We start from the raw sequence: 115,343 nt of genomic DNA, 5'->3' as shown, positions 1-115,343 counted from the left end.
CAGTGCACGGGTTGCCTTGATCGGCATGCGTTTGCCGATGCCGTAAGCGCCGCCGGTCCAGCCGGTGTTGACGAGCCAGCATTCCACGCCGTGGCGGCCGATGAGTTCCTTTAGCAGATTGCCGTATTCGGCCGGATGACGCGGCATGAACGGTGCGCCGAAGCAGGTCGAGAAGGTCGCCTCCGGTTCCACCACGCCCTTTTCCGTGCCGGCCACCTTGGCGGTATAGCCGGAGAGGAAGTGGTACATAGCCTGATCCGGCGTCAGCTTGGCGATCGGCGGCATGACGCCGAAGGCATCAGCCGCCAGCATGATGATGGTTTTCGGATGACCCGCAAGACCGGTTTCCGATGCATTCGGAATGAAATCCATCGGATAGGCGCAGCGCGTGTTTTCGGTCAGCGACGCATCATCGAAATCCGGCTCGCGGCTTTCGTTGAGAACGACGTTTTCAAGCACTGTGCCGAAGCGCTGGGTGGTGGCATAGATTTCCGGCTCGGCCTCTGCCGAGAGGCGAATGGTTTTGGCGTAGCAGCCACCTTCGAAATTGAAGATGCCGCTTTCGCCCCAGCCGTGCTCGTCATCGCCGATCAATGTGCGGGCCGGATCGGCCGAAAGCGTCGTCTTGCCGGTGCCCGAAAGGCCGAAGAAGACAGCGGCATCACCGGCGGGGCCGACATTGGCCGAGCAGTGCATCGGCATGACGCCCTTGGCGGGCAGCAGGTAGTTCAGCACGGTGAAGACCGATTTCTTCATCTCGCCGGCATAGGAGGTGCCCGCGATCAGCACGATGCCATTCGTCAGATCGCAGGCGATCACCGTTTCGGTACGGCAGCCATAACGCTCCGGATCGGCCTTGAAGCTCGGCAGGTCGATGATCGTCAGCTTCGGTGCGAAGCCTGCGAGCGCATCGGTCTTCGGGCGGATCAGCAGGTTGCGGATGAAGAGCGAGTGCCAGGCGAATTCGGTTACAACGCGGGTCGGCAGCGCCTGCTCGGCATCGGCACCGCCGATAAGATCCTGCACGAAGAGGTCCTTGCCGGCGGCGTGAGCGAGCATGTCCTTGTGCAGCAGGGCGAAATGCTCCGGCGACATCGGCTTGTTATTGTCCCACCAGATCTGGCCATCGGTGTTTTCATCGCGGACGACGAACTTGTCGCGCGGCGAGCGGCCCGTGTGCTGGCCGGTGGTCGCGCGAAGGGCGCCTTGGGCTGTCAGTTCGGCCTCTCCCCGGCGAATCGATTCCTCATAGAGAAGAGCGGCGGAGAGGTTGTAACGTACGCTCCGTACGTCGCTGAAACCGATCGTCGCCAGCTCGATTGCCTGGTTATGAACTCCGAACATCTCCATAGCTTTTCCCTTCGCTGAGGCGCCTTGGCCGTTAAAATCAGTGCGAAAATAAGAGGAGAAATTTTAAATGGCAATAGCCTTAATCCTAGAAAAGACAATGATATCAAATATTTAATCGATTTAAATTCTAGAAATCCATTTTAAATCGTTTGAAGACCGCCTGTTGAAACAACTTGTCGCACCACTTCCGATTGCCGCTTATACGGGTAGGCAATCTACCCCTTTATCTTTGCCACAATTTGTTCCACCTTTATCCTCCATAAGCGCAACCGGTCACGAAGACCGCCTGGGGACGACCAATCCGGGAGATTGCGCACTGATGACGGAGACCAACACCATGCCGACAATCGCGCTCGTTGACGACGACCGCAACATCCTCACTTCCGTGTCGATTGCACTGGAAGCAGAAGGATATAAGGTCGAGACCTACACGGACGGCGCTTCCGCGCTGGATGGACTGCTCGCGCGTCCGCCACAGCTGGCGATCTTCGATATCAAGATGCCGCGCATGGATGGCATGGAGCTGCTTCGCCGGCTTCGCCAGAAGTCGGACATTCCGGTCATCTTCCTAACTTCCAAGGATGAGGAGATCGACGAGCTCTTCGGCTTGAAGATGGGCGCCGACGATTTCATCACCAAGCCTTTCTCCCAGCGTCTGCTGGTTGAGCGCGTGCGCGCTGTGCTGCGCCGCGCCTCGAGCCGCGAGGCAGCTGCCGCCGGCGGCGTTGCCACAGCCGGCGCGCCCAAGGCGGGTGCAGTTCAGCAGGCCCGTTCACTCGAGCGCGGCCAGCTGGTCATGGACCAGGAACGTCACACCTGCACCTGGAAGGGTGAGGCAGTCACCCTCACGGTCACCGAATTCCTGATCCTGCATTCGCTGGCACAGCGCCCAGGTGTGGTGAAAAGTCGCGACGCCCTGATGGATGCCGCCTATGACGAACAGGTGTATGTTGATGACCGCACCATCGACAGCCACATCAAGCGGCTGCGCAAGAAGTTCAAAATGGTCGATACAGACTTTGATATGATTGAAACGCTTTACGGTGTGGGTTACCGCTTCCGCGAAGCAGCCTGACGCCTCGAGGCGCGGCAAGAGACGATTGAGGGCGGCGGGCCGGTCAAGCTGGCCCCGCCCTCCGAAAGGGCCTGTCATTGGCACAGTTGGTGCAGGAAAGGGATCTGGATGATGCGGAGGGCGTGAGCACTCGACGCGTCAGAGGCCGGCGTTGGTCGCATCCCTTCACCCTGATCCGCCGCATCTTCGGCAATGCCGTCTTTTCGAGCCTGACGCGCCGTATCGTCTTCTTCAACCTTGCGGCCCTGCTCGTCCTCGTCGGTGGCATTCTCTACCTCAACCAGTTCCGCGAAGGCCTGATCGACGCGCGCGTCGAGAGCCTACTGACACAGGGTGAAATCATCGCCGGCGCGGTTTCGGCCTCGGCCTCCGTCGACACGAACTCGATCACCATCGATCCGCAGAAGCTGCTCGAACTGCAGGCCGGCCAGAGCATTACGCCTGTTCCGAATGACGAGGATCTCGAATTCCCGATCGATCCGGAAAAGGTGGCACCGGTTCTTCGGCGGCTGATCTCGCCTACCCGCACCCGCGCCCGCATCTTCGATGCCGATGCCAATCTGCTGCTCGATTCCCGGCATCTCTATTCGCGTGGCCAGGTTCTGCGTTTCGACCTGCCGCCGGTGGAAGAAGAAAAACAGACCTGGAGCGAATGGCTCACAGCGCTCTTCAACAAAGCACTGCAGCCGGGCAACCTTCCGGTCTACAAGGAAGCGCCTGGTGGCGACGGCTCGATCTATCCCGAGGTGATGAACGCGCTGACGGGTGTACGCGGCGCAGTCGTGCGTACGACGGAAAAGGGCGAGCTCATCGTTTCGGTTGCCGTTCCGATCCAGCGCTTCCGGGCCGTGCTTGGCGTGCTGCTGCTATCGACGCAGGCCGGCGATATCGACAATATCGTGCATGCCGAGCGTCTCGCCATCATGCGCGTCTTCGGCGTTGCGACGCTCGTCAACGTGCTGATGGCGCTCGTGCTTTCCTCGACCATCGCCAATCCGCTGCGCCGGCTTTCGGCGGCGGCCATCCGGGTGCGCCGCGGCGCCAAGGAACGAGAGGAAATTCCAGACTTTTCGGCGCGCCAGGACGAAATCGGCAACCTTTCCATAGCACTGCGCGAAATGACGACGGCTCTCTACGATCGGATCGATGCGATCGAGAGCTTTGCGGCCGATGTCAGCCATGAGCTGAAGAACCCGCTGACCTCGCTGCGCAGCGCCGTCGAAACACTGCCGCTCGCCAAATCCGACGATTCCAAGAAGCGGCTGATGGATGTCATCCAGCACGATGTCCGCCGTCTCGACCGTCTGATCAGCGATATCTCCGATGCATCCCGCCTCGATGCCGAGCTTGCGCGCGTCGATGCCGGATCTGTCGATCTGGAAGTATTTCTGCGCGACCTCATCGACGTATCGCGCCAGATCCGCAGCACCAAGAAGAAGGTCGAGATCGACTATACCGTCGATCGCAAGCCGAACGTCAAGACGCGCTTTGTCGTCAAGGGACATGACCTGCGTATCGGCCAGATCATCACCAACCTGATTGAAAATGCCCGCTCCTTCGTGCCGGAGGAGAACGGCAAGATCACTGTGCGTCTGGTCCGTACCCGTTCCCGTTGCGTCGTCTATATCGAAGACAACGGTCCGGGCATCCAGGCAGAGAATATCGACCGCATTTTCGAACGCTTTTATACCGACCGGCCGGAATCCGAAGGCTTCGGCCAGAATTCCGGCCTCGGGCTTTCGATCAGCCGGCAGATCGCCGAGGCGCATGGCGGTTCATTGCGGGCCGAAAACATTGTCGACGACGAGAGTGGCAAGCTGCTCGGCGCTCGCTTTATCCTTGCCCTTCCGGCCGATGCCGCGGCATGATCAACATCCACGCCACCGCAATCGTCATCGGAAAGACCGGCCTGCTGTTCACCGGCCCCTCAGGCTGGGGCAAGTCGATGACCGCTTTTACCTGCATGGTAGAGGCGCGGCGGCAGGGTGTTTTTTCTGTTCTCGTGGCTGATGATCAGGTACTTCTTTCGAAACAGGATGGAGCAATCACCGCCGCCTGTCCGCCCGCCATTGCTGGGCTCATCGAATTGCGCGGCACCGGGATCGTAAAGCACGATCATATCGCCCAGGCAGCGATGCATTTTGCAGTCCTGCCGGCCAGCGCCACGGGAGAAAACCGGCTCCCCGCGGAAGGAGAAACCATCGTTCTTGCCGGGCGTTTCGAGCTGCCTGTACTGCGATTGCTGCCCAATCTTCCGCTGCCTCTTGCCGTGTTGATGGCAAAAGCGCCCGAAATAGGAAGTTGAGGCCTTCCGAACGGCCCGATACGGCCTATACATTTATATTTTTATCTTGCACTTCGGCTTTTGATCGCCAAGATGTGCCCCCACCGGTGGACGTAATTGCTGCGTTGCGATATTGGGGCCACGGTTTGCGTATGCCATGGGAGCAGTAATATCATGATCGGACTTGTGCTTGTCACTCATGGCAAGCTGGCTGAAGAGTTTCGTCATGCCGTAGAGCACGTCGTCGGTCCTCAGAAATTCATCGAAACGGTCTGTATCGGACCGGAAGACGATATGGACCAAAGACGACAGGACATTCTCGAAGCCGTTTCCGGCGCAGACGACGGCCATGGCGTCGTCATTCTCACCGACATGTTCGGCGGTACCCCTTCCAATCTCGCAATCTCGGTGATGAGCAGCGGCCACACCGAAGTCATCGCCGGCGTCAACCTGCCGATGCTGATCAAGCTCGCCGGCGTACGCGGCGAGAACAACATGGAAAAGGCGCTTGCCGAGGCTTCGGAGGCAGGCCGCAAGTACATCAACGTTGCGAGCCGGGTCCTGAGCGGAAAGTAAGAAGCCTCCATGACACCGCTCTCCCGGGAACTCCTTATTATCAACAAGCGCGGCCTGCATGCGCGCGCTTCGGCAAAATTCGTCCAGACGGTCGATGCCTTCGATGCAACGATCACCGTTTCCAAAGACGGCATGACGGTTGGGGGAACCTCCATCATGGGCCTTATGATGCTTGCAGCAAGCCCCGGCTCCAGCGTCATCGTCTCGGCGACCGGCAACCAGGCTGCCGAAGCACTGAATGCCCTCGATCAGCTCATCCAGAACAAGTTCGGCGAAGAAATCTGATCTTCAGCGCCATATAAAGATATAAAGACTTCTTTATATCCCCGTTGCCTTCCCGGCTGAAGCCTGCTAAACGGCGAGCATGACGTGCATTCCGCACGTGTTCGATCCGTTGCGGTCATCGTCGCGTCCTTGCGATGTTTTTGAGACGTTTTCAGCCTGGAGAGCCCTATGAGCACTGAAAAAGATTATGTTGTCGCCGATATCGGTCTTGCAGATTTCGGCCGCAAGGAAATCACCATCGCCGAAACCGAAATGCCCGGCCTCATGTCCTGCCGCGCCGAATTCGGTGAATCCAAGCCGCTGAAGGGCGCGCGCATTACCGGCTCGCTGCACATGACGATCCAGACGGCTGTCCTCATCGAGACGCTGGTCGCGCTCGGCGCCGAAGTCCGCTGGGCTTCGTGCAACATCTTCTCAACGCAGGACCATGCCGCTGCAGCGATCGCCGCTTCCGGCGTTCCGGTCTTCGCAATCAAGGGCGAGTCTCTTGAGGATTATTGGGTTTACACCGACAAGATTTTCCAGTGGGCCGATGGCGGCTTCTCCAACATGATCCTCGATGATGGCGGCGATGCCACCATGTACATCCTTCTCGGCGCTCGCGCCGAAGCCGGTGAGGACGTTCTCTCCAACCCGCATTCCGAAGAAGAGGAAATCCTCTTCGCGCAGATCAAGAAGCGCCTTACCGCTTCGCCCGGCTGGTTCACCAAGCAGCGTGAAGCAATCAAGGGTGTCACTGAAGAAACCACGACAGGCGTCAACCGTCTTTACCAGCTCAGCCAGAAGGGCCTCCTGCCTTTCCCCGCGATCAACGTCAACGATTCCGTCACCAAGTCGAAGTTCGACAACAAGTACGGCTGCAAGGAATCGCTGGTTGACGGCATCCGCCGCGGCACCGACGTGATGATGGCCGGCAAGGTTGCCGTCGTCTGCGGTTACGGCGATGTTGGCAAGGGTTCTGCGGCTTCGCTTTCCGGCGCTGGCGCCCGCGTCAAGGTCACGGAAGCCGATCCGATCTGCGCCCTGCAGGCCGCCATGGACGGTTATGAAGTCGTTCTGCTCGAGGACGTCGTTTCCTCCGCCGATATCTTCATCACCACGACCGGCAACAAGGACGTCATCCGCATCGACCATATGCGTCAGATGAAGGACATGGCGATCGTCGGCAATATCGGCCACTTCGACAACGAAATCGAAGTTGCCGCGCTGCGTAACCTCAAGTGGACAAACGTCAAGCCGCAGGTCGACCTGATCGAGTTCCCGAAGGGCAACCGCATTATCCTTCTCTCCGAAGGCCGCCTCTTGAACCTCGGCAACGCAACGGGCCATCCGTCCTTCGTCATGTCGGCCTCGTTCACCAACCAGACGCTGGCGCAGATCGAGCTCTTCACCAAGCCCGGCCAGTACGAGAACAAGGTCTACATCCTGCCGAAGCACCTCGACGAGAAGGTCGCGCGCCTGCATCTCGACAAGCTCGGCGTAAAGCTTACCCAGCTCAGCGAAGAGCAGGCTGCCTATATCGGCGTGAAGCCGCAGGGTCCGTTCAAGTCCGACCACTACAGATACTGATTTCGTCTTCGATATCCACAAGATGTGGTAGCCCCAGCATTGACAAATGCTGGGGCTTATTTTTTGGGCGCTCTCTTTCCGACGATTCCCTTCCGAAGTATTGTTTTGAGACTTGATTCGTGGCTTCGGAGCTCTCCGTTTTCCACGAAAATGGGATGTCTTGTCGTGATGCGGCACATTAAAGGACGGAGACATACCGAGGATGTCGGAAATGAAACACAGCCTGCCCAGCCAGGTGGAGGGTCGCGCATATGCCGCTGACCGTCCGCTTCAGGCAGGCCAAAAATATAGGTTTGCCGCAGTCCCTGTGACTGCAAGGCAAAAGCATTGGTCTTTGGCACGTATTGCAAAACTGTGCGCTGCGAGCACTGCAGTCGTCGCACCGGCTTGGCCGGCTCTGGCGCAGGCGCAGCCAGGTATTGGTGCGTCAGCACATCTTTTCACCTCCTCGCAAGTCGTCGGCCTTTCCGTCGTCATTGGCGTCATTTCAGCCGCCCTGCTTTCGACGCTCTGGCTGGTGCGCCAGCGCGGCAATCTCGAAAATGAAAGCCGCGAAATCCGCTCGGCGCTTTCGGACGCGCAGCAGCGCATCTCCCAATATGAGGCGCTCATTGCCGACAAGAACCGGCGCATCGTCATCTGGGATGGCGTCGCCCGGCCGGAACTCCTCGGTCAGCTTCCGCCGGAAACCGGCGCTCCACAGGACAATGAATTCCTTGCCTTCGGTCTCTGGCTGAAGGCGCGATCGGCTTCCGAGCTGGAGCGGGCGGTCGGCCGTCTCCGTGAACAGGCCGAAAGTTTCGACATGGTGATCGAGACTATCAGAGACGAGGTAATCGAAGCACAAGGCCGGGTTTCCGGCGGTCGCGCCTTCGTGCGCTTCGTGGCGCTCAACAATCTGCGCGCCGAGCTGGCTGAACTGAAGATCGAGCGCGATCGGCTGATGACGTCGATCTCCGCCTTTCAAACCATGCTCGACGCCATCGATATGCCGGCCTGGCAGCGTGATACCGTCGGGCGTCTGACCTGGGTGAACCATGCCTATGGCGATGCCGTGGAAGCGCAATCGCCGCAGCAGGCCGTCAATGAAGGCCGTGAAATCCTGACGACGATCGCGCGCGAGCGCATCCACGCCACGGCAACGCCGGAATCGCCTTTCCACGACACGATTTCGACAGTCGTGCGCGGCAATCGCACGTTCTTTGATGTGGTCGACGTAAAGGTCCCCAGCGGCTCGGCCGGCCTTGCCGTCGATGTTTCCGATATCGAAGCGGTTCGCGCTGAACTGGAGCGGACGCTTAAGAGCCATGCTGAAACACTCGATCATCTGGCGACACCCGTCGCCATTTTCGGCGGCGACCGCCGGCTGCAATTCTACAATCAGGCCTTCGTGTCGCTCTGGGAGCTCGATATCGCGTTCCTCGAAAGCAAGCCTGACAATAGCGAACTTCTGGAACGCCTTCGTGCAGCCAAGAAACTGCCGGACCAGCTGAACTGGAAATCGTGGAAGGAAACGGCGCTTTCCGTCTATCGTTCGCTCGATACGCAATCCGACCTCTGGCACCTGCCGAACGGACAGACGCTGCGCGTCTTTGCGACCGCGCATCCGCAGGGTGGCGCGACATGGGTCTTCGAGAACCTGACCGAGCAGGTCGATCTCGAAACGCGCTATAATACGCTGGTGAAGGTACAGGGCGAGACGATTGATCACCTTTCGGAAGGCGTTGCCGTCTTCGGGCCTGACGGCCGTATCCGCCTCTCCAACCCGGCCTTCCGGGCGCTCTGGGGCATCACGGAGGCTGAAGCCAAGCCCGGGACACATATCCGCGGCATCGGCGAGGCTTGCGCCCCGTCCTATGACCAGCCCGACGGCTGGAAGACCTTTGCGGAACTGATCACCAGCTTCGACGACGAGCGTCGTTCCAGCCAGGGAACGCTCGAACTGCTGTCCGGCCTCGTGCTCGACTTTGCTGTCATCCCGCTGCCCAACGCTCAGACCATGCTGACCTTCGTCAACATGACCGACAGCGTACGAGCCGAACGGGCGCTGACGGAAAAGAACGAGGCGCTGCGCAAGGCGGACGAGCTGAAGAATGACTTCGTGCAGCACGTCTCCTATGAGCTGCGCTCGCCGCTGACGAACATCATCGGCTTCACCGATCTGCTGCGCACGCCGGGCGTAGGCCCGCTGAACGAGCGGCAAGCCGAATATATCGACCATATCGCCACCTCGTCCTCGGTGCTCTTGACGCTCGTCAACGACATCCTTGATCTTGCGACCGTCGATGCCGGCATCATGCGGCTGAACTATGCGGAAATCGATCTCGCCGATCTTCTCGACGACGTTTCCATGCAGATCGCCGACAGGCTGCAGGAGAGCGGCGTTTCGCTGGAGATCACCGCGCCCGCCTATCTGGGCTCGATCGTTGCCGATCCGCAGCGGTTGAAGCAGATCCTGCTGAAGCTTCTGGCCAATGCCGCCAATTTCTCGCCCGAGGGCGCATCGATTGCGCTGGAATGCCGTCGGGAAGGTACGGACTTCGTCTTCTCGGTGCGGGATCGCGGCCCCGGTATTTCGCCCGATATGATCGCAACCGTTTTCGACCGCTTCGCAACCGGCGCCAAGAGTGGAAAGCGTGGCGGCGCCGGGCTTGGCCTCTCGATCGTCGACAGCTTCGTCAGCCTGCATAATGGCGAAGTCAGCATCGACAGCGAGCCCGGCAGGGGAACAACGGTGACCTGCCGCATCCCCTCCATAAACCTGCCGCATTCCGTCGCTGCCGAATGACGCAAGTCGATGTCATCTCGCTTTTCCTGGAAGACGAGGCAGCAACCCTCCGCCTCGGCAATGATCTGGCGCTGGCGCTGAAGGCCGGTGATTGCTTGGCGCTGTCGGGCGATCTCGGCGCCGGAAAATCCTCGCTGGCGCGGGCTTTCCTGCGCACTATGGCTGATGATGAAGGGCTGGAAGTTCCAAGCCCGACTTTCACGCTGGTGCAATCCTACGATCTGCGCATTCCCGTCTCGCATTTCGATCTCTACCGGCTCGGCGACCCTTCGGAACTGACGGAGCTCGGCTTCGACGAAGCGCTTGAAAACGGCATCTGCATCGTCGAATGGCCCGAGATGGCGGAAGGTGAGTTGCCCGTATCGCGCATCTCCCTGCGCCTCGAACATGAAGGTACCGGCCGCCGTGCCGCGATCACGGCGCCGGAGAAAACTGCAGACCGTATCCATCGCGTGCTCGCGATCCGCGGCTTCCTTGCAGATGCCGGTTACGGAGAAGCCAAACGCCGATTCCTGACCGGGGATGCCTCGCTTCGGGCCTACGAATACGTCTATCCGAGCGACGCTTCGCGAAAGATACTCATGGACTGGCGGCCGCATCCCGAAGGACCGCCGGTCTATGAAGGCAAGCCCTACCCCAAGGTCGCGCATCTGGCACAGGATGCCTATCCTTTCGTCGCGATCGCCGATGCATTGCGCGAGCGGGGCTTTGCGACGCCGGAGATCTACAAGGTCGATTACGAACAGGGCATATTGCTGATTGAGGATCTCGGTACCGAAGGCGTGCTGGATGAAGACGGACGGCCGATCGCCGAGCGTTATCGGCAGAGCGTTGCCTGCCTTGCCCATCTTCATTCGATGCAGATCCCGCAGGACATCCCGGTTTCTACCGCGCATACGCATCACATTCCAGACTTCGATCGCGTGGCGATGAAGATGGAAGTGCGGCTGATACTCGACTGGCATATTGCCTGGAAACGTGGCACGGCGCCGACGGATGCCGAGCGCGAAGAGTATCTCGCGATCTGGGACCATTTGATCGACGAGCTGCAATCGGCCGAAAAGAACCTGCTGCTACGCGACTTCCATTCGCCCAACATCATCTGGCGGGAACATGAAAGCGGCATCCGCAAGATCGGCATCATCGACTTCCAGGATGCGATGATCGGACCGACCGCATATGATCTTGCTTCCATCGTTCAAGACGCCCGCGTCACGATCGAACCGGATCTCTTCCGTCAGTTAGTGGACGACTATCTTTCGCTCCGACAGGCTCAGGGCGGTTTTGACGAAGCTGGGTTTATGAAGGCATGGGCTATCATGTCGGCGCAACGCAACTGCAAACTTGCCGGCCTATGGGTGCGGCTCTTGCAGCGGGACGGCAAACCCGGCTACCTGCAACATATGCCGCGTACGCTGTCTTATCTGAAGGTGGCGCTGGAACACGAGGCGCTTGCCCCCTTGCGCGAATGGTGCGCAAGGGCTGGAATAGTCCCAGTCGAATCATAAGACCGGATCAGTATGACCATCAGACAAGCCATGGTACTGGCCGCGGGGCTCGGAACCCGAATGCGCCCGATTACCAACACGATTCCGAAGCCTCTGGTGAAGATCGGCGAAAAGCCGATGATCGACTATGCGCTGGATTCGCTTGTCGAAGCCGGTGTGGAGCGCGCGGCCGTCAATGTCCATCATTTCGCCGACCAGATGGAAGCTCACCTTAAGAGCTATCCCGGGCTTGATATCCTCGTTTCCGACGAGCGCGAGGCGCTGATGGATTCCGGCGGCGGACTGGCAAAGGGGCTGAAGCTGCTCGGCCGCGAACCGGTCTTCGTCATGAATGCCGATCTTTTCTGGATCGGCGAGCCGCCGGGTCAACCAAGCAATCTGCGACGATTAGCCGGATTCTTCGATGCCGAACGCATGGACATGGCCCTGCTATGCGTGCGCATCAAGGACACGACGGGGCATAACGGCAAGAATGATTTCAGCCTGGGGTCCGACGGTCGATTGACGCGCTATCGTGACGATCCCTCCAATCCAGTTGTCTATGCCGGTGCGATCGTCATGCGCCCCGCACTGCTGGACGATGCACCCGAGGAAGCCTTCAACCTCAATATCTATTTCGACAAGGCGATCGCCCGCGGCCGGCTTTTCGGCATGATGATGGAAGGCCATTGGCTGACGGTCGGCACGCCTGACGCAATTGACGATGCGGAGGAGACGATCCGGCGGTTCCGGACGTTTGCGTGACGCATGGTAGAGCGGCACCGGCCACGCATTCTGACGATCCCATCCGGCCTTCCCTTCCTGAAGACGCTGGCAAGTTCGCTTTGTGACGGACGCCTGACACCGCTTTTCCGGCATGATCCCGCTGATCCGCTTTCGCTTGCCAAGGTGACGATCTATCTGCCGACCCGGCGCGCCGTACGTGTCCTGCGTTCGGAATTCGTCGATCTGCTCGGCGGCCGCTCGGCGATCCTGCCGGTCATCCGGCCACTGGGAGAGACGGACGACGACAGCGGCTATTTTGACGAGGCGCTGCCCGCGACGATCGATCTTGCCCAGCCGCTTTCCAATACCGCGCGCCTTCTGGAACTGGCCCGGCTGATCCTTGCCTGGCGCAACAAGCTGCCGGAGATCGTCCGGCATATCCATTCGGAATCGCCTCTCGTCGCGCCGGCAAGCCCGGCGGATGCCATCTGGCTTGCCCGCAATCTGGCGGAATTGATCGATTCGATCGAAACCGAGGATCTTGCATGGTCTGAACTCGGCAAGCTTGATACGGGTGATTATGCGGCCTGGTGGCAATTGACGGCGGAGTTCCTGCAGATCGCCAGTGCCTTCTGGCCGGAACGCCTGATCGAACTTGGCCGATCGTCGCCGGCCCGCCATCGCAATGCCATCCTGCGCGCCGAGGCCGGCCGTCTCTCGATGATGAAGCCTGCCGGTCCGATCATCATCGCCGGCTCGACGGGTTCGCTTCCTGCCACGGCCGATCTCATCGGCGCCGTGGCGAACCTTCCGGAAGGCGTGATCGTGTTGCCCGGCCTCGACCTTTCCATGCCGGAGGAGCACTGGTCTCTGGTCGCTCCTGATCTCCTGCCGGGTCAACGGGCCAACCCGGCAAGCCGCACGCATCCGCAGTATGGTCTTTCCGTTCTGCTGAAACGGCTGAAACTCAGCCGCGAGGACGTTCAGCCGATCGAGGAAGCGGAAGCCGATCTGCGCTCTCGGGCGGAAGTCCTCTCGCGGGCGCTTACTCCATCAGAGGCGACGAGCGGCTGGGGCGATTGGAAAAAAGACCTGCCGGAAGGGACCGTTGCCGCGGCATTCGCGGACGTATCGATGATCGAAGCCGCCAACGAGCGCGAGGAGGCGACGGCGATTGCCGTTGCTCTGCGGCTTGCACTGGAACAGCCGGGCAGCGATGGCGAAAGCAGAGCTGCGCTTATTACGCCAGACCGCAATCTGGCGCGCCGTGTTATGGCGGAGCTTTCCCGCTTCGGCATTCTCGCCGACGATTCAGCCGGTACGCCACTTTCGGCAACGCCGCAGGGCACGCTGCTGCAATTGCTCCTGGAATCGACTCTGCGTCCCGGCGATCCGGTCGCCATCGTTTCGCTGCTCAAACATCCGCTAGCCCGCTTCGGGCTGGAGCGCGGCTTTCTGACCGGGGCTGTCGAGGCATTGGAGTTGCTGGCGCTGCGCGGCGGCGTGACGGAGGTTGATATCGGATCGCTCGAACAGCTGCTCGACCATCAGCTTTCGGAGCAAGCGCTCGACAGGCACGTGCCGGTGTGGCGCAAATCGCTGCCATCTGAAGCAGCGGAGATGGCCCGCAGGTTAGCCCAGAAAGTTGAACGTGCCGTGGAACCACTGGTATCGGCGCTCGTGCGGCATCGTGGGGATGATGATGGCCTGACGACCGGCATCTCGCTCTCGCAATGGGCCGAACGGACGGGCCGCGCCCTGGAAGGTATCGCTGCCGACGAACATGGCAATCTGGCAGGCCTCTGGTCCGGTGAAGCGGGCGATGCCCTGGCGAGCCTGCTTGGCGAAGTCATCGATACCGATGGCCAGATGGAAGCGGATGGGCCGCAATGGATCGATATCATGGTGGCGCTCTCCGCCGGCCATGCCGTCAAGCCCGGTGCCCTCAGCCACCCTCGCCTCTTTATTTTCGGGACGCTGGAAGCGCGCCTGCAGAATGTCGATACGCTGATACTCGGCAGCCTCAATGAAGGATCATGGCCAGGACAGACCGCCAACAATCCCTTCGTCTCCCGTATGATGAAGACAGAAATCGGGCTGGAGCCGCCGGAACGGCGCATCGGCCAGCTGGCGCATGATTTCGAGATGGCGAACGGGACGCGCCATCTGATCTATTCACGCGCCTTGCGCCAGGGTTCGACGCCAACGGTCGCCTCCCGGTGGCTGCAACGGCTGCTGGCGCTCGGCGGCGAGGATTTCGAAGAGCAATTGCGCAAGCGGGGCGCGCGCTTCGTTCACTGGGCAAACCAGATAGACCTCGGCGACAATCAGGCGCCAGCGCAGAGGCCCTCTCCCAAGCCGCCACGGGAACTGCAGCCCAAATCCTATTCCTTCAGCGAAGTCGGTCGGCTGCGCCGCGACCCCTATGCGATTTATGCGCGGCGCGTGCTGCGGCTCGATCCCGTCGACCCATTCAATCGCGATCCGGGCGCAGCGGAACGCGGTACTCTCTACCACAAGATTATCGATCGCTTTGTTCGCGAAGACCATACAGCAGGAACGCCGGAGGCGGCAGCGGCGATGGAAATCATCCTGACCGAACTCTTCGACATGGAGCAGTTGCCGCCGCATATCGACGCCGTCTGGCGGCCGCGCTTCCGCGAAGTCGCGCGCGCTTTCCTGAAATGGGAGGCCGGGCGGCAGCCCGATGTGCAAAAGAGGCTGACGGAAGTGAGGGGCGGTGTCGAACTCGATGGGATCGATATCCGGCTCACCGGCGTTGCCGACCGTATCGATATCAAGGGGCCAAACAGCGCCGACATCATAGACTACAAGACTGGCCACAACCCCTCTCCGACACAGGCCCGCGCCTTGCTCGACCCGCAGCTCGCGCTTGAGGCCGCTGCCCTTCAGGCCGGCGCCTTCCGTGATGCCGGCAGCCTTGTACCGAACGACCTCCTCTATGTCCGCTTGCGGCCGGGCAGCCGCTTCCTGGTGGACAAGGTCAATAACGAGGAGGCCAACAGCGACAAGGCAAAATCGGCAATGCAGCTTGCCGAAGAATCGATCGACCAGCTGGTAAAATTCGTCACCCTGCTGCAGTCCGGCGAGAAGGGTTTTACCTCGCGGCTGATCCCTGCCCAACAATTCGATTTCGGCGGCGATTACGATCATCTTGCCCGCGTTGCGGAATGGGCAACTGCTGACCCGGAAGGAGGAGGCGATGAATGATCCGACCGCGCTTCCGGAGGGTGACGATCCCGGTACCTGGATCGGCTGGACGACGATCCAGCAGGCGATCGCTTCTGATCCGGCCCGTTCTGCCTGGGTGTCGGCCAATGCCGGCTCCGGCAAAACGCATGTTCTGACCCAGCGGGTGATCCGGCTGCTGCTTGCCGGGGCACGGCCTTCCGCCATTCTCTGCCTCACCTATACGAAGGCTGCCGCCTCCGAAATGTCGAACCGCGTTTTCGAGCGGCTGGCAGAATGGGCGATTTTTCCGGATGAGGAACTTGCCAAGCGCATCACCCAGATCGAAGGTCGTGAGCCGGATTCCCTGAAGCTTGCGGAAGCAAGACGACTGTTTGCCAAGGCACTGGAGACACCGGGTGGTCTGAAGATCCAGACGATCCACGCCTTCTGCGAAGCACTGCTGCACCAGTTTCCGCTGGAAGCAAACGTCGCCGGGCACTTCTCGGTTCTCGACGACCGGGCGGCAGAGACGCTGCTTGCCGATGCGCGGCGTTCACTTTTGACGGCAACGGCACCGGAGAACGACCGGAACCTCGCTGGTGCCTTCACCTATGTGCTTAATCTCGGTGATGAATCCGGGCTTGAAAATCTGCTCGGCGAGATCGTTGCCAACCGCAACGCCATACGCCGCTTCATAACCACTGCCGAACAGCATGGCGGCGCCGACAAGTTGCTGCGAAAGAAACTCGGGCTTTCACCTGATGATACGGAAGAGGGGCTGGCCGAGCGATACTGGCCCTTGCCGGGTCTCTCGGATGCGGTGCTGGAACTTTATCTTTCGCTCGCCGCTACAAAGGGTGGCGCGAAGGCTCAAGACGTCGCCGAGGGCTTGCGTCGCGCCGCCCGCGAACGGGATGTTACCGCGCGCGCGCAGATTCTGGAGAAAGTTTTCCTGACATCGAAAGGTGAGCCGAAGACGGACGGGCAATTCTTTGTCAAGGTGATGCTTGCCGAAGCGCCGCAGCTTGGCGATGCTATCGCCTCTGCGCGTGCGCATGTCGTCAATTGCCGCGACCGGCTGAAATTGATGCGGATGCACACAGCAACCCATGCCGCTCTCGTGCTCGCGGACCGTCTGAACCGGGATTATGAGGAGCTGAAAAAACAGCGCAGCCATCTCGACTTCGAGGACCTGATCACCCGCACTGCGGACCTGCTCACCAAGAGTGGCGTCGGTCCGTGGATCCATTACAAGCTCGATCAGGGTATCGACCATATCCTCGTCGACGAGGCGCAGGATACCAGCCCTGTTCAATGGAGCGTCATCCAGTCGCTGGCGGAGGATTTCTTCTCAGGAGAAAGTTCGCGGCCTCTCGTCCGGACACTGTTTGCCGTCGGTGACGAGAAACAGTCGATCTATTCCTTCCAGGGCGCGCGGCCGGAACGGTTTTCCGAGGAGAAGGAACGAACGCAGCGTCGCGTGCAGAACAGCGGCCTCGCCTTCTCGACCGTTCGCCTGCCGCTGTCCTTCCGCTCTACCTCCGACGTTCTGCTCGTTGTCGATCACATCTTCACCCCACCGGAGAATGCACGCGGCCTCGGCACCGAGCCGGTCGTTCATCGCTCCAGCCGTATCGGCCATCCTGGGGCCGTCGATCTCTGGGAAATGGTCGTGCCCGATGTCGTGATAAAGGATGAGGACTGGACCGCTCCCTTCGATGCGACGCCCGAGAGCGCGCCGGCCGCCATTCTTGCACGGCGCATCGCTCATACGATCGGTACTCTTGTGGGACGCGAAACGATCGTCGAAAAGGGCAAGGAACGCTTCATAGAAGCCGGCGATATCCTCGTTCTCGTCCGCAAACGCGACGCCTTCGTCAATGCGCTGACGCGTGAACTGAAGCGGCGTGGCGACATTCCCGTCGCCGGCGCGGACCGGCTGGTGCTGACCAGTCATATCGCCGTACAGGATCTGCTGGCGCTCGGCCGTTTTCTGCTCCTGCCGGAAGACGATCTTTCGCTGGCCGCCCTCCTGAAGAGCCCTCTCTTCAATCTTTCGGAGGAGGATATTTTTGCGGTTGCAGCGCTGCGCGACGACCATGAAAGCGTCTGGCACCATCTTCGCAAATATGCCGCCGACGGCAATGAGCGCCTCGGCACGGCCGTCGCAAGGCTGGAGCTCTTTCTTGCCCAGTCCCGAAGCCTTTCGGTCCATGATTTCTATGCCCGTGTCCTCGGCAGTCATGGCGGCCGGCGGCAGTTTCTGGCGCGGCTCGGTACCGAAGTCAGCGATATCCTCGACGAATTCCTGACCTTTGCACTCGACCACGAGACATCGGGTCTCCCCGGCCTGCAATCCTTCATCTCGACGCTTGAGCTTGAAGCGCCGGAAGTGAAGCGCGAACAGGACAAGGGCCGCAACGAGGTGCGCATCATGACGGTGCATGCCTCCAAAGGTCTCGAAGCGCCAATCGTCTTTCTGGTCGATGGCGGCTCGAAGGCTTTTACCCACACCCACCTGCCAAAGCTCCGGTTGCTTGATGCCGGGCCGGACGAGCCGCCGATACCGGTGTGGATTCCCGTCAGTGATCTCGGCAATTCGCTGACGTTGACCGATGCAGCGCGCATCCAGCTTCTTGCCGAAGAGGAATACCGGCGCCTGCTCTACGTGGCGATGACACGCGCCGCCGACCGGCTGATCGTCTGCGGCTATCGCGGCGTGCGGCTGAACACCGACACCTGGCATATGATGATTTCCACCGCGCTCGACGCGGAGCATCCGCATGTCGAAAAGGCGACTTTCGCGAGCCCGGATGGCGAGTGGGACGGCATGCGCTGGCGTGTGCCGCAGGTCGAGCGCAGCTTCGAGCGAATGGACCGTGCGCCTGAACAGGCAACTGTCGAAATGGTCCCCCCGGACCTTTTCCGCCCTTTGCCGCCGCAAAAACAACTGCCGCGGCCGCTTAGCCCTTCCGGTGCCGGAACGATCATCGATGAGGAGGCCGATGATCTCTTGGTGACCTCGCCGCTCTTCGGCGATCAAGAGGGCAGCGATCGTTCCCTGGAAAAGGGCCGTCTTATCCATCGGATGCTCCAGGCTCTTCCCGATATTCCAGCGGAGGAGCGGTCCGATGCAGCAAAGCGTTATGCGGAACGGGCAGCGCGATTCTGGCCGGCCATCGAGCGTCAGGCTCTAGTCGATTCGGTTGTGAAACTTTTGCAAGATGAAAGACTTCAAGCCATCTTCAACGTTCATGCCCAGGCGGAAATTTCGATCATGGGAACCTTGACGCTGGAAGGCCGGGAGTATGTCGTCTCCGGCCGGATTGACCGGCTTGCTGTCCTGCCAGACAGCGTCGTCATTCTGGACTACAAGACAAATCGCGTTCCACCGACAAACGAAGACAAAATCCCTTTTGCGCACAAGGCGCAGCTTGCGATCTATCGGGAAATATTGAAGCCGCTCTATCCTGCCAAACGGATCGATTGCATGCTGGTCTATACGGAAAATGCGACCATCCATACTCTTGGCGAACAGGCTTTGGCTTCGGCACTTGCGGGACTCAACACAAAGTGAAATATCGGACATTGAAATTCCGGCACCGCACCCTCACATGTTACGCAACAGCAAATTCCGGTAAAGGAGCAGCCTATGGCTACCGTTAAGGTCGATATCAACAACTTCCAGTCGGAAGTTCTGGAGTCCGCAGAACCAGTCGTCGTCGATTTCTGGGCTGAATGGTGCGGTCCGTGCAAAATGATTGCTCCGAGCCTCGAAGAAATCGCCACGGAAATGGCCGGCAAGGTCAAGGTTGCCAAGCTCAACATCGATGAAAACCCGGAACTGGCTGCCCAGTTCGGTGTTCGCTCGATCCCGACGCTTGCAATCTTCAAGGGCGGCGAAGTTGCCGATATCTCCATCGGTGCAAAGCCGAAGACGGCGCTTTCCAATTGGATTTCCAGCGCAGCCTGATGATATCGATAGTTCGATGCAAAAAGCCCGGCAAATGCCGGGCTTTTTCATTTAGGGGGTGTGCCGTTTTCCGCCAGCACATCGCCGACGAGATAAAGAGAGCCGCCGATGAGGATACGTGGCGGCGCCGCCTCCGGGTCGACGCTCGAAGCGATGGCGTCCAGGGCGTCGGTGACTGATGACATCGGTTCGGCCACAAGCCCGGCATCATAGGCGGCGTGGGCCAGAATCACCGGATCGATCATCGCCTCGCTGCCGCGGATCGGCACGCAATAGATCTTCTCCGCCAGATCTGCAAAGGCCTTGAAATAGCCGACCGGGTCCTTGGTGTTGATCATACCCGATATCAGGAACAGCGGACGGGACTGGCGCTCTTCGAAATTTGCCATGGCTTCGGCAATAACTTCACCAGCACCCGGATTATGGCCGCCATCAACCCAGATTTCCGACCGTGCCGGCGCGTGGCTCAGAAGCCTGCCTTCCGTCAATTTCTGCAGGCGGCCGGGCCACTCCACCGTTTCCATTGCCTTTTCCATCATCGGTTCGGTGACGGTAAAGCCTGCAGCCTTGACAGCCCTGATGGCGGCGGCTGCATTGGCATATTGATGGCGACCGGGAAGGCGCGGCAAAGGCAGATCCGCGAGGCCGAAATCATCCTGATAGATCAGCCGGCCATATTCCTCATGCGCGATGAAATCCTGGCCGAAAACGGCGCTCGGGCAGTGCAACCGCTCGGCCGTCGACATTAGCACGTCAAGGGCTGCGTCATACTCCTGATGGCCAATGACGACGGAATGGCCGCGCTTCATGATGCCTGCCTTTTCCGCAGCGATCAGCTCCACCCGGTCTCCGAGATAGGGCTGATGATCGAGTGAGATCGGCATGATGACCGAAACAGCAGGATCCTCGATGACGTTCGTCGCGTCGAAACGACCGCCGAGACCGACCTCGATGATTGCGGCATCGGCCGGATGTTCAGAGAAAAGAATGAAAGTGACGGCCGTGAGTACTTCAAAGACGGTGATCTTCTCCCCGCCATTGGCCTTCGCCACGCGTCGCAAAGCTTCTGCGAAAACGGCATCATCAACCAGTTGACCACGCCCGCCTGGAACACCCAGACGGTAACGTTCATGCCAGTTAACGAGATGCGGAGAGGTATGGACATGGGCGCTGTAGCCGCCCGCTTCCAGAAGCGCGCGGCAGAAAGCCGATGTCGAGCCCTTGCCGTTGGTGCCGGCGATATGGATGACGGGGGGAAGGTTCCGCTCCGGATTGCCAAGCGCCTCCAGAAGGCGCTTGATGCGGGCTAATGACAAATCGTAGCCCTTGGGATGCAATCCCATGAGCTTTTCGATTTCCTGCGCCGCCTCACTCACCGCGATCTGGCCTCTGTCTGTCATCGGCCCGCCCTATTCTGTGAGATCTGCTGCTCAGGCGCTCGCCGCCAGAGCAATCACTCCATTGGCATCATTTGCCGCCGCAGCCGGCTTCTTGGTCAGGATTTTCAACAGACGCGCCAGCGTCTCTGGAATATCATGACGCTTGACGACCATGTCGACCACGCCGTGTTCCAGCAGATATTCCGAGGTCTGGAAGCCCTCGGGGAGCTTTTCACGCAGCGTCTGTTCGATGACGCGCTTGCCGGCAAAGCCTATTTCGGCACCCGGTTCCGCCAGATGAATATCGCCAAGCATGGCGTAAGAGGCCGTTACGCCGCCGGTGGTCGGGTTTGTCAGAACCACGATGTAGGGCTGGCCTGCTTCCTTGAGCATGTCGACGGCCACCGTCGTGCGCGGCAGCTGCATCAAGGATAGAATGCCTTCCTGCATACGCGCGCCGCCCGAAGCCGGGAACATGACGAGCGGGCACTTCTCCGCAATCGCGCGTTCGAAGGCTTTGACGATCGCTTCGCCGGCAGCCATGCCAAGCGAACCACCGATGAAATTGAATTCATGAACGACCGCGACGAGCTTCAGGCCCTTCACGCTGCCGAGACCGGCGAGGATCGTATCTTCCTGCTCGGTCTTGAGGCGGCTGTCGCGCAGACGGTCGCTATACTTCTTGGAATCGCGGAACTTTAGCGGATCCTGGGCGACCTTCGGCTGCGGCAAAGCTTCGTATTCGCCGTTGTCGAACAGGTCGGCAAGGCGCGCCTTTGCGGGCATCTTCATGTGGTAGCCGGAAGCGGGAATGACCCACTTGTTGCTTTCCAGGTCCTTGTGAAAAACCATCTCGCCCGTTTCCGGGCACTTGATCCAGAGGTTCTCCGGCACTTCGCGACGGCCCAGCATGGAATTGATCCGCGGGCGAACGTAGTTAGTGATCCAGTTCAACTCGAATACTCCTGATTGACTAGTGCCAATGTGGGGAAACTATTCGGCAGCAACAAGGCGCGCCGAACGCGTTCCTGTGGAAAGACCGCGAACGAGTGTCGCAACGGCCTGAACCGTGTCGGCCGTCGCCTTTCCATCCGCCGTCAGGGTGTTGGCTACCTGATTGACGATCGCGGTACCGACAACCACACCATCGGCCGAAGCACCGATGACCTTTGCGTGCTCTGCCGTCTTGACGCCGAAGCCGACGCAAACGGGCAGATCGGTATGGTCCTTGATGCGCTTGACCGCACCCGAAATCAGCGACGGATCCGGCAGAGCCGAACCGGTGATGCCGTTCATAGAAACGTAATAGACGAAGCCAGACGTGTTCTTCAGCACGGTCGGCAGGCGCTTCTCATCCGTCGTCGGTGTTGCCAGACGAATGAAATTGATGCCCTTCTTCAGCGCGGGGATGCAGAGCTCGTCATCCATTTCCGGCGGCAGGTCGACGATGATCAGACCGTCGATGCCGGATGCCAGCGCATCGTCGAGAAACTTCTCGACGCCGTAGATATAGATCGGATTGTAGTAGCCCATCATGACGATCGGCGTTGCATCGTTGGTGTTGCGGAAGTCGGCAGCGAGCTGCAGCGTCTTCTTCAGCGTTTGACCACCCTTCAGGGCGCGCTGGCCGGCCAACTGGATCGCCGGGCCATCGGCCATCGGATCGGAAAAGGGCATGCCGAGTTCGATGACATCGGAGCCGGCTTCCGGCAGCGCCTTCATGATGCCGAGCGAGGTCTCGTAATCGGGATCGCCACCCATGAAATAGGTTACGAGCGCCGGGCGGCCTTCCGCCTTCAGATCGGCGAAGCGTTTATCCATACGTGCGGTCATGTCTCTTTACTCACCCATTCCCAGGATCTTGCCGACGGTGAAGATGTCCTTGTCGCCACGGCCGGACAGGTTCATCAGAATGATCTCGTCCTTGCCCATCTTGGGCGCGCGCTTGATGACTTCGGCAAGCGCATGCGAAGGCTCGAGCGCGGGAATGATGCCCTCGAGACGAGTCAGTATCTGGAAGGCTTCGAGCGCCTCATGATCCATGATCGGCACGTATTCGGCGCGGCCGATATCGTTGAGCCACGAATGTTCCGGGCCGATGCCAGGATAGTCGAGGCCGGCCGAGATCGAATGGCCTTCCTTGATCTGACCGTCATTGTCCTGCAGCAGATAGGTGCGGTTGCCGTGCAGCACGCCCGGTGAGCCGGCTGTGATCGAGGCGCAGTGCTCATCGCCCTGCAAGCCCTTGCCGCCCGCTTCGACGCCGACGATCTTGACGTCCTTGTCATCGAGGAAAGGATGGAAGATGCCGATCGCATTCGAACCGCCGCCGACCGCAGCGATGACGAGATCTGGGAGGCGGCCCTCGGCCTCAAGGATCTGCTGCTTGGCTTCCGTGCCGATGACCGCCTGGAAATCCCGCACCATTTCCGGATAGGGATGCGGGCCGGCGGCCGTGCCGATCAGATAATAGGTGTCATCGACGTTGGTGACCCAGTCACGCAGCGCCTCATTCATCGCATCCTTCAGCGTGCCGCTACCGGCGGTGACAGGCTTTACTTCGGCACCCAGCAGCTTCATGCGGAAAACGTTCGGCGCCTGACGCTCGACGTCGGTGGCACCCATGTAGACGACACAGGGAAAGCCGAAGCGGGCAGCGACGGTGGCGGAAGCCACGCCGTGCTGGCCAGCGCCAGTCTCGGCGATAATGCGCGTCTTGCCCATGCGCTTGGCGAGCAGAATCTGGCCGATGCAGTTGTTGATCTTGTGCGAGCCGGTATGGTTCAGCTCTTCACGCTTGAAATAGATCTTGGCGCCGCCGAGATGCTGGGTCAGGCGCTCGGCGTAATAGAGCGGGCTCGGGCGGCCGATATAGTGGGTACCGAGCTGCTTCAATTCCGCCTGAAATTCCGGATCGTCCTTCGCCTTGTTCCACTCCTCCTGCAAATCGAGGATCAAAGGCATCAGGGTTTCGGCCACGAAGCGGCCCCCATAAATGCCGAAGCGTCCGTCTTCGTCCGGACCGGCGCGGAAGGAATTCGGTTTAGGCGTCTCGTTCACTTTCAACTCCCTGAGGTCGTTTCAGGCAGGCATGCCTGTTCAACCGCATCGAAAAATTCATCGATCATGTCCAGGCTCTTCACGCCCGGCGCACTCTCGACACCAGAGGCAGTATCGACACCTGGCGCCTTCGTCATTGCAAGCGCCTGTCCGACATTGGCCTTGTTGAGCCCACCGGAAAGCATGTAGTCGACATTGCCGTCAAGCCAGGTGAGCAGACCCCAATCAAAGGAAACGCCATTGCCGCCCGGTAGTTCAGATCCTTTTGGCGGCTTGGCATCGAAGAGGAAGCAGTCGGCGATGCCAATATAGGCCTCGACCCTCTTCAGGTCGTCGGTGCTGCGGACCGACAAGGCCTTGATCACAGGGATGCCATACATCGCCTTGATGGTCAGCACGCGCTCAGGGCTCTCGCTACCATGGAGCTGCAGCATATCCGGGCGCAAAAGTGCAACGATTTCATCAAGATCATCATTGCTCGGATCGACCACGACAGCGACGATCTTCGCCTTGCCTCGCGCAGGTTCCGCGAGCTTGCCGGCAATGTCCGGCTCGACGTAACGCGGGCTTTTCTGGAAAAAATTGAAGCCGATATACGTCGCTCCGCGCTTCAATGCGCGCTCGACAGTCTCAGGCGTCTTCAAACCGCAGATCTTGATATCCGGTCTCATGGCAGCGAAGTGACACGAAACGGGCGAAGAGTCGAGCCAATTTGCAATGGCGGCCGCATTTAACGGCGGGGCTTAATCGAACTCTATGGCGTGCAGCTGACTGCCGTGACGCTTCAGCCAGGACTTCGCCTCTTCCATGTGCGGGCAGAGCTTCTTGCAGAGCGCCCAGAAGTGTGGACCGTGGTTCATTTCCTTCAGATGCGCGACCTCATGGGCGGCGAGATAATCAATCACCAAAGGCGGCGCCATGACGATGCGCCAGGAGAAGCTCAGATTTCCTTCCGAAGAGCAGGAACCCCAGCGGCTGCGAGTATCTTTCATCGAAATTGAGCGGATCGGCGCCTTGATGGAACCGGCATGCAGCCGCGACAATCTCTCAAGATCGCTGCGCGCCTCCTTCTTGAGGAAGGTCGCGATGCGCCGGCCGATATGTTCCGGCATGCCGCTGACGCGAAGTACCGGTTTGCCGTCCATCACGACAGCCTCAGTCAGTCCACGGAGGCTGCCTGTGTGCTCGATGCGATGTCTGACACCGCGAAAGAGAATTTCGCCGCCGTCGCGCAGGCCCGCATCCGTCGAGAATTTCGCAAGCTTGGTCAGCAGCCAGCCCTGATGCCGATCAAGGAAGGCGTTGACTTCGCGGGCGGCAAGCCCCTTCGGCACCGTCATCTTCAATGCACGGCCGCCCGGCTCGATACGGAGCGTGATCCGGGTTGCCCGATCATGCTGCTTGATCGTCAAGGGCATCAGACGGCCGGCGACATCCAGCGTCCGCTTTTCGGGCGGCGACGGCTTTTTCGTCGTACGGCGGATCTTCGGAAGCGGAAACATAGGGGTTTTCTATACGATTCGGGAGAAATCCGGGCAAAGAAAAACCGGCATCGTATCCGATGCCGGCCGTAGATTCTTTGTGATCACGCCTTACGGCGTCTGGTATTCGGCGACCGGGCCATTATCGTCGCGTCGGTTGTTCTTGCGCTCGCGCATGAAGCGATCGAATTCTTCCTGATCCTTGGCGCGACGAAGCTCGCGCAGGTAGGAATCGAATTCCTCACGCATTTCATCAAGCTTGCGGCGCTCTTCTTCCATGCGATCGAGCTCGGCCTTGCGCCAATCGTCGAAGGCGACGTTGCCCGTCGAGAAATGCGGGCGGTGACGGCCGTGCGAACGGCGGCAGCCTGCAAAGAAGCCATCCGTTGCCTGGTTGACGTCACGCTTGAAGCCACGCAGCCGCTCGCCGAAGATGATATAGGCAAGCATGGCCAGCCCCAGAGGCCAGAAAACCATGAAGCCGAGGATCATCAAGGCAACGGTAGCCGGAGTCCAATCCGGGCGAAGCAATGCTGACTGGTTCATCGTGCGGTATCCTCGCGTTCAGCACCCGACAGGATGCCGAGTGCTGAAAAAACAGATGGTTACCGCGGAACCGGCCTTCAAGACGATTTCAGGTTAAATCGAACAAGACCTTGAATCGATGGCATTAAATCAGCGTTTTCTAACTCACGCCGATTTGCCGCCCTTAATGACGCGCTGGACCGGTGGCTTCTTGGCGCGGGAATGCTGGCGCGTGAAGCTGACGATGCGGGGCGCGATCTCGCGGCGGAAGCGGGAACCGTTGAAGACGCCATAGTGGCCGACATCCGGCTGCAGGTAATGCATGCGCATGTGCTCAGGGACGTTTACGCAGATGGTCTGGGCTGCATGCGTCTGGCCGACACCGGAGATATCGTCGTTCTCGCCTTCTACGGTCAGCAAGGCCACGTTGCGGATGGCCGAGGGATCAACAAGCTTGCCGCGATGCATCAACTCGCCTTTCGGCAGCGCATGCTTCATGAAGACCTGCTCCACGGTCTGCAGATAAAATTCCGCGGTGAGGTCCATGACGGCGAGATATTCGTCATAGAAATCGCGGTGCTTTTCCGGTTCGCCGTCGTTCTTCACCAGATGCATGAAGAATTCTTTGTGGGCGATCAAATGCCGGTCGAGGTTCATCGACATGAAGCCGGAAAGCTGCAGGAAACCCGGATAGACAGATCGCATGAAGCCCGGCTGCGGCCAGGGCACGTTCATGACGACATTATCGGCAAACCATTCGAGCGGCCGTTCCTTGGCAAGATTGTTGACGGCTGTCGGATTAATGCGGGTATCGATCGGACCGCCCATCAGCGTCATGGACGACGGGGCGAGCGGATCCTTGGCCTCTTCCATGATTGCGGCAGCGGCCAGCACCGGCACGGAGGGCTGACAGACGGCGACAACATGGGTGTCATGGCCGAGGAAATGCAGCATCTCGATGACGTAGTCGATATAATCGGAAAGGTCGAAGGTGCCTTCGGTCATCGGCACCATGCGCGCATCGATCCAGTCCGTGATGTAGATATCGGCGCTGGGCAGAAGGGCCTCGACGGTGCCACGCAGCAGCGTCGCATAATGGCCGGACATCGGCGCGACGATGAGGATGCGCGGGTCGCCGCTGTGGCCGGCCGGAACATCGCGGGAGAAATGGAGGAGATTACAGAAGGAGCGCGCCCAGACGACTTCCTCGCGCACGGAAACCTTCTTGCCGTCGATGACAGTCTCATTGAGCCCGAATTCCGGCTTGCCGTAACGGCGCGTCGTGCGCTCGAACATTTCGAGACTGGCCGAAATGGTGCGCCCTAGCGGGGTCTGTGAGAAGGGGTTCAGCGGATTGGAATAGGCAAAACGCATGATATCTGCTGCAGCGCGGAAAGGAGCCAACGCTGCATGGTTCAATTCATAAAGCTGGTAGAACATGGAGGGCGCCACCTTTCTCTATCCGGCAAAGACGACGCCAATTGAAGGGCACCGGACTCTTTCCGTTAACGCTGGCACATCAACGTAGGCTAACAGGTTTTTGTTGCACAGCAACATAACATTACAGTTTGAAAGAAAAATGCCGGAAAATTGATCTCCGGCATTATCTTGGCGCACAAAGTTTAAGCTTTTCAGCAAGAAAAGTCGTTAACGGTCTGCTACGAAGAGCTGCTTCTGGGTGCCGAGACCTTCGATACCGAGTTCGACGACGTCGCCGTCCTTCAGGTAACGCGGCGGCTTCATGCCCATGCCGACACCTGGAGGCGTACCCGTCGAGATAACGTCGCCCGGATGCAGGGACATGAACTGGCTGAGATAGGACACGACGAAAGCCACGCCATAGACCATGGTTTTCGTGGAACCGTTCTGCATCGTCTGGCCGTTGACCTTGAGCCACATGCCGAGGTTCTGCGGATCGGCAACTTCGTCTTTGGTGACGAGCCATGGGCCGATCGGTCCGAAGGTGTCGCAGGATTTACCCTTGGTCCACTGGCCCGAACGCTCGGTCTGGAAGGCGCGCTCGGAGACGTCGTCGGAAACGCAGTAACCGGCAACGTAATCCAGCGCTTCGGCCTCGCTCACGTATTTCGCGGTTTTGCCGATAACCACGCCAAGTTCGACTTCCCAGTCGGTCTTTTCAGAACCGCGCGGGATCAGCACATTGTCGTTGGGACCAACGATCGCTGAAGTCGCCTTCATGAAGATAACGGGTTCGGGCGGCACGGTCGCGCCGGTCTCGGCCGCATGGTCGGAGTAGTTCAGGCCGATGCAGATGAATTTGCCGGTGCCGGCAACACAGGCGCCGATGCGGCCGGGCGCCAGTTCCGGCAGGCTCTTAGGGTCAAGGGCCGCGATTTTCGCAAGACCTGCCGGCGTGATCGCCTCGCCGCCGATATCGGCCACGTGCGCGGAAAGGTCACGGATCTTGCCATCGGCATCGAGCAGGGCCGGCTTTTCGCGGCCCGCTTCTCCAACGCGCATCAGCTTCATGAATATCCTCCTCAATGGAAAGTAGATGCGCCACCTATGAACGAATTATTCATCGGTGTCATTATGACTTGCCACGGAAGCGGTACGCCCGCTTAGAAAATTTCCGCCAGCGATGGGCCAACCGGGACAATGCGTGTCGGGTTGAGGCTCTCGATCGAATAATAGCCGCGCTTGATATGATCGAAATTCACGGTCTCAGCAATACCGGGCCAATCCAGCATCCGCCGGCAAAAGGACCTAAGGTTGGTATAGTCGGAGAGACGCCGCAGATTGCATTTGAAGAGACCGTGATAGGCGACATCGAAACGCACCAGCGTGACGAACAGGCGGATATCGGCTTCCGTCGGATGGTCGGCAAACAAGAAGCTGCGTCCTTCGAGCTGCGGTTCGATCCAGTCGAGGCAAGCGAAAACCTCGGCAAAGGCCTCTTCATAGGCAATCTGGGTCGTTGCGAATCCGGTGCGATAAACGCCATTGTTCAAGGACGAATAGATACGCTCGTTGAAGGCATCGATTTCACCGCGTCGAGCGACCGGATAAAGATCGAGACCGCCGCGGGCAAGATCGCCAAAGCCGCTGTTCAGCATGCGCAGAATGTCGGAGGATTCATTGTTGACGATCGTTGCACGCTTTTTGTCCCATAGAACGGGGACCGTTGCTCGCCCGGTAAAATGGGGATCCGCTTTTGTGTAGATCTCGTGCATGTAGATGACGCCGTTCAGCTCATCCGAAGTCGCGCCGGGATAATCGCCAAAACGCCAGCCCTGCTTGCTGAGCGTCGGCTCGACGATCGAAACCGAGATGACGTCTTCGAGCCGCTTGAGCTTGCGGCCGATCAGCGTGCGAGAAGCCCAGGGGCAGATATAGGCGACGTAAAGATGATAGCGTCCGGCTTCCTCGGCAAAACCGCCCTCACCCGTCGGACCTGCGCTGCCGTCAGGTGTCACCCAGTTGCGGAATCTCGATATCTGACGGACGAAACCACCCTTCTCATCCTTCGCCTGGACCGGCTGCCAGTCTTCGGTCCATTTCCCATTCACCAGCATGCCGTATCTCCAGATCGATCGGATTTGACGCTGCTTTACCGGGAGTTCCTCGCGCGCGTAAGGCCAGTTTCTGGAAACAGATTGTGCACTGGCTGTGACCAAACTTTGCTTGCCAAGCAAGCGAGCGCCGAAATATCACTTAAGTGATCTCCGCAATGGAATCCCCCATCCATCGCCAACTTCCGGAAGCCAGCATGACGAAAGCCAATAGCCGCGAATCCGAATATCCAATCGATCCGATGTTTCTCGACCGTTGGTCGCCCCGCGCCTTTACCGGCGAGATCATCGAGGAAGCCCAGCTTCTGACGCTTCTCGACGCCGCACACTGGGCGCCGTCTTCGGCAAATATGCAGCCCTGGCGGTTCCTCTACGCCTTAAAAGGCTCCGAGCACTGGGAAGAATTCGTGAGCCTGCTCGCCGAAGCCAATCAGGAATGGGCGAAGAACGCTTCAGCGCTGATCTTCGTAGTCTCACGCAGCTTCAACGGCGCGCGCAGCGAGGGACGGTCAAGCTATACGCACTCTTTCGATGCCGGCACAGCCTGGGGCTATCTTGCCATGCAGGCCCGCATTTCCGGCTTCCATGCCCATGGCATGGGCGGCATCAAGCATGACGAGATCAAGGAAAAGCTTGAAGTCCCCGATGGTTACCGCGTTGAAGCCGGCATTGCCGTCGGTCGCATCGCCGACAAGGGCATCCTTTCCGAGCGCAACCGGGAGCGCGAATTCCCGAGCCAGCGCAAGCCGCTCTCGGAGGTCGCCTTCAACGGCCATTTCATCGGCAACGATTGATCGCAAAATAAAAAGCCCCGCAAGCCTGATGGCTGCGGGGCTTTTTCGCGACTGATTTTTGGTCATATATCGAGGTTTGCGACGCTCAGCGCATTGTCCTGGATGAATTCGCGCCGCGGCTCGACTTCATCGCCCATCAGGCGCGCAAAAAGGCCGTCGGCATCGGTCGCATCGTTGACCTTGACCTGCAGCAGCGAGCGAACGTTCGGATCGAGCGTCGTTTCCCAGAGCTGTTCGGCGTTCATTTCGCCGAGACCCTTATAGCGCTGCATCGTCAGGCCCTTCCGGCCGCTTGCGAAAACTGCATCGAGAAGGGCGCGTGGACCGGAAATTTCGACATCGCCATCCCGTCGGCTCAGCGCCGGCGGCGTCTGATAGATTTCCTTCATCCGCGGCGTGAGTTGGTCGATAAAACGGGCATCCTGGGAGCCGATCAGCGCCATATCGAGCACGATGACCTCCTTGACGCCGCGAACCATGCGCTCGAGGCGGATACCGCCCTCGCTGGTGAGGCTGCCTTCCCAACCACGCTCGGTTTCCTCGGCGATGATGTCGAGACGCTTTGCCACCTCGATTGCCAGTTCCTGGGCACGTTCGGCATTGCTGACGGTTTCGGCATTGAGCGCGCCGGCGATTGCCGCCTGTTCGACGACCGCACGATTGTAGCGCGAATGCAGGTTGTCGAGTAGCGCGCGCAGGCGCAGGGCATCGTGAATGACCTCATTCAGATCCTGGCCGACACGGACTTCGCCGCTGGCGAGCTTCAGCGCCGCATCTTCCAGACCCTGGCCGATCAGATAATCTTCCAGCGCTTTTTCGTTCTTGACGTACTGGACCGACTTGCCACGCGACACCTTATAGAGCGGCGGCTGGGCGATGTAGAGGTGGCCGCGCTCGATCAGTTCCGGCATCTGGCGGAAGAAGAAGGTGAGCAGCAGCGTGCGAATGTGGGCGCCGTCGACGTCGGCATCCGTCATGATGATGATCTTATGGTAGCGCAGCTTTTCGACATTGAACTCGTCCTTGCCGATTCCGGTGCCGAGCGCAGTGATAAGCGTGCCGATTTCCTGGCTCGACAGCATCTTGTCAAAGCGTGCACGCTCGACATTCAGGATCTTACCGCGCAGCGGCAGGATCGCCTGATTTTCGCGCGAGCGCCCCTGCTTTGCAGAACCGCCTGCCGAGTCACCCTCGACGAGGAAGACTTCAGACTTGGCCGGATCGCGCTCCGAGCAGTCGGCGAGCTTGCCGGGCAGCGAGGCGATATCGAGCGCACCCTTGCGGCGCGTCAGTTCGCGCGCCTTGCGGGCGGCTTCACGGGCGGCGGCGGCTTCAACGACCTTGCCGACGAGAATCTTGGCTTCGCTCGGATGTTCCTCGAACCAGGTATTCAAGGCCTCATTGACGAGGCTTTCGACGACAGGGCGAACTTCCGACGAAACTAGTTTGTCTTTCGTCTGCGATGAGAATTTTGGATCCGGTACCTTTACCGATAGAACTGCGGTCAGACCTTCGCGACAATCTTCGCCCTGCAGCGTCACCTTTTCCTTTTTCGTAATGCCGGAATTATCGGCATAGGAAACGACCTGACGCGTCAGTGCGGCGCGGAAGCCGGCCATATGCGTGCCGCCATCGCGCTGGGGGATGTTGTTGGTGAAGCAAAGCACGTTCTCGTGATAGCTGTCGTTCCACCACATGGCCACCTCGACGGTAATGCCATCCTTCTCGCCGCGGATCGCAACGGGCTTTTCGACGAGCGGCTTCTTGGCGCGGTCGAGATAGGAAACGAAGGCCTCGAGGCCGCCGTCATACATCATCTCTTCCTGCTTGATGTCGGAATGGCGCTTGTCCGTCAGCAGAATGCGGACGCCGGAGTTGAGGAAGGCCAGTTCGCGCAGGCGGTGCTCAAGTGTGCCGTAGTCGAACTCCGTCATGGTGAAGGTTCCGGTGCTCGGCATGAAGCTGACTTCCGTGCCGGTCTCGTTGCCCGCTTCGCCCGTCACCTTCAACGGAGCATCCGCAACGCCGTGGGTGAAGCTCATCTCATGTACCTTGCCCTGGCGACGGATCTTCAGCTTCAGCCAGACGGACAGTGCATTGACGACCGAAACGCCGACGCCGTGCAGACCACCCGAAACCTTATAGGAATTCTGGTCGAACTTACCGCCGGCATGGAGCTGGGTCATGATGACCTCAGCTGCCGACACGCCTTCGCCGCTGTGAATATCGGTCGGGATGCCGCGGCCGTTATCCGTCACGGTCACAGAGCCATCGGGATTGAGCGTAACGGTGACGATGTCGGCATGGCCGGCCAAGGCTTCATCGATCGCGTTATCGACGACTTCATAGACCATGTGGTGGAGGCCCGAGCCGTCGTCGGTATCGCCGATATACATACCGGGGCGCTTGCGCACGGCATCGAGGCCCTTCAGGACCTTGATGGAGTCTGCGCCATATTCGGTGTTTACGCCGTTTTCCGTCGCGGGTGCATCGGTCATTCTGTCGAGGTTTTCCCTGTTGTCACAAGCAACGGCGCGCCTTGCGAATCACCGGCTTTTTCAATGTCGAATATAGGTTTTTTGCAGCGAGTTCCCAATGGCAAGGCCCTAAAACAAGGCATAAATCAGGGGATTATGACGCTTTTCCGTCCCCTTTGCCGTCATTTTCAAGAAGCGCCGATAACCGGGCGATATCGGCGCTGTCAAGGCTGCGAATTCGCTTGGCCAGACGATTGGCAAATTCGGTATATTCGGGCGGCAGGCCCGATGTATCGACGACCACGCGCGGATCGGAAGAGCCGGCAACGAGGAAGAGCTCTTCGGCCTCGTCCCAGATGATGTTGAAGTAGCCGGCGATGCGCTGCAGCAGATCGAAGCTCGGCACGCCGCGCTTTCCATGCTCGAGCGCCGAGAGATAGGCAGGCGAAACATTGAGCGCCGCCGCCATCTGTTTCTGCGTCACGCCCTTGCGGGCGCGCAGCTTGCGAACTGCTTCTGCAAACGGCGTCACGATGTTTCCCCGGCCCGCCGCGAGAGGCGGATATAGAGGGCGCCCGCGCCGCCATGATGTTGGGCCGCTGGTTCATAGGACGAAATCAGAAAACGGAATTCCGGCTTGGAGAACCAGAGCGGCACCGCGCGCTTCAAGGCGCCTTCGCTGCCCATGGATCTGCCCTTGCCTGTGATGACGAGGACGTGCCGCATGCCGCGTTCATGCGCGCGGATCAGGAAATCGAGCAGGAAGGAATGCGCTTCGCTCTGGACCATACCGTGAAGATCGATCCGTGCTTCCAGCGCCAGCTTGCCTTTGGCGATCCTGCGCTTGACCGGCCGCTCCAGTGGATGGTGGACGCCCGAGGGCTGTTTTACGGGCGTCTGAGCTACCGATTGCTGCGGAACCGGGGCGGCCGTCTTCTGCTTTTGCGCCTTTTCCTGTTCGGCCTCCGCCAGGAAGGCGTCGAGCGCAGTCAGTTCATCCGTCTTGCCTGGCATGGGCCGGGTACTGCGGGCGACCCTTCCCCAGAGGATTCTCTCGTCTGAGCTGAGCTTGCGGTCCTTCGCCATCAGAGGAACCTCGCTGCAGCGGCATTGGGGATGAGAATTGCGAAATCGGCATCGTTGCGTACCGTTCCCGCCAACTCGCCTGCAGCATGGCCCGAACCGGTGAAAATGTCGCCGCGCGCGGGACCGACAATTGCCGAACCAGTGTCCAGCGCCAGCATCAGCCGCTGAAACGGCTTACTGGCATCGAGATGCGTCAGGCTTTCGGAGCGGATGAAGAATGGAAAACCGAAAGTATGGATCAGGCGGTCGACGGCGAGCGAACGCCCCGCAAGCAGCGGCACCTTCGCGGCTGCGATCGGTCCGGCATTCGGGTTGTCCACCGGTGCTCCCCGGAAGAAAATATAGGATCGGTTATGCCAGAGGACTTCGTCGAATTGGTCCAGATGGGTGGCAAGCCATGCGCGGACCGACTGCATGGAAATTCTCGCCCGCTCGATCTCGCCACGGTCGATCAATAGCTTGCCGATCGCCGAAAATGGGTGGCCGGCTTTGGCGGCGTAGGTGATGCGGCCGATCCTGCCATCCGGATAGCGCATACGGGCAGCACCCTGCACATGGACGAAGAAAAGATCGACCTTCGATTTCGCCCAGGCGATCTCAAGACCACGGCCCTCAAGATAGCCCTGATCGATGTCGTGGCGATCCGGATAGGCATCGATCAGCCCATCACGCAAGCGTCCAAATGCGTAGGAGCCATCAAACTGCGCGGGGCGATTTTGATCATCGAGATCGATGAGATCATCCGGGCGCCGGTAGATCGGAAAACGGAAGGTCGCATCCTGTCTGTCGGAAACTTCAATTTCGGGTTCGTAGAAGGCGGTGACGAAACCACTGACGCCGTCAGCCCGGACAATCCGGAATGGCTGGCAGTGCTTTTCAAAAAAGCCACGCGCTTCCTCCGGCGAAGACGGGCGAAATGTCTCTGCTTCCTCCAGCAATGGAAGGAGATCAGCTGAACTCAGCCCCAGCGAACCGGTACGATAAGGTTTCGTTTCGGAAATATGCCGGCGACAGGTAGCCATGACTTCAAAAAGGCTGGAGGGATCGTCATCCCTCCAGCCTTCCATTGCGTCGAAACTGACTGCCTGAAGGGCAAAGCCGGCTGCGTCAGTCATGTTCCGATTCAGTCGCGACGAGTTTCCAGTTGGGGTCGCGCGATCGCGTATCGCGAGCGAACGTCCAGAGATCGTTGACCTCCGCGACATTCTCAGCATCGCCGTCGATCAGCGTGTCGTTCTTGTCGTAGGAGGCAGAGATCAGCTGACTGATGATGCGAACGGTGATCTGCGCCTCGCTGCCTTTGGTCTCGGCATGGGTGATCTCAGCCTTGTCGATGCCCACGAAAGTGGACTTCATCTTCTCGCCCTTGTTTTCGCGATCGCTGATCGCCGCGTCGAAGCCGTCATAGACTTCTCGGGAGAGAAGGTTCTTCAGCGATTTGCGGTCACCATCAGCAAAGGCCATCACGATCATCTCGTAGGCCATACGGGCGCCATTCAAGAATTCCTTCGGGTCGAAGGAGGGATCGGCTCTGTTGAGCGCGCGCAGCGATTCGTTCAGCGGCGTGCCGGCCGGTGCGAAAGCGTCGATGGCGGAAAAGCGGTCTTCCTCTTCCCCGTTCACATCGCGCCGCGGCAGGGTTACGACCTTGCCGGCATCGGCACTGTCGTTCTGCACGGCATCCCGTGGCGTATAGAGATCACGCGGCGGCTTCTCATTTCCCGTGCGGCGTCCGAGAACGGATCGAAGCTGAAAGAAAATCAGCACCGCCGCCACCAAGAAAAATAATGTGATGAAGTCGTTTGAACTCATATCCCGCCGTTCACTGTTAACATCCCTGATTTCTACCCCCATATAGTCCGGCTATACGAATGATTCAAATCATGGCTGGTATCTTCGCCAGTGCCAAGAGGAGCCCGAGCCACTCGGGGTAAAGAGATGCGTTTTTCCATGCTGCCGGTTTTCGCGCTGCTTCTGCCGCTTGCCGAGATCGCTGGCTTCGTAATTGTCGGCCGCGCAATCGGACTTGCCGCGACGCTGGCGCTTGTCGTACTGGGCTTTGTCGTCGGCTCCTTCCTCTTGCGCCGGCAGGGTATTGGCATCCTGCGCCGCATGTCCGCCGAAGGGCGTAGCGGTACCATGCCCGGGCGGGAACTGCTCAATCCGGCGATGACTGTCATCGCCTCGCTGCTCTTCATCATCCCGGGCTTTCTGTCCGATATACTGGCGATCCTGCTTCTTATCCCACAGGTTCGCAATCTGCTCTGGCGGTCGATCGCAAAGCGTTTCGTTGTCGTTGGCGCGAGCGGCGACGGTTTTTCGGCTTCTTCGCGTTCGGAATTTCGAGGCCGGCCGGGCAAGCCGGGCGATTCAAAGGTGGTCGATCTCGATGAAGAGGACTATCATCGTGAACCGAACGGCAAGTCGCCCTGGTCCGGCAAACGGCTCGGAGACTGATATGGCGGCGCATTAACTGCGCCGGACGCCCAGGGTTGTAAGCCTATTCCCGAAATGTTAGATGGCGGCACCATTCAATGCCCCTCGAGGAAAATCCCATGGCAGACGATAACAGCAGCAACGGCGCAGCGAGCCCGACCCTTTCGATCCTTGCCCAGTACGTCAAGGATCTTTCCTTCGAAAACCCGGGCGCACCGCGCTCGCTTCAGGCCCGCGACAAGGCACCGGCGATCAACATCAATGTAAACGTCAATGCCAATCCGCTGTCCGAAACGGATTTTGATGTCGTGCTTTCGCTGATCGCTGAAGCCAAGGAAGGCGATAAGACCGTCTTCCACACCGAGCTCGTCTATGGCGGCGTCTTCCGCGTTGCCGGCTTCCCGCAGGAGCACATGCTGCCGGTTCTCTTCATCGAGTGCCCGCGCATGCTCTTCCCGTTTGCCCGCCAGATCATTGCCGACGTCACGCGCAATGGCGGCTTCCCGCCGCTGATGATCGACCCGATCGATTTCGCACAGATGTTCGCACAGCGCGTTGCCGAAGAACAGGCCCGCTCCAAGGTTCATGCCGTTCCGAACTAAGCCGGTTTTACAGGTTCTCAAACTCAAATGCCCGGGCAAAACCCGGGCATTTTTATTTTCAGTTGAGCTGGTCGTATTTCGACCAGACGGCCTTTTGACCAAGCTTGGCGATGAGAGCGTCATGTGCCTCAACTTCCGCTTCGCTCAATCGCGGCGCCAACGGCCGCGGCCTCTCCATGATGGCAGCGACAACGACTTCTTCCACCTCGGCATCGCTCTTGTTCTGGCTCGCAGATCCTGTAACGCCGAGCCCCAGTGCAGCCTGTCTGCCGCCGATCATCTCGATATAGACTTCGGCGAGAAGTTCGGAGTCGAGGAGAGCGCCGTGTTTGGTACGGTGCGAGTTGTCGATGCCGTAACGGCGGCAGAGAGCATCGAGCGAGTTCGGTCCCATTGGATGCTTTCGGCGAGCAAGCGAGAGCGTGTCGACGACGCGATCCGGCAGGATCGGCGGAACGCCGAGCCTGGCAAGCTCGGCATTCACAAAGCCCATGTCGAAAGTGGCGTTGTGGGCGATCCACTTGCCGTCGCCGAAGAATTCCAGAATCTGCTCGAAGACATCGGCAAAAGGCGGCTTGTCCTTCAGGAATTCGTCGGTGATGCCGTGGACGGCGAGCGCATCGGGATGAACCTTCTGATCACCCGGATTGACGAAGAGGTGGAGCGTCCTTCCTGTCGGAAAATGATTGAAGAGTTCAATACCGCCGATTTCGATGATGCGGTCCATGCGGTTGTCGAGGCCGGTGGTTTCCGTATCGAAAATGATCTCACGCATGTGGGACTTCTTCCTTCGCTATCCGCTTCTTCAAGTCGGCGACGATATCTGCCACCTGTTTTCTTGTCGTCTCGATGCTGTGGCTGCTATCTACGATGTAGTCGGCCCGACGGCGTTTTTCTGTATCTGATATCTGGCGGGAGAGAATCATATTGAATTTTTCTTCCGTCATGTTCGGCCGCGCAAGCACCCTCTCCCGCTGAATCTGTGGATCGGCGCTGACGACGACAATAACATCCACCCTCTGATCGGCGTCGGTTTCGAAAAGGAGGGGAATGTCGAGCAGGACCATATCTGCTCCCGCGGCCTCCTGCCGTGCCAGGAATTCATTCTCCCGCTTGCGCACCAAGGGATGAACAATCTGTTCGAGCCGCTTGAAGCCAGCTGGATCTCGAGCGAGTTGCCGGCCAAGTTCCTGACGGTCGACGGTACCGTTCTTCATTGTGCCCGGGAAAGCTGCATCGACCAGAGGCGCCGCCTCGCCCGCATAAAGATCGTGCACAACAGCGTCAGAATCGTTGACCGCGACACCGGCTTCGGCAAAGAGCTTCGCCGCCGTCGACTTACCCATTCCGATGGAGCCGGTGAGGCCGATCTTCAGCATCAGTGTTTTTCCATATCCGCTATTATCAACGCGCGCAGCGTTTCATCAACGACAGGCCGCATGCCGAACCATTTTTCAAATCCCGGAACCGCCTGATGCAGGAGCATGCCAAGGCCATCGACGATGGCAAAACCTTGTTCCTCTGCCTGTGCGAGGATCGGTGTTTTCAGCGGCACATAGACGATATCCGTGACGACTGCGTCCGAAAGCATTGGCGAGAAATCGATGGCGGGTGCCGCCTCTCCGTCCATGCCGAGAGAGGTGGTGTTGATGAATAGCCCCGCCCCGGTCATTACTTCGGCGAGTGCTGCGGTCGGATGCGCATGGACCTTCGGGCCGAAGCGGTCGGCCAGCTCCTGCGCCCGCTCGACTGTGCGGTTGACGACGTGGATTTCTTTCAAGCCGCGGTTGCGGACCGCCTGAATGACAGCGCGACTTGCACCGCCGGCGCCGAAGATGACGACTCGGTCATGTCGGTCCCAGCCGGGATGGCGTTCATCGAGATTGGCGGTAAAGCCGCGGCCGTCCGTGTTCGTCGCAAGAAGTTTTCCATCCTCCAGCCACAGCGTATTCGATGCGCCGAGTTCTTCCGAGAGTTCGTCCGGTTGGTCCGCCAGTTTGAACGCCATCTCCTTGTGCGGGATCGTGACATTGCCGCCAACGAAACCGGCACTACCGTCCCTTAACGAGGCGATGAAATCCGCAAAGATTTCCGGGGCAACCTCATGCGCCCGATAGCTGCCGGGCAGATCGAGCGTCTTCAGCCAGTAGCCGTGGATCAATGGTGAGCGCGAATGCTTGACGGGAAAACCCGTGACAAACGCTTTCGGCCCATGTGTTTCACGTGAATCATCCATCGATCGCATCCAGTTCCCGGAGTTTTGCAAGGAGAGGCAACATCGGCAGACCGAGGATCGTGAAATAATCTCCGTTGATCTTCTCGAACAGGTGGATCCCTTCCCCCTCAAGCTGATAGGCACCGACGCTTGCCAGAGCCTTTGGTCCCACGCGCTTGAGATGGCGCGCAATAAAATCATCGGTCAGCGGACGCATCGTCAGTTCCGCATGCGCCACGTGCTGCCATAGGACTTCGCCATCTCTGACAATCGCAATCGCGCTGTTCAAGCGGTGTGTTCTGCCGCCAAGTATGCTCAGATGATTGGCTGCATCCGCCATATCCTTCGGCTTGTGAAAGACCTGAGCGCCAAGCGACATCGTCTGGTCGGAGCCGATGACGAGCGCACCACCGAAGCGCCGGCTGACCTCATCCGCCTTTGCTTCGGCAAGAACGAGCGCCACCTGATCGGGCGTGGCGCCCGATTTTTCCAGAGGAGCCTCGATTGCCCGTTCATCGATTTGAGCGGCATGCGCTTCAAAAGCCAGACCGGCATTTTCCATCAGCATCCGCCGGAATGGGCTCGACGATGCGAGAACGAGCTTTGGTGTCATCCCAGTTCCTCGGGAGCGATTCAGTTGTTCAGCGCTTAACGCAGCTTTGGGCGCAGGGCAACGATCGCCGCTGCCGTTTCCTCGATCGAGCGCCGGGTGACGTCGATCATTGGCCAGTTATGACGGGCACAAAGAGAGCGCGCATACTTCAGCTCCTCCGAGATTGCTGCACGGTCGGTATAGTGTTCCTGGTCGAAACCCGGCGTCGATCCGAGCAGACGATTTTCACGGACTTGAGAAATCCGATCGGTGGTGGCGATGAGGCAGACGATCAGCGGTTTGGTCGCCGCCGCCAAAGCCTCGGGCAAGGGCACGCCATAGACGATCGGGATATTCGCGGTCTTGATGCCACGGTTTGCGAGATAAATGCTGGTCGGCGTCTTCGACGTACGGCTGATGCCGACGATGACGACGTCAGCATCATTATAATCCTCCGGCATCTGACCATCATCATGGTCCATCGTGAAATTCAGCGCTTCGATGCGCGCGAAGTAGCCGGCATTCATCACGTGTTGAGCGCCGACCCGCCTTCTGGAGGGAGCGCCGAGATAGATTTGGAATGCGCCGATAACCGGTTCCAGAACATTGACGGAGGCCACACCCATTTCTGCGCAGCGTTCATCAATGATGCTGGCAAGCTCCGGATCGACGATCGTGTACAGAACAATGCCGGGTTCACTGTCGATCGCCTGAAGCACCGGCATCAGCTGCTTGCGGTTTCTGATCAGCGGATAGACGTGTTCGATCGGCTGAGAAGACTTGAACTGCGCCGACGCGGCCCGGCCGGCGGAGATCAGAGTCTCCCCGGTCGAGTCAGAAATCAGATGCAGATGGAAGAAGTTCGTTCTGTTCTCCACGCTATTTTCCGCTGCCTGTTGAAAACACTGGACAGCGAAGAGCTAATGGCGTGGCCGGGATCGAGGCAAGGGAAAACATGCCTCCTTATCCACATCCGGAACTTTCGGAGGTCGTTTCAGAGATACCTGTGGAGTGTGGGGACTGTGGTTATGCTTCCCAAAACAATGCACAGCTTATCCACAAGATGGGTGACAAAATGAATTCCTGGAAGCTTCTGGAATCTCTGCGGGATTCGAGTTTCCTACCGCTTTAAGCGCAAATATGCGAATCTTGGTTCCCGCTAACCCAGCCTGCGTGACAAATCGCGCTGTCGGTGGATGGATTTTAATCCTTGATAGACACCGACTCTAAGAAATAGAAACCTTTTAAAATATCTTTGTATTTTTATAGGGAAGAAGCGCTTGAGCGAAACGCGCCGGAAAATTATGCGGGTTCTTGATGGCGAGACCCTGACGCCCCCACCCCTCTGGCTCATGAGGCAGGCGGGTCGCTATCTGCCCGAGTACAGGGAAACGCGCGCGAAGGCCGGGAGTTTCCTCGATCTCTGTTATTCGCCTGAGCATGCCGTCGAGGTCACGCTTCAGCCGATACGCCGCTATGGCTTCGATGCCGCCATCCTATTTTCCGATATCCTGGTCATCCCTGATGCGATGAAGCGCAATGTACGCTTTACCGAGGGGCATGGCCCTGAGATGGATCCGATCGACGAGGCGGGTATCGCCGGCCTGGATGGAGAAAGCGTTGTCGATTACCTGCAGCCAGTCCTGGAGACGGTGAAGCGCCTGAGGAATGAGCTGCCCACCGAGACAACCCTCCTTGGCTTCTGTGGCGCGCCCTGGACGGTTGCGACCTACATGATTGCCGGTCATGGCACGCCAGATCAGGCACCCGCTCGGCTCTTCGCCTACAGGCATCCGCGCGCCTTCGAATACCTGTTGATGCTGCTTGCGGATGTCTCTGCAGATTATCTCGTCGCGCAGATCGATGCTGGCGCTGATGCGGTGCAAATCTTCGATTCCTGGGCCGGTGTCCTCGGCGAGAGGGAATTTGAAGCTTTCGCAATCCGTCCGATGGCGCGGATGATCGCGTCGATCAGGGCGCGGCGGCCGCAAGCGCGGATCATCGCCTTCGCCAAAGGTGCGGGCTACATGCTCAAGACTTACCGGCAGAAAACCGGAGCAGATGCGATCGGGCTCGACTGGTCCGTACCACTTGCCTTTGCCGCCGAGCTGCAGAAGGACGGACCCGTGCAGGGCAATCTCGACCCAATGCGTGTCGTGGCTGGCGGTCGTTCACTGGAGGAAGGTATCGACGATATTCTTCAAGCGCTCGGAAACGGACCGCTGATCTTCAATCTGGGTCATGGCATCACGCCGCAAGCGGATCCGGAGAATGTACGCCTTCTTGTCGATCGCGTGCGTGGCATGAGGGCTGCGTGATGGAAAAGCAGACTGATCAAAAGCCGGGTGCCTATGCCCGCCGGCGTGCCCATTTTGCGCTGGCCTTCTTCGCTCTTCTGGCTGTCGGGCTCTTCGTCTGGAACCCTGATAATCTCTATCTCTGGATCAAGGCCCTTCACATCATCGCCGTGATCTCGTGGATGGCGGGGCTTTTCTACATGCCCCGCCTTTTCATCTACCACACGGATGCAGAACCTGGCTCGGTTCAATCCGAGACCTTCAAGGTGATGGAGCGGCGGCTGCTCAAGATCATCATGAACCCGGCGATGATGCTGACCTGGATCCTTGGTCTTTATCTTGCCTGGTCGGTCTATGGTTTCCACGGCGGTTGGCTACATGCGAAGATCGGGTTGGTTGTCCTCCTGACAATCGTCCATGTCTTTTTCAGCAGAGCCGTGCGGGCGTTCGAGCGGGATGAAAACCGTCGTTCGGCGCGTTACTGGCGCTTCATGAACGAGGCGCCAACGGCACTGATGATCCTCATCGTCATCTTGGTGGTGGTGAAGCCTTTTTGAAGCCCAGGGGTTGCTGAGGTTAAATTTCAGTCATTTTAAGCAGCCCCCTTGCGGGTCGGGTTCCGACTCGCTATTTTCCGCCCATCTCATCTTCGTGGCATGTGTGTAGAGTTCAGTCGCCTGCGAGCCCCTTTCGCAGTACCGAATACGACCCAACATCGCCTTTCCCCTTATAAAATAACGAGTATTGGTCACTTCATGGCTGAAATGAAGCTTCAGGAACTTAAGAGTAAATCCCCGACGGATCTTCTGGCTTTTGCCGAATCGCTCGAGGTCGAAAATGCGAGCACGATGCGCAAGCAGGAGCTCATGTTTGCAATCCTCAAGGTTCTTGCCAGTCAGGATATCGAAATCATCGGCGAAGGTGTCGTTGAAGTCCTGCAGGATGGTTTCGGGTTTCTGCGCTCCGCAAATGCTAACTATCTGCCCGGCCCGGACGATATCTACATCTCTCCCTCCCAGATTCGCCGCTTCTCTCTGAAGACTGGCGATACGGTCGAGGGTCCGATTCGCGGTCCGAAGGAAGGCGAACGCTATTTCGCGCTTCTCAAGGTCAACACAATCAATTTTGATGATCCCGAAAAGATCCGTCACAAGGTTCACTTCGACAACCTGACGCCGCTCTATCCGAACGAGCGTTTCAAGATGGAACTGGATGTTCCAACCTCCAAGGATCTTTCGCCCCGTGTGATCGATCTCGTGGCGCCTCTCGGCAAGGGCCAGCGCGGCCTGATCGTTGCTCCGCCACGTACGGGTAAGACGGTTCTCCTGCAGAACATCGCTCACTCGATCACCGCCAACCATCCGGAATGCTATCTGATCGTTTTGCTGATCGATGAACGTCCGGAAGAAGTCACGGATATGCAGCGTTCAGTCCGCGGCGAAGTCATTTCTTCTACATTTGACGAGCCGGCGGTTCGGCACGTCCAGGTCGCAGAAATGGTGATCGAAAAGGCCAAGCGCCTCGTGGAACACGGCCGCGACGTTGTCATCCTGCTCGATTCCATCACCCGCCTTGGCCGCGCCTACAATACCGTCGTTCCCTCGTCTGGTAAGGTTCTGACTGGTGGTGTCGACGCCAACGCGCTCCAGCGCCCGAAGCGCTTCTTCGGTGCAGCACGTAACATTGAAGAAGGTGGTTCGCTGACCATCATTGCAACGGCTCTCATCGACACCGGCAGCCGTATGGACGAAGTTATCTTCGAAGAGTTCAAGGGCACCGGTAACTCTGAAATCGTTCTCGACCGTAAGGTGGCTGACAAGCGTATCTTCCCGGCCATGGATATTCTCAAGTCGGGAACGCGCAAGGAAGACCTGCTCGTTCCGCGTCAGGATCTGCAGAAGATCTTCGTTCTGCGCCGTATCCTCGCTCCGATGGGGACGACCGATGCGATTGAATTCCTTATCGACAAGCTGAAACAGACGAAGAATAATGGTGACTTCTTCGACTCGATGAATACCTGATTATTAGCCGGATTCCTCAGACAGAGGCTGGTGGGTCGTTCGCGCGACTACCAGCCTTTTCTGTTTTGAATTGATTCGGAAACGAACCGATAGGTCAAAGACCATATGGAAACGTGGAACGACACCATATTTGCTCTTTCGAGCGGCGCCCCGCCGTCAGGCGTGTCGGTTGTTCGCGTCAGTGGCCCCCAGACCTGTCTAATCCTAGAGGGGCTGATCGGTGGGATTCCATCACCGCGAACGGCCGCCTACAGAACGATTCGGACTCGGAATGGTTTTCCGATCGATGCCGGGCTGGTTCTTTTCTTTCCTGGTCCGGCTTCCTTTACCGGCGAGGACTCCGCCGAATTCCAGGTTCACGGTTCGAAGGCAGTTATATCGGCTCTCTCGAGAGAACTGGCAACGTTTTCCGGGACCAGACTTGCAATGGAAGGTGAATTCAGCCGTCGCGCCTTTGAAAACGGCAAGCTTGACCTCGTTGAGGTCGAGGGGTTAGCGGACCTTATAGCAGCTGAGACGGAAATGCAGCGTCGTCTAGCGCTGGAGCAGAGCTCCGGCGGGCTGTCGCGCCTATATGATTCGTGGGCGGAACGAATTACACGCTCTCGCGCTTTGATTGAAGCTGAACTGGATTTTGCGGATGAAGACGACGTTCCCGGGTCTGTCTCGGATCAGATCTGGGTGTCGTTGGCGGAGCTTCGGCGAGAGATGGAGGATCATCTTTCCCATGCTGAAATGGGAGAGATTGTCCGAGATGGTTTTAAAGTTGTTATTGCCGGGGCGCCCAATGCTGGAAAGTCCAGCCTGATGAACTGGTTTGCGCAAAGGGACGTGGCGATCGTTACCGACATAGCAGGCACGACGCGCGACGTGCTTCATGTCGATATCAATCTGAATGGCTATCTGGTCAAGCTTTATGACACAGCGGGTCTGAGAGACACCGGCGATATAGTGGAGCAGGAAGGTATCAAGAGAGCACAGCTGGCGTTGAACAATGCTGATCTCGTGCTCTTTCTGACTGACATGGGGTCGCCATCACCAATAGATCCTATCGACTTGGAACGCGCTTCATCGCATGTTATTGTCGGCACCAAGCGGGACCTATATCCTTCAACTGCTTCATACGACCTTCAGATTTCTACAATGACAGGTGAAGGCCTTCCGGAACTTCGGGACTTTGTTTCTTCCTTCATCGAACAGAAGTTTGAGGGATTGTCTCTATCCGTTCCGACACGGGAGCGGCATAAGGATTCGCTCTCGAAATGCCTGATTACCCTATCGGCGGCAATCGATCAGGCAGAGCAAAGCCTGGAGATCAGGGCGGAATCTTTAAGACTCGCCGGTGATCATCTGGGGCGCATCACCGGACGGGTCGACGTTGAAGATCTTCTTGGCGTCATCTTTTCGGAGTTTTGTATCGGAAAATGATTCACGTGGAACGCCGGCGGCAGCGGCGTGAGAAGTTTCACGTGAAACCTTTTGTGGAGTAGCGCATGAGCGCCAGTAGTTATGACGTTATCGTGATCGGAGGCGGTCATGCCGGATCAGAAGCAGCCGCGGCTGCCGCGAGGATGGGCGCAAAAACTGCCTTGATCACGCATCGGCGCGACACGATCGGCGTAATGTCCTGCAATCCGGCCATCGGCGGGCTTGGCAAGGGCCATCTTGTTCGCGAGATTGATGCGATGGATGGTCTTATGGGTCGTATTGCTGATGCCGCAGGTATCCAGTTTCGTATGTTGAACAAGAAGAAGGGTGCAGCGGTTCGTGGTCCGCGCACCCAAGCCGATCGCAAGCTCTATCGCCTCGCCATGTTGAATGCCATCGAGGCAATTGAGAACCTTGATGTGATCGAAGGCGATGCATTTGATCTGGATATCAAAAGCAATCGAGTCGCTGGCGTAATAATGAAAGACGGAAGGCTCATCGTAGGCCCGTCGGTTGTTATTACGACAGGCACGTTCCTTCGGGGACTTATCCATATAGGAAATGAGAAGACACCTGCAGGACGCACCGGGGAGCCACCTTCGATGGGGCTTTCAACGACGTTCCTGCAATTGGGTTTGAAGCTGGGCCGTCTTAAGACAGGGACACCGGCTCGCTTGAACGGGAAAACGATTGATTGGGAATCTGTCGGGCGTCAAACTGCCGATGACGAGCTGGTGCCGTTCTCCTTCATGACCGATCGGATCGTGAATCCACAGGTCGAATGCGGCGTAACGAGAACAACAGAGGCGACGCACCGTATCATCGTCGCTAACCTGCAAAAATCGGCGATGTATTCTGGACAAATCGAAGGTGTCGGTCCGCGATATTGCCCATCGATTGAAGACAAGCTCGTTAAATTTGGTGAGAGGGACGGACATCAGATTTTCTTGGAACCTGAAGGGCTTGACGACAATACCGTTTATCCAAACGGGATTTCAACGTCGCTGCCGGCCGACGTTCAAGCCGCGTTCATCAGGACGATTCCTGGTTTGGAGCGCGTAGAAATATTGCATCCTGGCTACGCGATTGAATATGACCATGTCGATCCAAGAGAGTTGACGGCAACATTGGAAGTTAAAAAACTACCAGGGCTTTTCCTGGCTGGTCAGATTAACGGGACGACGGGTTATGAGGAAGCTGGCGCCCAAGGTCTTGCTGCAGGTCTCAACGCCGCATTGTCGAGTGGCAATTCCAAACCTTTTATATTCAGTCGTACAAACTCCTATATCGGCGTCATGATTGATGACCTGACGACGCGGGGTGTTACGGAGCCGTATCGAATGTTCACGTCTCGCGCGGAGTATCGATTGACACTCCGCGCCGATAATGCTGACGCGAGGCTTACGCGAGGCGCGATCGAACTTGGGTGTGTTTCCAGTGAACGCCAAGCTCGTTTTGCGGCATATCAAGACGAGTTGGAGAGCGGTCGAACGCTCCTTCAGTCTTTATCCGTTACGCCGAATGAAGCGCGTAAGGCAGGACTTAATCTTAATCTCGACGGCCAGCGCCGAACAGCCTATGAACTTCTGTCCTATCCCGAATATGCGTTTTCGCAGTTGGAGCAGGTGTGGGGAGATCTGAAGTCCTTCTCTAAGAAGGTTGTCGAGGCTCTGGAGATCGAGGCGATCTATTCGGTTTATATGGATCGTCAGACCGCGGCCATCGAGGCACAGCGGCGAGATGAGGCGCGCTTGATTCCTGAGAGCTTTGATTACAGCAGTCTATCGGGACTCTCGAATGAGCTGAAGAATAAGCTCAACACACAAAAGCCCGCCAACATCGCTCAGGCTCTGAAAGTGGAAGGTATGACGCCAGCGGCGATTTCGCTCTTGCTCGTGCACTTGCGTCGCGGTGAAAGTGTTCGTGGGCAGGTCGCGTAGTCGCCGCAAGGTTTGAGAGTCTTCGGGAATGGAATTAAACGGATTGCGTGTTTCACGTGAAACACAAGAACGTCTGCAATATTTCGCAGAGCTTTTCACCAAATGGGCCAAGGCGATCAACCTCGTCGCGCCTTCGACCATGAGTGATATGTGGAACCGGCATATCGCGGATAGTGCGCAGATATTTCAGATCTCCCCTCACCCTCAAACCTGGATCGATCTCGGAAGCGGTGGCGGTTTTCCCGGTGTGATCACCGCGATCTTCTTGGCCGAACAGCAACAGGGTTGGGTTCACTTGGTGGAGAGCAACAATAAGAAGGCGGCATTTCTGCGTACCGCTTTACGAGAGACCGGCGCGCGAGGCGAGGTACATGCCATAAGGATTGAAGATGCGCCGGTAGCAATAGCTGCTTGTAATGCTATTTCCGCCCGTGCGCTAGCCGATCTCGATAAGCTGATTGAATACGCGGCGCCATGGATGGTTGGAAAAGAAAATAATCGCGCATATTTTCATAAAGGCCGGGATTACCAAAGAGAGATCCAGAAAGCACGTGGCCGCTGGAGTTTTGATCTGCTAGAACACAATAGCGCTGTTGAGCAAGATTCTGTAATTCTCGAAATATCAAGTCTCCAGCGCCTGGTTTAACGAAACGGATATTGCGGCAATGGCGGGCGAACGTAATCGGATTATCACCATCGCAAATCAAAAGGGTGGCGTCGGCAAGACGACCACCGCAATCAATTTGGCAACCGCTCTCGCCGCCATTGGTGAGCGGGTGTTGATTATCGATCTGGACCCACAGGGCAATGCAAGCACTGGTTTGGGTATTGATAGACGCAATCGTAAGCTTTCCTCTTACGATCTGATGGTCGGGCAAGCTGGTGTCGCTGAGACTGCGTTGGAAACGGCAGTTCCTAATCTCTTTATTGTTCCGTCGACGATGGATCTTCTCGGAGTCGAGATGGAAATCTCCCAGCAGAATGATCGCGTCTTCAAGCTCAAAAAGGCATTGTCTTCCCCCGAAGCGGTGTCTTTTTCTTACATTCTTCTCGACTGCCCGCCTTCCTTCAACCTGCTGACGATGAATGCGATGGCGGCTGCCCATTCCGTGCTGGTACCGCTGCAGTGCGAGTTCTTCGCGCTTGAAGGTTTGAGCCAGCTTCTGGAGACCGTCAACCAGGTCCGCGGAACGGTCAATCCTCAGCTCGATATTCAAGGCATCGTGCTGACGATGTTCGATGCTCGTAATAATCTGGCACAGCAGGTCGTCAACGACGTGCGGACTCATCTCGGTGAAAAGGTCTATCACACACTTATCCCGCGGAATGTTCGTGTTTCAGAAGCGCCCTCATACGGCAAGCCGGCTATTCTCTATGATCTCAAGTGCGCCGGCAGCCAGGCCTATCTGCAGCTCGCATCGGAAGTTATCCAGCGGGAGCGGCAGAGACTGGCAGCTTGAAAGACTGCATGACAGAGTAAGCGAGTTTTGAACATGAATGACGATACATCGAAAAGACGGCTTGGCCGTGGCCTCGCAGCCCTTATAGGTGAAATGGATCAGCCCGTTCCGGCCGAGGCGGAGCGGCCTACGGTCAGCGCCGACCGGATGATCCCCATCGAGTTCGTCACTCGCAACCCTCGCAACCCTCGTCGTTTCTTCGATGACGCCGAGCTTCACGACCTTGCGAGCTCGATCCGCCAGCATGGGATCGTGCAGCCAATCGTCGCCAGAACGCTCGCGCGGGACCGCTATGAAATCATAGCCGGCGAAAGACGTTGGCGGGCAGCCCAACTGGCGGGTTTGATTGAAATCCCTGTTATTATCAGGGATGTTGATGACAAGACGGCGCTGGAAATTGCGATCGTTGAGAACGTCCAACGCTCCGATCTCAATGCTCTCGAAGAGGCGCTCGGGTATGAGCAGCTCATCGCCGAATATGGATATACCCAAAATGATCTCGGTGAGATTATCGGCAAGAGCCGCAGCCATGTCGCCAATTCGTTGCGCCTATTGAAGCTGCCTGAGCCCGTTCGGGACATGCTGGCTGCTGGGAGCCTTTCCGCGGGGCATGCGCGTGCGCTGGTTTCGACATCGGACCCCTCGGCACTTGCGCGTACAATTGTTTCCAAGGGCATGTCGGTGCGCGATGCGGAGAAGCTTGCGCAGAACGACATCAAGGCTCAGTCAGAGCCACACGCACCTGTTCAAAGGAACCAGAAGGATTCCGATACGCTGGCTCTGGAGCGCACACTATCGGATACGCTCGGACTTGATGTATCCATCAATCACAAGGCCAGTGGCGGCCAGATCCGCATCTCCTACAAATCCCTGGAGCAGCTCGAGGAAGTCTGCCGGCTTCTGGAGCGCCGCTAATCAGGCTTGAGGGCGTCTTGCCGACTGCAGTGTCGTGGAGAGCAATGTCTGCATGGCGATGCTGTCTTCCAATATCTGACGCTGTCTCGTTTGCAGAACGGCTGCCTGCAGGCGCTTTGTTTCACGCGAGATGGCGTCTGCGCTCCAGCTTTTTAACGCTTGTTCTATAATCGGCTTGCGGCGGAAATGAAGATGTCTGCCCAGCGTCTGCATGATTTGCGCGGGCGGCAGTCTCTTCTCATCCATCTCAGCGCGCATCGTATCGAGAAGCTGAAATTGTCTAAGGCAGGCTTGGAGAACCAGAAAAACCGAGGTTTTGGAACTGGTGATCTTCTGCATCGCATGCAGGAAACTGTTGCTGTTGCCGCTCAATATCGCATCCACAGCATCATCGACCGAAATTGCACTGGCGTCCCCGATTATTTCGGTAACGTGATGATCATCGATCGTTCCCATGCCTTGGCAATAGAGCGCCAGTTTGCGAATTTCGTTTCTCGAAGCAATTCTGTCGCCCCCGATCAGCGCGACGAGAGCTTGCCTGGCAGCAGGCGTTATGCCCAACCCTTCGGCGGAAAGTTCGTTGTCGATCAGCGCGTTCAGCGCTCGGCCGTCGTCAGCATAGCAGGGGATGGCAACTGCTGCGCTACGAGCAGCCTCGACTGTCTTGCGTAAGGCAGATCCCTTTTTCAGGTCACCTGCTTCGATGATGATGCTGACTGCTTCCAGGGAAGCGCCGGACAGAAACGCGACAGCATCGACGAGATATTTCTCATTCGCGCCACCCTTTACCCATATTAGCTTTTCACCGCCGAAAAGACCGATGGATTGGGCTTCATCAACCAGCCGGCCAGGCTCTTTCTGCAGATCGCCGACATCAAGCTTGGTGACGGAGAACGGATCGTTCTGATCTATGCCCGTCTTTCCAGCGATCATACCGGCGCGCTCGGAAACGAGTCCACGGTCCGGACCATAGATCAGATAGATACGGTACAGGCGTGCGGATTTCTGCAGAAACCCCTCGAACTCATGGGATTTGATTTCCGCCACGCCACCGCTCCCTTAGCGGCTGAGTGCGGCGGCAAGATCCGCTCCAACGAATTCGGCCGCCTGATTGGCTGCGCGATTTTCGGCATCACGGATGGCGCGCTGCTTTGCAAATTCCTGACTCGGGAAGTCTACCAGGGCCGTCGCTTCGCGTCTGCCTGCCTTGATCACCTGATTGTCTTTAGTGGTGCGCAAAGTGTAGCTAACCGAAACGGTCGCGCGGCCTGCGCGAGACGTATCCGAGGACTGAACAAGCAAAGTATCGGCAACGTATGACGAAACTTGCATATCAACCATGTAATCCGGCTTCTCGACTTCCCCGGCACCGCGGGAAGCCAGGAAGATCAGATGATTGCGAACTTCCTGTCCGACACGTGTACCCGCTTCGGAAAAGCCGACGGAGCCGAGCTTTTCGGTAACGCCGGTGTTTTCGGAATAGAGCGGCCGAACCTGGCAGGCGGAAAGAAACGCCGTAGAGACAAGGATCGTGACGATGCCGGCGCGGCGCGCAAGCTTGCGGGCGAAATCAGACGACAATGTTTACAATCCTCTGTGGAACCACGATGATTTTTTTCGGTGCTTGACCGTTCAAGATATTCTTCACCGCGTCCAATTCCAGCACGGCTTCGGTGACGGCATTTTGATCTGCGTCGCGAGAAATTGTCAATTCGGCGCGCTTCTTGCCGTTGATTTGCACGGGAAGGATCACGTCGTTCTCGACGACGAGCGATTCATCAAAATCCGGCCAGGTCGTATGGGCGATGAGGTCCTTGTTGCCGAGGGTCATCCAGCATTCCTCAGCCAGATGCGGCGTCATCGGCGCGACGAGTTGGATGAGGATCTCAGCCGCATCGCGGATTGCAGCCCGATAGGTTGCATCGCCCTCACCGGCCGCGACCTTCGTCAGCGGGCCTGCCAGCGCGTTGACGAGTTCGTAGATGCGGGCGACTGCTTTGTTGAACCAAAGCCTGTCATAGTCGTTCTGGACTGCCTTCAGCGTCTTGTGGGCGAGCTGAGAGATTGCGAGGGCTTCGCCGTCTTTCGCCGTCTTCGGTTCCACGGTGGAGAGCACTTCAGCCGCTTCCGAAATCAGACGCCACAGCCGCTGTGTGAAGCGGTGAGCACCTTCAACGCCGGCTTCCGACCAGATCACGTCGCGCTCGGGCGGAGAGTCTGACAGAACGAAGAAGCGGGCAGTATCGGCGCCATAGGAGGCGATGATATCGTCGGGGTCTACGACGTTCTTTTTCGACTTCGACATCTTTTCGATCGAGCCGATGGTGATTTCTTCGCCGCCTTCCAGCAGATAAGCGCTGCGCTTCCCGTCAATCTCCTCGATGCGGATATCGGTGGGGGAAATCCATTCGCGATGCATGCCCGCGCCGCGGCTATAGGTTTCGTGGACCACCATACCCTGGGTGAAGAGACCCTTGAAAGGCTCCTTGACATCCACGTGGCCTGTCTCGCGCATCGCGCGGGTGAAGAAGCGCGAATAGAGCAGATGCAGGATCGCGTGTTCGATACCGCCGATATACTGGTCTACCGGCAGCCAGCGGTTGGCCGCAGCCGGGTCGGTCGGCTGCGTCTCCCAGGGGGCCGTGAAGCGGGTGAAGTACCAGCTCGAATCGACGAATGTGTCCATCGTGTCCGTCTCACGACGCGCATCCTTGCCACATTGCGGGCAGGCGACGTGCCGCCAGGTCGGGTGGCGGTCCAGCGGGTTGCCCGGCTGATCGAAAGTCACATCCTGCGGCAGCTTTACCGGCAGGTCCTTTTTCGGAACCGGGATGACGCCGCAGTCATCGCAATGGATAACCGGGATGGGGCAGCCCCAGTAACGCTGACGGGAGATACCCCAGTCACGCAGGCGGAAATTGACCTTGCGTTCGCCCTGCGGCGCGTTGCCGAGCAGAGTGGACGACAGCTTGTCGGCAACGATCTGGAAAGCTTCGTCCGCCGTCTTGCCATCAAGGAAGCGCGAGTTGATCATCACGCCCTCGCCGTCATAGGCGACATCGCCGATGGTGAAGCTTGCGGCATCGCCGTCCTCAGGCATGACGACCGGCACGACCGGCAGACCATATTTGCGGGCGAAATCCAGGTCTCGCTGGTCGCCGGAAGGGCAGCCGAAGATGGCGCCCGTGCCGTAATCCATCAGGACGAAATTGGCGACGTAGACCGGCAGCTCCCAGGAAGGATCGAGCGGGTGCTTCACGCGGATGCCGGTATCCATGCCCTTCTTCTCAGCCGTCTCGAGTGCGGCAAGAGAGGTACCAGCGCGGCGGCATTCCTCGCAGAAGGCCTCGATGTCAGCATTCTTTCCCGCGGCCTCCTTGGCGAGCGGATGATCAGCGGCGATCGCCAGGAAGGAGGCGCCAAACAGCGTATCCGGACGGGTCGTGTATACCACCACTTCGGTTTCGCCGGCAGGTGCGGTTTCCGGGACGATCTCCCAGCGGATCGTGAGACCTTCAGAGCGGCCGATCCAGTTCTTCTGCATCAGCCGTACTTTTTCCGGCCACTGGTCGAGCGTATCGAGCGCGTCCAGCAGGTCCTGGCTGAAATCGGTGATCTTAAAGAACCACTGCGTCAGTTCGCGCTGTTCGACCAGCGCGCCGGACCGCCAGCCGCGGCCGTCGATGACCTGTTCGTTGGCGAGAACGGTGTTGTCGACCGGATCCCAGTTCACCTTGGACTGCTTGCGGTACACGAGGCCCTTTTCCAGGAAGTCCAGGAAGAGATGCTGCTGCTGCTGGTAATATTCGACATCGCAGGTCGCGAATTCGCGGGACCAGTCCAGCGACAGGCCCATCGCCTTCAGCTGTGCCTTCATCGAGCCGATATTCTGATAAGTCCAGGATGCGGGGTGTACGCCGCGCTCCATCGCCGCATTTTCCGCTGGCATGCCAAAGGCGTCCCAACCCATCGGATGAAGGACGTTATAGCCGCGAGCACGCTTGTAGCGTGCCACGACGTCACCCATGGCGTAGTTGCGGACATGGCCCATGTGGATACGGCCCGACGGATAGGGGAACATCTCTAGGACGTAATATTTCTCGCGCGGATCGGAGTTATCGGTCTCGAAGACCTTTTCCTCGTTCCATTTCTGCTGCCAGCGGGGCTCGGCGTCGCGCGGATTGTAACGTTCGGTAGCCATGTATCAGAATTTCCGGAAAATCAGGGGAGGTTGGTCGAGACCTTCACCATGAAACCAACCAAGCGTCAAGTTTTGCAGGCGCTTCACGCGTTCGATCTTGGCTATGAGGCGATTTCACGGAGAGAAGCCTTGGCAAGCCCACGGCAGCCCAGTAGTGCATTGCCGATGAATTTATGCCTGTTATCGGGACGAAACGATGGAACTTCAAGAGCGGTTGAAAGAAGTATGGTCCAGGGTTGCTGCAGCGGGGCGGGATGCGGGTCGTCCGGAACGTTCCGTGCAGCTGGTGGCGGTCTCCAAGACCTTTGAGGCCGATACCATTCGCCTGGCGATCGAAGCCGGTCAGCGCGTCTTCGGAGAAAACCGCGTTCAGGAAAGCCAGGGAAAATGGCCGGAACTGAAGGCGGAAACGCCCGGCATCGAGCTGCACCTCATTGGTCCGCTGCAATCCAACAAGGCTGCCGAAGCGGTTGCGCTCTTCGACGTAATCGAGACCATTGATCGTGAGAAGATCGCGCGCGCCATTGCCGAGGAAATGAAGCGGCAGGGCAAGACGCTGCGTCTCTATGTGCAGGTCAATACCGGCCTGGAGCCACAAAAGGCCGGCATTGCACCTGACGATACGGCAGCTTTCGTGAACTTCTGTCGCGATGAGCTCAGCCTTGCCATTGAAGGGCTGATGTGTATTCCGCCGGCGGATGAAAATCCCGGTCCGCATTTCGCCCTGCTCGCCAAGCTCGCAGAAAAGTGCGGCGTCAAAAAACTCTCCATGGGCATGTCCGGTGACTACGAGATTGCCATTGCGTTCGGTGCCACCAGCGTGCGCGTCGGCTCGGCGATTTTCGGCACGCGTTAACAAATGGCGGAAAACGATCTCTTCGAATCGGAGGATTGCTCATGATTCGAAGAGGTATCCGGTGGCCGTTGTTTGGAAAGCGATAATATTCATTAATTCGAAAAAAAGTTTAAGCGCGCGGCTTTTCTAGTTAATGCCCGACCACACATCGTTCGCGGCATTCCCCTAAGATACTTAAATTATTGAATAATTTTTGACGATTTCTCGCGCTTTTCCAAAGCCGATTGACTGCCGCCGCAAGCCCTAACGAGAACTTAAATTAAATTTTCAGCAAAGCTAATTGAGGAATTATTAACTATGTTGGGCGCAACCATTCGTTAACGGCAATGACCCAGCTCTCCTGGGTTTTGCATGAAGCGTCGCCGTTACCGGACTCGTCCGGATGACCCCTTTCACTTTGATTGCGGAAAACGGAACATGACAAGCATCCTCACCAACAACGCTGCTATGGCAGCGCTGCAGACCCTGCGCGGCGTAAATGACAGCCTCAAGGATACCCAGGGCCGCGTCTCCTCGGGCTATCGTATCGACAAAGCTGCCGACAACGCTGCTTATTGGTCGATCGCAACGACCATGCGTTCGGACAACAAGGCCCTCTCGGCTGTTTCCGACGCCCTCGGCCTCGGCGCTGCAAAGGTCGATACGGCCTACACGGCTATGGACAACGCCATCGATGTCGTCAGCGAAATCAAGTCCAAGATCGTCGCCGCTACGGAAAAGGGCGTCGACAAGACCAAGGTCCAGGAAGAAATCGACCAGCTGCAGGAACAGCTGGTAAGCATCGCTCAGTCGGCGTCCTTCTCCGGTGAAAACTGGGTTGCCGGCGCTTCGGGCACGAAGAGCGTCGTCTCCTCCTTCGTCCGTGACGGTTCCAATGCCGTTTCGGTCAAGATGACGGACTATGTTCTTGATGCCGGCACGCTCGGCAACGTGCTGTTCGGCATGAACAGCAACGGCACGATCCAAACGACGAGCGGCATCATCGGTACCGCATTCAACGGCACCTATGGCAACGTCTCCATCGTGATGCCGTCGATCTATGCACTCGACATCACCACCTTCACTCAGGGCCAGCTCGATGGAGCGCTTTCCGGCGTCGAACTCGTGCTCCAGGCCATGACGAATGCAGGTTCACAGCTCGGCTCGATTTCGACCCGAATTCAGTTGCAGGAAACCTTCGTCAGCGCTCTGGGTGACTCGATCGACTCCGGTGTCGGCCGCCTCGTCGACGCCGACATGGAAGAAGAGTCCTCCAAGCTCTCTGCCCTGCAGACGCAGCAGCAGCTCGCGATCCAGTCCCTCTCGATCGCCAATTCCTCGGCGCAGAACATTCTCTCGCTCTTCCGCAGCTAATAGCGCGCAGGAGAACGGCAACAAAAAACCCCGCCACTGGCGGGGTTTATTCATTTCAGGATATGACGATCTCAGAAGTGATCATCTTCATCCTCGTCCTTGGGGGTCGAGCGCAGCGAGCTCAGCTTGCGGAAGACGGCATCGGCGTCGATTTCCTTTTCTTCCTCACGCTCATAGCTCGGCGTCAGACGCTCGGTTTCCTGAGCGGACTGCAGCGTTGCGCCGAGTTCGGCAGCGGTTGGCAGCGGACGGCCCTTGGATGCCTTTTCCACTTCCATGTCGAGATCGATCTGGCTGCAAAGGCCGAGTGTGACCGGGTCCATCGGTGCGAGGTTTGCCGAATTCCAGTGGGTGCGCTCGCGGATCTGCTCGATCGTCGACTTGGTGGTGCCGACGAGACGCGAAATCTGGGCATCCTTCAGTTCCGGATGGTTGCGAACCAGCCAGAGAATGGCGTTCGGGCGGTCCTGACGCTTGGAAACTGGCGTATAGCGCGGGCCACGGCGCTTGGATTCCGGCACGCGGACCTTCGGCTCGGAAAGCTTCAGCTTGTAGTTCGGGTTGCCCTCTGCGCGGGCGATTTCATCACGGGAAAGCTGGCCGGTGGCGATCGGGTCCAGGCCCTTGATACCCTGCGCGGCTTCACCATCGGCAATCGCCTTGACTTCGAGCGGATGCAGTTTGCAAAACTGAGCGATCTGGTCGAAAGACAGGGCTGTATTGTCGACGAGCCAGATGGCAGTCGCCTTCGGCATGAGCAGCTGTTGAGCCATGGATATAGTCCTTCTATCGTCCGCGCCGGTCGCGGTCCGTGGATTGTCACCACAATGTCCGGGAAATATGGCGCTATATAACCGCACTGTCGCAGAATTGCAATTCTTCAGAAATGAAATGACCTTTGTCTAATTGCCGTCATCAGACTACCTGATATGAATTGCGCAATTCGAGTCCCGGTCGCTGCGTCGAAACTATCGGCCGTTGCATAGCCTTGTGAGGAGGAGTTCCCATGTCGGAGAAGATCTATCCGGTTTCCAAACCGGTGAAGACCCGTGCGCTGATCGATCAAGCCAAGTACGAGCAATGGTACGAGGAAAGCATTGAAAACCCCGACAAGTTCTGGGGCAAACACGGCAAGCGCATCGACTGGTTCAAGCCCTACACCAAGGTCAAGAACACGTCCTTTACCGGCAAAGTCTCGATCAAGTGGTTCGAGGATGGCCAGACCAATGTTTCCTATAATTGTATCGATCGTCACCTGAAGACGAACGGCAATCAGACCGCCATCATCTTCGAAGGCGACAATCCCTATATCGATAAAAAGATCACGTATAACGAGCTCTATGAGCATGTCTGCCGCATGGCGAACGTGCTGAAGAAGCATGGCGTCAAGAAGGGTGACCGCGTCACCATCTACATGCCGATGATCCCGGAAGCGGCCTATGCGATGCTCGCCTGCGCCCGCATCGGTGCGGTGCATTCCGTCGTCTTCGGCGGTTTCTCGCCGGAAGCGCTGGCCGGCCGTATCGTCGACTGCGAATCCACCTTCGTCATTACCTGCGACGAGGGCATCCGCGGCGGCAAGCCGGTTCCGCTGAAAGACAACACCGATACCGCCATCCATATTGCCGCCCGCCAGCATGTGACGGTCAACAAGGTGCTCGTCGTACGCCGTACTGGCGGCAAGACCGGCTGGGCGCCGGGTCGCGACCTCTGGCACCATCAGGAAATCGCCACGGTGAAGCCGGAATGCCCGCCGGTGAAGATGAGGGCGGAAGACCCGCTTTTCATCCTCTACACTTCGGGTTCTACGGGCAAGCCGAAGGGCGTGCTGCACACGACGGGCGGTTATCTCGTCTATGCGGCGATGACACATGAATATGTCTTCGATTACCACCCCGGTGATATCTACTGGTGCACGGCCGATGTCGGCTGGGTTACCGGTCACTCCTATATCGTCTATGGGCCGCTCGCGAACTGTGCCACCACCCTGATGTTCGAAGGTGTGCCGAATTTCCCGGACCAGGGCCGATTTTGGGAAATCATCGACAAGCACAAGGTCAATATCTTCTACACGGCGCCAACGGCGATCCGCTCGCTCATGGGCGCCGGCGACCATTTCGTTACCCGCTCTTCCCGCGAGAGTCTGCGCCTGCTCGGCACGGTCGGCGAGCCGATCAATCCGGAAGCTTGGGAATGGTACTACAATGTCGTCGGCGACAAGCGTTGCCCCGTGATCGATACCTGGTGGCAGACGGAAACCGGCGGCCATATGATCACGCCATTGCCGGGCGCCACCGACCTCAAGCCCGGTTCGGCCACCAAGCCCTTCTTCGGCGTCAAGCCGCAGCTCGTCGATAATGAAGGCAAGGTGCTGGAAGGTGCCGCCGACGGCAATCTCTGCATCACCGATAGCTGGCCCGGCCAGATGCGCACGGTCTATGGCGATCACGAGCGCTTCATCCAAACCTACTTCTCCACCTATAAGGGCAAATATTTCACCGGTGACGGCTGCCGCCGCGACGAAGACGGCTATTACTGGATCACCGGCCGCGTCGACGATGTTCTGAACGTCTCCGGCCATCGTCTCGGTACGGCGGAAGTCGAATCCGCCCTCGTCTCGCACAATCTCGTCTCGGAAGCTGCCGTCGTTGGTTATCCGCACCCGATCAAAGGCCAGGGCATTTATTGCTACGTCACGCTGATGGCGGGCAATGAGGGCACAGACGAGCTGCGCCAGCAGCTTGTCAAGCATGTGCGTGCGGAAATCGGCCCGATTGCAGCGCCCGACAAAATCCAGTTTGCGCCCGGCCTGCCGAAGACCCGGTCCGGCAAGATCATGCGCCGCATCCTGCGCAAGATTGCCGAGGACGATTTCGGTTCGCTTGGCGATACCTCGACGCTGGCAGATCCGGCCGTTGTCGAAGATCTGATCGCTAACCGGCAGAACAAGGCTACGGCTTGAGTCAAAGGGGCCGCTCCATCGTAAGGAGCGGCACTATTCTTCCGCGCAGAAAACCCGTGGTTTGCGACCGCCGTCATAGGTGCGGACCAGTCCTTCCGAAAGAAGATCCTGTGCAGGATTGCGCCCATCCGCGAAAGTGATATTGGCGAGAATTCGTCCGAAATATTTGTCGCCGGCGATCTCCCTCAGCTGGATATTGGAAACGCCTGATATCATTTGTTCAAGCGCGTCTCTTGCCTCGAGACCGGCCTTCCGGATTTCAGCGCATTTCGAATGGATTTCGGGCGCATCTATGCCGCGAATGCGGACATAGACTTCCATGGTCTGCTGCGGCCAGGGTGTTGCGGCAACCAGCAGCGTATCGCCGTCAATGATCCGGATAATCTTCGCCGATACAGGACCTTCGATTTCGTCCCGTGCCGCCAGGGCCCGCACAGACGAAAGAGACAACAGAAGAATCAAAAGCGGCTTAAGCATAACAGGAATAAATTCCGATTATGCCCCGAAGTCAATGGGAATATTTACCTAGAAATCGATCGCACGGCCGTTGATTTCATAGTCGCCGAAGCGGGAGGGTTCAGCTCCGCCCCGTCCGCCGATCTCCGGTGGCAGATCGGCAAGCCTAGCGTTTTTGCGGCGCTCCTCGGCTTCGGCCAACGCACGCTTTGCGGCAGGGGAAAGCATCTTGCGCGGCGGCTCGGAGCCCTCTGGCACCGGGGTTTCCACATTATCGTTATCGGCCGTCTGCATGCTGACTCCCGCCTGAAAATATTGAAAATGGCTGGCGAATAACCAAATCATAGTGCGTTGGCGCCAGGATTTAAAGCATCGCGCTGCAATCAAGGAGATGGAGACCTCTGATGAACCTCGTGCGTACTGCCATGTTGCTTGCCTTCATGACGGCGCTTTTCATGTTTGTCGGCTTTTTGATCGGCGGCAGAGGCGGCATGATGATCGCCTTTCTCATCGCTGCCGGCATGAATTTCTTCTCCTACTGGAATGCCGACCGGATGGTATTATCGGCCTATCGGGCGCAGGAGGTCGATGAGCGCAACGCCCCGGAATTTTACCGTATCGTGCGCGATCTCGCCCATAATGCGGGCCTGCCGATGCCGAAGGTCTATCTCTACGACAGCCCTCAGCCGAATGCCTTTGCGACCGGGCGCAATCCGGAGAACGCTGCCGTCGCGGCCTCGACCGGCCTGCTTGCCGCCCTCTCGCCAGAAGAAGTTGCGGGCGTGATGGCGCATGAGCTTGCCCACGTCCAGAACCGCGATACGCTGACCATGACGATCACCGCCACGCTTGCCGGTGCGATCTCGATGCTCGGCAATTTCGCCTTCTTCTTTGGCGGCAATCGTGAGAACAACAACAATCCCCTGGGCTTCGTCGGCGTGCTCGTCGCGATGATCGTGGCGCCGCTTGCCGCCATGCTGGTGCAAATGGCAATCAGCCGCACGCGCGAATATTCGGCCGACAGGCGGGGTGCTGAAATCTGCGGTAACCCGCTGTGGTTGGCCTCCGCGCTCGGCAAGATTGCCCGCGGTGCGGCGCATGTGCCGAACTACGACGCTGAACGCAACCCGGCCACCGCGCATATGTTCATCATCAATCCGCTCTCCGGCGAGCGCATGGACAACCTGTTTTCGACCCATCCGAACACCGAAAATCGTATTGCGGCCCTGCAGGAAATGGCACGGGGAGGTTTCGACGTCTCGACGCGGCCGGTTCGTGCTGCTAATCCGACACGCAAATCGCGCTCGGTTCCGAATACGGGTTCCGGCGGCGGTGGCTCGCAACCGCCAAAGGGTCCGTGGTCTTGAATTCAGACGGCAAGAAGAAGCCAGTTCACAAACATAAACCTTCCCCAGAACGCTCAGCGCAGGCGCCGATAAAACCCGGCCTGCCGGCGCGTGCTGCAGCCGCAAAAATCCTTGCCGCCGTCGTCGACAAAAAACTGCCGCTCGATGGCGCGCTGGATCACGAGCATGGAAATCCGGCCTACAAGGCGCTCGGGGAAAGCGATCGTGCTCTGGTTCGCGCCATCCTCAACACCACCCTTAGGCATCTGCCTCGCATCGATGCCGCCATTGCCTCGCTGCTCGAAACGCCGTTGCCGGAAGGTGCCCGAGCTTTGCATCATGTGCTTGCCGTTGGAGCTGCGCAGATTCTCTATCTCGACGTTCCCGATCACTCCGCCGTCGACCTTTCGGTCGAACAGGCCAATCAGGATCCTCGCAATCGGCGTTTCGCCAAGCTCGTCAATGCGATCCTGCGCCGTCTTAGCCGTGAGAAGGAGCATATCCTTGCCGAGATCGCTGACATTCCGCCAATGCCGGCGTGGTTCATCGCGCGGCTTGAAAAAGCCTATGGGAAAGAGCAGGCACTTGCCATTTCGGAATCCCAGCTTGAGCCGGCGGCGATCGATCTTACCGTTAAATCCGATGCCGCAGGCTGGGCGGAGCGCCTGAACGGCACTGTGCTACCCACTGGCGGCGTGCGACTTTCCGCTTTTGAAGGCGGTATTCCCTTGCTTGCCGGCTTTGACGAGGGTGAATGGTGGGTTCAGGATGCGGCCGCGAGCATTCCCGCGAAGCTCTTCGGTGATCTCACCGGCAAGCGTGTTGCCGATCTCTGCGCTGCGCCGGGCGGCAAGACCGCACAGCTCATCCTTGCCGGTGGCAAGGTGACGGCGATCGACCAGTCCGAAAATCGGCTGAAGCGCTTACGCTCCAATCTGGAGCGGCTGGGCCTCGAAGCCGATACGATCGCGGTGGATCTTACGAAATTCGAACCGTCGGAGCGTTTCGACGCGATTCTTCTCGACGCGCCCTGCTCTTCGACAGGTACGACGCGCCGGCATCCCGACGTGCTCTGGACGAAAGGCGCCGAGGATATCACCAAGCTCGCAGCACTGCAGGAGCGTCTTCTGCGCCATGCTATTACCCTGCTGAACCCTGGCGGCGTGCTCGTCTTTTCCAACTGCTCGCTCGATCCGCAGGAAGGCGAGGAGGTCGTGGCGCGCGTTCTCGAAGATGTGAAGGTCGTTGAACGGGTGCCGATCGACACCGAAAAATGGCCCGGTATGAGCCAGGCGATTACACCACTGGGCGAGTTCCGCACACTTCCTACAATGCTGGATATGCCTGATGGTTTTGCATCGGGCCTCGATGGCTTCTACGCTGCGGTGCTCAGACGTGTCTAAGTTCTATTATATTCCAACTTCATCACAAAATAATACATCGTGGCTAATGAAATCGGTTTTGATTCATCTATTCTTAACCACGAGGGGCAATAGACAATTGATATGCAGTCCGGTCGGCGTCTTGCGAGCATGTATGTTCGGGAAGCTTGGCGGCGCGGTACGCGCCGTGCCGCACTTCTGCGCTTGCGTTTCTTCCGCCATGCCATACCGGTGCCGGAACGCCTGATCGTCGCGCCGACGGATCTGAGAGGCGTCGATTCACACGTTGCCGAAGAAATCATGGACGGCCGGTTTCCGCTTGCCGGGCGTATGTTGGAAACCGGCGGCAAATCCCCCTTCACGTTGACGCTTCCGTCACGCGCTTTTGCGGTCAGGCTTCATAGCTTCGGCTGGCTGCGGCATATGCGGGCCAATAAGAGCGAGCGCGGTTCGGCCGTTGCCCGTGTGATCGTCGATAGTTGGCTCTCTATTCACGGGGGTCGTATTGAAGGGATCGCCTGGGAGACCGACGTCGTCTCGCAGCGTGTCATTGCCTGGCTGGCGCATTCTCCGGTCGTCCTGCAGAATGCCGATCGCGGTTTTTATCGCCGTTTCATGAAGTCGCTCGCCTTTCATATCGGTTATTTGCGCCGCATGGCGCCCTATTCGACTGGTGAAGTCCGCTTCCGCTTGCGCATCGCGCTCGCGACGGCCTCTGTCGCTATGCCAGTGCGTGCCTCGACAGTGCGGCGGGCGGCCCAGGCGCTCGACCGCGAATTCGACAGCCAGATTCTGCCTGACGGAGGCCATATCTCCCGCAATCCACGCGTCGGGCTTGAGCTGCTGCTCGATCTGCTGCCGCTGCGGCAGACCTATGTCAATCTCGGCCACGATCTGCCACAGAAGCTGATCTCCGGTATTGACCGCATGTACCCTGCCCTGCGCTTCTTCCGCCATCAGGATGGGGATCTGGCGCTCTTCAACGGTGCGACATCCACGCTGGCAGACGAGCTGATGTCCGTGCTGCGCTACGACGAGACTGCAGGCCAGCCGTTCAAAGCGCTACCGCATTCCCGCTATCAGCGACTTGCCGCCGGCAAGACGGTGATCATTGCCGATACCGGACCACCCTCGCCCGCCTGCTTCAGAACAGCCCATGCAGGCAGTCTCTCCTTCGAAATGTCCTCAGGCCGCTACCGCTTCATCGTCAACTCGGGATCGCCGAAATTCGCAGGCCAACGCTATGTCCAGATGGCCCGCACCACGGCTGCCCATTCCACCGTGGTCCTGAACGATACGTCCTCTAGTCGGTTCTCTCCCTCGGCTTTTCTGGCCCATATGATGACGGAGCCGGTGGAAACGGTTGCCGCCGAGCGCGTGGAGACCGAGGATGGCCGTGAAGGCATCAAGGCGAGGCATGACGGCTATCTCGATGCTTTTGGCGTCATCCATGAGCGGGAGCTGACGCTGAACGCCGCTGGCTCCATCGTGACCGGCATGGACCGTTTTGTGACGGACGACCGGTATCACAGCGAAGGTCCGCTGCGGGCGGTTGCCCGCTTCCACATCCATCCCGCCATCGTGCCGAGGCAGAACGATACGGAATCCGTGCTGCTGACGGCGCCGGATGGCGAAAGCTGGTTGTTTTCCTCTCCCGGCAATGAAGTGCTGATCTCGGAAGATATTTTCTTTGCTGACAGCGCCGGTATCAGCAGCTCGGACCAGATCGAGATCGATTTCGATTTGGCGGAGAAACCTGAAATTCGCTGGTTTTTATCGCGCAAGGGCTAGCAGCTGTTTGCGCCGGCTCCAAGCTGTGGTAACGCGGCCCCATCAAGCGTCCCTTGCCCGGATGTCTCCCGAAGCCCGAACGGAGAAGGTTCATGGCCGTCATTTCCAAGAAAATCCCCGCCCCCGACAAGGTCGAAGTCAAGACAGCGCTGCTCTCTGTCTTCGACAAGACCGGTATCATCGAACTTGCCCGTGCGCTTTCGGCGCGTGGCGTGCGCCTGCTGTCGACCGGCGGCACTTACAAGGCGATCGCAGCCGAAGGACTTGCGGTGACCGACGTTTCCGAAGTGACGCAGTTTCCGGAAATCATGGATGGCCGCGTGAAGACCCTGCATCCCAAGGTGCATGGCGGCCTGCTGGCGATCCGTGACGATGTCGAGCATCAGGAAGCCATGAAGGCCCATGGGATCGACGGCATCGACCTGCTGGTCGTCAATCTCTATCCCTTTGAGGATGTTCGTGCGGCCGGCGGTGACTATCCGACGACGGTCGAGAATATCGATATCGGTGGCCCGGCAATGATCCGTGCTTCCGCTAAGAACCATGCCTATGTCACCGTCATCACCGACCCGGCCGACTATGCCGAGCTGGCCGAGCAACTGTCGGCCGATGCCGGCAAGACAGCCTATGCCTTCCGCCAGCGCATGGCGGCCAAAGCCTATGCCCGTACTGCCGCCTATGACGCTGCCATCTCCAACTGGTTTGCTGAAGCGCTTTCGATCGATACGCCGCGTCATCGCACCATTGGCGGCGTGCTGAAGGAAGAGATGCGCTACGGTGAAAACCCGCACCAGAAGGCCGCCTTCTACGTGACGGGCGAAAAGCGCCCGGGCGTTTCGACAGCCGTCCTGCTGCAGGGTAAGCAACTTTCCTACAACAATATCAACGATACCGATGCAGCCTACGAACTCGTGGCCGAGTTCCTGCCGGAGAAGTCGCCGGCCTGCGCCATCATCAAGCACGCCAATCCCTGCGGTGTCGCAACCGGTTCAACACTTCTCGAGGCCTATAAGCGGGCGCTCGCTTGCGATTCCGTCTCGGCTTTCGGCGGTATCATCGCATTGAACCAGACGCTCGATGCGGCGACGGCCGAAGAAATCATCCAGCTCTTCACCGAGGTCATCATTGCGCCTGACGTCACCGAAGAAGCCAAGGCAATCGTAGCACGCAAGCCGAACCTGCGCCTGCTTTCAGCCGGCGGCCTGCCGGACGCGCGTGCGGCCGGCATCACTGCCAAGACCGTTTCCGGCGGCCTGCTCGTCCAGAGCCGCGACAACGGCATGGTCGAGGATCTGGAACTGAAGGTGGTCACTAAACGCGCGCCCACGGCCCAGGAACTCGAAGACATGAAGTTCGCCTTCAAGGTCGGCAAGCATGTGAAGTCGAATGCCGTGGTCTATGCCAAGGACGGCCAGACCGCAGGTATAGGCGCCGGCCAGATGAGCCGTGTCGATTCCGCCCGCATCGCTGCGCTCAAAGCTGAGGAAGCGGCCAAGGCGCTTGGTCTCGCCGTTCCGATGACACATGGTTCGGCAGTCGCCTCCGAGGCCTTCCTGCCCTTCGCCGATGGCTTACTGTCGATGATTGCTGCTGGCGCCACCGCCGTGATCCAGCCGGGCGGTTCTATGCGCGATCAGGAAGTCATCGATGCGGCAAACGAGCACAATGTCGCGATGGTCTTTACCGGCATGCGCCATTTCCGCCACTAAAGCTCTTTGTTCTGACGCAATTCCGGACGCAAAACCGTTACACACTTTTGCTGGAATTGCTCTAAGGCGGAGCAGCGGATTATTCCCCCGGCTTTGCGGCCGGGGGAATATGTCAGGCGCGATCCGCCGGATAGGGCGTGCGGATCAGCAGCACTAGGCCTCCGGCCAGGAACAGGATCAGCGTCGACATGCCGAGATGCGCCGATCCGGTCAAATAGGTCACAATCGAAAACAACAGCGTTGCCATGAAGCTCGTGGCGCGGCCGGACAGCGCATAGATGCCGAAATAACGGCCCGCTTCTTCGAGGCTGACGCTGCGCGCCAGATAGGAGCGCGATGAGGCCTGCACCGGGCCAAAGGCAAGACCGATCAACAGGCCATAGAGGATATAGGCTTTTTCTGCCATCGTGCCGAAAAGTCCACCGCCGTCGGCGGTCGAAAGCGGCATCAGTCCGAAGAAAGTGTAGCCGGGGCCGGTGGAAATAATGCCGATCGTGGCCAGCAACAGCATGGTGAGGCTGATGATAACAGTCACCTTCGAGCCGATCCCCCTGTCGACGCGTCCGGCAATCAGGCAGCCGAGGATTGCCACGACATTGAGAATGATCCCGTAGATGCCGATCTCGATCGTGGCCCAGCCGAACATGCCCGCCGCGAAGGCGCCGCCAAGGATCAGCAGGCCGTTGACGCCATCCTGATAGATCATGCGGGCGATAAGGAAGGTCAGGATATTGCGGCGCGTCTTCAGTTCGCCGAGCGTATTGCGCAATTCCTTGAGGCCGAAACGCACGGCAAAGCCGAAAGGCAGTCCCTTGCGGGCATCCGGTGTGAAGAAAAACATCGGCAGGATGAAGATCAGATACCAGACGGCCGAAATCGGACCGGTGACGCGCGCATCCTCGCCCGTATGAGGATCGAGACCGAAAAGCGGATCGAGGCCCAGAATGGTCTTGCCGCTTTCCGGGCTGCCGGCCAGCAGTGCCACGACGGCGATCAGCACGATCATACCGCCGAGATAACCAAGACCCCAGGCGGTGTTGGAAAGCCTGCCAACCTCATCCTTGCCGACAAGGCGCGGCATCATGGAATCGTTGAATACGATCGAAAACTCCGCCGAGATCGAGGCAAGGATCATGAAGATGACGGGATAGATAATTGGTGAGCCCGGGGCAGCAAACCAGAGGCAGCAGAGGCTGACGATCTTGATCACAGCGAAGAAGGCGATCCAGGGTTTGCGTGCGCCGGACTGGTCGGCAATGGAGCCTAGTATGGGAGACAGGATGGCGATGATGATCGAGGAGATCGTCGCCATATTGCTCCACATCGTCTGCGCGGAGACGGGATCGGCCGTCAGCCGCGAGACGAAGTAGGGGCCGAAAATGAAGGTGGTGACCACGGTGAAGAAAGGCTGGGCTGCCCAATCGAAGAGCATCCAGCCCCATATGCCCTTCTCCGTGGCTTTCGGCGGCTGCGTTCCTGTCCAGTCAATGCGATTCAAGCGTCCGCTCCTTTTTGGGGCGGACTGTCTCATCTCGCCCGGTCGCGCGCAAGGTCGGTCAGGATGCCTGCGGCAACAGTGATGCGGGCGAGGTTCGGATCGGCGCCATCACTGAGGCTCGCAAGCTCCTCGACGATGCGGTTGATGCGGATCCTGTCCTGCGCATGCCAGGCCTGGACCGGCTGCTTTTCCTTGCCGTGATCGGAAAGTGCGGAGATCACGATATCGCGACGGGCGCTGGCGATCTGGTCGATGCTACGGGCAAGCGCGAGGTTTTCATAGTGGTCCGACGTAATGATGCGGTTGCCGGCAGCAAGCAGCCGGCCGACACGGAAGGTCTGGGTCACGGCAAAGTAGTTTTCGGCCGCACGCGGCAGCGCCTCGCCGGTCCGTTCGGCGATCTGCATGATTTCCGGCACGAGGGCGAGGGTCGGTAGAGCTGCAATTTCGGCGGCCAGTTTTTCCGGCAGGCCGGCCTGCTGGTACTCCTGCTGGCGCGCTGAGACTTCGGCTGCTGCCTGCTCGGCAAAGGCGGGTTTAAGTTTTTTCAGAGCAGCCTGCAGCCGGCTAATGATTTCCGCCATCCCGCCTCGGGTCATGCCGGTCTTCAGCAGCAGACGTGTCAGCACGGTGAAGTTATTGGTGATCTCCTCGTAAATCCGGTTCTGGACCTCGCCGGAAACCTTGTTGTCCAGGGCATCGGTTGCGGCCCATAGCCGGTTGAGATCAAAGCCGTCACGGGCGACGATCGCGGCGCGTACGACCTCAGAGGCAGAGGCCGCTGTGGCATCCATCATGCTCACGGTAAAGCCCGGCCCGCCGCGGTTGATCGCCTCATTTGCGAGGACGGTCGCGACGATTTCCCGCTTCAGCCGGTGGGTGTCGATGTCGGATGCGTTCGACTTCTGCATCTTGGCCGGGAAGTAGTTGAATAGCGTGCTGATGAAATAAGGGTCATCAGGCAACTCACTGGCGATCAGCGCGTCGAAGAGGACGATCTTGGCATAGGAGAGCAGCACGCCGATCTCGGGGCGCGTCAGCGGCCGTCCGGCCGTATAACGTTCGGACAGCGAGGCGTCGTCGGGAAGCGTCTCGACCTTGCGGTTCAGTTGGCCGGCTGCTTCCAGCACGCTCATGAAACGGCCGAGTTCCAGGCCGTTTGCCGTTCCTTTGCGGGATGTCAGTGAGATCGCCAGGGACTGCAGGTAGTTGTTGCGCAGCACGAGTCCGGCCACTTCATCGGTCATGCTGCCGAGAAGCTGGTCGCGCTTTGCCCGGTTGAGGCGCTGTTCATGCATGGCGTTTGCCAGCGCGATCTTGATATTGACCTCGACGTCCGACGTGTTGACGCCGGCAGAGTTGTCGATGGCATCGGAATTGCTGCGTCCGCCCTTCAGGCCATAGGCAATGCGGCCCTTCTGCGTGACGCCGAGATTGGCGCCTTCGCCGATTACCTTGGCGCGCACTTCGTCGGCCGTGATGCGGATCGGATCGTTGGCGCGGTCGCCCACTTCCGCATCGGTTTCCGACGCGGCCTTCACGTAGGTGCCGATGCCGCCAAACCAGAGCAGGTCGACCGGGCTCTTCAGGATCGCCGTCATGATCTCGAAGGGCGTGGCGACCGCCTTGTCGATGTCGATTGCGGCTACGGCCTCCGGCGTCAGCGTAACCGACTTTGCCGAGCGCGAAATGATCATGGCGCCTTTCGAGAGCACGGACTTGTCGAAGTCCTGCCAGCTTGAGCGCGGTAGGTTGAACAAGCGCTGGCGCTCGGCGAGCGTCTTTTCCGTATTCGGGTCGGGGTCGATGATGATGTCGCGATGATCGAAAGCAGCGACCAGCCTGATCTTCGGCGAAAGCAGCATGCCGTTGCCGAAAACGTCACCGGACATGTCGCCGACGCCTGACACCGTAAAGGGTGTCGTCTGGATATCGATGTCCATTTCGCGGAAGTGGCGTTTCACCGTTTCCCAGGCGCCACGGGCAGTGATGCCCATTTTCTTGTGGTCGTAACCGGCCGAACCACCCGAAGCGAAGGCGTCGTCCAGCCAGAAGCCCGCTTCCTGAGCAAGGGCATTGGCGGTGTCGGAAAAGGTTGCCGTGCCCTTGTCGGCAGCGACGACGAAATAGGGGTCATCGCCATCGAGACGCACCGTGTTATCAGGCGGGACGATGTCGGCGCCGGAGATATTGTCAGTGATGGAAAGCAGCGTACGGATATAGGTTTTGTAGGCTTCCCTGCCTGCATTGAAGACCTCATCGCGGCTGCCGCCGATCGGCAGTTTCTTGGGATAGAAACCGCCCTTGGCACCGACAGGCACGATCACAGCATTCTTGACCTGCTGCGCCTTCACGAGGCCCAGAACTTCGGTACGATAGTCCTCGGCGCGGTCCGACCAGCGCAGGCCGCCACGGGCAACGCGGCCGAAGCGCAGATGCACGCCTTCCACTTCCACGCCATACACGAAGATTTCACGGAAAGGCTTCGGTTCCGGTAGGCCGTCGACCAGATACGGGTCGAGCTTGAAGGCGAGCATCGCCTTCGGTGTCCCATCGGCATTGCGCTGGAAATAATTGGTGCGCAGCGTTGCATCGACGATATTGACATAGCGGCGCAGGATACGGTCGTCATCCAGGCTCGGCACGTCGGCAAGCTCGGCTTCGATTGCCTGATGCAGTTCGGCGAGCTTCTTGATACGCGCCTTTTCCGACAGCTTCGTATCGAGCGTGTCGTGGAACAGGCGGAAGATCGAAGCGGCGATAACAGGATATTTGTCGAGGGTGGTTGCGATATAATCCTGCGAATAGGCGATGCCGGCCTGGCGCAGATAGCGCGCATAGGCGCGCAGCACACTAACCTCGCGGGCCGAGAGACCGGCCGACAGGATCAGCCGGTTGAAGCTGTCATTGTCGATCGTGTCACTGAAGGCTGCGACGAAGGCTTCTTCGAGCGGTGCGCCAAAACGTGCGAGGTCAATGTCCGCACCGCTGCGAGCCTCGAGTTCCATGTCGTGCAGCACGACAATGTTGATGGCGCTGTCGGCGGCCGGAACTTCGATATCGAAGGTCCGTTCGCTCAGGACGTTGAAGCCGAGGTTTTCGAGTAGAGGCACGCGGCGCGACAGCGGCAGCTGCTCGCCGCTATGGAAGATCTTCAGCGACAGGATGCGGCCGCGTTCATCGTCCTGGCGATAGTAGAATTCGATGCGGATCGGCTCGCCGGCGGCGCATGCGGCGATGTCGGGCAGATCGCCGACCGCTTCATCCGGCGTGAAGGCTTCCTGGAAGGCGTTGCTGACGCCGAGCTTCGGCGCCTTGGGGCCGGCGAGCATCTCGAAGCGGCTGTCCCAGCGCGCGGTGATCTGGCGGATCGTCTCCTCGAGCTTGGCCTGATGGATGCGTGGCGTCTTACCGCCCGAGCGGCCGATGATGAAGTGAACGCGAGCCACTCCACCTTCCGGGAAGGCCGGATAATAGGCGGAAACACGGCCGTCATAGACGGTTTTCAGATAGGCGCCGATGCGTTCGCGCACGATCGAGTCATATTCCTCGCGCGGCACGAAGATGATGACCGAGACGAAACGGTCGAAATGGTCGATGCGCGGCAGCACCCGCACGCGCGGGCGATCGGCGAGGTCGTTGATCTGTTCTGCAAAGGTCGCGAGCAGCGGGGTATCGATCTGGAAGAGATCATCACGCGGATAGGATTCCAAGGTGTTGTCGAGCATGCGGCCGGAGTGGCTCATCGGGTCGAAGCCGAAATGCTCCTTCACCTTTTCGATCTTGGACCGCAGCAGCGGGATTTCGGTGGCCGAGGACGTATAGGCTGTCGAGGTGAACAGGCCAACGATGCGGAGTTCCCCCGTTACGTTGCCCTGTGCGTCGAAGCGCTTGACGCCGACATAATCCATGTAGGCGCGGCGATGGACAATGGATTTCACGTTGGCTTTGGTGACGATCAGGAAATCGGGACCATCGAGGAAGGCGAGAATTTCCGGCGTCGTCGTCACGGCGTCCTTACCGGTGCGCAGAACAAGAACCTCGGGATTGGAGAGAATGCCGAGGCCTGTTCCCTTGTCGCGTTCGACCTTGGAATCGGGACCCTTGCCGGAATAGACGTAGTCGCGCATGCCGAGGAAGGTGAAGTTCTCGTCACGCAGCCAGGTCAGGAAGGCGATGGCCTCGTCACGGTCGGCTTTCTTGCGGCTGGCGTTGTAATTCGAAAGCTCTGAAATCACTTCATCGACGCGGGCAAGCATCGGCTTCCAGTCGGAAACGGCAAGCTCTACCTGCTCGAGTACCGCCTTGATCCGCTTGATCAGGTCGGCGGCCTGGGAGGGGCTCAGAGGCGAAATGTGAAGCTGGATGTGGCTCACCCGCTTTGCCGGGTCGCTCGGCACATCGGCGGAATAGAGTTCCGGAGCCTTGCCGTCTTCCAGGATCAGGATCGGATGAACTGCCATGTAGATGTCGCGGTAGGTGCTGGTCACCTCACCCATGACGGATTCGTAGAGGAAGGGCTTATTGTGATCCGTCACCGAAAGAATGGAGATTGCAACGCCATCGGGCGTGACATCGGCGACCGTGTCGATGCTGACGCGCGGCACCTTGCCGTTCCAGGCGCCGAGCTCGGCTGCCGAGTGTACGGCGGAAAGCGCAAGCATTTCTGGGGTGTAGAGTTCTAGGTCGTCGCCGCTTGCACGGCCGAAGAGGATTTCGGGATCGAGATGGGGTTCGCCGGTCGCGGCCGCGATCTTGCGTGCGCTCTCGATCTGCTTTTCCCGTTTTGGATTGTTTCTGGTGGCCATGGATCATCCCCCCGATTGTTTTGATGTGGGCAAGGTAGCAGAAGGTTCTTCGAAAGAATCCTTAAAAGAGGGCTTCGAAAAGTAGTTTTCGTGCTTTTTTGGCTATGCTTGCGAGAGATTTCGAAAGCTTTTAGGTCGTTTTATGCCGATGGACGGCAAAATGACTTTATCCGGCCTTTACGTCCCGCCGCACATTTCCACGCTCGCGTGAAGAATGGTTGACAGCGCCTCGTCAAAAAGATCATCAACGGCGGTCGAAATTCGGATTCGGATGCCATGTCGGAAAACGCAGCGGGCGCAGTCATCGTCATCTCCAGCCATGTCGTGCGGGGGTCGGTTGGAAACCGTGCTGCGGTCTTTGCGCTGGAAACGCTCGGCCATCAGGTCTGGGCGCTGCCGACGATCGTGCTGCCCTGGCATCCCGGTCATGGCCGCTCGACACGGCTGACCTTCGCCGAGGCCGATTTCGAGGCGGCGATCGACGATCTCATCCGCGCGCCGTGGATCGGCGAGGTCAAGGCTGTATTGTCAGGCTACTTCGGCAACGCAGCCCAGGCCCGCTCCGTCGCGAAACTCGTTGCATCCTTGCGCGAGAAGAATCCGGAGCTGCTCTATGTCTGCGATCCGGTCATGGGTGATCTCGGCGGCCTCTACGTGCCGGAAGCGACAGCCGAGGCGATCCGCGACCATCTGATACCGCTTGCCTCGCTCGCAACGCCGAACCGGTACGAACTTGCCTGGCTTTCAGGCGCGGCACTTGATGACAACAGCGCGGTCATGGAGGCCGCACTTTCGCTTGGCCCCTCGCGCATGCTGGTCACATCGACGGTGCCGATGATGGCGGGCGGTACCGGCAATCTCTATCTCTCTGGAAAGCATGCCCTGCTTGCCGAACACCGTGTCGTTGAAAACCCACCAAATGGGCTCGGCGACCTGCTTGCCGCCCTTTTTCTCTCTCGCCTGCTCTCGGGAATGGAGGATGAAAAGGCGCTGCAGCTGGCGACCGCCAGCGTGTTCGAAGTGTTGGCGCGCGCCGTCAAGCGCGGCAGCAACGAGCTGATGCTGGCAAGCGATGCCTCCAGTCTTTCGACGCCCATGGCAATGGTGCAGATGCGTCACCTCGTCCATCCTGCCCAGCGGCGAAAAAAATAGGTCTCCGGCTTTTGCAGCGCAGCAGTTGATCTTGGCTCACGTGCGCGCTAATCCAGAGACATGATGAGCTTCCCTAACTCCCTGCTGGACGGTTATCGCAACTTCATGAGCGGGCGATATGCCGATGCCCGCGACCGGTATCGGCAGCTTGCGGAAAACGGGCAGAACCCGACGACGCTCGTTATTGCCTGTTGCGACTCGCGCGCGGCTCCCGAATTGATCTTCGATGCAGGGCCGGGCGAACTCTTCGTCATCCGCAACGTCGCCAACATGGTGCCGCCTTATGAGCCGGATGGCCATTTCCATTCCACGTCGGCAGCGCTCGAATTCGCCGTGCAGGCTCTGAAGGTCAAGAATATCGTTGTCATGGGCCATGGCCGCTGCGGCGGTATCCGCGCAGCCCTTGATCCCGATGCTGAGCCTTTATCATCCGGTGATTTCATCGGCCGCTGGATGTCGCTCGTTCGCCCTGCCGCCGAGCAGATTGGCAGCAACAACGTCATGACGCCGGCCGAACGGCAGACTGCGCTGGAGCGGGTCTCCATCCGCAATTCGATCAACAATCTCAGATCTTTCCCTGATATCAAGGCTCTCGAAGAAGAGGGCAAGCTGGAGCTTCACGGCGTCTGGTTCGACATTTCGACCGGCGAGCTCTGGGTGATGGATTCTGAGACACTCGATTTTATCCGTCCCGAAATCTAGGGATAGACCGCTTTAGCAGTTTTTTAAGATATTCCACTAAGCTGCGCTTGCAGGCGGTATATGCGCGTGGATCAGTTATGAATTTCGAAGTGCTGAAATTCAAGAATATCAGAAGGGCAGTACTAGCCGCCATTCTGCTGCCCTTCGTCTTCATGATTGTCGAAGGAGTGGTGTTGATCCGCTCCTCGCTCATGCAGTACCGCGCGCTCGAAAATGACCATCTCTTTGCCGATGTTCTTGCTCGTGGAGGATCGATTGCTGCCAATGAGATTCTGGCGGAACTCGTCGCGACGCGAACCTACATCAACAATCCGGACGAGATAACCAGGGCGGCCATGATGGAAAGGCGCAGCGCGCTCGACAGCGAACGCGCGCGTTTCAACGCCAGTCTCCCGCCCGTTGAAACACTTGATCTCGGTCTGCAGTCACAGCTTTCCGATCTCCGTCTTGCTTACAGCCGTATCGTTGCGGCGCGTTCGGCGGTCGATCGAGGTTATTACGGCAAAGGCGGCAACCCCGTTCATATCTATGGTCAGGCCGGATTGAAGCAGCTTGGTCTCGTCTCGTCGCTTTCGTCGAGGATCCATGATCCCGTGTTGATGCGCAAATCCAGCGAGCTGATGAGTATCCTGCTGACCTACTACGGTGAGCGGCTGATCGGCAACCTTGGCCAGCGTTATTTCGACCAAACCGACTTTTCCGCCATGTCACACGAGCAGCTCGTTCAAGGCGAAATGATGCTCGGTAACGGCATGGATCGCCTGCGTTTTCATTCTTCCTCGCCTGTCGTCCGGGAGATCCTTGCCTATAGGGCTCAGCCCGACGAGGTCTGGGCCGATACCTTCACAAAGGCCATGGTTTCGGGTGCGCTGCGGCCGGACAAGGCGATCCGAGACAAATGGATTGGTATCCAGAACGAGCGGCTGGATTTCCTGCGGCAGAAAATCGCCTCCGTAACCGATGATATTCATGTGACCGGACAGAAGCTGTCGATGCGCTCGCACATTCACATGACGATCGTGCTTGCGTTGTCATCCGGACTGGTTCTGCTCGTTGCCCTTATTGTGGCGCTTGCGGTTCGGGGCATCCGTCTCGTCGCCCGTGTCACCGAAGAGCGTGAACTGCTCATCAACGAACTGCGCAATGCTGCCCAAACCGATCTTCTGACGGGCCTTTATAATCGCCGTGGCTTCGAGGCTGCCGCTTTGGCGCTTCTGATGCAGGCTGAGTATGGATCACGCTGGATTTCGGTCGTGCTGTTCGATCTCGATCACTTCAAGAAAATCAACGACGTATATGGCCATGACGCAGGCGATATCGTGCTGAAGCACGTAGCCGCCGTCGCGCGGGAAAGCTTTCGCTCCTTCGATCTGCTGGTGCGCCACGGCGGCGAGGAGTTCATGGCATTGCTGCCGGATTCGACACCTGAGGATGCGGCGATCGTTGCGGAACGTGTCCGATTGGCCATCGAGGCTGCTGACATCGCGCTGCCGAGTGGCGAGCGGCTGCGAGTTACGGCAAGCTTCGGCTGCGCGGGGCGTGCAAATGCCGTGAGCAATCGTAACTTCGATGATCTGGTGAAGCGCGCCGATCTGGCGCTCTATGCCGCCAAGGCCTCGGGACGCAATTGCGTCGTTGCCGGGCCGATTGTTCCTTCGGCGGCACCGCAGGAAGAGCGGCGCAAGGCTGCCGGCGGAACCCACGATATCCGCAGCTGAAAAACGCCGCATTCGCATGCGGCGCTCGTATCATTTTCCTATTGAACGTCTCTTCAGTTGCCGTCGATCTGCTGACCGATATAGGCGATTGCCTGCTGATAGACCGTTGCGGCATTCCAGCCCTGGATGGCGACGAAGTTCGGCTCGCCCGGCTGGTAACCGGCGCCGGCACGCCAGCCGTGACCCTTAAGGAAATTGGCGGTAGAGGCCAGCGCATCAGCGCGGGAGCCAACCATATCGACGCGGCCGTCACCGTCACCGTCCGCGCCGTAGCTTACGACGTTGCGTGGCAGGAACTGCGTCTGGCCGATTTCGCCATGGGCAGCACCGCGGGCTTGCGGGCTGAGATAGCCTTCCGAAACGAGCTGCAAGGCTGCATAAAGCTGGTCGGTGAAATATTCCGAGCGACGGCAGTCATAGGCGAGGGTGGAGACTGCGGACATCGTATGCTGGTTGCCCATATAGCTGCCGAAGCCGGTTTCCATGCCCCAGATGGCGATCAGCGGACCGGCCGGAACGCCGAAGCGGCGCTCGATCGAAGCGAAGAGAGCCTGGTTGGCGGCTTTCATCGAACGGCCGCGAGAGATGACGGCCGCACCGCCGCGCTTCTTCATGAATGCGTCGAAGGACAGCTTGAAGCTCTTCTGGCCGCGGTCGGCGGCGATAGTCGGCTTGTTATAGCTGACATTGGCGAAGGCACGGCTCAGGACCGACTGGCTGACGCCATTGGCCGCTGCCGTCTGCTTGAAGTCGGCGACCCAGGCATCGAAACCGGCGCTGGTATTGCCGCATTGGGGACCCTGCGCGAACGCCGGTACCGTATGGAGGACGCCCATTGCCGCGGCGGCCGCCAAAATCAATTTTTTCATGCGCATTGAGAAACCCCGCTCTCGATCTGCATAGCTTTTAAGCCGGGCAAGAGAATGCCAGCCACCGGCGACTTTGTCACGATCACCTTTTAGCGAACGCTTATACGGCAGTATTTGCCCGAAAAAGCCCCGCTCGTCGAGCAGGGCTTTAGCATATTATGGTTTACAAATGGTATCAGGCTGCCTGCTTGCGCGGCTTGACGAGGCCACGATTGATGAGCAGCTCGGCGATCTGGATGGCGTTGAGGGCCGCACCCTTGCGAAGGTTGTCGGAGACGACCCACAGGTTGAGGCCATTCTCGACGGTTGCGTCTTCGCGGATGCGCGAGATGAAGGTCGCATCCTCGCCGGCGGATTCGTATGGCGTGATGTAGCCGCCATCCTCGTGCTTGTCGATGACGAGGCAGCCCGGCGCATCGCGCAGGATATCGCGAGCCTGGTCAGCCGTAATCTCGTTTTCGAATTCGATGTTGACCGATTCAGAATGGCCGATGAAAACAGGAACGCGGACCGCGGTGCAGGTCACCTTGATCTTCGGATCCAGCATCTTCTTCGTTTCAGCCAGAACCTTCCACTCTTCCTTCGTGTAGCCGTCTTCCATGAAAGTGTCGATGTGCGGAATGACGTTGAAGGCGATACGCTTGGTGAATTTCTTGTTCTCGATCGGATCGGCAACGAAGACGGCGCGTGTCTGGTTGAAGAGCTCGTCCATGCCATCCTTGCCGGCGCCGGAAACCGACTGGTAAGTCGAGACGACGACGCGCTTGATCTTGGCGAAGTCATGCAGCGGCTTCAGCGCGACGACGAGCTGGGCAGTCGAGCAGTTCGGGTTGGCAATAATGTTGCGCTTTGTGAAGAGCGAAATCGCGTCCGGATTTACTTCCGGAACAATTAGCGGCACGTCGGCGTCGTAGCGCCAGGCCGAAGAATTATCGATGACGACGCAGCCCTGCTGGCCGATCTTCGGGGAGACGCGCTTGGAAACCTCGCCGCCGGCCGACATCAGGCAGATATCGGTGTCGGAGAAATCGTAATTCTCCAGATTGGAGACCTTCAGCGTCCGATCGCCGTAGGAAACCTCTAGGCCCTGGGAGCGGGAGGAGGCGAGTGCTACGACTTCATCGGCCGGGAAACCACGTTCGGAGAGAATGTTGAGCATTTCGCGCCCGACATTTCCGGTGGCTCCGGCAACTGCAACTTTGAAACCCATTTCTCAAGCTCTCTTTCTCTTCTCTCCTCTTGTCCGGTGAGGGGGGAAGCGCGATATCATCGCGGCTTCCTGTCCCCAGCCGGGCCGGGGAGAGAGCGGCAGGCCAGAGACGTCAGACGGTTTTCGTCGTCGTTTTGGCCTTGGTTTTGGAAGAAACCGGAACGGCAAAATCCAACCGGGCATTTTCTGCCAGGTTATTGCGCTCAGCGATGGCGTGCTCGTGGCGAACCATGGATATTCCTTTTCCGTCGTTGCTCATAAAAGGTTTTCCACAGGAGTCAAGGTTTTTGCGTGCGGAACGAGAGTAGGAGAAGGGCGCTGCAATGCTGCAGCGTTTTGTCATCCCTCTGTCATTGCCGGGGGGTATCCCCGACCCGTTGTAATAACTGCAACGAAAAACGGGGGTTTTTCCATGCGTATGCTTCTCGCCGCTTTCGCGGCCACCACGATTCTTGCTGGCGCTGCTCAGGCAGCTTCGATCTATCCGCTTGATCGCGCTACGATTCTCGCTGGTTCACCGTTCGACTTCAAGGTCGAACTTTCCAAGCAGGTCAAGCCGGAAGATGTGAAGATCACAGTCAACGGCCAGGACTACAAGACTGTCCTCGGGGGCGAGGCCAAGTTTGTAGAACTGGAGAAGGGCAAGGACGACAAGGCTCTCGGCTCCGCTCTCATCCTGCGCGGCCTGAAGATCGCCGCTCCGGGCACCTACAAGGTTGAAGTCGCCGCCGGCGACGAAAAGAAGGCCGTGACCTGGGATGTTTACGGCACGAACGCACAGCCGAAGGCCAAGAACGTCATCTTCTTCCTCGGCGACGGCCTTTCCGTTGCTCACCGCACCGCCGCCCGCATCATGTCCAAGGGCATGACCGAAGGTAAGGCGAACGGCCGTCTGAACATGGACGACCTCGACCATATGGCCTTCATCGGCACGTCCGCCACCGATTCGGTTACCACTGACAGCGCCAACACCATGTCGGCTTATATGACCGGCCATAAGGGCGCCATCAACTCGCTCGGCGTCTATGCCGACCGCACGCTCGACACGCTGGACGATCCGCGTGTCGAAACCTTTGGCGAAGCTCTGCGCCGCCAGACCTCCAAGTCGATCGGCGTCGTCACGACCTCCGAACTTCAGGACGCGACGCCGGCTGCCGTCGTCTCCCATACCCGTCGCCGTGACGACAAGGCTGAAATCACCGGCATGCTGCTCGACGTGAAGCCGGATGTCATCCTCGGTGGCGGCTCGGCTTACTTCCTGCCCCAGGCGACTGCTGGCTCGAAGCGCAAGGACGACAAGGACTACGTCAAAATGTTCCAGGACGCCGGTTACAAGCTCGCGACCGACAAGACGGAACTCGCCGCCGCTGCCGGCGCCAACGACAGCAAGATCCTCGGCCTGTTCCACACCGGCAACATGGATACGACGCTTGATCGCGAATTCCTGAAGAAGGGCACGGTCGGCAAGTTTCCGGCCCAGCCCGGACTCGTTGAAATGACCAAGGTCGCGCTCGACAAGCTCTCGAAGAATCCGGAAGGCTTCTTCCTGATGGTCGAAGCTGCCAATATCGACAAGATGACGCATCCTCTCGACGGCGAGCGTGCTGCCATCGATACGATCGAGTTCGACAAGGCTGTCGGACTGGCGAAGGAATTCGCCGCCAGCAACCCCGACACGTTAATCGTCGTCACCGGCGATCACACTCACGGTATCACCGTCGTCGGCACGATCGACGATACGATCGAAGGTACGGAGATGCGCGAGAAGGTCGCGGGCCGCAGCTTCACCAACTATGTCGACGCCAATAATGACGGCTATCCCGACAGCGTCGACGTCTCCAAACGCTTGGCTCTGTTCGTCAGCAACTATCCCGACCACTACGAAACCTTCCGCCCGAAGCTGGATAATCCGTACACCCCTGCCATCCAGAACGAAAAGAAGGATTACGTCGCCAACGAAGCTTACAAGGACGTTCCTGGCGCCGTCTTCGTTCCCGGTAATCTGCCGAAGAGCGCAGCCACCGGCGCCCACACTGTCGATGACGTTGTCCTGCAGTCGACCGGCCCCGGATCGGAAGGCTTCAAGGGTTACATGGAACAGAGCGACGTCTACCGCGTTCTCGCCGACGCATTCGCCCTCGGCGCCAAGCAGACGAATTAAGCACCTGTGTCCGAGGCGGCTTGCCCACCTGAGAACTTCTCATCGATCCTCATCCCGGCCGCTATGCGGCCGGGTATCCGTTTCTGGAGATCGCCATGGAAAAGCTCCTTTTGCTGAATCTCAGCCGCCGTCGTCTCATGGGCGTCATGGCCGCGCTTCCCTTCGCCCGGCCTGTTCTTGCCGATGATTCCTTGATCAGCTTTGATGAACTTTATGGAAAGTTCGGTGTGCTTGGTCTCGAATTTTCCGACAAGGTCAAGCGCCTTGCCGGCAAGGATATCAGCATCAAGGGCTTCATGGCGCCGCCGTTAAAGGCCGAAGCGCAATTCTTCGTCCTGACGGAGATACCGATGTCACTCTGCCCCTTCTGCTCTTCCGATGCAGACTGGCCGGACAATATCATCGTTGTTTATCTCGGCGAGAAGCAGACTTTCGTACAGCCGAGCCAGACGATCGAAGTGCGGGGCACGCTCGAATACGGGTCGTGGAAGGACCCGGAAACCGGCTTTGTCAGCCTGCTGCGCATCCGCCAGGCCGAATATTCCAGCGTCTGAGCATCAATGCTGGGTCTCGAAATCGAACATCTGGCCGTTAGGTTTCCCGGCCTTTCAGCGCCTGCGCTCGCCATCGACAATCTGTCGGTTGCGGCGGGTAGCCGTGTCGCGGTTACCGGCGCCTCGGGCTCCGGCAAAAGCACCTTTGTCAATATCATCACCGGGCTGGAGCGGGTCCGCGAAGGCTGCATCAGCTGGAACAGCGAGGATATCGCCGGGTTCTCCGAAAGTCGCCGCGACCGCTTCCGGGCGGCCAATATCGGACTGGTCATGCAGGAGTTTCACCTGTTCCCCGGCCTGTCGGCCGTTGAAAACGTGCTGTTGCCGGCGCGGCTTGCGCATGCTGCGACGTCGGCGATCATCGGGCGCGCCCATGATCTTCTTGGCATCGTCGGTCTCAATCGCGCCGGGCAGAAGATCGAGACCATGTCGCGCGGTGAAATGCAGCGCGTGGCGATTGCCCGGGCGCTCCTGCGCAAGCCCGGCGTTATCGTCGCCGACGAGCCGACCGCCAGCCTCGATGCGGAGAGCGGCGATGCCGTCGGTGATCTGCTGCTTGATCTTGCCGTGGCCGAAGGCAGTACTCTGATCGTCGTGTCGCACGATTCCCGCCTTGCCAGCCGTCTCGACCGCCGCCTTACATTCCGCTCCGGCCGTATCATCGACGATTCCGACATTAAGGGAGCGGCCGCATGATCCGCTTCATCCTCGCCGATCTGCGCCGGTTGTGGGCTGGTTCCCTCGTTGTCGTGCTGCTGGTGGCGCTTGCCACGGCGCTCGGCGTTTCCGTCATCCTGCAGGAACGTGCCTTACGTCTTGGCAGCGCCCGTGCAGCCGACAAGTTCGATCTCGTCATCGGCGCGGGCGGCAGCGAAACCCAGCTCGTGCTATCGTCGATCTTCCTGCAGCCGTCTGCGCTGCCGCTGATGTCCGGCGACGTTCTGGCCAAGCTTGCCGCCGATCCGCGCGTTGAATGGGCTGCCCCCGTCGGCTTCGGCGATTCCTTCTCGGGCTATCCGATTGTCGGCACGACGAGGGCGTTGACGGAAACGATTTCCGGCGGCTTTTCCGAAGGCCAGGTTTTCGCCAGTGAGGGCGAGGCTGTCATCGGCTCGAGCGTCGACCTTGCCATCGGCGGCGAGATCAAGCCGATGCACGGCACGATCGAAACCGGCGGCCGCACCCATACGGAGCTCGCCTATCATGTGACGGGGCGCCTGCGGCCGACAGGCACAGCCTGGGACCGCGCTATCCTCGTTCCAATCCAGGCCCTCTGGCATATCCATGGACTGGAAGCGGGCGAAGAGCATGAGCATGACCACGCCGGGGAGGCGGATCCTCATGAAGAGGCCGTACACGCGGAAGACGCTCATGAGGATGCCGACCATCATGCGGAGCCTGATCCCCATGCCGGCCTGAACGAGAGCTGGACCGCGGAAACGCCCGGTCTTCCGGCCATCCTCATCAAGCCAAAGACGATTGCCGATGCCTACAAGCTGCGGCAGGACTATCGCAACGGCACGACGATTGCCGTCTTTCCCGGCGAGGTGCTGACCAGCCTCTATGCGACGCTCGGTGATGCCAAGCAGATTCTCGTTGCTGTTGCCTCCGGCGCGCAAGGGCTCGTCGCCGCCTCGCTGATCCTCGTGACTGTCATCCATATCGGCCAGCGTCGGCGGCAGATTGGCGCGCTACGCGCCTTCGGTGCTCCCCGCGGCGCGATTTTCGGCATTGTCTGGCTGGAATTCTATGTCCTCGTCGCCGTTGGAGTCGGGCTTGGCTTTACACTCGGCTATGGCGCAGCACTCATTCTTTCCGGCTTGTTCTCGCAAAGCAGCGGCGTCAACCTGCCCGTCGGCTTTGCACGCGAAGACGGAACGCTTGCGGTGATCCTTCTCGCCTTCGCCGCTGTTCTCGCCGCCTTGCCGGCAGTGCTCGCCTACCGGCTGTCTCCGGCCCAGGCTTTGCGAGTGTGACGATTGCAGCGTGCCTGTTCCGCCACGACAAGAGCCATGCTGCAGCAATTCCATGCACAAAAATTAGACTAAAGTCATAATCCCAAAGCATCCCTCTTTCTGGCTCGTCTTTTCTGTCAAACTCTCGTTAGGCGTGTCGCGGCTAGGGGTATGCTTTGAGGAGAGTAGGCCGCGACCGTTGCTCATCACTCTGTGGAGGACAGACAATGGCAAATGTCGCAAGCGTCGACGGCGCGAAAGCCGGTCCGATGACGGGCGAGGAGAAGAAGGTTATCTTCGCCTCGTCGCTCGGCACGGTTTTCGAATGGTATGATTTCTATCTTTACGGTTCGCTCGCCACCTATATCGGCGCGACCTATTTCACCCAGTATCCGGAAGCGACGCGTAACATCTTCACGCTGCTCGCCTTCGCTGCGGGTTTCCTGGTGCGTCCGTTCGGCGCATTGGTCTTCGGCCGCCTCGGCGATCTCGTCGGCCGCAAATACACCTTCCTGGTGACCATTCTCATCATGGGCTTCTCGACCTTCCTGGTCGGCATCCTGCCGGGTGCTGCCTCCATCGGCATTGCCGCTCCGATCATCCTGATCGGCCTGCGCCTGCTGCAGGGCCTGGCGCTCGGCGGCGAATATGGCGGTGCGGCCACTTACGTTGCCGAACACGCGCCGAACGGCCGGCGCGGCTATTTCACGTCCTGGATCCAGACGACAGCAACGCTCGGTCTCTTCCTGTCGCTGATCGTCATCGTCACGGTCCAGTCGATCATGGGCTCGACCGCCTTTGCCGCTTGGGGCTGGCGCATTCCGTTCCTTGTCTCGGTCGTCCTGCTCGGTATCTCCGTCTGGATCCGGTTGAAGATGAACGAGTCGCCCGCCTTCCAGCGCATGAAGGCGGAAGGCAAGGGATCGAAGGCACCGCTGACGGAAGCATTCGGCCAGTGGAAGAATGCCAAGATCGCGCTGATCGCGCTTTTCGGCGCTACCATGGGCCAGGCGGTCATCTGGTACGGCGGTCAATTCTACGCCCTTTTCTTCCTGCAGAACGTGCTGAAGGTCGATCTTCAGTCGGCCAACATCATGGTCGCGATTGCCCTCTTCCTCGCCACGCCATTCTTCGTCATCTTCGGCGGACTGTCGGACAGGATCGGCCGCAAGCCGATCATCATGGCGGGGCTGCTCATCGCAGCGGTCACCTATTTCCCGCTGTTCAAGGCGATGACTTATACGGCAAATCCAGCCCTCTATGAGGCGCAGGCGACGATCCGGGCAACGGTGACGGTGGATCCGGCGGATTGCAAATTCCAGTTCAATCCGACCGGTACCTCCAAGTTCACCAGTTCATGCGATATCGCAACGGCGTTCCTGACCAAGAACTCGGTGCCTTATGACGTGGTGCCGGGTCCGGCCGGCCAGCCGGCGACCGTGAAGGTCGGTGACGACACGATCACCGGTTACGACGCTGTCGCAGCCGGTGCCGATGCCGCCAAGACCAATGCTGCCTTCGAAAAGGGCGTCAATCTTGCCCTTCATGATGCCGGCTATCCGCTGAAGCGCGGTGCTGCCAAGGTTGCCGATGCCAAGCTCGATGCCTTCATCGCCGCCAATCCGGAACTCACCCTCAATGCCGATGCGATACGCGCCGGCCAGAAGGAAACGCTGCCGGCCGACAAACTCGTTGCCGGCAAGCTGTTGACGGCGGATGAAGCGAAAAGTGTCACCGACATGGCCGTCTATACGATCCCTGGCGGTGGTACGTTCGCGATGGTGGCTGATCCTGCTCGCGTCAACTGGATCGGCACGATCGCCGTCCTGTTCGTGCTCGTACTTTACGTGACGATGGTCTACGGCCCGATCGCGGCGCTGCTGGTCGAGCTCTTTCCGACCCGCATCCGCTATACCGGTATGTCGCTGCCCTATCATATCGGCAACGGCTGGTTCGGCGGTCTGCTGCCTGCTACGGCCTTTGCGATGAGTGCAGCCGCCGGCAACATCTATTACGGCCTCTGGTATCCAATCGTCTTCGCATCGATCACGCTAGTCATCGGCCTGCTGTTCCTGCCGGAAACCAAGAACCGGGATATTCACGCGCTGGATTAAGGTAAGGCGGATATCCCGAAAACAAAGCCCGGCGCTCGAAAGGCGCCGGGTTTTTCATGCGTTATTTTTCTTACGCGTCATTTCTTATGCGTTTGGGAAGTATCGCTTGGACATCGGCCAGCCATCCGGCGCAAGTTTGAAAAGCAGGCCGTAGCGCGCATAGACGATTGCCGTCAGCAGCGAGAACCACGCGCCGAAGGCAAGGCCGGCAATGACATCACTTGGATAGTGCGCGCCGACCATGACACGCGTCATGCCGAGCCAGATGGCACCGGCGATGAAGGGCACCCGGTAACGCGGGAAGAGCAGGGCGAAGGCGGCAAAGAAGGCGCCCACCGTGGTTGAATGGCCTGACGGGAAACTTTCCAGCGCTGCATGGCCGGAGAAGGGTGTGAAGGAAAGCACCCCGAGGTCCTGGAAATGTTCGGGGCGCGCGCGGCCGATCGTGCGTTTCAGAAGGTTTGCGAGCAGGCCGGAAAAGACGACGGTCGTAAACAGGTAGGCGCCGATCCAGCTCACATAGAGTGCTTGGGCCCTTGCTTTTGCACTGTTCAAAAGCTTGTAGCCGGCTCTGCCGTGGAAAAAGAGCAGGACGCTGGTGAGGATCAGCCAGGCGGAATTGCCGAAATCGGTCAACATCTCGCCGAAGCGCTGAATGGGCTCCGGCAGATGGCCGGCACCGATTGGCGCATCAAAGATCAGCATGGAAAGGATGACGGCGTTCAGCGTAATGAAAAGGCATGCGCGCCACCGCAATGGTGGCATGACGCATCTATTTCTGCGCCAGCGCCTGTCCAAGGAGACTAGAAGTTCCCGCATTCCGACTATCCGTATAACGCTTGGGTATGAGATAGGCGGTAAAAATGCACAGGATTACGACAGAGGGCGGGACTCCCGAGATTATTCTAATCAATTTTGGTAATGGCTCAATTCGTACCCTGAAGGAGAAGATCAGGCGGAGGCGAGTGAGCGTGATAGCGGTGGCAAATGCGACCCGTGCGCTGAATGCCAGACCCTGCCGTGATATCATTCATAGGAGCGGGAATGCTGGCTTCCACAAAAAAGCCCTCCGCATGAGATGCGAAGGGCCGAAAAGCGTTTCACGTGAAATATCAGGCAGAAAGGGCCTTGAACTCGTCGAGGATCGCGTCGCCCATCTCGACGGTGCCGACCTGGCGGCTGCCTGGTGCCATGATGTCGCCAGTGCGGATGCCCTTGTCGAGCACGTTGGCGATCGCCTTTTCGAGGTTGTCCGCTTCCTTGACAAGATTGAAGGAGTAGCGAAGGCACATGGCGAAGGAGGCAATCATGGCGATCGGATTGGCTATGCCCTTGCCGGCGATATCGGGCGCCGAGCCGTGAACCGGCTCATAGAGTGCCTTGCGCTTGCCGGTCTTTCCATCAGGTGCTCCGAGCGAGGCCGAAGGCAGCATCCCGAGCGAGCCGGTCAGCATGGCGGCAACGTCCGAGAGCATGTCGCCGAAGAGGTTGTCGGTGACGATGACGTCGAACTGTTTCGGCTGGCGCACGAGCTGCATGCCGCCGGCATCCGCCAGCATATGCTCGAGCTGCACGTCTGAATATTTCGCCTTGTGCGTCTCGGTCACGACCTGGTTCCAGAGCACGCCGGATTTCATGACGTTGCGCTTTTCCATGGAGCAGACGCGGTTGTTGCGGGTGCGGGCCATTTCAAAGGCGACACCGGCAATACGCTCGATCTCGTAGGTGTCGTAAACCTGCGTATCGATGCCGCGCTTCTGGCCATTGCCGAGATCGATGATTTCTTTCGGCTCGCCGAAGTAAACACCGCCCGTCAACTCGCGGATGATGAGGATGTCGAGGCCTTCGACCAATTCCGGCTTCAGCGAGGAAGCGGAGGCGAGTGCGGGATAGCAGATCGCCGGACGCAGATTGGCAAAGAGTTCCAGATCCTTGCGCAGGCGCAGCAGGCCGGCTTCCGGGCGTACTTCGTAGGGAACGCTATCCCACTTCGGGCCGCCGACGGCGCCGAAGAGCACAGCGTCGGCTGCAAGCGCCTTCTTCATGTCGTCTTCGGAGATCGCTGCGCCATGCGCATCATAGGCGCAGCCGCCGACGAGGCCTTCGTCGGTGGCGAAGCCGGCATTCATCGCCTCGTTCATATAAGCGATGATCTTGCGGACTTCACCCATGGCTTCGGGGCCGATACCGTCACCCGGCAGCAGGAAAAGATTGCGCACTGTCATGAAACCCTCCGCGGAAAAACAAGCTGCGGCTTCTTAGACCCCGGAAATGGGCATTTCAAGCGAGAGAAGAGGTGAATCGGTACGCTTGCCTCCGCGTCATGTGATGTCTGACAAGGTTGCTCCCGTGCCTGCAAACGAGCTAGAACGACAGCCTTGCCTTCTTTCTCTGGATATTCTCCCATGTCTTTTACGCCCCTCCATCTCGACACTCCTCTGATCCGGACAGCGCCCGATTTCAGCGCCAGCGGCAAGCCGCTTTGGTTAAAGCTCGATGCGCTACAGCCTTCAGGCAGCTTCAAGCTGCGTGGTGTCGGCCGGCTTTGCCAGCATGAGGTTCAAAACGGTGCGCGTGAGATCTTCTGCGCCTCCGGCGGCAATGCCGGCGTTGCCGCAGCCTATGCCGGACGGGCACTTGGCGTGCCTGTTACGATCGTCGTGCCTGAGACGACGGCACCTGACGTGCGCCGAACGATTGCCGCAACGGGCGCCAATGTGCTGGTTCATGGTTCTGTCTTCGATGAGGCCAATGCGCATGCGATCGAACTCGCCGAAAGCCGCAAGGCGACCTATGTGCATCCTTTCGACCATCCGCTCCTGTGGGATGGCCATGCGACGCTGATCGATGAGGTGGTGGCAAAGGGTGCCAAATTCGATTGCGTCGTTACCAGCATCGGCGGTGGCGGTCTGCTTGCCGGCATCGTCGAGGGGCTGAAGCGGAACGGGCTTTCGGACGTGCCTGTCATTGCCGTCGAGACGGAAGGAGCTGCATCATTTCATGCAAGCCTCAAGGCCAATGAGCGTATTTCGCTGCCGGCCATTACATCGATTGCCACCTCCCTCGGCGCGCGGCAGGTGGCGCAGCATGTCTTCGATCTGCCGAAGCATCACCCGATCGAAAGTGTTCTCGTCAGCGATGCCGATGCCGTAGCCGCTTGCCTGAAATTTGCCGATGCGCAGCGCATCCTGGTCGAACCGGCCTGTGGTGCCGCACTTGCCGTTGCCGATGTGCATGCCGATCTGCTGTCTCGCTTCGACAATCCGCTCATCGAAGTCTGCGGCGGCATCGGTGTGTCGCTCGAAAAGCTTGATCTCTGGAAAGAGAAGTTTCTCTGAGATCCGGACAAAGAAAAAGCCGGGCGAAAGCCCGGCTCGATCTCAAAGCAATTTAGTGAGGCTCAGGCAGCCCAGGGGTGCGAAGCGGCGTTCTTCTTTTCGAACTCGTCGATCGCCTTGCCCTTTTCCATGGTCAGGCCGATATCATCGAGGCCGTTCAGCAGGCAGTGGCGCTTGAACTCGTCGAGATCGAACTTGATCGAGCCGCCGTCCGGACCGGTGATTTCGAGGTTTTCAAGGTCGACCGTCAGAATGGCGTTGGAGCCGCGCTCGGCGTCGTCCATCAGCTTGTCGAGGTCTTCGTGGCTGACCTGGATCGGCAGGATGCCGTTCTTGAAGCAGTTGTTATAGAAGATGTCGGCGAAGCTGGTCGAGATCACGCAGCGGATGCCGAAATCGAGCAGCGCCCATGGAGCGTGTTCGCGCGAGGAGCCGCAGCCGAAATTGTCACCGGCAACCAGAATCTTTGCCTCGCGGTAAGCCGGCTTGTTCAGCACGAAATCGGGGTTTTCGGAGCCGTCTTCGTTGTAGCGGGCTTCGGCGAAAAGGCCCTTACCAAGGCCGGTGCGCTTGATGGTCTTCAGATAGTCCTTCGGAATGATCATGTCGGTGTCGATGTTGACGACCGGCAGAGGGGCTGCAACGCCCGTGAGCTTCACGAATTTATCCATGACCTATGCTCCATTTCAGCAAAACGTACTTTCTGATTTTGCATCTATTCCAGTTTCCCGCCGAAATGAAGAAGAATCTTTCGTTGACGGAGGCCACGTGGTGTTTCGCGTGGCCTGCCGATTACGCGTGTCCCTTTACTTGGACGGTGCATTCAGGCCCCAGAGCACGCCGAACGGATCACGAAGCTGGCCGTAGCGATCACCCCAGAACATCAGTTCGACCGGCATGACGACTTCGGCGCCGGCAGCCACTGCGCGGTTCCACCAGAAATCGATATCGTCGATCACCAGCTGGATGGCGAAGCCCTCATGGCCTTTGAAGGCATGGCCATATTCCGGATAGGCATCCGACAGCATGAGCGAGCTGCCATTGATATAGAGATGCACGTGCATCGTCCGGCCGCTTTCGTCGACCGGCACGAGATAGGCTTCTTCAGCGCCGAAAGCTTTCTTGTAGAATTCCGCAGCCTTTACCGCGCCGTCGACCGTCAGATAGGGAAGCAGGCCGTTCTTGACCGGCGGCATCTTGGTCTGGTTGCTCTCCGTCGCATCCATGCTCGTCCTCCATTCGTTTTTAAAGTGCCGGCTGAATGCCTGGCTGCTTCAAGGACGTAGCATGGGAACGTGAGCCGACAATGTCGGTCAGAATTTTCAGAGAAAATGATCAGAGATCGATGATCGTGCCGCGGCCGTCGTTCCAGATGCGCATCTCGCGCTTACCATCGGCGCGGGCGCGGACGGGAGCGGGCTTCATCTTCATCGAAAGGGCGCGGCCGACCATGAGCACGGTCAGGATGCCGCCAACGGCGAGCGTGACCGAGAAGGTGAGAAGCAGCATGGCCACGAAAACGGTGGCGCCGGCAAGCATGAAGAAGATGGAGCGAATGTTCTGCATTGGTTTGAAACCTTTCTACGGAAAGGAATGTGGTCCTTCTTTTTCCTCTCTGCAAGCCAAGCATGGCTTTTTGTTGTCTTGCCGGGCTTTGCGAAGCTTGGCACTAATGGTCCATGAGCCGAACACCACCTCTTCGTTCCCTGCGTCTGCGCCGCTCGGTGTTGAGCGTACCCGCCATCAATGCGCGTGCGCTTGAAAAGACCCATTCCCTTGATTGCGATGCGGTTATTCTCGATCTGGAGGATTCCGTCGCGCCCGAGAAGAAGGCGGAAGCGCGCGACAATCTGAAGGCCTTTTTTGCCGGGCCGCTGCTTGAGGGCAAGGAAAGGATCATCCGTATCAATTCTTTGTCATCCGGATTCGGGCTGGCGGATTTGGAACTGATCAAGGCGCTTTCGCCCGATGCCGTTCTGCTTCCAAAGGTGGATGAGCCACAGGATGTAATGGCTGTCAGCGATCTGCTTGCCGAGGCCTATGCGCCGGAGGAGTTGCGCATCTGGGCGATGATCGAGACGCCGCGTGGCGTGCTGAATGCTGCAGCGATCGCCGAATCCGGCCGCACGCCGGGCTCGCGGCTCGATTGCCTCGTCGTCGGCCTCAACGACCTGCGCAAGGAAACGGGCGTCTTGCCGCAGTCGGGGCGGACCTATCTCGTGCCCTGGCTGATGCAGGTCGTTCTGGCGGTCAAGGCCTATGGGCTCGATGCGCTTGACAGCGTCTTCAACGATTTCCGGGATGGCGAAGGCTTCAATGTCGAATGCGGTCAGGGCCGCGCCATGGGTTTTACCGGCAAGATGCTGATCCACCCGGCACAGATTGCAGCCGCTAACACGCATTTCGGACCTGACGCGGAGGAGATTGCGGAGGCGGAGGCCATCATCGCCGCCTTCGCCGATCCGGCGACCGAGGGGCTCAATGTCATCAATGCGAACGGGCGGATGATCGAGCGGCTGCATCTTGTCCTGGCCGAAGCTCTGGTCCATAAAGCTCGCCTGATTTCTGCAAGAAAGCCCGCCTGATGAAACTCTACCGCTTCCTGACCGGTCTCGACGACGCCTCCTTTTGCCACAAGGTAACAGCGGCGCTGAACAAGGGCTGGTCGCTGTCCGGCTCGCCCACCTATGGCTTCAATGCTGCGACCGGCCAGATGCAGTGCGGCCAGGCCGTCGTCAAGGAGGTCGAGGGCAAGGATTATCACCCGGACATGAAGCTGTCCGAGCAGTAAGCTTAACGCTCTGCCGCCTCTTCGGCGCTTGCCTCGATGCGTTCCATGTCATCGTCGCTGAGGCCGAAGTGGTGGCCGATCTCATGGATCAGCACATGGGTGATGATGTCGCCCAGCGTTTCGTCGTTTTCGGCCCAGTAATCGAGGATCGGACGGCGATAGAGGCGGATGCGGTTCGGCATCTCGCCGGTTTCCACGGTAAAGCGCTCCGAAATGCCGCGGCCCTCGAAAAGGCCCAGCAGGTCAAAGGGCGTTTCCAGCGCCATATCTTCAAAAACTTCGTCGTCGGGGAAGTCTTCGATTTCGATGGTCAGATTGGTCGTCAGCTTACGAAATTCGTCCGGCAGATGACTGTAGGCCTCCATTGCCAGCGACTCGAAGGTGCTGATCGTCGGCGCATGGCGGTCCCGCCAATCATCGCTCTGGTCTATGCGGGCCATAAGTATTCCTTCCTTTGCCGGCCCATATAGAACCTTTATCGCCGATTTTCGAGTGCGGAATCAAAGGCAGGAATAAATTCTTATGAAATGATCATTGACTCTTCATTAGAGCTCTGGAATCTATAAGAACATAACAGGAACAAGACGAGTGGGGAGAACGCCATGGCGCAGACCGCCCTGGCGCGCGAGCGGCTTTTTGCGCTCCGCGAAACCATTGCCCGACTGGAGGGAAAACCCGCGCCGGCGCTTGCCGCGGCGGAACGGGAGGCTCTGGCGGAAGGACACGAGAGGCGGCAGGAGTGTATTCTGCCACGCCTGCCTTTCGGTGTGGAACCGTTCGATGACGCCTTGGAAGGCGGCCTTCAGCTCGATGCGATTACCGAATTCCGCGCGGCGAGCTCCGGTGATGCAGGGGCGGCAAGCGGTCTGGCGATGGCCATTGTGGCGCGACTGCAGAAGCAGGAGGAGGATACCGGCAGGTTGCTGCCGCTGCTCTGGATCAGTGATGCCGTCGGCACACTGGAGGCGGGTCGTCCTTATGCTCCGGGGCTGAAGGATTTCGGGCTGAAGCCGGAAAGGTTTTTCCATGCCGCGCCGCGCAAGCTGGAGGATGCGCTCTGGCTGGCGGAAGCGGCCATCGAAAGTGCTGCCTTCTCGGCTGTCGTCTTCGAAGTGCGCGGCAATCCCCTGCATTTCGGCCTGACCGAAAGTCGCAGACTCAGCCTCAGGGCGCGCGCCGTCCACCGCCCACTCTTTCTTGTCCGTCAAGCGGGAGAGGAGGAGGCAAGCAGTGCCGCCTTCCGCCTGCATGTCGAACCGGCGCCGTCGGGCCTGCGGCCGCTGCCGGACGGATCAAAACTTTCCGTCAGTATCGGCAATCCGATTTTCCGTCTCACGCTGGAGAAGAGCCGCAATCCGGCCCCGCTCTCCTTTCTTCTGGAGTGGAACCCTCATGAACGCGAATTTTTCCCTGTCGACGAACCAAGCTTCGCTCGTCCTCCAGGCGAACAGTCAGCGCATTCTGGCGCTCAGTTTTCCGCATCTGGCAACGGACCGCATCGCCCGCAAGCGATGGGGGCTGTCCTGGCGCTCGAAAGGGCGTCCTGAGAAGCCGCCGATCGTCTGTTCCGGCAAGCTCAACAATGCCATGCGGCTGACGGCGCTGGACGAATTCGCCGAAAAGCTGGGCTTGCGGAAAGAGCAGGGCGTTGCCGAAGCGCGCGCCATGTTTCCGGCGCTTGATGTCCTGGAGGAAGATCCAGCAGCCGATCGACGGTTACTGGAAGGGATCGCCGACTGGTGCGACCGCTATACGCCGATGGTCGCGCTCGACGGCAAGGACGGGCTGTTTCTCGATATTACCGGCTGCGCCCATCTCTTCGGCGGTGAGGTGGCGCTTCTCAAGGATATTCTGTCCCGGCTCTTCCATATGGGGCTCGATGTGCGGGGTGCGATCTCCTCATCGCCGGGTCTTTCCTGGGCAGTCTCCCGTTTCGGGCAGGGCGGCGTCGTGGAGGATGAAGAGATGGAGCGCATGCTGATGCCGCTGCCTGTCGCGGCCTTGCGGCTGGAGGGCCAGACCGTCGATGCTCTTAGGAAACTTGGCCTCAAATACGTCGGCGATGTCATTCATGCGCCGCGGGCGCCGCTGACCCGCCGCTTCGGGCCAACGCTGCTTCTGCGCCTTGATCAGGCGCTCGGCCGTGAGGAAGAACCCATCTCTCCTCGGCTTCCTGTCGCCAGCCTCTCATCCGAACGCCGTCTGGTCGAGCCGATCGGCACGGAAGAGCAGATCCTCGCCGTTACCGGGCAGGTCGCCGTGTCGCTAAAGCCGCCCCTGGAAGCGCGCGGCGCCGGTGGGCGGGTGTTCGAACTGGTGCTGTTCCGTGTCGATGGCAGGGTGTTCCGCATTTCCGTCGGTGCCTCCCGACCGCTTCGTGAACCGAAGCTTGTTGCCGGGCTGTTTTCCGAGCGGCTGCAGATGATCTATGACGATATCGACGCCGGTTATGGCTTCGAGATCCTGCGCCTGAACGTGCTGCGGCATGACCCGTTCAACGAGGCGCAGGGTGATTTCGAGGGCGACCGGCAGGGGGATATCTCGCTTTCGAGTTTTGTCGACCGTGTCGCGGCCCGGCTTGGTCCGGACTGCCTGCAAAGCTTCCAGCTTCGCGAGAGCCATGTGCCGGAGCGCGCCGTGATCACGGTGCCGGCAATGGAGAACCTTCCGGCACGGCGCAAGGCAGAGCAGGGCAATGCGCTGCCTTTTCGTGAGGAGCGTCCGCTGCGGCTCTTTGCAACGCCAGAGCCGGTCGAGGTCGCATTTGCCGAAGTGCCTGATGGTGCGCCGCAGACTTTCCGCTGGCGTCGCCTGCAGCATCAGGTGGGGAGGAGCGAAGGCCCTGAACGGATTGCCATGGAGTGGTGGATCGATGGCGATAATGCCGAAGCGCGAGACTATTTCCGGATCGAGGATGAGGCCGGACATCGCTTCTGGATCTATCGCCGGGGTCTCTACGGTGAGAACCCCGATCCTCGCTGGTTCATGCACGGGGTCTTTGCATGAGGCCCGAACCCGCATTTTTCGAGATCGGTGCGAAGACGAATTTCTCGTTCCTCGAAGGTGCTTCGAAACCCGAAGAGATGGTCGTACAGGCCGCGTGCCTGAAGCTCGGTGGTCTCGGCATTGCGGACCGGAATTCGGTTGCCGGTGTAGTGCGGGCTCATGCGCAGGCAGAACAGCTCAGAGAGAGATACAGGAACAGGGATGCGATTTTAGCCGAGGCGAAGAAGAAGGGAAAAACGGAGATCATTCTCGACCCTGTCCGGGTTCAGCCGGGCGCCCGTCTCGTTTTTTCGGATGGAACGCCTGATATCCTTGCCTATCCGCAAAACCGGCGGGGCTGGGCAAATCTCTGCCGCCTTCTCAGCGCCGGCAATCTGAAGGACGAAGCTGTAAAGGGAACCTGCATCCTGACAGAAGCGGAGCTTATGGAATGGGGTGACGAGGTGATGCTCGCCCTTATCCCCGATCGGGCCGCCGTGAATGATCCTGCCCGCCAGTCGGCACTTGAAGAGTATCTGGAACGGTTTCGCAAACGCTTCCGCAAGGCATTTTTCCTGGCGCTGTCGCCGACCTATGACGGCCGCGACCGGCAGGCTTTTGCAGCGCTTGCCATGCTTGCCGTCCGCAACCGGGTGCCGCTGATTGCGACCAATCAGCCACTCTATCATGACCCCGAGCGCCGGCCGCTTTCGGATATCGTGATCGCCATACGGGAGCATGTGGAGATATCGAAAGCCGGATTCCTTCTGGCGCCGAATGGAGAGCGGTATCTCAAGGATTCACGTGAAATATCCAGGGTCTTCCGAGATTACAGAGATGCGGTCGAGAATACGCAGCTGTTTTTCAGCAAGCTGACCTTTTCGTTGAACGAGCTGAAACACAATTATCCCCCTGAAAACGATCCAGGTGAAACGCCGCAGGAAACTCTCGAAAGGCTGACGAGAGCGGGTGCGCTAGTACGTTATCCTGGTGGCGTTCCCGAGAAAGTGGCCAAGCAGATCGATTATGAGCTGAAGCTCATCGGCGACAAGAATTACGCTTCCTATTTCTTGACGGTTCACAAGATCATTCATCACGCCCGCTATGTGCTCGAAGTTCTCTGTCAGGGGCGAGGGTCGGCGGCCAATTCAGTCATCTGCTATTGCCTGGAGATCACGGAAGTCGATCCCACAAAGACCACGCTTCTCTTCGACCGGTTCATTTCGATGGATCGGGACGAACCGCCGGATATTGACGTCGATTTCGAGCATGATCGACGGGAAGAGGTCATCCAGTCCATTTATAAAAGATATGGCCGTGAGCATGCCGGTCTGACGGCGGCTGTCACCAGCTATCGCACCCGTTCGGCCGGCCGTGAGGTCGCCAAGGCCTTCGGTCTGTCGGAGGATGTTCAATCTGCGATCAGCAGTCTCGTCTGGGGTTGGTCGGAGGATAATCTCTCCGAACGGGACGCGAAGGCGGCCGGCCTCGATATCAAAGACCCGGTGACACAGAACGTGCTCAAATATGCCTCCGAGCTTCTTGGCTTTCCCCGTCACCTTACCCAGCATGTCGGTGGTTTTGTCATTACCCGGGATCGGCTTGATGAAGTGGTGCCGATTATGAAGACGGCGATGCCGGATCGTTACATGATCGAGTGGGACAAGGATGATCTCGACAATGTCCAAATCCTCAAGGTGGATGTGCTGGCGCTCGGCATGCTGACTTGCTTACGCAGGGCCTTCACGCTGCTTGAGCTACACTACGATGTGAAAAAGACACTCGCCGACCTCGGCAATAAGGAGCACGGAGAGGAAGGCGAGCCAGTTTATAAGATGATGTGGCGTGCGGATACGCTTGGCGTTTTCCAGATCGAAAGTCGGGCACAGATGAGTATGTTGCCGCGTCTCCGCCCAAAAGAATTCTATGATCTCGTCATTGAAGTAGCAATTGTTCGTCCGGGGCCGATCCAAGGTGACATGGTTCATCCCTATCTGAAACGTCGGGAGGCAAGGGATAAGAATATCCCGATTGAATATCCGAGTCCGCAGCTAAAGGATGTTCTCAAAAGAACTCTTGGGGTTCCCTTGTTTCAAGAGCAAGCGATGCAGATCGCCATCACTGCTGCCGGATTCAAGCCAGCGGAAGCCGACCGCCTCCGACGGTCAATGGCGACCTTCAAAAGAACAGGCACAATCGATAATTTTGAAGAGCGATTTGTCGAGGGCATGGTTGAGAATGACTATCCTCGCGAATTCGCGGAGCAATGTTTCAAGCAGATCAAAGGTTTCGGCGAATACGGTTTCCCAGAAAGCCATGCAGCTTCTTTTGCACTGCTCGTCTACGCCTCTTCGTGGTTGAAGGCCTATTATCCCGACGCCTTCTGCGCTGCGATGCTGAACTCACAGCCAATGGGATTCTATGCGCCGGCGCAGCTGGTGCGGGATGCGCGCGAGCACGGTGTGGAAATCTTGTCGGCCGATATCAATCGCTCGGATTGGGAATGCACCCTTGAGGAAGCGGTTTTTGACCGAGCAAGTGTCGATTTTCGCCACGGTGAGATGCGAAATATCATTAAGACTCGCCACGCTGTGCGACTTGGCCTTCTGCAGATCAAGGGTGTTTCCATTAAAGATATGGAGCAGCTTGTCGAGAATCGTGGCGAGGGTTACCATTCTGTGCGTGATCTCTGGCTGCGCTCCGGTTTGCAGAAATCCGTTATCGAACGGCTGGCGGATGCGGATGCTTTCCAATCTCTTCAGTTATCGCGACGTCAGGCGCTCTGGGCGGTTCGGGCGCTGGATGTGAAAAGCGCAACAGAGGAGCTGCCGCTCTTCGAGAAGGTCCGCCATATCGATCTTCAGCCTGAGCCGGCTGCGAAGCTGCCGGATATGCTGCCGGGAGAACAGGTCATCGAGGATTACCGTTACCTGTCGCTATCCTTGAAAGGGCACCCCGTTTCCTTCCTGCGCGAGGAGTTAGGCAAGGCAGGTGTGACGCGCAATGTCGATCTGCTTCGTGTCGCGAATGGGAGACGAGTGACGATCGCGGGGCTGGTGCTGGTGCGCCAGCAGCCGGGTTCGGCGAAAGGTGTGATCTTCATGACGTTGGAGGATGAGACCGGTGTTGCCAATGCCATCGTCTGGAAGAAGGTCTTCGAAAAATACCGCGCAGTGGTCATGGGTGCTCGACTTGTGAAAATCTACGGCAAATTACAAAGCCAGAGCGGTGTCATCCATACCGTCGTCGAACATATCGAGGATATGACGCCGCTACTCGGTATCCTTCAGCGAGAGACGAAACGCTTTGGCGTCAGCGAGCGCTCGGACGAGGTATTGCGCCCGACACAGGATCATCGACAGCGGAAGGCGGCGGATATTCTGGCGCGGGACAAGCTGCTCAGAAAGATCGGCGAGCGAAGCCCATCAGAACAAGCGAAAGATGGTGATATCGCAGAGACTGCGAGCGTGATGCCGCGCGGGCGTAATTTCCACTGATGGGCCTTTGCAGCCAGGAAATTGATGCTTCTTAAGGACTTAAGGATGCGCTCGCTGGCGTGTGATATCCTGTCGCTGAATCGTGATCGGATGAGGGTCGCGAATTTTCTTGACAGTTCCCATCTTCTTTTGCAGAAAACACGATAGTAAGTGTCATGTTTGGAATGAAGACGTGCTCGTCTGCAGTTGCAATTACATAACCGACAAGGAAATCCGGGACGTCATCAACAATCTTCTCGATGAAGATTGTTGGCAGCTTATCGTGCCGGCGAAGGTCTATCACGCCATGGCCAAGCGCGGCCGTTGCTGCGGCTGTTTCCCGAACGTTGTCGATATCATCATCCAGACAACCGAAGATTATCATGCCCGTCGCCACTCGACGGAGACGGAAATATTTGATTTCATGTCCCGCTTGAAACAATTCCACGAGGAAAACAGGAGAGCGGACATTGAAAGGCGACAAAAAAGTCATCGAGCGGCTTAACGAGGCCCTTTTTCTAGAGCTCGGTGCAGTCAACCAGTATTGGGTCCACTATCGCCTTCTTGAGGACTGGGGTTACACCAAGCTCGCCAAGAAGGAACGTGCCGAATCGATCGAGGAAATGCACCATGCCGACCGTCTGGTCGCCCGCATCATCTTCCTCGAAGGCCATCCCAATCTACAGACGCTTGCGCCGCTGCGCATCGGTCAGAACGTCAAGGAAGTTCTGGAGGCCGATCTTGCCGGCGAATATGACGCCCGCACTGCCTACAAGAAATCGCGCGATATCTGTCATGACGCCGGCGACTATGTTTCCATGAAGCTTTTCGAAGAGCTGTTGGCAGACGAGGAAGGCCATATCGACTTCCTCGAAACGCAGCTCGAACTGCTCGAGAAGATCGGCGAAGCCAAATATGGTCAGCTCAACGCAGATTCGGCCAACGAAGCCGAATAATTCGCAATCGGCAATCTTATCTCAGCCGGCCGCCTGAAAGGCGGCCGGTTTCCTTTTGGAACGCATTGCTGAGCTTCGTTCGATGCTCAATCTTCCGGGATCAAGCCGGAAAGGTGGCTGAATTCCGCCACGACCCGTTCATAGACGGCGCGCTTGAAGGGAACGATCAGGCCGGGCAGGTCTTCCATCGGCTTCCATTCCCAAGCGTCGAATTCCGGCTCATGGCCGCCGGGCGGCGGGTTGATGGCGATCTCACTTTCGTCGCCCTCGAAGCGGAAGGCGAACCAGCGCTGCGTCTGGCCGCGGTACTTGCCCCTCAGCCCGATGCCGATCAGCTGTGGCGGCAGGTCGTAATTGATCCAGTCCTTGGCCTCGGCAAGCAGGGTCACGGTCCGGATGCCGGTTTCTTCGTAAAGTTCGCGATAGGCTGCCTCCAGCGGGTCTTCGCCCTTGTCGATGCCGCCCTGCGGCATCTGCCAGAGCTGGGGTGAACCGTCATACTCCGAATTACCATCAGGAATGCGCCGCCCGGCCCAGACGAGGCCCTCGCGGTTGAGGATCATCACACCGACGCAGGGGCGATAGGGGAGATCCTCAGCTTTTACGGTCGCTTGGCTCATGGTTTTCTCCGGTCAGGGATTCTTGGGGTCGTTGACGAGTGCAGCAACGCCGACAATCTCGATGCCGCGCATGGTCGCTTCCTCGCTCCATTTGGAGATCGCGTCAATGCTCTCGTCGAAGGCCGAGGCAACACCGATTGCCTGGCCGTTGCGGCGGGCGATGCGCTCCAGTTCGTCGAGTTTCTGCAGGATGGTGTTCACATCGACCTGGCTGTCCAGTTGCAAGTCAGCGAAAGCGTAAGGAAGCTCCGTGCCTTTGGCGACCACGGCGGTCTTGGATTGCGCTGAAGTGCCATCGTCGAGAAACAGCAGCCCGCGCTTGCCGATATCCCGCATGACCGGCTCCATGGCCTTGGGATCGGAGAGGAAACGTCCGCCCAGATAGTTCATGATGCCCGTATAGTTGGTGATCTCGCCCATCGCCCGGTGCAGGCTTTCGAGGTTGTGCGCCACAGGCTTCGACGTCAGCAGCGTATCCGGTCCCGGATCATTAGCTGGGTAATCGAACGGCTCCAGCGGCACCTGCAGCAATATTTCATGGCCGCCGCGCCGCGCATCTTGCATCCAGCGCTGCAGGCTGTTGCCACTGGCGGCGAAGGCAAAGGTGATTTCCTCCGGCAATTGCTTGATGGCGCGCTGCGTGCCGGTCTGGCTGAGACCGAGGCCGCTGAGGACGATCGCGATGCGGGTGCCGCGCGTGCCGGACCACCGCCGCGCATATTGATCCATCGGACGCCGGCCATCGGGACCCGTGATGGGCAGCCGGCCGAAGGGTGTCTCTTCGAGCAGATTGTCGTTGGGGATGGCCGCCATGCGGGGATCCTGGCCCATCTTCATGGCATCGACCAGAACCGGGCCGCTACCCTCGCGCGGGCGAGGGCTGTATTTAGTGACGACAGAACCGTCGCCTGTCACCATCTGTTCTACATTGGCGCCGGATTGCGGCTCGGAGCGGGGCATGCCGTTTGCTGCCTGATTGGCAGATGCCTGCGGCTCCTGGATCGCATCGGTCGGCGGCGCGGCCGCTGTGTCCAGCGATGCCGGAGGCTTCGACTGCTCGAGGCCATCATTGCGAAATGCCGTGTAAAGGGAAAAGCCGCCAATCGCGACAAGACAGACGCTCGCGGCAATCTGTCCGATCCGCAATATGCCGGGGCGCTTTCGCGCGGCCTTGCGGTTGCGGCCTAGAGGTGCATGCAGGTCCGTTCCCAATTCGTTGCCACTCCAAAACCGGGAAACAGCAGAAAGTCTCAAGGCCGGGCGGGCTGCCCGGCCTTGAGATCGATGGATTACTTGGCGACGACAGCCTTTTCAGGGTCCGGCGGGAAGGACGGGTCAGTCTTCTTGCCGCGCAGCAGATCGAGCGCGTAGTTGAGCTGGACGTCATCCTTCGGATCCGGCGGGACGTAGGCAACCGATCCCGAACCTTCGTCGGTCTCGCTCTGGCCCTTGATGTGGCCGCGCAGGGCAGATTCGCCCTCGGTCACCATCTTGCCTTGCAGATCGGCCGGAAGGGGCTCTTCCACCTTGATGTCAGGCGTAATGCCGGTGCCCTGGATCGAGCGGCCCGACGGTGTGTAGTAGAGCGCTGTCGTCAGGCGCAGCGCGCCGTTTTCGCCAAGCGGAATGATGGTCTGGACCGAACCCTTGCCGAAGGAACGCGTGCCGAGAACCGTGGCACGGCGCAGATCCTGCAGGGCGCCGGCAACGATTTCCGACGCGGAAGCCGAGCCGCCGTTGATGAGGACGATCAGCGGCTTGCCATCCGTCAGATCGCCCGGGCCAGCATTGAAGCGGCGGGTTTCATCCGGATTGCGGCCACGGGTCGAAACCACTTCGCCGCGCTGGAGGAAGGCGTCGGAAACATTGATCGCCTGATCGAGCAGACCGCCGGGGTTGAGACGCAGGTCAAGGACGAAGCCCTTGAGCTTGTCGGCCGGAATGGTCGCCTTGATCTTCTGGATCGCCTTTTCGAGGTCCGGATAGGTCTTCTCGGTGAAGGAGATGACGCGCAGATAGCCGACATCGTCCTCGACGCGCGACTTGACCGCCTGAACGGCAACGACGTCACGTACGATCGTAAGTTCGATCGGCTTGTCGGCGCCCTTGCGGATGAGCGTCAGCTTGATCGGCGTGTTGACGGCGCCACGCATCTTTTCGACGGCGTCTTCGAGCTTCAAGCCGCGAACAGACTGGCCATCGATTTCCGAAATATAGTCGCCGGCCAGAACGCCAGCCTTGGCAGCCGGAGTATCGTCGATCGGGGTGATGACCTTGACGAGTTCGTCTTCCATGGTGACTTCGATACCGAGGCCGCCGAACTCACCCTTGGTCTGGGTGCGCATGTCTTCGGCGTCCTTCGCATTCATGTAGCTGGAATGCGGGTCGAGCGAGGAAAGCATGCCATTGATGGCGCTTTCGATCAGCTTGTCCTCGGCCGGCGGCGTTACGTATTGTGCACGCACGCGTTCGAAGACGTCACCGAATACCGAAAGCTCCTTATAGGTCGATGCTCCCGCCGCCTCTGCAGGCACGCCTGCGGAGTAAATGACGCTCATCGCGGTCGCGCCCATCAGTGCGCCGACCAGAACAAGAGAAGCCCTACGAATCATTGCGTGCCTTTCCAGTGTCTTTGGCGGTCCACCACGGTCGGGAATCGACCGGTTTACCGTCCTTTCGAAACTCAATGTAAAGCGTTGGCCGATCTGTTTCCAGCGCCAATGCGGTTGCGCTTGCCACTCTTTTCGCACCCATCACGGCCAGGGGCTCGCCGGAGAAAACGAATTTTCCCTGACGGGTGTTGATCGTATCCATGCCTGAGAGAACCAGGTGATATCCGCCGCCAGCGTCGAGGATAATCATCTGGCCATAGCTGCGGAAGGCGCCGGCGAAAACCACCAGCCCGTCAGCAGGCGCGGTCACCACCGTTTCCGCATTGGTCGCGACCGTCATTCCCATGGCCTCGTGTCCGGTGCCGTCGGCATCGCCGAACTGGCGCAGAATATCGCCTGCCACAGGCAGCTCCAGTTTCGCCTTCAATTCTCCGAAGGGATATGCGGGCGCAATGCGGTTTTTATCGGGCACTCCGCTGTCGGCCAGGGCCTTCGCCTGGGCGCGCTGCTCGTCCGTCAGGAGCTTGCGGTTCTCTTCTGCCTGCCTGGCGGCGGCGGCGGCATCGCGCACGGAGGCGATTTCCGTTTCCATCGAAGCGACGAGGCTTTCGAGCGTCGTTGCCTTGCTTGCCAGCTCCTGAGACCGCTGCTTTTCGGCTTCCAGTTCGGCGGCATTGGAGCGGCTCAGCTTGTCGTTTTCGGCAAGCAGCAGATCCATGCGCCGCTCCTCCTCCAGGCTGTTTGCCATAGTGGTGCTCAGGCCTTCCTTCTCCTTGGCGTTTGCCGTCTGCAAAGCCGCGAGATCGGCGAGATCGGCCGCCAGTTTTTCAGTCTCCTTGCGGATGCCGGGAACCACGGCGCCGAGCAGAATCGCGCTGCGGACCGAGGCAAGCGCATCATCGGGTGTCACGAGAAGGGCGGGCGGCGGGTTGCGGCCCATGCGCTGCAAGGCGGCGAGAACCTCGGCCAGGAGGCCGCGGCGCTCATGCAGCGAGCGGCGGATGCCATCTTCCTTGACGCTGAGCTCGGCGAGTTTCTTCTCGCTGTCGAGAATCTCGCCTTCCAGGGATTTCCGGCGGGCGGCGGAATCGATCAGTGCCTGTCGAATGCTTGCCGTGCTCTTTTCCAGATTGTCGATGCTGCTCTGAAGCTCGCTCGCCTTGTCCGAGGAGAGACTGATCGTCTTCGACAGCTTGTTTAGCTCGGCCCTTGTCTCGTCGCGCTTCTTCGCAAGTTCGGCGGCAGGATCAGGCGGCGGCTGTTCGGCTGATGTGACCGAGGCGGCCGGTTCGGCTGCTGCGGGCGGTGGCGGCGCATCCTGCGCCTGCACGGCAAAGGGGTTTCCCGAAATGGCAATGACGGCCGCACCGAGCCCTGCGGCAACGGCCGGCAGAAACAGGCGGGATCGCTTGGGGGCAGCTCTCGTCATGCGTGTCGGGGTTTACTCGTTCAAATCGCCCGGAACCTAAGCTGATTTGGGGCTGTTGACCAGAAAGTTTGAATGAGAAGAGGCCCTGAGGCAAAACACGGCTGCGTGAGTGTTTTGGTCTGCATCAGACGCGATGATAAGGGTGGCCGGACAGGATGGTCACGGCCCGATAAAGCTGTTCGGCAATGAGCGTGCGGACGATCTGATGAGGCCAGGTCATCTTGCCAAGGCAAAGGATCATGTTGGCGCGGTCGTAGAGGGAAGGGTCGAGGCCATCGGCACCGCCGATTGCGATCGTCAGGTCGCGTTTGCCTTGATCGCGGTAGCCGCCGAGAAGATTGGCGAAAGCTTCGCTGTCCAGCGCCTTGCCGCGTTCGTCGAGGAGAACGAGGATGCTGCCTTCGGGGAGCGATTTCAGCAGCATGGCCGCTTCCTCGCGCTTGCGGGTGTCCGCATTGGAGGCGCGGCTTTCGGCTACTTCGGCGATACGAGAAAATTCCAGGCCGATCGCAGGACCGGCCTTTGCAAAACGGTCGAAATAACGGGCCGCAAGATCCTTTTCGGGGCCGGGCTTCAGCCGTCCCACCGCAAAAAGACCAATCCGCATTCATCCGCTCCTGCTATGCCGCGCTTCCGCAGCGCAATGTGGACTTACCGGCCAGCTATCGAAAGCCGGCCCGGTCAGCTACCACGTCTCAGGCGCCGGGCGAATGCCAGGCTGCCTGTCAGTGCCGCGTTTCCTCGTCCATATCCGGAGCCGCCCACATCTTTTCGATGTTGTAGAACTCACGAATTTCGGGACGGAACACATGCACAATGATGTCACCGGTATCGATCAGGATCCAGTCACCGCCTTCCTGACCTTCGACGCGGGCAGTACCGAAGCCCTCGTCCTTGAGATCAGTCAGAAGATGATCGGCGATCGCCATGACATGCCTGTTCGAGCGGCCGGAGACGACAACCATGTAGTCTCCCAGCGCCGATTTTCCGGCAATGTTGATGGTGACGATATCTTCAGCTTTGGAGTCCTCGAGGCTGACGAGGACGGCTTCCAGAGCACGGGCGGCGGCATCGGCGCCACGTTCCGCACCCTTCGGGATAACGGCAAGCGTTTTTCCCTTGGCGTGTACTGTTGTCAGTGCTTTCCCTTTCCTGGAATGACAAACCATGCACAACACGGATCCAGCAGAACCGGATCATGGTTAAGATAGGCATCAAACCATTAATGTTTCAAGACGCGGCGCAGCGCGCGAACGGCCGAAAGCCGCATTTGGCGTCACGAAATCGAGATTTCGACCCTCGGTCGAGATGGAGGTGCGGTGTACAGCGTCTGCGGTCGGGCGTAAAGTGCCGGTGATTTCCGCAAATACCGACCGACATGACCGAAACCGCCAAAAATCCGCTCGCACCTGTCCTGCGAATCACCTTTCCCGATGACGATCGCCTCGGCCACGGCAAGATGGAGCTGCTCGAGCATATCCGCGAGACAGGTTCGATCTCGGCCGCCGGCCGCGCCATGGACATGTCCTATCGCCGTGCCTGGATGCTGGTCGCCGAGATGAACCGCATGTTCAAGGCGCAGGTGGTGGAATCGCAGCGCGGCGGCCAGAAGGGCGGCGGCGCGGCACTGACGCCATTCGGGGAGCAATTGCTGGCGCGCTTTCGCGACATGGAAAAGACGGTGCGCACCAGCCTTGCCGATGATCTCGCCTGGCTGGAAAACAACCGTAATCTGCAGTCGGACGAGCGGCGCTGATCAGGCTTCCAGCGCCACGGTCTTGATAACGGCGAAAGCCGGCATGCCCGGGCGTAATCCCAGACGCTCGCAGGACAGCGCGGTGATGCGCGAGAGAACGGCGTTGCCGGTGCAATCGAGGCGGATCTCGACGGTTCCATCCTCCGTCGGCGAAATCTGCGTGACGGTTCCTTCCAGAATGTTGAGGGCGCTCAACCCTTCCGGCTTCCGTGTTGCCAGCATCACGTCTCGGGCGGGGATGTGGATGCGCACAGGCTTGCCTATGGCGGGCGCAGCACCCGGAACATAGAGCCTGCCCGCCTTCAGCAGCACTGTCGAAATCCGATGGGCCAAATCGATACTTTCGACTGTGCCTTCCAGCACTGCACCGGCTTCCTTTCGGTCTTCCGGGAGCAGCGACGAACGGCTGAGGATTTCTGCTGCGGGGCCTGTGGCTTCCACTTTGCCGTCGCGCATGACCACGACCTGATTTGCCAAGCGCGCGACTTCGGAGATTGAATGGCTGACGTAGACGATCGGAATATCCATCTCGTCACGCAGACGCTCAAGATAGGGCAGGATCTCGGCCTTGCGGGCTTCGTCCAATGCGGCCAATGGCTCGTCCATCAGGAGCAGGCGCGGCGAAGAAAGCAGTGCGCGACCGATCGCGACACGCTGCTTTTCGCCCCCCGACAGCTTTGAAGGGCTGCGGGCGAGCAACTGGCCGATGCCGAGCAGGTCGACGACACGATCGAAATTTTCAATGCGTGCGGATCTCGGCGTGAACCAGCGGCCGTAGGCGAGATTTGTCCGGACGCTCAAATGCGGAAAAAGCCGCGCTTCCTGGAAGACGTAGCCGAAGCGGCGGCGGTGCCGGGGAATGAAGATGTCCTTTGCCGTATCCGTCAGCGCCTCGCCGTCGAGCAGGATCCGGCCTTCGGTCGGTCGGGTGAGGCCAGCAATGATGCGGATCACGGAGGTCTTGCCGGAGCCGGAACGGCCGAAGAGCGCCGTCACGCCGCGTTCGGAGGTGAAGGCGGCATCGAGCCTGAAGGCGCCGAGGCGATGTCTTGCTTCGACGATGAGCGTCATTCCGGATCGATCCTCCGGCCGGCGAGATAGGCGAGGAATTCCGAAGCCAGTAGGGCCAGCATCGAAATGGCGATGGAAATGAGGGTGAGCCGCATGGCGACAGCGTCACCACCCGGCACCTGGGTAAAGGTATAGATGGCGGTCGACAGGGTCTGCGTTTCGCCCGGGATATTGGAGACGAAGGTGATGGTGGCCCCGAACTCGCCCATCGCCTTGGCAAAGCAGAGGATCATGCCGGTAATGATGCCGGGAATGATCAGCGGCAGCGTGACGGTCAGGAAGACCAATGCCGGGCTCGCGCCAAGCGTCCCGGCGGCTTCCTCGAGCTTGCGGTCGACGGCCTCGATGGAGAGACGGATGCTGCGCACCATCAGTGGAAAACCCATGACGCCACAGGCAAGCGCTGCACCGGTCCAGCGGAAGGAGAGCACGATACCCAGATATTGATCCAGCAGGCTGCCGATCGGGCCGCGGCGGCCGAAAAGGATGAGGAGAATGAAGCCGGTAACGACAGGTGGCAGGATCAGCGGCAGATGGACGATGCCGTTCAGGATGGACTTACCCCAGAAGCGGCCGCGGGCAAGCAGCAAGGCGACGAGGATGCCGAGCGGCAGGCTTGCCACCATGGCGACGAAGGAAATGCGCAGGGTCAGCAGGATCGCCGTCCATTCCTCATCGCTCAAGCCGAACATATCCAAGCGTCATCTTCTCCGAAACAGTGAAGGCCCGCCGAAGCGAGCCTTCACGCTAAGCTTTGGGCGCCAATTACGCAATTATTTCAGGATGGTGAAACCCTGCGCAGTGAAGAAAGGGGCAGCCTTGTCCGACTTCAGGAAGTCGAGATAGGCAGCAGCATCCGGGTTCTTGCTCTCGGCAAGCAGGGCGATCGGATAGATGATCGGCGGGTGAGAATCTGTCGGGAAGGTGCCGACAATTGCAACGCCCTTATCGGCGGCGGCATCCGTCTGGTAGACGATGCCGTAGGGCGCTTCGCCACGGGAAACGAGGGCGAGGGCGGCGCGCACGCTTTCCGAATAGGCAACCTTCGTTTCCACCGACTTCCAGACGCCGAGTTTGTCGAGTGCGGTTTGGCCATATTTGCCGGCCGGAACCGATTTCGGCTCGCCCATGGCGAGCTTGCCGTCGCCGATGAGACTGGCGAGATCGAAGCCTGCCTTGATTTCAACCGGCTTCTGCTTACCGTTTTCAGCGACCAGAACAAGGCGGTTGCCGAGCAGGTTGGAGCGTGTGTCCGCTTTGATCAGCTTTTTATCGGCGACATAGTCCATCCAGTTCAGGTCGGCAGAAATGAAGACGTCAGCCGGGGCCGCATTTTCGATCTGCTTTGCCAGCGCGCCGCTTGCCGCGTAGGAAGTAACGGCTTCCTTGCCGCTTTCCGTGGCCCAGGCGGCGTTGGCCGCATCAAGCCCATCCTTGAGGCTTGCGGCGGCGAAGACAGTTACCTTTTCGGCGGCTGCGACAGGCGTCGAAAGCGCTGCTGCGCCAAGCCAGACGGCCGAGATCGCGGCGGTTGCCAGTTTCATCCAGTGGCGGCGGCTCTGCATAATTTATTCTCCCCAGGCTCGAAATATTTAGACGAATATAACGGCGTGTGAGCTTTGGCTAGAGTTGTATTTCATAAAACATAACGACGGCGGAGACGTGATTTGCCCGCGCCGTCTCTTCACGCATTCGTGAGGCGCATGGCTCCCGTCAAGCCGAGAGTTAGTGAGGCAAAAATGTGGCGCTTCTGCTTGGTAAATGGCAAGGGATCTGGCAAGCCAGTTTGGATCAACCTGTTTTTGCTGATAAAACTGGCAGGGAATTCGATTCAGTTCCACGGAGGTTTGCATTTCGTGCATTGCTGCAATGCACTAGCCTATATTCACCTTCTGAACAAATGTGCTAAAACACAATCATCCGACGGCTTCTCCTCCTCCCATAGCTGTCCGATAGGATCGACAACACTCCTCCTCCCAGTTGTCGATCAAGTTTTAAGCCCGACGCACCTCCTCCCGCGTCGGGCTTTTCATTTTCGGGAATTTTCAAACAATCCGATTTATTCCGCGGCCTTGTGCTGATCGCCGTTGCGGATGGCTGTCGAGCTCAAAGTCGAGCGCGGACCGTGAATGAAGGTCCAGGCGGGCGCCGGCTTCTTCCAGAGAACACGGGCGTCATCTTCGTCGATGCGGGCAAAGGCAAAGGTCTTGGCCATTTTCGAAGAAAGGTAAGAGAGCGTCGAGCCCGGCCGGTCGATGACCGCTATCGGGAAGGTTCGCGCGATATTCTGCCATTTCTGCCAGCGATGGAAATTTTCCAGGCTGTCGGCGCCCATGATCCAGATGAAATTCACATGCGGATTGCGTGCCTTCACGCGGGCAAGCGTATTGGCCGTATAGCTCACGCCAAATGCCTGTTCAAAGGCTGTGACCTTGATATGCGGGTCGGTGGCAATGCTTTCGCTGCGCGCTATACGCTCCGAAAGTGGTGCCAGATAATTGCGGCTTTTCAACGGATTGCCCGGTGTCACCATCCACCAGAGCTGATCCAGTCCCAGACGCCGGATGGCGATTTCGGCAACCAAGGCATGACCCTCATGCGGCGGATTGAATGAGCCGCCGAACAGACCGACGATCATGCCGCGTTCGCTATGCGGCATGCGGAGATAGCGCCGGTCTATATGCTCTGTGGTCACGTCAGGGCCGCGTCTGTCCATGACCGCGAACGCGGTATTTGAAGGAGGTGAGCTGCTCGACGCCGACTGGGCCACGCGCATGCATCTTGCCGGTGGCGATGCCGATCTCCGCACCCATGCCGAATTCGCCGCCATCGGCAAACTGGGTCGAGGCGTTATGCAGCAGGATGGCTGAGTCGATCTCCGTAAAGAAGCGTTCGACGACCTCGGGGTTTTCGGCAAGCACGGCTTCGGTATGGTTCGACGAATATTTCTGGATATGGTCGATCGCGCCGGAAATGCCGTCAACGACGGCAACGGAAATGACGGCATCCAGATATTCGGTCGACCAGTCCTCTTCGGTGGCAGGCTTCAGGCCCGGCACGACTTTGAGAACCGTGGCCGAACCGCGAACCTCGCAGCCGGCTTCAACTAGGACCTCGATCAGCGGCGTCAGATGCGTGCCGATGGCGGCGCCGTCGATCAGCAGGGTCTCGGCTGCGCCGCAGACGCCGGTGCGGCGCATCTTGGCGTTGACGATGATGTTCTTGGCCATTTCGAGATCGGCGGAGGCGTCGACATAGATATGGCAGAGGCCTTCGAGATGGGCGAAAACCGGTACGCGTGCCTCGCTCTGAACGCGAGCAACGAGGCTCTTGCCGCCGCGGGGCACAATAACATCGATTGAACCATCAAGCCCGCGTAGCATGGCGCCGACAGCGGCGCGATCGGTCACGGGCACAAGCTGGATCGCATGCTCCGGCAAGCCGGCTGCCTTCAGGCCCTCGACCATGCAGGCATGGATCGCAGCCGAGGAACGGCGCGAATCCGAACCGCAGCGCAGGATCACCGCATTGCCGGCCTTCAGGCAGAGCGCACCGGCATCGGCCGTGACGTTCGGCCGGCTTTCGAAGATGACACCGATGACGCCGAGTGGCGTCCGGACGCGTTCGATCTTCAGGCCATTCGGGCGATCCCAGGCGGCGATGACTTCGCCGACAGGATCGGGAAGAGCGGCAATCGCGCGGATGCCCTCGGCCATTTCCGTGACGCGCTTCTCGTTCAGCGTCAAGCGATCGATGAAGGAGGCGAGCATGTCCGTTCCCTCCACATCCTTCAAATCCTTGGCATTTTCCGACAGGATATGGGTCTTGTTCGCCAGAATGGCATCTGCCATGGCGTGCAAAGCCTTATTCTTGGCGTCGGTCGGAGCAAAGCCCAATGGTCGCGCGGCGACCTTGGCCTTGCGGCCGATGTCGTTCATCAGCACGTCAATGTCAGGGCTCTGCGCAACTGTATCAAGCATAGCTTGCGTCCTTCTTCTGCCTTTCCGATTTCGAACCGATCTGCGCCGTCATGACCATATCGTCGCGATGGACCATGGCGGCGCGGCCGGGATAACCGAGGATCGCCTCGATGTCTGCCGATTTGCGGCCGGCGATCTGGCGGGCTTCCTCTGCGTCGTAGCTGACCAGTCCACGGGCGATCTCGCGGCCGGAGGGGGCGATGATCGCAACCGTATCGCCTCGGGCGAAATTGCCGGAGATGCTGCGCACGCCAGCGGGCAGCAGGCTCTTGCCAGCGCCGAGTGCCGTTACCGCGCCTTCGTCGAGATGCAGCATGCCGGCCGGCTGAAGCTGTCCGGCGATCCAGGTCTTGCGGGCGGTGACAGGCGTGCCCGAAGGCGCAAACCAGGAGGAGCGCGCACCGTTTTCGATTGCCGAAAGCGGGCTTTCCGTCTTGCCCGACGCGATGATCATGGCGCAGCCGGAGGTCGTCGCAATCTTGCCGGCATCGATCTTGGTGCGCATGCCGCCGCGCGAAAGTTCGGAGGCCGCACCACCGGCCATGGCTTCGATCTCGGGGGTGATTTCCGCAATGCTTTCCAGGAATTGCGCATCCGGATCGAGATGCGGCGGGGCGGTGTAGAGACCGTCTATATCGGAGAGAAGGATCAGCAGGTCGGCGCCGGTCATAGTGGCGACGCGGGCAGCGAGGCGATCATTGTCGCCATAACGGATTTCGCTGGTTGCGACCGTGTCGTTCTCGTTGATGATCGGCACGGCGCCGATCTTCAGAAGCTGATTGATGGTGGCGCGGGCGTTAAGGTAACGGCGCCGCTCTTCGGTATCGCCCAAGGTCAGCAGGATCTGGCCAGCGACGATCTCATCGTGTGAGAGGCTTTCGGACCAAGCCCGGGCCAACGCGATCTGGCCGACGGCCGCTGCCGCCTGGCTTTCCTCCAGCTTCAGGGCGCCGGAGGGAAGATCGAGCACCGAGCGGCCAAGAGCGATGGCACCGGAGGAGACCACGAGCACATCGACGCCTTTGGACTTCAGCACAGCGATATCGGCGCACATGGCATCGAGCCATGATTTCTTCAGGCCGGTCTTGCGATCGACCAAGAGCGCCGAGCCGATCTTGATGACGACGCGGCGATAGCGATCCAGCGGCTTGCGGCTACTCATCGCTCTCGTCCTCGTCGGTGAGGATCATGTCGCGATGGCGCAGTTTTGGCGTCTTGGCCGGCTTCTCTACGGTATTGGCTTCGACGATGATGTCGCGCAGCGCGCGCAGCACTTCCGTCATTCCCTTGCCGGTGACGGCGGAAATCAGGAAGGGTGTCTTGCCGCAGGCCTTGGCGAGTTCCTTGGCCTTCTTCTTCAGGGTCGCATCGTCGAGTACGTCGATCTGCGAGAGTGCGACAATTTCCGGCTTGTCGACCAGGTCGTTGCCATAGGCTTCGAGCTCGTGCTTCACCGTCTTATAGGCCTTGCCGACCTTTTCCTCCTGGGCAGAGACGAGATGCAGCAGCACGCGTGTGCGCTCGACATGGCCGAGGAAGCGGTCGCCGATGCCCACGCCCTCATGCGCGCCTTCGATAAGGCCGGGAATATCGGCAAGGATGAATTCCCGCTCGTCGATGGTCGCGACACCGAGGTTGGGGTGCAGCGTCGTGAAGGGGTAATTGGCGATCTTCGGCCGGGCGCGTGTCACGGAAGCGAGGAAGGTGGACTTGCCGGCATTCGGCAGGCCGACGAGGCCGGCATCGGCAATCAGCTTCAGATGCAGCCAGATGGTCTTTTCTTCGCCCTCCAGGCCGGGATTGGCCCAGTCCGGCGCCTGATTGACCGAAGACTTGAAGTGGGCGTTGCCGAAGCCGCCATTGCCACCTTTTGCGAGGCAGAAGCGCTGGCCCTCCTCGGTAAGGTCGCAGATGAGGCTTTCCTGATCCTCTTCGAATATCTGTGTGCCGACGGGAACCTTGAGCGTCACGTCGTCGCCATTGGCGCCGGTGCGATTCTTGCCCATGCCGTGCATGCCGACCTTGGCCTTGAAGTGCTGCTGGTAGCGAAAATCGATCAGTGTGTTGAGGCCATTGACGGCCTCTACCCAGACGTCGCCGCCGCGCCCGCCGTCGCCGCCATCCGGCCCGCCGAACTCGATGAACTTCTCACGACGGAAGGAAACGCTGCCTGCGCCGCCATCACCCGACCGGATATAGACCTTTGCTTCATCGAGAAATTTCATTTTACTTCCAGTACTCGGTGCGTTTGGGCGACCCCTCTTGGCCCATTCGATATAGGCGGTTCAGGCGGAGGTCAAAGAATATCGTGATTTTTGCGAGCTATAACATACAGTACGGCTTCGGTCTCGATGGCAGATACGATCTGGAACGCATCGCCCAAAGTCTCGAAGGCGCTGATGTCATCGCCCTGCAGGAGGTGACGAGAGGTTTCGTTCGGAACGATTATGCCGACATGCCTGATATCATTGCGGCCTTGTTTCCCGACCATTTCTGGGTCTATGGACCGGCCTGCGACATACATGTCGAGGCGCCGGAAGGCCAGGTTTCCCCGCCGCGCGGCACCCGTTTCCAGTTCGGCAATATGGTTCTGTCGCGCTGGCCCATCCTGTCGACGCGAACGCTGCTTCTGCCGCGCAGCCGCACGGTCGACAAGATCAATTTGCAGCGCGGCGCGACGGAAGCCGTTATTGCCATCCCTGATGGTGCTGTCCGCGTCTATTCCGTCCATCTCGACCACGTTTCCATCGACGAGCGCATTGCGCAGCTCCACCATCTCGGCGACCGCATCAATGCGTTCACTCAGGAGGGTGCGTCGCTGACCGGAGCCTGCGAATTCGGGCTTCCCGAGCCGCCGCTGCCGGAGGATTACGTTATTATGGGCGATTTCAATATGGAGCCGGAATCGCCGGAATACTGTACCTTCGCCGGCGCTTTTGACGGGTTTTACGGCCGCACGGCGCGGATCGGCACGCCGATCGATGCCTTTGCAGCGCTTGGCGCGTATGGGCCTGGCAGCTACAGCTGGATGGATCCGGAAGATCACGGCAAGCGCATGCATATCGATTACTGTTTCGTCAGTTGCGGCCTTAAGGACCGGTTGAAATCCGCTGTCATTGATACGAATTCCCTGGGTTCCGATCATTTTCCCCTGCGGGTCGAAATCGGCGATTGAAAGGACGCCGCCCTTAAAGCGTGCCGCGATCTTTCAGATCGCTCACCTCGCTTTAATGTCTTTGTTTCGCGCATGTCGTTATCGCAAAACCGCTGCACACTTTTGCGCGACATGCATCAGAGCGGCGTCCTTCCGATGTCAGGCGACCTTTTTCTGCTGCAGACCGCCTGGCTGCAGCACGGTTTCGATATGGGCGACCATGGTGTTGCGGGCGAAAGAGTAGATTTCGCTGCAGCCGGTCATCCGGAAACCGAGCTTCTCCTGCAGCCGGAGCGATGCAGGATTGTCGGCAAAGACGCCCGAATGAACCGGAACGTCAGGCATGCGCTGCGAGAAACGCTCCAGCACGGCTTCCGCCGCCTCGCTCATATAGCCGCGCTGCCAGTAGTAGCGGTTCAGCCAGTAACCGAGGTGCCAGCGGCCGTGACGAAGTTCTATCGACACATTGCCGATGTGGACGTCGTCATTGCCTGTTATTGCCAGCGCCCAATCCGGCATGACGCCCGATATGACCGGAATCAGCCAGTCCAGCGCATCCTGCCGGTCGTAAGGGGCGGGAACGCGGGCCAGCATGCGGGTGACTGCGAAATCGGAAAGTGATTCCGCAATCGCCGAAGCGTCACTCAGCCTATGGGGACGAAGCGTCAGCCTAGCCGTTGATATGAGCGGCGCGGGGCCGGGCATCATGGGCTTGGTCCCGGGTCTTTGTAGGGGTGCGGCGTTCATGAGATTGCACCCCAGCTTCTGAGCGACATCCAGGTCTTGCGGTCGAGCCGGTACCATTCGACCGGCACGTTGCTGCCGAGTGCCAGCGATGCGGCAAGGCCGGATCCCTGGAACTGGAAGCCGCACTTCTGGATGACGCGGCGCGAAGCGACGTTCATAACCCGGCAGCGGGCATCGATCTGCTCGACCTGCTGCCGCGTCCTGAACACCATGTCGACGAGGGCATGGCAGGCCTCGGTCATATAACCCTGGTTCCAATAGGGTTCGCCCAGCCAGTAGCCGATCTCGACGGTCTTCTCGTCGGTATGCGGCTCTATTCCGCAGCAACCCATGAAGGCGCCATTCTCGGCCTTGGTGATGGCATAGACGCACTTGCCAATCTCGCCATTTCGCGTACGCCAAACAAAGTCGGCGGCATCATTGGCGGTATAGGGGTGCGGCATACGCGATACCATGGTGGCGACTTTGGCGTTGTTGGCGAGATGGGCAAGGGCGTCAATGTCTTCTTCGTGGGGCGCGCGCATGACGAGCCTTTCCGATAACAAGACAGGGCAATCGGTCCTTAACCGCTCCGGCCTCAGCCGTTCCGTGGAAGACCGCTGGTCTTCCCGGGTTGACCGTGATTGGTCGACCCTTATCAATTCGCCTTGCATGTTCAGTCCTCCTGTTTGGACAAAGAAAAAGGGGAGATGGCGCCCCATCTCCCCTGTTTTCTGGACTGAACCTGGTACGGTCAGCCGGGTCGATGAGACGCCGGCTGTTTTTGAGCGCTACCGGCTTATTCCGCTGCTTCCGCTTTCGGCATTACAGACACGTACACGCGACCATTGGCCTTCGTTCGGTAGTCCACATTGCCAGCCGTAAGCGCAAAAATAGTATGATCCTTGCCGAGGCCGACATTGGCGCCCGGATGCCACTGCGTACCGCGCTGGCGAACGATGATGTTGCCGGCTACGACGTTCTCGCCGCCGAACTTCTTCACGCCGAGGCGCTTGGAATCGGAATCGCGACCGTTACGCGAGGAACCGCCAGCTTTTTTATGTGCCATTGGAGTTCTCCTTTAAACCTGAAACCCGTTGATCTTACTTGGCAGCCACGATGTCCGTGATACGGACAACCGTGTGATGCTGGCGATGGCCGCGCGAACGCTTCGAATTCTGACGACGGCGCTTCTTGAAGGCGATAACCTTCTTGCCGCGGGTCTGGTCGACGACTTCCGCCTTGACGGAGGCGCCGGCTACGAAGGGCGCACCGATCGCTGCGTCGGCGCCTTCGCCGATCACGAGGACTTCGGTGAATTCAATGGAGTCGCCAGCGGTGGCTTCAAGCTTCTCGATGGTCAGCACGTCGTTGGCTGCCACACGGTACTGCTTACCGCCGGTCTTGATGACTGCGAACATTATTTTATCCTTTCATGTTCGATCCAGCTCTCCCCGCAATACGCAGGTGGCTGTCTTCTTATCAGTCGAAGTTAAGCAGGGATTTCAGGGGACTAGCCCGGAACTCTGGTCTGCCGGTGAAACCCCGCGCAAGCGCGAGGCGGGCAAGGGGCGGATTACTCCACTCCTATTGCGAAAGCGGGATACGCGAGTGACAAAAAGGTGTCAAGGCAAAAGGATGGAAAAGCTTGAGATTTCGGCTTGCCAGTCTGTCATTTGCTCGTTATGAGAACGCCCGCGCCGAACAAGCGCCGACCGAGACCGCGGAGAGGTGGCAGAGTGGTCGAATGCACCGCACTCGAAATGCGGCATACCTGCAAGGGTATCGTGGGTTCAAATCCCACCCTCTCCGCCACGTCCTTTTTTGTCCATACCGAAGACATAGGTAACAGAACGTACCTAACACATGGGTGACAACCTCGTGCCGAACGGGTTGTCGATGGTTTGCAAAGTCCTCTGTTCCAGGTCGATATATCCCAGATCATAGTGCATGAAGCTGACGAGCCAAATGCCGTCATCAACTTCCTTGATTCCAAGCTTCTGTCCGGCCGGTACGGTGGAGATGTTGATCTTCTTGCGATAGATGCAGAGGCGGCCGCAATTGGTGACGAGCGCCTCCCTGTCGTGGAAGGGATAGTCGATCTCC

The 115,343-nt window shown here is 59.0% G+C and carries 103 protein-coding genes, 1 tRNA gene and 1 pseudogene (1 of these 105 running past the window's edge); 49 read left to right on the top strand and 56 right to left on the bottom strand.

Translation table 11 applies throughout. From position 1 onward, the window contains the following. On the bottom strand, nt 1–1,350 hold the 5' portion of the coding sequence (locus J2X71_RS35315; RefSeq protein WP_310389849.1) for a phosphoenolpyruvate carboxykinase. Its footprint begins 261 nt before the window's first position; 1,350 of the gene's 1,611 nt are visible here — the first part of the coding sequence; the start codon lies at nt 1,348–1,350; its stop codon lies off the left edge, out of view. A 337-nt stretch (nt 1,351–1,687) separates the two neighbouring features. Here J2X71_RS35315 and J2X71_RS35310 point away from each other — a divergent pair, with 337 nt between their 5' ends. The 12 genes from J2X71_RS35310 (at nt 1,688) to trxA (ending at nt 19,305) form a co-directional block, all read left to right on the top strand. Continuing rightward, a complete protein-coding gene (locus J2X71_RS35310; RefSeq protein ID WP_197067551.1) occupies nt 1,688–2,425 on the top strand; it encodes a response regulator transcription factor in 738 nt (245 codons plus the stop codon). 77 nt (nt 2,426–2,502) lie between these two features. Further along, complete coding sequence (locus tag J2X71_RS35305) at nt 2,503–4,293, top strand: sensor histidine kinase (RefSeq protein WP_310389847.1); 1,791 nt, start codon at nt 2,503–2,505, stop codon at nt 4,291–4,293. Next, the gene (locus J2X71_RS35300; protein WP_310389846.1) at nt 4,290–4,730 is read left to right on the top strand and encodes a serine/threonine protein kinase; all 441 of its coding nucleotides are present in this window, start codon (nt 4,290–4,292) and stop codon (nt 4,728–4,730) included. The genes J2X71_RS35305 and J2X71_RS35300 overlap by 4 nt, the downstream gene beginning before the upstream one ends. Before the next feature lie 153 nt (nt 4,731–4,883). Next, nucleotides 4,884–5,285 carry a PTS sugar transporter subunit IIA gene (locus J2X71_RS35295; protein WP_007813746.1) on the top strand — a complete coding sequence of 134 codons (402 nt, stop codon included), beginning with the start codon at nt 4,884–4,886 and terminating at the stop codon, nt 5,283–5,285. A 9-nt stretch (nt 5,286–5,294) separates the two neighbouring features. Next, entirely contained in the window at nt 5,295–5,570 is a 276-nt protein-coding gene (locus J2X71_RS35290; RefSeq protein ID WP_007813748.1) for an HPr family phosphocarrier protein, read from the top strand. A 168-nt stretch (nt 5,571–5,738) separates the two neighbouring features. Beyond that, a complete protein-coding gene (gene ahcY / locus J2X71_RS35285) occupies nt 5,739–7,139 on the top strand; it encodes an adenosylhomocysteinase (protein ID WP_113322147.1) in 1,401 nt (466 codons plus the stop codon). Nucleotides 7,140–7,341: 202 nt separating this feature from the next. Beyond that, on the top strand, nt 7,342–9,927 hold the full coding sequence (locus J2X71_RS35280; RefSeq protein WP_310389838.1) for an ATP-binding protein: 2,586 nt from the start codon (nt 7,342–7,344) through the stop codon (nt 9,925–9,927). Beyond that, entirely contained in the window at nt 9,924–11,435 is a 1,512-nt protein-coding gene (gene tsaE, locus J2X71_RS35275; protein ID WP_310389836.1) for a tRNA (adenosine(37)-N6)-threonylcarbamoyltransferase complex ATPase subunit type 1 TsaE, read from the top strand. The genes J2X71_RS35280 and tsaE overlap by 4 nt, the downstream gene beginning before the upstream one ends. Nucleotides 11,436–11,447: 12 nt before the next feature. Continuing rightward, entirely contained in the window at nt 11,448–12,179 is a 732-nt protein-coding gene (locus J2X71_RS35270; protein ID WP_310389834.1) for a nucleotidyltransferase family protein, read from the top strand. A 3-nt stretch (nt 12,180–12,182) separates the two neighbouring features. After that, a complete protein-coding gene (gene addB, locus J2X71_RS35265; RefSeq protein ID WP_310389832.1) occupies nt 12,183–15,371 on the top strand; it encodes a double-strand break repair protein AddB in 3,189 nt (1,062 codons plus the stop codon). Beyond that, nucleotides 15,364–18,909 (top strand): double-strand break repair helicase AddA, encoded by a 3,546-nt coding sequence (gene addA / locus J2X71_RS35260; RefSeq protein ID WP_310389829.1) that lies wholly within the window; start codon nt 15,364–15,366, stop codon nt 18,907–18,909. The genes addB and addA overlap by 8 nt, the downstream gene beginning before the upstream one ends. A gap of 75 nt (nt 18,910–18,984) precedes the next feature. After that, a complete protein-coding gene (gene trxA, locus J2X71_RS35255; protein ID WP_310389827.1) occupies nt 18,985–19,305 on the top strand; it encodes a thioredoxin in 321 nt (106 codons plus the stop codon). A 47-nt stretch (nt 19,306–19,352) separates the two neighbouring features. On the opposite strand, the gene J2X71_RS35250 is transcribed toward trxA, so the two are convergent. The 10 genes from J2X71_RS35250 to J2X71_RS35205 all read right to left on the bottom strand — a co-directional run bounded on the left by J2X71_RS35250 (nt 19,353) and on the right by J2X71_RS35205 (nt 29,286). Further along, nucleotides 19,353–20,705: a folylpolyglutamate synthase/dihydrofolate synthase family protein gene (locus J2X71_RS35250; protein ID WP_310389825.1), complete on the bottom strand. Its 1,353-nt coding sequence runs from the start codon at nt 20,703–20,705 to the stop codon at nt 19,353–19,355. Nucleotides 20,706–20,735: 30 nt separating this feature from the next. Next, entirely contained in the window at nt 20,736–21,638 is a 903-nt protein-coding gene (gene accD / locus J2X71_RS35245) for an acetyl-CoA carboxylase, carboxyltransferase subunit beta (protein ID WP_310389823.1), read from the bottom strand. A 39-nt stretch (nt 21,639–21,677) separates the two neighbouring features. Continuing rightward, nucleotides 21,678–22,517 (bottom strand): tryptophan synthase subunit alpha, encoded by an 840-nt coding sequence (trpA, locus tag J2X71_RS35240; RefSeq protein WP_113322155.1) that lies wholly within the window; start codon nt 22,515–22,517, stop codon nt 21,678–21,680. A 6-nt stretch (nt 22,518–22,523) separates the two neighbouring features. After that, a complete protein-coding gene (gene trpB, locus J2X71_RS35235) occupies nt 22,524–23,744 on the bottom strand; it encodes a tryptophan synthase subunit beta (RefSeq protein WP_007813770.1) in 1,221 nt (406 codons plus the stop codon). A gap of 2 nt (nt 23,745–23,746) precedes the next feature. Then, on the bottom strand, nt 23,747–24,415 hold the full coding sequence (locus tag J2X71_RS35230) for a phosphoribosylanthranilate isomerase (RefSeq protein ID WP_310389820.1): 669 nt from the start codon (nt 24,413–24,415) through the stop codon (nt 23,747–23,749). Nucleotides 24,416–24,487: 72 nt separating this feature from the next. Then, nucleotides 24,488–25,246: a M48 family metallopeptidase gene (locus J2X71_RS35225; RefSeq protein ID WP_310389818.1), complete on the bottom strand. Its 759-nt coding sequence runs from the start codon at nt 25,244–25,246 to the stop codon at nt 24,488–24,490. Between the two features lie 90 nt (nt 25,247–25,336). After that, the gene (locus J2X71_RS35220) at nt 25,337–25,771 is read right to left on the bottom strand and encodes a DUF2852 domain-containing protein (protein ID WP_113300854.1); all 435 of its coding nucleotides are present in this window, start codon (nt 25,769–25,771) and stop codon (nt 25,337–25,339) included. Nucleotides 25,772–25,915: 144 nt separating this feature from the next. Further along, entirely contained in the window at nt 25,916–27,190 is a 1,275-nt protein-coding gene (locus J2X71_RS35215) for a polyhydroxyalkanoate depolymerase (RefSeq protein ID WP_310389894.1), read from the bottom strand. A gap of 207 nt (nt 27,191–27,397) precedes the next feature. Beyond that, on the bottom strand, nt 27,398–28,240 hold the full coding sequence (locus J2X71_RS35210) for a fumarylacetoacetate hydrolase family protein (protein WP_037102235.1): 843 nt from the start codon (nt 28,238–28,240) through the stop codon (nt 27,398–27,400). 92 nt (nt 28,241–28,332) lie between these two features. Beyond that, nucleotides 28,333–29,286 (bottom strand): glutathione S-transferase family protein, encoded by a 954-nt coding sequence (locus tag J2X71_RS35205; protein ID WP_310389812.1) that lies wholly within the window; start codon nt 29,284–29,286, stop codon nt 28,333–28,335. Nucleotides 29,287–29,480: 194 nt separating this feature from the next. On the opposite strand from J2X71_RS35205, the gene J2X71_RS35200 reads away from it, so the two are divergent. After that, a complete protein-coding gene (locus J2X71_RS35200) occupies nt 29,481–30,077 on the top strand; it encodes a nitroreductase family protein (RefSeq protein WP_310389810.1) in 597 nt (198 codons plus the stop codon). 62 nt (nt 30,078–30,139) lie between these two features. Here J2X71_RS35200 and gyrB read toward each other — a convergent pair whose 3' ends face one another. The 5 genes from gyrB to J2X71_RS35175 all read right to left on the bottom strand — a co-directional run bounded on the left by gyrB (nt 30,140) and on the right by J2X71_RS35175 (nt 35,452). Next, nucleotides 30,140–32,575 (bottom strand): DNA topoisomerase (ATP-hydrolyzing) subunit B, encoded by a 2,436-nt coding sequence (gene gyrB, locus J2X71_RS35195; protein WP_310389808.1) that lies wholly within the window; start codon nt 32,573–32,575, stop codon nt 30,140–30,142. A gap of 133 nt (nt 32,576–32,708) precedes the next feature. Further along, nucleotides 32,709–33,086 (bottom strand): helix-turn-helix domain-containing protein, encoded by a 378-nt coding sequence (locus J2X71_RS35190; RefSeq protein WP_113322164.1) that lies wholly within the window; start codon nt 33,084–33,086, stop codon nt 32,709–32,711. After that, entirely contained in the window at nt 33,083–33,640 is a 558-nt protein-coding gene (locus tag J2X71_RS35185; protein WP_310389805.1) for a Smr/MutS family protein, read from the bottom strand. The genes J2X71_RS35190 and J2X71_RS35185 overlap by 4 nt, the downstream gene beginning before the upstream one ends. After that, a complete protein-coding gene (locus J2X71_RS35180) occupies nt 33,640–34,755 on the bottom strand; it encodes a murein transglycosylase A (protein ID WP_310389802.1) in 1,116 nt (371 codons plus the stop codon). Before J2X71_RS35180 ends, J2X71_RS35185 begins: the two co-directional genes overlap by 1 nt. Beyond that, entirely contained in the window at nt 34,748–35,452 is a 705-nt protein-coding gene (locus tag J2X71_RS35175) for a Tim44/TimA family putative adaptor protein (protein WP_310389800.1), read from the bottom strand. The genes J2X71_RS35180 and J2X71_RS35175 overlap by 8 nt, the downstream gene beginning before the upstream one ends. A 126-nt stretch (nt 35,453–35,578) precedes the next feature. On the opposite strand from J2X71_RS35175, the gene J2X71_RS35170 reads away from it, so the two are divergent. Next, nucleotides 35,579–36,097 (top strand): FxsA family protein, encoded by a 519-nt coding sequence (locus J2X71_RS35170; protein ID WP_310389798.1) that lies wholly within the window; start codon nt 35,579–35,581, stop codon nt 36,095–36,097. A 98-nt stretch (nt 36,098–36,195) separates the two neighbouring features. Continuing rightward, complete coding sequence (gene secB, locus J2X71_RS35165) at nt 36,196–36,678, top strand: protein-export chaperone SecB (protein ID WP_310389796.1); 483 nt, start codon at nt 36,196–36,198, stop codon at nt 36,676–36,678. Nucleotides 36,679–36,736: 58 nt separating this feature from the next. Here secB and dnaQ read toward each other — a convergent pair whose 3' ends face one another. The 5 genes from dnaQ to J2X71_RS35140 are packed head-to-tail and all read right to left on the bottom strand — an operon-like array spanning nt 36,737 to nt 40,363. Then, the gene (gene dnaQ / locus J2X71_RS35160) at nt 36,737–37,453 is read right to left on the bottom strand and encodes a DNA polymerase III subunit epsilon (protein ID WP_310389794.1); all 717 of its coding nucleotides are present in this window, start codon (nt 37,451–37,453) and stop codon (nt 36,737–36,739) included. Next, the gene (coaE, locus tag J2X71_RS35155; RefSeq protein ID WP_310389792.1) at nt 37,446–38,057 is read right to left on the bottom strand and encodes a dephospho-CoA kinase; all 612 of its coding nucleotides are present in this window, start codon (nt 38,055–38,057) and stop codon (nt 37,446–37,448) included. Before coaE ends, dnaQ begins: the two co-directional genes overlap by 8 nt. Further along, a complete protein-coding gene (locus J2X71_RS35150) occupies nt 38,057–38,914 on the bottom strand; it encodes a shikimate dehydrogenase (RefSeq protein WP_310389790.1) in 858 nt (285 codons plus the stop codon). The genes coaE and J2X71_RS35150 overlap by 1 nt, the downstream gene beginning before the upstream one ends. Beyond that, nucleotides 38,907–39,506, bottom strand: coding sequence for a Maf-like protein (locus J2X71_RS35145; protein ID WP_310389788.1), 600 nt, complete (start codon nt 39,504–39,506; stop codon nt 38,907–38,909). The genes J2X71_RS35150 and J2X71_RS35145 overlap by 8 nt, the downstream gene beginning before the upstream one ends. Nucleotides 39,507–39,541: 35 nt before the next feature. Next, nucleotides 39,542–40,363, bottom strand: a complete 822-nt coding sequence (locus tag J2X71_RS35140) for a pyruvate, water dikinase regulatory protein (RefSeq protein ID WP_113322174.1) — start codon at nt 40,361–40,363, stop codon at nt 39,542–39,544. Nucleotides 40,364–40,765: 402 nt separating this feature from the next. Here J2X71_RS35140 and hemE point away from each other — a divergent pair, with 402 nt between their 5' ends. From hemE to J2X71_RS35100, 8 genes are all read left to right on the top strand, one after another. Beyond that, complete coding sequence (gene hemE, locus J2X71_RS35135) at nt 40,766–41,803, top strand: uroporphyrinogen decarboxylase (protein WP_310389785.1); 1,038 nt, start codon at nt 40,766–40,768, stop codon at nt 41,801–41,803. Then, nucleotides 41,803–42,339, top strand: a complete 537-nt coding sequence (gene hemJ, locus J2X71_RS35130) for a protoporphyrinogen oxidase HemJ (protein WP_007813813.1) — start codon at nt 41,803–41,805, stop codon at nt 42,337–42,339. The genes hemE and hemJ overlap by 1 nt, the downstream gene beginning before the upstream one ends. 198 nt (nt 42,340–42,537) lie before the next feature. Beyond that, nucleotides 42,538–43,803, top strand: a complete 1,266-nt coding sequence (gene rho, locus J2X71_RS35125; protein WP_029868909.1) for a transcription termination factor Rho — start codon at nt 42,538–42,540, stop codon at nt 43,801–43,803. Between the two features lie 105 nt (nt 43,804–43,908). Further along, nucleotides 43,909–45,231: a tRNA uridine-5-carboxymethylaminomethyl(34) synthesis GTPase MnmE gene (gene mnmE, locus J2X71_RS35120; RefSeq protein WP_310389781.1), complete on the top strand. Its 1,323-nt coding sequence runs from the start codon at nt 43,909–43,911 to the stop codon at nt 45,229–45,231. Nucleotides 45,232–45,296: 65 nt separating this feature from the next. Continuing rightward, complete coding sequence (gene mnmG / locus J2X71_RS35115; protein ID WP_310389779.1) at nt 45,297–47,171, top strand: tRNA uridine-5-carboxymethylaminomethyl(34) synthesis enzyme MnmG; 1,875 nt, start codon at nt 45,297–45,299, stop codon at nt 47,169–47,171. A 28-nt stretch (nt 47,172–47,199) separates the two neighbouring features. Next, nucleotides 47,200–47,817, top strand: a complete 618-nt coding sequence (gene rsmG / locus J2X71_RS35110) for a 16S rRNA (guanine(527)-N(7))-methyltransferase RsmG (protein WP_310389777.1) — start codon at nt 47,200–47,202, stop codon at nt 47,815–47,817. 19 nt (nt 47,818–47,836) lie between these two features. Then, nucleotides 47,837–48,631, top strand: coding sequence for a ParA family protein (locus tag J2X71_RS35105; RefSeq protein ID WP_310389775.1), 795 nt, complete (start codon nt 47,837–47,839; stop codon nt 48,629–48,631). A gap of 33 nt (nt 48,632–48,664) precedes the next feature. Then, nucleotides 48,665–49,546 carry a ParB/RepB/Spo0J family partition protein gene (locus J2X71_RS35100; RefSeq protein WP_310389774.1) on the top strand — a complete coding sequence of 294 codons (882 nt, stop codon included), beginning with the start codon at nt 48,665–48,667 and terminating at the stop codon, nt 49,544–49,546. Here the strand turns inward: J2X71_RS35100 and holA are convergent, their stop codons facing one another. The 3 genes from holA to leuS are packed head-to-tail and all read right to left on the bottom strand — an operon-like array spanning nt 49,547 to nt 53,747. Next, entirely contained in the window at nt 49,547–50,593 is a 1,047-nt protein-coding gene (gene holA, locus J2X71_RS35095; protein ID WP_310389771.1) for a DNA polymerase III subunit delta, read from the bottom strand. Nucleotides 50,594–50,605: 12 nt separating this feature from the next. After that, complete coding sequence (gene lptE, locus J2X71_RS35090; protein WP_310389770.1) at nt 50,606–51,127, bottom strand: LPS assembly lipoprotein LptE; 522 nt, start codon at nt 51,125–51,127, stop codon at nt 50,606–50,608. Continuing rightward, nucleotides 51,117–53,747, bottom strand: coding sequence for a leucine--tRNA ligase (gene leuS / locus J2X71_RS35085; RefSeq protein WP_310389768.1), 2,631 nt, complete (start codon nt 53,745–53,747; stop codon nt 51,117–51,119). Before leuS ends, lptE begins: the two co-directional genes overlap by 11 nt. Before the next feature lie 196 nt (nt 53,748–53,943). Between leuS and J2X71_RS35080 the strand changes: the two genes are divergently transcribed. After that, a complete protein-coding gene (locus tag J2X71_RS35080; protein WP_310389766.1) occupies nt 53,944–54,603 on the top strand; it encodes a YggS family pyridoxal phosphate-dependent enzyme in 660 nt (219 codons plus the stop codon). A gap of 417 nt (nt 54,604–55,020) precedes the next feature. Continuing rightward, nucleotides 55,021–55,956, top strand: a complete 936-nt coding sequence (locus tag J2X71_RS35075; protein WP_310389764.1) for a flagellin — start codon at nt 55,021–55,023, stop codon at nt 55,954–55,956. A gap of 71 nt (nt 55,957–56,027) precedes the next feature. Here the strand turns inward: J2X71_RS35075 and J2X71_RS35070 are convergent, their stop codons facing one another. Further along, nucleotides 56,028–56,729, bottom strand: a complete 702-nt coding sequence (locus tag J2X71_RS35070; RefSeq protein WP_037102176.1) for a DUF1013 domain-containing protein — start codon at nt 56,727–56,729, stop codon at nt 56,028–56,030. Between the two features lie 233 nt (nt 56,730–56,962). Here J2X71_RS35070 and acs point away from each other — a divergent pair, with 233 nt between their 5' ends. Next, entirely contained in the window at nt 56,963–58,918 is a 1,956-nt protein-coding gene (gene acs, locus J2X71_RS35065) for an acetate--CoA ligase (RefSeq protein WP_310389761.1), read from the top strand. Nucleotides 58,919–58,951: 33 nt separating this feature from the next. Here acs and J2X71_RS35060 read toward each other — a convergent pair whose 3' ends face one another. Then, a complete protein-coding gene (locus J2X71_RS35060; protein ID WP_310389759.1) occupies nt 58,952–59,368 on the bottom strand; it encodes a thermonuclease family protein in 417 nt (138 codons plus the stop codon). Between the two features lie 75 nt (nt 59,369–59,443). After that, the gene (locus J2X71_RS35055; RefSeq protein WP_310389758.1) at nt 59,444–59,668 is read right to left on the bottom strand and encodes a DUF1674 domain-containing protein; all 225 of its coding nucleotides are present in this window, start codon (nt 59,666–59,668) and stop codon (nt 59,444–59,446) included. 110 nt (nt 59,669–59,778) lie between these two features. Here J2X71_RS35055 and htpX point away from each other — a divergent pair, with 110 nt between their 5' ends. The 4 genes from htpX (at nt 59,779) to purH (ending at nt 65,602) form a co-directional block, all read left to right on the top strand. Next, the gene (gene htpX, locus J2X71_RS35050; protein WP_310389756.1) at nt 59,779–60,741 is read left to right on the top strand and encodes a zinc metalloprotease HtpX; all 963 of its coding nucleotides are present in this window, start codon (nt 59,779–59,781) and stop codon (nt 60,739–60,741) included. Further along, nucleotides 60,732–62,123 (top strand): RsmB/NOP family class I SAM-dependent RNA methyltransferase, encoded by a 1,392-nt coding sequence (locus tag J2X71_RS35045; RefSeq protein ID WP_310389754.1) that lies wholly within the window; start codon nt 60,732–60,734, stop codon nt 62,121–62,123. Before htpX ends, J2X71_RS35045 begins: the two co-directional genes overlap by 10 nt. A 102-nt stretch (nt 62,124–62,225) precedes the next feature. Further along, nucleotides 62,226–63,893 (top strand): heparinase II/III family protein, encoded by a 1,668-nt coding sequence (locus J2X71_RS35040; RefSeq protein WP_310389752.1) that lies wholly within the window; start codon nt 62,226–62,228, stop codon nt 63,891–63,893. Nucleotides 63,894–63,985: 92 nt separating this feature from the next. Then, a complete protein-coding gene (gene purH / locus J2X71_RS35035) occupies nt 63,986–65,602 on the top strand; it encodes a bifunctional phosphoribosylaminoimidazolecarboxamide formyltransferase/IMP cyclohydrolase (protein ID WP_310389750.1) in 1,617 nt (538 codons plus the stop codon). Nucleotides 65,603–65,714: 112 nt separating this feature from the next. Here the strand turns inward: purH and J2X71_RS35030 are convergent, their stop codons facing one another. Beyond that, nucleotides 65,715–67,133 carry an MFS transporter gene (locus tag J2X71_RS35030; RefSeq protein ID WP_310389749.1) on the bottom strand — a complete coding sequence of 473 codons (1,419 nt, stop codon included), beginning with the start codon at nt 67,131–67,133 and terminating at the stop codon, nt 65,715–65,717. Next, nucleotides 67,130–71,908, bottom strand: coding sequence for an NAD-glutamate dehydrogenase (locus J2X71_RS35025; RefSeq protein WP_310389747.1), 4,779 nt, complete (start codon nt 71,906–71,908; stop codon nt 67,130–67,132). The genes J2X71_RS35030 and J2X71_RS35025 overlap by 4 nt, the downstream gene beginning before the upstream one ends. 276 nt (nt 71,909–72,184) lie before the next feature. Here J2X71_RS35025 and pdxY point away from each other — a divergent pair, with 276 nt between their 5' ends. The 3 genes from pdxY to J2X71_RS35010 all read left to right on the top strand — a co-directional run bounded on the left by pdxY (nt 72,185) and on the right by J2X71_RS35010 (nt 75,480). Continuing rightward, nucleotides 72,185–73,060 carry a pyridoxal kinase PdxY gene (pdxY, locus tag J2X71_RS35020; RefSeq protein ID WP_310389745.1) on the top strand — a complete coding sequence of 292 codons (876 nt, stop codon included), beginning with the start codon at nt 72,185–72,187 and terminating at the stop codon, nt 73,058–73,060. Nucleotides 73,061–73,120: 60 nt separating this feature from the next. Further along, entirely contained in the window at nt 73,121–73,762 is a 642-nt protein-coding gene (locus tag J2X71_RS35015; RefSeq protein ID WP_310389743.1) for a carbonic anhydrase, read from the top strand. Nucleotides 73,763–73,854: 92 nt separating this feature from the next. Continuing rightward, entirely contained in the window at nt 73,855–75,480 is a 1,626-nt protein-coding gene (locus J2X71_RS35010; RefSeq protein ID WP_310389892.1) for a GGDEF domain-containing protein, read from the top strand. Between the two features lie 53 nt (nt 75,481–75,533). Here J2X71_RS35010 and J2X71_RS35005 read toward each other — a convergent pair whose 3' ends face one another. From J2X71_RS35005 to J2X71_RS34995, 3 genes are all read right to left on the bottom strand, one after another. Continuing rightward, complete coding sequence (locus J2X71_RS35005) at nt 75,534–76,355, bottom strand: lytic transglycosylase domain-containing protein (RefSeq protein ID WP_113322193.1); 822 nt, start codon at nt 76,353–76,355, stop codon at nt 75,534–75,536. 169 nt (nt 76,356–76,524) lie between these two features. Continuing rightward, on the bottom strand, nt 76,525–77,559 hold the full coding sequence (locus J2X71_RS35000; protein ID WP_007824760.1) for an aspartate-semialdehyde dehydrogenase: 1,035 nt from the start codon (nt 77,557–77,559) through the stop codon (nt 76,525–76,527). A 112-nt stretch (nt 77,560–77,671) separates the two neighbouring features. After that, on the bottom strand, nt 77,672–77,902 hold the full coding sequence (locus J2X71_RS34995) for a hypothetical protein (protein WP_310389739.1): 231 nt from the start codon (nt 77,900–77,902) through the stop codon (nt 77,672–77,674). Nucleotides 77,903–77,971: 69 nt separating this feature from the next. Here J2X71_RS34995 and J2X71_RS34990 point away from each other — a divergent pair, with 69 nt between their 5' ends. The 5 genes from J2X71_RS34990 (at nt 77,972) to J2X71_RS34970 (ending at nt 84,343) form a co-directional block, all read left to right on the top strand. Next, nucleotides 77,972–79,720: an alkaline phosphatase gene (locus tag J2X71_RS34990; protein ID WP_310389737.1), complete on the top strand. Its 1,749-nt coding sequence runs from the start codon at nt 77,972–77,974 to the stop codon at nt 79,718–79,720. Between the two features lie 95 nt (nt 79,721–79,815). After that, nucleotides 79,816–80,274, top strand: coding sequence for a hypothetical protein (locus tag J2X71_RS34985; protein ID WP_310389735.1), 459 nt, complete (start codon nt 79,816–79,818; stop codon nt 80,272–80,274). 6 nt (nt 80,275–80,280) lie between these two features. After that, nucleotides 80,281–80,970, top strand: coding sequence for an ABC transporter ATP-binding protein (locus J2X71_RS34980; protein WP_310389733.1), 690 nt, complete (start codon nt 80,281–80,283; stop codon nt 80,968–80,970). Then, nucleotides 80,967–82,250, top strand: a complete 1,284-nt coding sequence (locus J2X71_RS34975) for an FtsX-like permease family protein (protein WP_310389731.1) — start codon at nt 80,967–80,969, stop codon at nt 82,248–82,250. The genes J2X71_RS34980 and J2X71_RS34975 overlap by 4 nt, the downstream gene beginning before the upstream one ends. A gap of 206 nt (nt 82,251–82,456) precedes the next feature. Then, nucleotides 82,457–84,343 carry an MFS transporter gene (locus J2X71_RS34970; RefSeq protein ID WP_310389730.1) on the top strand — a complete coding sequence of 629 codons (1,887 nt, stop codon included), beginning with the start codon at nt 82,457–82,459 and terminating at the stop codon, nt 84,341–84,343. Nucleotides 84,344–84,427: 84 nt separating this feature from the next. Here J2X71_RS34970 and lpxE read toward each other — a convergent pair whose 3' ends face one another. Continuing rightward, nucleotides 84,428–85,162 (bottom strand): lipid A 1-phosphatase LpxE, encoded by a 735-nt coding sequence (gene lpxE / locus J2X71_RS34965; protein WP_310389728.1) that lies wholly within the window; start codon nt 85,160–85,162, stop codon nt 84,428–84,430. Nucleotides 85,163–85,455: 293 nt separating this feature from the next. Next, nucleotides 85,456–86,568: a 3-isopropylmalate dehydrogenase gene (gene leuB / locus J2X71_RS34960; protein ID WP_113183662.1), complete on the bottom strand. Its 1,113-nt coding sequence runs from the start codon at nt 86,566–86,568 to the stop codon at nt 85,456–85,458. Nucleotides 86,569–86,748: 180 nt separating this feature from the next. Here leuB and J2X71_RS34955 point away from each other — a divergent pair, with 180 nt between their 5' ends. Further along, a complete protein-coding gene (locus J2X71_RS34955; RefSeq protein ID WP_310389725.1) occupies nt 86,749–87,681 on the top strand; it encodes a pyridoxal-phosphate dependent enzyme in 933 nt (310 codons plus the stop codon). Nucleotides 87,682–87,743: 62 nt separating this feature from the next. On the opposite strand, the gene leuD is transcribed toward J2X71_RS34955, so the two are convergent. From leuD to J2X71_RS34940, 3 genes are all read right to left on the bottom strand, one after another. Next, nucleotides 87,744–88,352, bottom strand: coding sequence for a 3-isopropylmalate dehydratase small subunit (gene leuD, locus J2X71_RS34950; RefSeq protein ID WP_113322202.1), 609 nt, complete (start codon nt 88,350–88,352; stop codon nt 87,744–87,746). A 135-nt stretch (nt 88,353–88,487) separates the two neighbouring features. Next, a complete protein-coding gene (locus J2X71_RS34945) occupies nt 88,488–88,907 on the bottom strand; it encodes a glyoxalase/bleomycin resistance/extradiol dioxygenase family protein (protein ID WP_310389722.1) in 420 nt (139 codons plus the stop codon). A 109-nt stretch (nt 88,908–89,016) separates the two neighbouring features. Beyond that, nucleotides 89,017–89,247, bottom strand: a complete 231-nt coding sequence (locus J2X71_RS34940; protein WP_007824784.1) for a hypothetical protein — start codon at nt 89,245–89,247, stop codon at nt 89,017–89,019. A gap of 113 nt (nt 89,248–89,360) precedes the next feature. Here J2X71_RS34940 and J2X71_RS34935 point away from each other — a divergent pair, with 113 nt between their 5' ends. Continuing rightward, complete coding sequence (locus tag J2X71_RS34935; protein ID WP_310389720.1) at nt 89,361–90,266, top strand: CoA ester lyase; 906 nt, start codon at nt 89,361–89,363, stop codon at nt 90,264–90,266. Beyond that, nucleotides 90,266–90,472 (top strand): DUF1737 domain-containing protein, encoded by a 207-nt coding sequence (locus tag J2X71_RS34930; protein WP_310389718.1) that lies wholly within the window; start codon nt 90,266–90,268, stop codon nt 90,470–90,472. The genes J2X71_RS34935 and J2X71_RS34930 overlap by 1 nt, the downstream gene beginning before the upstream one ends. A gap of 2 nt (nt 90,473–90,474) precedes the next feature. On the opposite strand, the gene J2X71_RS34925 is transcribed toward J2X71_RS34930, so the two are convergent. Continuing rightward, nucleotides 90,475–90,912, bottom strand: coding sequence for a metallopeptidase family protein (locus J2X71_RS34925; protein ID WP_310389716.1), 438 nt, complete (start codon nt 90,910–90,912; stop codon nt 90,475–90,477). A 162-nt stretch (nt 90,913–91,074) separates the two neighbouring features. On the opposite strand from J2X71_RS34925, the gene J2X71_RS34920 reads away from it, so the two are divergent. From J2X71_RS34920 to bfr, 5 genes are all read left to right on the top strand, one after another. Next, nucleotides 91,075–92,019, top strand: coding sequence for a hypothetical protein (locus J2X71_RS34920; protein ID WP_310389714.1), 945 nt, complete (start codon nt 91,075–91,077; stop codon nt 92,017–92,019). Beyond that, nucleotides 91,931–93,478 (top strand): DNA polymerase Y family protein, encoded by a 1,548-nt coding sequence (locus tag J2X71_RS34915; RefSeq protein ID WP_310389890.1) that lies wholly within the window; start codon nt 91,931–91,933, stop codon nt 93,476–93,478. The genes J2X71_RS34920 and J2X71_RS34915 overlap by 89 nt, the downstream gene beginning before the upstream one ends. Continuing rightward, a complete protein-coding gene (locus J2X71_RS34910; protein WP_310389711.1) occupies nt 93,475–96,954 on the top strand; it encodes an error-prone DNA polymerase in 3,480 nt (1,159 codons plus the stop codon). The genes J2X71_RS34915 and J2X71_RS34910 overlap by 4 nt, the downstream gene beginning before the upstream one ends. 109 nt (nt 96,955–97,063) lie before the next feature. Beyond that, nucleotides 97,064–97,438 carry a BFD-like (2Fe-2S) protein gene (locus tag J2X71_RS34905; RefSeq protein WP_081493316.1) on the top strand — a complete coding sequence of 125 codons (375 nt, stop codon included), beginning with the start codon at nt 97,064–97,066 and terminating at the stop codon, nt 97,436–97,438. Next, on the top strand, nt 97,404–97,889 hold the full coding sequence (bfr, locus tag J2X71_RS34900; protein ID WP_007824799.1) for a bacterioferritin: 486 nt from the start codon (nt 97,404–97,406) through the stop codon (nt 97,887–97,889). The genes J2X71_RS34905 and bfr overlap by 35 nt, the downstream gene beginning before the upstream one ends. An 86-nt stretch (nt 97,890–97,975) precedes the next feature. Here the strand turns inward: bfr and J2X71_RS34895 are convergent, their stop codons facing one another. The 6 genes from J2X71_RS34895 to rsfS all read right to left on the bottom strand — a co-directional run bounded on the left by J2X71_RS34895 (nt 97,976) and on the right by rsfS (nt 103,719). Further along, nucleotides 97,976–98,509, bottom strand: coding sequence for an RNA pyrophosphohydrolase (locus J2X71_RS34895; protein WP_007824800.1), 534 nt, complete (start codon nt 98,507–98,509; stop codon nt 97,976–97,978). Nucleotides 98,510–98,521: 12 nt separating this feature from the next. Next, on the bottom strand, nt 98,522–99,721 hold the full coding sequence (locus tag J2X71_RS34890; RefSeq protein ID WP_310389709.1) for a divergent polysaccharide deacetylase family protein: 1,200 nt from the start codon (nt 99,719–99,721) through the stop codon (nt 98,522–98,524). A 77-nt stretch (nt 99,722–99,798) separates the two neighbouring features. Continuing rightward, nucleotides 99,799–101,121, bottom strand: a complete 1,323-nt coding sequence (locus J2X71_RS34885; protein ID WP_113183655.1) for a S41 family peptidase — start codon at nt 101,119–101,121, stop codon at nt 99,799–99,801. Beyond that, nucleotides 101,111–102,520 carry a murein hydrolase activator EnvC gene (locus tag J2X71_RS34880; RefSeq protein ID WP_310389886.1) on the bottom strand — a complete coding sequence of 470 codons (1,410 nt, stop codon included), beginning with the start codon at nt 102,518–102,520 and terminating at the stop codon, nt 101,111–101,113. Before J2X71_RS34880 ends, J2X71_RS34885 begins: the two co-directional genes overlap by 11 nt. 154 nt (nt 102,521–102,674) lie before the next feature. Next, nucleotides 102,675–103,157: a 23S rRNA (pseudouridine(1915)-N(3))-methyltransferase RlmH gene (rlmH, locus tag J2X71_RS34875; RefSeq protein ID WP_310389706.1), complete on the bottom strand. Its 483-nt coding sequence runs from the start codon at nt 103,155–103,157 to the stop codon at nt 102,675–102,677. Between the two features lie 118 nt (nt 103,158–103,275). Beyond that, complete coding sequence (rsfS, locus tag J2X71_RS34870; protein WP_007824813.1) at nt 103,276–103,719, bottom strand: ribosome silencing factor; 444 nt, start codon at nt 103,717–103,719, stop codon at nt 103,276–103,278. 209 nt (nt 103,720–103,928) lie between these two features. Here rsfS and J2X71_RS34865 point away from each other — a divergent pair, with 209 nt between their 5' ends. Then, nucleotides 103,929–104,306, top strand: coding sequence for a winged helix-turn-helix domain-containing protein (locus J2X71_RS34865; protein WP_310389703.1), 378 nt, complete (start codon nt 103,929–103,931; stop codon nt 104,304–104,306). Here the strand turns inward: J2X71_RS34865 and modC are convergent, their stop codons facing one another. The 7 genes from modC to obgE all read right to left on the bottom strand — a co-directional run bounded on the left by modC (nt 104,307) and on the right by obgE (nt 111,582). Further along, nucleotides 104,307–105,377, bottom strand: a complete 1,071-nt coding sequence (modC, locus tag J2X71_RS34860; RefSeq protein ID WP_310389701.1) for a molybdenum ABC transporter ATP-binding protein — start codon at nt 105,375–105,377, stop codon at nt 104,307–104,309. After that, nucleotides 105,374–106,075 (bottom strand): molybdate ABC transporter permease subunit, encoded by a 702-nt coding sequence (modB, locus tag J2X71_RS34855; RefSeq protein WP_310389699.1) that lies wholly within the window; start codon nt 106,073–106,075, stop codon nt 105,374–105,376. The genes modC and modB overlap by 4 nt, the downstream gene beginning before the upstream one ends. Nucleotides 106,076–106,150: 75 nt before the next feature. Then, nucleotides 106,151–106,942 carry a molybdate ABC transporter substrate-binding protein gene (modA, locus tag J2X71_RS34850; RefSeq protein ID WP_310389697.1) on the bottom strand — a complete coding sequence of 264 codons (792 nt, stop codon included), beginning with the start codon at nt 106,940–106,942 and terminating at the stop codon, nt 106,151–106,153. 494 nt (nt 106,943–107,436) lie between these two features. Continuing rightward, nucleotides 107,437–108,036 carry a nicotinate-nucleotide adenylyltransferase gene (locus J2X71_RS34845; protein WP_405049788.1) on the bottom strand — a complete coding sequence of 200 codons (600 nt, stop codon included), beginning with the start codon at nt 108,034–108,036 and terminating at the stop codon, nt 107,437–107,439. 37 nt (nt 108,037–108,073) lie between these two features. Then, nucleotides 108,074–109,357 (bottom strand): glutamate-5-semialdehyde dehydrogenase, encoded by a 1,284-nt coding sequence (locus J2X71_RS34840; RefSeq protein ID WP_310389694.1) that lies wholly within the window; start codon nt 109,355–109,357, stop codon nt 108,074–108,076. Continuing rightward, complete coding sequence (proB, locus tag J2X71_RS34835) at nt 109,350–110,519, bottom strand: glutamate 5-kinase (RefSeq protein WP_310389693.1); 1,170 nt, start codon at nt 110,517–110,519, stop codon at nt 109,350–109,352. Before proB ends, J2X71_RS34840 begins: the two co-directional genes overlap by 8 nt. Next, nucleotides 110,512–111,582, bottom strand: a complete 1,071-nt coding sequence (gene obgE, locus J2X71_RS34830) for a GTPase ObgE (RefSeq protein ID WP_310389691.1) — start codon at nt 111,580–111,582, stop codon at nt 110,512–110,514. The genes proB and obgE overlap by 8 nt, the downstream gene beginning before the upstream one ends. A gap of 83 nt (nt 111,583–111,665) precedes the next feature. Here obgE and J2X71_RS34825 point away from each other — a divergent pair, with 83 nt between their 5' ends. Continuing rightward, nucleotides 111,666–112,532 carry an endonuclease/exonuclease/phosphatase family protein gene (locus J2X71_RS34825; protein WP_310389689.1) on the top strand — a complete coding sequence of 289 codons (867 nt, stop codon included), beginning with the start codon at nt 111,666–111,668 and terminating at the stop codon, nt 112,530–112,532. A 138-nt stretch (nt 112,533–112,670) separates the two neighbouring features. On the opposite strand, the gene J2X71_RS34820 is transcribed toward J2X71_RS34825, so the two are convergent. From J2X71_RS34820 to rplU, 4 genes are all read right to left on the bottom strand, one after another. Further along, nucleotides 112,671–113,258: a GNAT family N-acetyltransferase gene (locus J2X71_RS34820; protein WP_310389687.1), complete on the bottom strand. Its 588-nt coding sequence runs from the start codon at nt 113,256–113,258 to the stop codon at nt 112,671–112,673. Next, entirely contained in the window at nt 113,255–113,911 is a 657-nt protein-coding gene (locus tag J2X71_RS34815) for a GNAT family protein (RefSeq protein WP_310389685.1), read from the bottom strand. Before J2X71_RS34815 ends, J2X71_RS34820 begins: the two co-directional genes overlap by 4 nt. A gap of 125 nt (nt 113,912–114,036) precedes the next feature. Continuing rightward, the gene (rpmA, locus tag J2X71_RS34810) at nt 114,037–114,306 is read right to left on the bottom strand and encodes a 50S ribosomal protein L27 (RefSeq protein ID WP_007824841.1); all 270 of its coding nucleotides are present in this window, start codon (nt 114,304–114,306) and stop codon (nt 114,037–114,039) included. Nucleotides 114,307–114,340: 34 nt separating this feature from the next. Then, complete coding sequence (gene rplU / locus J2X71_RS34805) at nt 114,341–114,658, bottom strand: 50S ribosomal protein L21 (protein ID WP_088677425.1); 318 nt, start codon at nt 114,656–114,658, stop codon at nt 114,341–114,343. A 304-nt stretch (nt 114,659–114,962) separates the two neighbouring features. Here rplU and J2X71_RS34800 point away from each other — a divergent pair. Next, nucleotides 114,963–115,052 (top strand) — tRNA-Ser (locus tag J2X71_RS34800). 44 nt (nt 115,053–115,096) lie between these two features. Here J2X71_RS34800 and J2X71_RS34795 read toward each other — a convergent pair. Then, nucleotides 115,097–115,343, bottom strand: a pseudogene (locus J2X71_RS34795) (IS481 family transposase); the annotation flags it as partial.

It is taken from the genome of Rhizobium sp. 1399 (assembly GCF_031455475.1).
Classification (GTDB): Bacteria; Pseudomonadota; Alphaproteobacteria; order Rhizobiales; family Rhizobiaceae; genus Rhizobium.
The sequence above is the reverse complement of the archived record's forward strand: the minus strand, read 5'-3'. Positions and strand labels throughout refer to the sequence as shown.

Excerpts from the sequence above, each read along its gene's own strand:
- J2X71_RS35310 (WP_197067551.1), top strand. The coding sequence starts at position 1,688 with ATGCCGACAATCGCGCTCGTTGACGACGACCGCAACATCCTCACTTCC.
- J2X71_RS35300 (WP_310389846.1), top strand. The coding sequence starts at position 4,290 with ATGATCAACATCCACGCCACCGCAATCGTCATCGGAAAGACCGGCCTG.
- J2X71_RS35295 (WP_007813746.1), top strand. The coding sequence starts at position 4,884 with ATGATCGGACTTGTGCTTGTCACTCATGGCAAGCTGGCTGAAGAGTTT.
- J2X71_RS35290 (WP_007813748.1), top strand. The coding sequence starts at position 5,295 with ATGACACCGCTCTCCCGGGAACTCCTTATTATCAACAAGCGCGGCCTG.
- ahcY (WP_113322147.1), top strand. The coding sequence starts at position 5,739 with ATGAGCACTGAAAAAGATTATGTTGTCGCCGATATCGGTCTTGCAGAT.
- J2X71_RS35280 (WP_310389838.1), top strand. The coding sequence starts at position 7,342 with ATGTCGGAAATGAAACACAGCCTGCCCAGCCAGGTGGAGGGTCGCGCA.
- tsaE (WP_310389836.1), top strand. The coding sequence starts at position 9,924 with ATGACGCAAGTCGATGTCATCTCGCTTTTCCTGGAAGACGAGGCAGCA.
- J2X71_RS35270 (WP_310389834.1), top strand. The coding sequence starts at position 11,448 with ATGACCATCAGACAAGCCATGGTACTGGCCGCGGGGCTCGGAACCCGA.
- addB (WP_310389832.1), top strand. The coding sequence starts at position 12,183 with ATGGTAGAGCGGCACCGGCCACGCATTCTGACGATCCCATCCGGCCTT.
- addA (WP_310389829.1), top strand. The coding sequence starts at position 15,364 with ATGAATGATCCGACCGCGCTTCCGGAGGGTGACGATCCCGGTACCTGG.
- trxA (WP_310389827.1), top strand. The coding sequence starts at position 18,985 with ATGGCTACCGTTAAGGTCGATATCAACAACTTCCAGTCGGAAGTTCTG.
- J2X71_RS35250 (WP_310389825.1), bottom strand. The coding sequence starts at position 20,705 with ATGACAGACAGAGGCCAGATCGCGGTGAGTGAGGCGGCGCAGGAAATC.
- trpA (WP_113322155.1), bottom strand. The coding sequence starts at position 22,517 with ATGACCGCACGTATGGATAAACGCTTCGCCGATCTGAAGGCGGAAGGC.
- J2X71_RS35230 (WP_310389820.1), bottom strand. The coding sequence starts at position 24,415 with ATGAGACCGGATATCAAGATCTGCGGTTTGAAGACGCCTGAGACTGTC.
- J2X71_RS35225 (WP_310389818.1), bottom strand. The coding sequence starts at position 25,246 with ATGTTTCCGCTTCCGAAGATCCGCCGTACGACGAAAAAGCCGTCGCCG.
- J2X71_RS35220 (WP_113300854.1), bottom strand. The coding sequence starts at position 25,771 with ATGAACCAGTCAGCATTGCTTCGCCCGGATTGGACTCCGGCTACCGTT.
- J2X71_RS35215 (WP_310389894.1), bottom strand. The coding sequence starts at position 27,190 with ATGTTCTACCAGCTTTATGAATTGAACCATGCAGCGTTGGCTCCTTTC.
- J2X71_RS35210 (WP_037102235.1), bottom strand. The coding sequence starts at position 28,240 with ATGAAGCTGATGCGCGTTGGAGAAGCGGGCCGCGAAAAGCCGGCCCTG.
- J2X71_RS35205 (WP_310389812.1), bottom strand. The coding sequence starts at position 29,286 with ATGCTGGTGAATGGGAAATGGACCGAAGACTGGCAGCCGGTCCAGGCG.
- J2X71_RS35200 (WP_310389810.1), top strand. The coding sequence starts at position 29,481 with ATGACGAAAGCCAATAGCCGCGAATCCGAATATCCAATCGATCCGATG.
- gyrB (WP_310389808.1), bottom strand. The coding sequence starts at position 32,575 with ATGACCGATGCACCCGCGACGGAAAACGGCGTAAACACCGAATATGGC.
- J2X71_RS35185 (WP_310389805.1), bottom strand. The coding sequence starts at position 33,640 with ATGGCGAAGGACCGCAAGCTCAGCTCAGACGAGAGAATCCTCTGGGGA.
- J2X71_RS35180 (WP_310389802.1), bottom strand. The coding sequence starts at position 34,755 with ATGACTGACGCAGCCGGCTTTGCCCTTCAGGCAGTCAGTTTCGACGCA.
- J2X71_RS35175 (WP_310389800.1), bottom strand. The coding sequence starts at position 35,452 with ATGAGTTCAAACGACTTCATCACATTATTTTTCTTGGTGGCGGCGGTG.
- J2X71_RS35170 (WP_310389798.1), top strand. The coding sequence starts at position 35,579 with ATGCGTTTTTCCATGCTGCCGGTTTTCGCGCTGCTTCTGCCGCTTGCC.
- secB (WP_310389796.1), top strand. The coding sequence starts at position 36,196 with ATGGCAGACGATAACAGCAGCAACGGCGCAGCGAGCCCGACCCTTTCG.
- dnaQ (WP_310389794.1), bottom strand. The coding sequence starts at position 37,453 with ATGCGTGAGATCATTTTCGATACGGAAACCACCGGCCTCGACAACCGC.
- coaE (WP_310389792.1), bottom strand. The coding sequence starts at position 38,057 with ATGCTGAAGATCGGCCTCACCGGCTCCATCGGAATGGGTAAGTCGACG.
- J2X71_RS35150 (WP_310389790.1), bottom strand. The coding sequence starts at position 38,914 with ATGGATGATTCACGTGAAACACATGGGCCGAAAGCGTTTGTCACGGGT.
- J2X71_RS35145 (WP_310389788.1), bottom strand. The coding sequence starts at position 39,506 with ATGACACCAAAGCTCGTTCTCGCATCGTCGAGCCCATTCCGGCGGATG.
- hemJ (WP_007813813.1), top strand. The coding sequence starts at position 41,803 with ATGGAAAAGCAGACTGATCAAAAGCCGGGTGCCTATGCCCGCCGGCGT.
- rho (WP_029868909.1), top strand. The coding sequence starts at position 42,538 with ATGGCTGAAATGAAGCTTCAGGAACTTAAGAGTAAATCCCCGACGGAT.
- mnmE (WP_310389781.1), top strand. The coding sequence starts at position 43,909 with ATGGAAACGTGGAACGACACCATATTTGCTCTTTCGAGCGGCGCCCCG.
- mnmG (WP_310389779.1), top strand. The coding sequence starts at position 45,297 with ATGAGCGCCAGTAGTTATGACGTTATCGTGATCGGAGGCGGTCATGCC.
- rsmG (WP_310389777.1), top strand. The coding sequence starts at position 47,200 with ATGGAATTAAACGGATTGCGTGTTTCACGTGAAACACAAGAACGTCTG.
- J2X71_RS35105 (WP_310389775.1), top strand. The coding sequence starts at position 47,837 with ATGGCGGGCGAACGTAATCGGATTATCACCATCGCAAATCAAAAGGGT.
- J2X71_RS35100 (WP_310389774.1), top strand. The coding sequence starts at position 48,665 with ATGAATGACGATACATCGAAAAGACGGCTTGGCCGTGGCCTCGCAGCC.
- leuS (WP_310389768.1), bottom strand. The coding sequence starts at position 53,747 with ATGGCTACCGAACGTTACAATCCGCGCGACGCCGAGCCCCGCTGGCAG.
- J2X71_RS35080 (WP_310389766.1), top strand. The coding sequence starts at position 53,944 with ATGGAACTTCAAGAGCGGTTGAAAGAAGTATGGTCCAGGGTTGCTGCA.
- J2X71_RS35075 (WP_310389764.1), top strand. The coding sequence starts at position 55,021 with ATGACAAGCATCCTCACCAACAACGCTGCTATGGCAGCGCTGCAGACC.
- J2X71_RS35070 (WP_037102176.1), bottom strand. The coding sequence starts at position 56,729 with ATGGCTCAACAGCTGCTCATGCCGAAGGCGACTGCCATCTGGCTCGTC.
- acs (WP_310389761.1), top strand. The coding sequence starts at position 56,963 with ATGTCGGAGAAGATCTATCCGGTTTCCAAACCGGTGAAGACCCGTGCG.
- J2X71_RS35055 (WP_310389758.1), bottom strand. The coding sequence starts at position 59,668 with ATGCAGACGGCCGATAACGATAATGTGGAAACCCCGGTGCCAGAGGGC.
- htpX (WP_310389756.1), top strand. The coding sequence starts at position 59,779 with ATGAACCTCGTGCGTACTGCCATGTTGCTTGCCTTCATGACGGCGCTT.
- J2X71_RS35040 (WP_310389752.1), top strand. The coding sequence starts at position 62,226 with ATGCAGTCCGGTCGGCGTCTTGCGAGCATGTATGTTCGGGAAGCTTGG.
- purH (WP_310389750.1), top strand. The coding sequence starts at position 63,986 with ATGGCCGTCATTTCCAAGAAAATCCCCGCCCCCGACAAGGTCGAAGTC.
- J2X71_RS35030 (WP_310389749.1), bottom strand. The coding sequence starts at position 67,133 with ATGAGACAGTCCGCCCCAAAAAGGAGCGGACGCTTGAATCGCATTGAC.
- J2X71_RS35025 (WP_310389747.1), bottom strand. The coding sequence starts at position 71,908 with ATGGCCACCAGAAACAATCCAAAACGGGAAAAGCAGATCGAGAGCGCA.
- pdxY (WP_310389745.1), top strand. The coding sequence starts at position 72,185 with ATGTCGGAAAACGCAGCGGGCGCAGTCATCGTCATCTCCAGCCATGTC.
- J2X71_RS35015 (WP_310389743.1), top strand. The coding sequence starts at position 73,121 with ATGATGAGCTTCCCTAACTCCCTGCTGGACGGTTATCGCAACTTCATG.
- J2X71_RS35005 (WP_113322193.1), bottom strand. The coding sequence starts at position 76,355 with ATGCGCATGAAAAAATTGATTTTGGCGGCCGCCGCGGCAATGGGCGTC.
- J2X71_RS35000 (WP_007824760.1), bottom strand. The coding sequence starts at position 77,559 with ATGGGTTTCAAAGTTGCAGTTGCCGGAGCCACCGGAAATGTCGGGCGC.
- J2X71_RS34995 (WP_310389739.1), bottom strand. The coding sequence starts at position 77,902 with ATGACAAAACGCTGCAGCATTGCAGCGCCCTTCTCCTACTCTCGTTCC.
- J2X71_RS34990 (WP_310389737.1), top strand. The coding sequence starts at position 77,972 with ATGCGTATGCTTCTCGCCGCTTTCGCGGCCACCACGATTCTTGCTGGC.
- J2X71_RS34985 (WP_310389735.1), top strand. The coding sequence starts at position 79,816 with ATGGAAAAGCTCCTTTTGCTGAATCTCAGCCGCCGTCGTCTCATGGGC.
- J2X71_RS34980 (WP_310389733.1), top strand. The coding sequence starts at position 80,281 with ATGCTGGGTCTCGAAATCGAACATCTGGCCGTTAGGTTTCCCGGCCTT.
- J2X71_RS34975 (WP_310389731.1), top strand. The coding sequence starts at position 80,967 with ATGATCCGCTTCATCCTCGCCGATCTGCGCCGGTTGTGGGCTGGTTCC.
- J2X71_RS34970 (WP_310389730.1), top strand. The coding sequence starts at position 82,457 with ATGGCAAATGTCGCAAGCGTCGACGGCGCGAAAGCCGGTCCGATGACG.
- lpxE (WP_310389728.1), bottom strand. The coding sequence starts at position 85,162 with ATGCGGGAACTTCTAGTCTCCTTGGACAGGCGCTGGCGCAGAAATAGA.
- leuB (WP_113183662.1), bottom strand. The coding sequence starts at position 86,568 with ATGACAGTGCGCAATCTTTTCCTGCTGCCGGGTGACGGTATCGGCCCC.
- J2X71_RS34955 (WP_310389725.1), top strand. The coding sequence starts at position 86,749 with ATGTCTTTTACGCCCCTCCATCTCGACACTCCTCTGATCCGGACAGCG.
- leuD (WP_113322202.1), bottom strand. The coding sequence starts at position 88,352 with ATGGATAAATTCGTGAAGCTCACGGGCGTTGCAGCCCCTCTGCCGGTC.
- J2X71_RS34945 (WP_310389722.1), bottom strand. The coding sequence starts at position 88,907 with ATGGATGCGACGGAGAGCAACCAGACCAAGATGCCGCCGGTCAAGAAC.
- J2X71_RS34940 (WP_007824784.1), bottom strand. The coding sequence starts at position 89,247 with ATGCAGAACATTCGCTCCATCTTCTTCATGCTTGCCGGCGCCACCGTT.
- J2X71_RS34935 (WP_310389720.1), top strand. The coding sequence starts at position 89,361 with ATGAGCCGAACACCACCTCTTCGTTCCCTGCGTCTGCGCCGCTCGGTG.
- J2X71_RS34930 (WP_310389718.1), top strand. The coding sequence starts at position 90,266 with ATGAAACTCTACCGCTTCCTGACCGGTCTCGACGACGCCTCCTTTTGC.
- J2X71_RS34925 (WP_310389716.1), bottom strand. The coding sequence starts at position 90,912 with ATGGCCCGCATAGACCAGAGCGATGATTGGCGGGACCGCCATGCGCCG.
- J2X71_RS34920 (WP_310389714.1), top strand. The coding sequence starts at position 91,075 with ATGGCGCAGACCGCCCTGGCGCGCGAGCGGCTTTTTGCGCTCCGCGAA.
- J2X71_RS34910 (WP_310389711.1), top strand. The coding sequence starts at position 93,475 with ATGAGGCCCGAACCCGCATTTTTCGAGATCGGTGCGAAGACGAATTTC.
- J2X71_RS34895 (WP_007824800.1), bottom strand. The coding sequence starts at position 98,509 with ATGAGCCAAGCGACCGTAAAAGCTGAGGATCTCCCCTATCGCCCCTGC.
- J2X71_RS34885 (WP_113183655.1), bottom strand. The coding sequence starts at position 101,121 with ATGATTCGTAGGGCTTCTCTTGTTCTGGTCGGCGCACTGATGGGCGCG.
- rlmH (WP_310389706.1), bottom strand. The coding sequence starts at position 103,157 with ATGCGGATTGGTCTTTTTGCGGTGGGACGGCTGAAGCCCGGCCCCGAA.
- rsfS (WP_007824813.1), bottom strand. The coding sequence starts at position 103,719 with ATGGTTTGTCATTCCAGGAAAGGGAAAGCACTGACAACAGTACACGCC.
- J2X71_RS34865 (WP_310389703.1), top strand. The coding sequence starts at position 103,929 with ATGACCGAAACCGCCAAAAATCCGCTCGCACCTGTCCTGCGAATCACC.
- modC (WP_310389701.1), bottom strand. The coding sequence starts at position 105,377 with ATGACGCTCATCGTCGAAGCAAGACATCGCCTCGGCGCCTTCAGGCTC.
- modA (WP_310389697.1), bottom strand. The coding sequence starts at position 106,942 with ATGCAGAGCCGCCGCCACTGGATGAAACTGGCAACCGCCGCGATCTCG.
- J2X71_RS34845 (WP_405049788.1), bottom strand. The coding sequence starts at position 108,036 with ATGCCGCATAGCGAACGCGGCATGATCGTCGGTCTGTTCGGCGGCTCA.
- J2X71_RS34840 (WP_310389694.1), bottom strand. The coding sequence starts at position 109,357 with ATGCTTGATACAGTTGCGCAGAGCCCTGACATTGACGTGCTGATGAAC.
- proB (WP_310389693.1), bottom strand. The coding sequence starts at position 110,519 with ATGAGTAGCCGCAAGCCGCTGGATCGCTATCGCCGCGTCGTCATCAAG.
- obgE (WP_310389691.1), bottom strand. The coding sequence starts at position 111,582 with ATGAAATTTCTCGATGAAGCAAAGGTCTATATCCGGTCGGGTGATGGC.
- J2X71_RS34820 (WP_310389687.1), bottom strand. The coding sequence starts at position 113,258 with ATGAACGCCGCACCCCTACAAAGACCCGGGACCAAGCCCATGATGCCC.
- J2X71_RS34815 (WP_310389685.1), bottom strand. The coding sequence starts at position 113,911 with ATGCAAGGCGAATTGATAAGGGTCGACCAATCACGGTCAACCCGGGAA.
- rpmA (WP_007824841.1), bottom strand. The coding sequence starts at position 114,306 with ATGGCACATAAAAAAGCTGGCGGTTCCTCGCGTAACGGTCGCGATTCC.
- rplU (WP_088677425.1), bottom strand. The coding sequence starts at position 114,658 with ATGTTCGCAGTCATCAAGACCGGCGGTAAGCAGTACCGTGTGGCAGCC.